This is a genomic window from Bradyrhizobium sp. Pha-3 (assembly GCF_042258615.1).
Classification (GTDB): Bacteria; Pseudomonadota; Alphaproteobacteria; order Rhizobiales; family Xanthobacteraceae; genus Bradyrhizobium.
Window position 1 is genome coordinate 4,815,198 of the sequence record NZ_CP170152.1, and the last position, 110,831, is coordinate 4,926,028.

General features: G+C 64.8%; 109 protein-coding genes, 1 tRNA gene and 1 pseudogene (2 of these 111 cut by a window edge). 59 read left to right on the forward strand and 52 right to left on the reverse strand.

Annotated features, from left to right (window positions below):
* The 4 genes from ACE10Z_RS22925 to ACE10Z_RS22940 form a co-directional block, all read left to right on the forward strand.
* Window positions 1-705, forward strand: the 3' portion of a protein-coding gene (locus ACE10Z_RS22925; protein ID WP_375782784.1) for an LpxI family protein. The gene continues 153 nt to the left of window position 1, outside the view; the window shows 705 of its 858 coding nt (coding positions 154-858); its start codon lies off the left edge, out of view; its stop codon occupies window positions 703-705.
* Window positions 702-1,883: a lipid-A-disaccharide synthase gene (lpxB, locus tag ACE10Z_RS22930; RefSeq protein WP_375789904.1), complete on the forward strand. Its 1,182-nt coding sequence runs from the start codon at window positions 702-704 to the stop codon at window positions 1,881-1,883. The genes ACE10Z_RS22925 and lpxB overlap by 4 nt, the downstream gene beginning before the upstream one ends.
* 114 nt (window positions 1,884-1,997) lie before the next feature.
* Entirely contained in the window at window positions 1,998-2,657 is a 660-nt protein-coding gene (locus tag ACE10Z_RS22935; protein ID WP_375782785.1) for an SRPBCC family protein, read from the forward strand.
* 5 nt (window positions 2,658-2,662) lie between these two features.
* A complete protein-coding gene (locus tag ACE10Z_RS22940; RefSeq protein WP_375782786.1) occupies window positions 2,663-2,998 on the forward strand; it encodes an ArsR/SmtB family transcription factor in 336 nt (111 codons plus the stop codon).
* 38 nt (window positions 2,999-3,036) lie between these two features.
* On the opposite strand, the gene gltA is transcribed toward ACE10Z_RS22940, so the two are convergent.
* Together gltA and gltX are read right to left on the reverse strand one after the other, a co-directional pair.
* Window positions 3,037-4,338 carry a citrate synthase gene (gene gltA, locus ACE10Z_RS22945; protein WP_092114598.1) on the reverse strand — a complete coding sequence of 434 codons (1,302 nt, stop codon included), beginning with the start codon at window positions 4,336-4,338 and terminating at the stop codon, window positions 3,037-3,039.
* Window positions 4,339-4,498: 160 nt separating this feature from the next.
* Complete coding sequence (gltX, locus tag ACE10Z_RS22950) at window positions 4,499-5,920, reverse strand: glutamate--tRNA ligase (protein ID WP_375782787.1); 1,422 nt, start codon at window positions 5,918-5,920, stop codon at window positions 4,499-4,501.
* A gap of 167 nt (window positions 5,921-6,087) precedes the next feature.
* Between gltX and ACE10Z_RS22955 the strand changes: the two genes are divergently transcribed.
* A complete protein-coding gene (locus ACE10Z_RS22955; protein ID WP_375782788.1) occupies window positions 6,088-7,767 on the forward strand; it encodes a glutamine--tRNA ligase/YqeY domain fusion protein in 1,680 nt (559 codons plus the stop codon).
* Between the two features lie 57 nt (window positions 7,768-7,824).
* Window positions 7,825-8,211 (forward strand): YybH family protein, encoded by a 387-nt coding sequence (locus ACE10Z_RS22960; protein WP_375782789.1) that lies wholly within the window; start codon window positions 7,825-7,827, stop codon window positions 8,209-8,211.
* On the opposite strand, the gene glnA is transcribed toward ACE10Z_RS22960, so the two are convergent.
* Together glnA and ACE10Z_RS22970 are read right to left on the reverse strand one after the other, a co-directional pair.
* The gene (gene glnA / locus ACE10Z_RS22965; RefSeq protein WP_375782790.1) at window positions 8,208-9,638 is read right to left on the reverse strand and encodes a type I glutamate--ammonia ligase; all 1,431 of its coding nucleotides are present in this window, start codon (window positions 9,636-9,638) and stop codon (window positions 8,208-8,210) included. The genes ACE10Z_RS22960 and glnA overlap by 4 nt on opposite strands.
* 113 nt (window positions 9,639-9,751) lie before the next feature.
* A complete protein-coding gene (locus ACE10Z_RS22970) occupies window positions 9,752-9,934 on the reverse strand; it encodes a hypothetical protein (protein WP_028339672.1) in 183 nt (60 codons plus the stop codon).
* A 251-nt stretch (window positions 9,935-10,185) separates the two neighbouring features.
* Between ACE10Z_RS22970 and ACE10Z_RS22975 the strand changes: the two genes are divergently transcribed.
* Window positions 10,186-10,548, forward strand: a complete 363-nt coding sequence (locus tag ACE10Z_RS22975; RefSeq protein ID WP_375782791.1) for an SPW repeat protein — start codon at window positions 10,186-10,188, stop codon at window positions 10,546-10,548.
* Between the two features lie 236 nt (window positions 10,549-10,784).
* Here ACE10Z_RS22975 and ACE10Z_RS22980 read toward each other — a convergent pair whose 3' ends face one another.
* The gene (locus ACE10Z_RS22980) at window positions 10,785-12,113 is read right to left on the reverse strand and encodes an MFS transporter (RefSeq protein WP_375782792.1); all 1,329 of its coding nucleotides are present in this window, start codon (window positions 12,111-12,113) and stop codon (window positions 10,785-10,787) included.
* 435 nt (window positions 12,114-12,548) lie between these two features.
* On the opposite strand from ACE10Z_RS22980, the gene ACE10Z_RS22985 reads away from it, so the two are divergent.
* Complete coding sequence (locus ACE10Z_RS22985; protein ID WP_375782793.1) at window positions 12,549-14,834, forward strand: ComEC/Rec2 family competence protein; 2,286 nt, start codon at window positions 12,549-12,551, stop codon at window positions 14,832-14,834.
* Here ACE10Z_RS22985 and ACE10Z_RS22990 read toward each other — a convergent pair.
* The 3 genes from ACE10Z_RS22990 to lexA all read right to left on the reverse strand — a co-directional run bounded on the left by ACE10Z_RS22990 (window position 14,831) and on the right by lexA (window position 16,592).
* The gene (locus ACE10Z_RS22990) at window positions 14,831-15,058 is read right to left on the reverse strand and encodes a hypothetical protein (protein WP_092114591.1); all 228 of its coding nucleotides are present in this window, start codon (window positions 15,056-15,058) and stop codon (window positions 14,831-14,833) included. The two genes, ACE10Z_RS22985 and ACE10Z_RS22990, sit on opposite strands and share 4 nt — an antisense overlap.
* Window positions 15,059-15,204: 146 nt before the next feature.
* Complete coding sequence (locus tag ACE10Z_RS22995; protein ID WP_092114590.1) at window positions 15,205-15,633, reverse strand: hypothetical protein; 429 nt, start codon at window positions 15,631-15,633, stop codon at window positions 15,205-15,207.
* A gap of 254 nt (window positions 15,634-15,887) precedes the next feature.
* Window positions 15,888-16,592, reverse strand: a complete 705-nt coding sequence (gene lexA / locus ACE10Z_RS23000) for a transcriptional repressor LexA (protein WP_097676287.1) — start codon at window positions 16,590-16,592, stop codon at window positions 15,888-15,890.
* An 898-nt stretch (window positions 16,593-17,490) separates the two neighbouring features.
* Between lexA and ACE10Z_RS23005 the strand changes: the two genes are divergently transcribed.
* From ACE10Z_RS23005 to ACE10Z_RS23025, 5 genes are all read left to right on the forward strand, one after another.
* On the forward strand, window positions 17,491-18,201 hold the full coding sequence (locus ACE10Z_RS23005) for an STN domain-containing protein (RefSeq protein WP_375782794.1): 711 nt from the start codon (window positions 17,491-17,493) through the stop codon (window positions 18,199-18,201).
* A complete protein-coding gene (locus ACE10Z_RS23010) occupies window positions 18,194-18,760 on the forward strand; it encodes an RNA polymerase sigma factor (protein WP_375782795.1) in 567 nt (188 codons plus the stop codon). The genes ACE10Z_RS23005 and ACE10Z_RS23010 overlap by 8 nt, the downstream gene beginning before the upstream one ends.
* A 113-nt stretch (window positions 18,761-18,873) precedes the next feature.
* Window positions 18,874-19,857, forward strand: coding sequence for a FecR domain-containing protein (locus ACE10Z_RS23015; protein ID WP_375782796.1), 984 nt, complete (start codon window positions 18,874-18,876; stop codon window positions 19,855-19,857).
* 529 nt (window positions 19,858-20,386) lie between these two features.
* Entirely contained in the window at window positions 20,387-32,497 is a 12,111-nt protein-coding gene (locus ACE10Z_RS23020; RefSeq protein ID WP_375782797.1) for a filamentous haemagglutinin family protein, read from the forward strand.
* Window positions 32,498-32,519: 22 nt separating this feature from the next.
* Window positions 32,520-33,062: an RNA polymerase sigma factor gene (locus ACE10Z_RS23025; protein WP_375782798.1), complete on the forward strand. Its 543-nt coding sequence runs from the start codon at window positions 32,520-32,522 to the stop codon at window positions 33,060-33,062.
* 68 nt (window positions 33,063-33,130) lie between these two features.
* On the opposite strand, the gene glp is transcribed toward ACE10Z_RS23025, so the two are convergent.
* From glp to ACE10Z_RS23045, 4 genes are all read right to left on the reverse strand, one after another.
* On the reverse strand, window positions 33,131-34,342 hold the full coding sequence (glp, locus tag ACE10Z_RS23030; protein WP_375782799.1) for a gephyrin-like molybdotransferase Glp: 1,212 nt from the start codon (window positions 34,340-34,342) through the stop codon (window positions 33,131-33,133).
* Between the two features lie 23 nt (window positions 34,343-34,365).
* Window positions 34,366-34,992: an HAD family hydrolase gene (locus tag ACE10Z_RS23035; protein ID WP_375782800.1), complete on the reverse strand. Its 627-nt coding sequence runs from the start codon at window positions 34,990-34,992 to the stop codon at window positions 34,366-34,368.
* Between the two features lie 961 nt (window positions 34,993-35,953).
* Window positions 35,954-36,616 carry a response regulator gene (locus tag ACE10Z_RS23040; protein ID WP_375782801.1) on the reverse strand — a complete coding sequence of 221 codons (663 nt, stop codon included), beginning with the start codon at window positions 36,614-36,616 and terminating at the stop codon, window positions 35,954-35,956.
* Window positions 36,613-38,034, reverse strand: a complete 1,422-nt coding sequence (locus tag ACE10Z_RS23045; protein ID WP_375782802.1) for a histidine kinase — start codon at window positions 38,032-38,034, stop codon at window positions 36,613-36,615. The genes ACE10Z_RS23040 and ACE10Z_RS23045 overlap by 4 nt, the downstream gene beginning before the upstream one ends.
* Before the next feature lie 225 nt (window positions 38,035-38,259).
* Between ACE10Z_RS23045 and ACE10Z_RS23050 the strand changes: the two genes are divergently transcribed.
* The 6 genes from ACE10Z_RS23050 to ACE10Z_RS23075 all read left to right on the forward strand — a co-directional run bounded on the left by ACE10Z_RS23050 (window position 38,260) and on the right by ACE10Z_RS23075 (window position 44,046).
* Window positions 38,260-39,195 carry a DUF2380 domain-containing protein gene (locus ACE10Z_RS23050; protein WP_375782803.1) on the forward strand — a complete coding sequence of 312 codons (936 nt, stop codon included), beginning with the start codon at window positions 38,260-38,262 and terminating at the stop codon, window positions 39,193-39,195.
* Window positions 39,196-39,303: 108 nt separating this feature from the next.
* A complete protein-coding gene (locus ACE10Z_RS23055) occupies window positions 39,304-40,215 on the forward strand; it encodes an amino acid ABC transporter substrate-binding protein (protein WP_375782804.1) in 912 nt (303 codons plus the stop codon).
* A gap of 147 nt (window positions 40,216-40,362) precedes the next feature.
* On the forward strand, window positions 40,363-40,665 hold the full coding sequence (locus ACE10Z_RS23060; RefSeq protein ID WP_375782805.1) for a hypothetical protein: 303 nt from the start codon (window positions 40,363-40,365) through the stop codon (window positions 40,663-40,665).
* Window positions 40,666-41,050: 385 nt separating this feature from the next.
* Window positions 41,051-41,200 carry a hypothetical protein gene (locus ACE10Z_RS23065; RefSeq protein ID WP_375782806.1) on the forward strand — a complete coding sequence of 50 codons (150 nt, stop codon included), beginning with the start codon at window positions 41,051-41,053 and terminating at the stop codon, window positions 41,198-41,200.
* A 124-nt stretch (window positions 41,201-41,324) separates the two neighbouring features.
* On the forward strand, window positions 41,325-42,512 hold the full coding sequence (locus tag ACE10Z_RS23070) for an NADH:flavin oxidoreductase/NADH oxidase (RefSeq protein ID WP_375782807.1): 1,188 nt from the start codon (window positions 41,325-41,327) through the stop codon (window positions 42,510-42,512).
* 184 nt (window positions 42,513-42,696) lie between these two features.
* Window positions 42,697-44,046, forward strand: coding sequence for a S41 family peptidase (locus tag ACE10Z_RS23075; RefSeq protein ID WP_375782808.1), 1,350 nt, complete (start codon window positions 42,697-42,699; stop codon window positions 44,044-44,046).
* Between the two features lie 280 nt (window positions 44,047-44,326).
* Here ACE10Z_RS23075 and ACE10Z_RS23080 read toward each other — a convergent pair whose 3' ends face one another.
* The 5 genes from ACE10Z_RS23080 to ACE10Z_RS23100 form a co-directional block, all read right to left on the reverse strand.
* The gene (locus tag ACE10Z_RS23080; RefSeq protein WP_375782809.1) at window positions 44,327-47,059 is read right to left on the reverse strand and encodes an EAL domain-containing protein; all 2,733 of its coding nucleotides are present in this window, start codon (window positions 47,057-47,059) and stop codon (window positions 44,327-44,329) included.
* 159 nt (window positions 47,060-47,218) lie between these two features.
* Window positions 47,219-47,734 carry a cyclic pyranopterin monophosphate synthase MoaC gene (moaC, locus tag ACE10Z_RS23085; protein WP_375782810.1) on the reverse strand — a complete coding sequence of 172 codons (516 nt, stop codon included), beginning with the start codon at window positions 47,732-47,734 and terminating at the stop codon, window positions 47,219-47,221.
* Between the two features lie 4 nt (window positions 47,735-47,738).
* Complete coding sequence (gene trpC / locus ACE10Z_RS23090) at window positions 47,739-48,560, reverse strand: indole-3-glycerol phosphate synthase TrpC (RefSeq protein ID WP_375782811.1); 822 nt, start codon at window positions 48,558-48,560, stop codon at window positions 47,739-47,741.
* Window positions 48,561-48,571: 11 nt separating this feature from the next.
* Window positions 48,572-49,585 (reverse strand): anthranilate phosphoribosyltransferase, encoded by a 1,014-nt coding sequence (gene trpD, locus ACE10Z_RS23095; protein WP_375782812.1) that lies wholly within the window; start codon window positions 49,583-49,585, stop codon window positions 48,572-48,574.
* Window positions 49,586-49,655: 70 nt separating this feature from the next.
* Window positions 49,656-51,557 carry a peptidyl-prolyl cis-trans isomerase gene (locus tag ACE10Z_RS23100; protein ID WP_375782813.1) on the reverse strand — a complete coding sequence of 634 codons (1,902 nt, stop codon included), beginning with the start codon at window positions 51,555-51,557 and terminating at the stop codon, window positions 49,656-49,658.
* A 240-nt stretch (window positions 51,558-51,797) separates the two neighbouring features.
* Here ACE10Z_RS23100 and tpiA point away from each other — a divergent pair, with 240 nt between their 5' ends.
* Complete coding sequence (gene tpiA, locus ACE10Z_RS23105) at window positions 51,798-52,550, forward strand: triose-phosphate isomerase (protein ID WP_375782814.1); 753 nt, start codon at window positions 51,798-51,800, stop codon at window positions 52,548-52,550.
* 284 nt (window positions 52,551-52,834) lie between these two features.
* Here tpiA and ACE10Z_RS23110 read toward each other — a convergent pair whose 3' ends face one another.
* Window positions 52,835-53,374 carry a GNAT family N-acetyltransferase gene (locus ACE10Z_RS23110; RefSeq protein ID WP_375782815.1) on the reverse strand — a complete coding sequence of 180 codons (540 nt, stop codon included), beginning with the start codon at window positions 53,372-53,374 and terminating at the stop codon, window positions 52,835-52,837.
* 3 nt (window positions 53,375-53,377) lie between these two features.
* Window positions 53,378-53,944, reverse strand: coding sequence for a helix-turn-helix domain-containing protein (locus tag ACE10Z_RS23115; protein ID WP_375782816.1), 567 nt, complete (start codon window positions 53,942-53,944; stop codon window positions 53,378-53,380).
* Window positions 53,945-54,148: 204 nt separating this feature from the next.
* Between ACE10Z_RS23115 and secG the strand changes: the two genes are divergently transcribed.
* On the forward strand, window positions 54,149-54,538 hold the full coding sequence (gene secG, locus ACE10Z_RS23120; protein ID WP_050419627.1) for a preprotein translocase subunit SecG: 390 nt from the start codon (window positions 54,149-54,151) through the stop codon (window positions 54,536-54,538).
* A 167-nt stretch (window positions 54,539-54,705) separates the two neighbouring features.
* Entirely contained in the window at window positions 54,706-56,337 is a 1,632-nt protein-coding gene (locus tag ACE10Z_RS23125) for a CTP synthase (protein WP_375782817.1), read from the forward strand.
* 19 nt (window positions 56,338-56,356) lie between these two features.
* On the opposite strand, the gene ACE10Z_RS23130 is transcribed toward ACE10Z_RS23125, so the two are convergent.
* The 3 genes from ACE10Z_RS23130 to ACE10Z_RS23140 form a co-directional block, all read right to left on the reverse strand.
* Window positions 56,357-57,022 carry a class I SAM-dependent methyltransferase gene (locus tag ACE10Z_RS23130; protein WP_375782818.1) on the reverse strand — a complete coding sequence of 222 codons (666 nt, stop codon included), beginning with the start codon at window positions 57,020-57,022 and terminating at the stop codon, window positions 56,357-56,359.
* Window positions 57,023-57,125: 103 nt separating this feature from the next.
* Complete coding sequence (locus ACE10Z_RS23135) at window positions 57,126-58,505, reverse strand: sensor histidine kinase (RefSeq protein ID WP_375782819.1); 1,380 nt, start codon at window positions 58,503-58,505, stop codon at window positions 57,126-57,128.
* On the reverse strand, window positions 58,502-59,176 hold the full coding sequence (locus ACE10Z_RS23140) for a response regulator (RefSeq protein ID WP_375782820.1): 675 nt from the start codon (window positions 59,174-59,176) through the stop codon (window positions 58,502-58,504). Before ACE10Z_RS23140 ends, ACE10Z_RS23135 begins: the two co-directional genes overlap by 4 nt.
* 172 nt (window positions 59,177-59,348) lie before the next feature.
* Here ACE10Z_RS23140 and ACE10Z_RS23145 point away from each other — a divergent pair, with 172 nt between their 5' ends.
* The gene (locus ACE10Z_RS23145) at window positions 59,349-59,675 is read left to right on the forward strand and encodes an NIPSNAP family protein (protein ID WP_375782821.1); all 327 of its coding nucleotides are present in this window, start codon (window positions 59,349-59,351) and stop codon (window positions 59,673-59,675) included.
* A gap of 92 nt (window positions 59,676-59,767) precedes the next feature.
* Here ACE10Z_RS23145 and ACE10Z_RS23150 read toward each other — a convergent pair whose 3' ends face one another.
* The gene (locus tag ACE10Z_RS23150) at window positions 59,768-60,850 is read right to left on the reverse strand and encodes an alkene reductase (RefSeq protein ID WP_375782822.1); all 1,083 of its coding nucleotides are present in this window, start codon (window positions 60,848-60,850) and stop codon (window positions 59,768-59,770) included.
* Between the two features lie 141 nt (window positions 60,851-60,991).
* Between ACE10Z_RS23150 and ACE10Z_RS23155 the strand changes: the two genes are divergently transcribed.
* Window positions 60,992-61,936 carry a LysR family transcriptional regulator gene (locus tag ACE10Z_RS23155; RefSeq protein WP_375782823.1) on the forward strand — a complete coding sequence of 315 codons (945 nt, stop codon included), beginning with the start codon at window positions 60,992-60,994 and terminating at the stop codon, window positions 61,934-61,936.
* A 53-nt stretch (window positions 61,937-61,989) separates the two neighbouring features.
* On the opposite strand, the gene ACE10Z_RS23160 is transcribed toward ACE10Z_RS23155, so the two are convergent.
* The gene (locus ACE10Z_RS23160; protein ID WP_375782824.1) at window positions 61,990-62,325 is read right to left on the reverse strand and encodes a PAAR domain-containing protein; all 336 of its coding nucleotides are present in this window, start codon (window positions 62,323-62,325) and stop codon (window positions 61,990-61,992) included.
* A gap of 165 nt (window positions 62,326-62,490) precedes the next feature.
* Between ACE10Z_RS23160 and kdsA the strand changes: the two genes are divergently transcribed.
* Both kdsA and ACE10Z_RS23170 read left to right on the forward strand, forming a co-directional pair.
* Window positions 62,491-63,348, forward strand: coding sequence for a 3-deoxy-8-phosphooctulonate synthase (gene kdsA, locus ACE10Z_RS23165; RefSeq protein ID WP_375782825.1), 858 nt, complete (start codon window positions 62,491-62,493; stop codon window positions 63,346-63,348).
* A 15-nt stretch (window positions 63,349-63,363) separates the two neighbouring features.
* Window positions 63,364-64,572, forward strand: a complete 1,209-nt coding sequence (locus tag ACE10Z_RS23170) for an MFS transporter (RefSeq protein WP_375782826.1) — start codon at window positions 63,364-63,366, stop codon at window positions 64,570-64,572.
* Between the two features lie 949 nt (window positions 64,573-65,521).
* Here the strand turns inward: ACE10Z_RS23170 and ACE10Z_RS23175 are convergent.
* Window positions 65,522-68,644, reverse strand: coding sequence for a hypothetical protein (locus tag ACE10Z_RS23175; RefSeq protein WP_375782827.1), 3,123 nt, complete (start codon window positions 68,642-68,644; stop codon window positions 65,522-65,524).
* On the opposite strand from ACE10Z_RS23175, the gene ACE10Z_RS23180 reads away from it, so the two are divergent.
* Window positions 68,643-68,987, forward strand: coding sequence for a hypothetical protein (locus ACE10Z_RS23180; protein WP_375782828.1), 345 nt, complete (start codon window positions 68,643-68,645; stop codon window positions 68,985-68,987). The two genes, ACE10Z_RS23175 and ACE10Z_RS23180, sit on opposite strands and share 2 nt — an antisense overlap.
* Here the strand turns inward: ACE10Z_RS23180 and queF are convergent.
* Window positions 68,984-69,460: a preQ(1) synthase gene (gene queF, locus ACE10Z_RS23185; protein ID WP_375782829.1), complete on the reverse strand. Its 477-nt coding sequence runs from the start codon at window positions 69,458-69,460 to the stop codon at window positions 68,984-68,986. The two genes, ACE10Z_RS23180 and queF, sit on opposite strands and share 4 nt — an antisense overlap.
* A 121-nt stretch (window positions 69,461-69,581) precedes the next feature.
* On the opposite strand from queF, the gene eno reads away from it, so the two are divergent.
* Together eno and ACE10Z_RS23195 are read left to right on the forward strand one after the other, a co-directional pair.
* Complete coding sequence (eno, locus tag ACE10Z_RS23190) at window positions 69,582-70,865, forward strand: phosphopyruvate hydratase (protein ID WP_375782830.1); 1,284 nt, start codon at window positions 69,582-69,584, stop codon at window positions 70,863-70,865.
* Window positions 70,866-70,913: 48 nt separating this feature from the next.
* On the forward strand, window positions 70,914-72,053 hold the full coding sequence (locus ACE10Z_RS23195) for a zinc-binding dehydrogenase (protein WP_375782831.1): 1,140 nt from the start codon (window positions 70,914-70,916) through the stop codon (window positions 72,051-72,053).
* Window positions 72,054-72,063: 10 nt separating this feature from the next.
* On the opposite strand, the gene ACE10Z_RS23200 is transcribed toward ACE10Z_RS23195, so the two are convergent.
* Window positions 72,064-73,179 (reverse strand): D-alanine--D-alanine ligase family protein, encoded by a 1,116-nt coding sequence (locus tag ACE10Z_RS23200; RefSeq protein ID WP_375782832.1) that lies wholly within the window; start codon window positions 73,177-73,179, stop codon window positions 72,064-72,066.
* Between the two features lie 255 nt (window positions 73,180-73,434).
* Here ACE10Z_RS23200 and ACE10Z_RS23205 point away from each other — a divergent pair, with 255 nt between their 5' ends.
* From ACE10Z_RS23205 to ACE10Z_RS23255, 11 genes are all read left to right on the forward strand, one after another.
* Complete coding sequence (locus ACE10Z_RS23205; protein ID WP_375782833.1) at window positions 73,435-73,986, forward strand: NADPH-dependent FMN reductase; 552 nt, start codon at window positions 73,435-73,437, stop codon at window positions 73,984-73,986.
* 44 nt (window positions 73,987-74,030) lie between these two features.
* Window positions 74,031-74,348, forward strand: a complete 318-nt coding sequence (locus ACE10Z_RS23210) for a septum formation initiator family protein (protein ID WP_021079258.1) — start codon at window positions 74,031-74,033, stop codon at window positions 74,346-74,348.
* A gap of 159 nt (window positions 74,349-74,507) precedes the next feature.
* Window positions 74,508-75,527 carry a pyruvate dehydrogenase (acetyl-transferring) E1 component subunit alpha gene (pdhA, locus tag ACE10Z_RS23215; RefSeq protein ID WP_375782834.1) on the forward strand — a complete coding sequence of 340 codons (1,020 nt, stop codon included), beginning with the start codon at window positions 74,508-74,510 and terminating at the stop codon, window positions 75,525-75,527.
* Between the two features lie 45 nt (window positions 75,528-75,572).
* Window positions 75,573-76,979: a pyruvate dehydrogenase complex E1 component subunit beta gene (locus tag ACE10Z_RS23220; RefSeq protein ID WP_375782835.1), complete on the forward strand. Its 1,407-nt coding sequence runs from the start codon at window positions 75,573-75,575 to the stop codon at window positions 76,977-76,979.
* Window positions 76,980-76,984: 5 nt separating this feature from the next.
* Window positions 76,985-77,290, forward strand: coding sequence for a DUF5076 domain-containing protein (locus tag ACE10Z_RS23225; protein WP_024583574.1), 306 nt, complete (start codon window positions 76,985-76,987; stop codon window positions 77,288-77,290).
* Window positions 77,291-77,292: 2 nt separating this feature from the next.
* The gene (locus tag ACE10Z_RS23230; RefSeq protein ID WP_375782836.1) at window positions 77,293-78,648 is read left to right on the forward strand and encodes a pyruvate dehydrogenase complex dihydrolipoamide acetyltransferase; all 1,356 of its coding nucleotides are present in this window, start codon (window positions 77,293-77,295) and stop codon (window positions 78,646-78,648) included.
* A 12-nt stretch (window positions 78,649-78,660) separates the two neighbouring features.
* Window positions 78,661-78,837 (forward strand): hypothetical protein, encoded by a 177-nt coding sequence (locus ACE10Z_RS23235; RefSeq protein ID WP_171947596.1) that lies wholly within the window; start codon window positions 78,661-78,663, stop codon window positions 78,835-78,837.
* Entirely contained in the window at window positions 78,838-79,080 is a 243-nt protein-coding gene (locus tag ACE10Z_RS23240) for a hypothetical protein (RefSeq protein ID WP_375782837.1), read from the forward strand. It abuts the gene before it with no gap.
* Window positions 79,081-79,097: 17 nt separating this feature from the next.
* On the forward strand, window positions 79,098-80,519 hold the full coding sequence (gene lpdA / locus ACE10Z_RS23245) for a dihydrolipoyl dehydrogenase (protein WP_375782838.1): 1,422 nt from the start codon (window positions 79,098-79,100) through the stop codon (window positions 80,517-80,519).
* 178 nt (window positions 80,520-80,697) lie between these two features.
* Window positions 80,698-81,939: a threonine synthase gene (locus ACE10Z_RS23250; RefSeq protein WP_375782839.1), complete on the forward strand. Its 1,242-nt coding sequence runs from the start codon at window positions 80,698-80,700 to the stop codon at window positions 81,937-81,939.
* A 79-nt stretch (window positions 81,940-82,018) separates the two neighbouring features.
* The gene (locus tag ACE10Z_RS23255) at window positions 82,019-82,987 is read left to right on the forward strand and encodes a tripartite tricarboxylate transporter substrate binding protein BugD (protein ID WP_375782840.1); all 969 of its coding nucleotides are present in this window, start codon (window positions 82,019-82,021) and stop codon (window positions 82,985-82,987) included.
* Between the two features lie 48 nt (window positions 82,988-83,035).
* On the opposite strand, the gene ACE10Z_RS23260 is transcribed toward ACE10Z_RS23255, so the two are convergent.
* Complete coding sequence (locus tag ACE10Z_RS23260) at window positions 83,036-85,273, reverse strand: transglycosylase SLT domain-containing protein (protein ID WP_375782841.1); 2,238 nt, start codon at window positions 85,271-85,273, stop codon at window positions 83,036-83,038.
* 295 nt (window positions 85,274-85,568) lie between these two features.
* Here ACE10Z_RS23260 and ACE10Z_RS23265 point away from each other — a divergent pair, with 295 nt between their 5' ends.
* Window positions 85,569-86,417 carry an SMP-30/gluconolactonase/LRE family protein gene (locus tag ACE10Z_RS23265; protein WP_375782842.1) on the forward strand — a complete coding sequence of 283 codons (849 nt, stop codon included), beginning with the start codon at window positions 85,569-85,571 and terminating at the stop codon, window positions 86,415-86,417.
* A 109-nt stretch (window positions 86,418-86,526) separates the two neighbouring features.
* A complete protein-coding gene (locus ACE10Z_RS23270; RefSeq protein WP_158231348.1) occupies window positions 86,527-86,664 on the forward strand; it encodes a hypothetical protein in 138 nt (45 codons plus the stop codon).
* Between the two features lie 35 nt (window positions 86,665-86,699).
* On the opposite strand, the gene ACE10Z_RS23275 is transcribed toward ACE10Z_RS23270, so the two are convergent.
* Genes ACE10Z_RS23275 through dctP form a run of 3 tightly spaced genes read right to left on the reverse strand, consistent with a single transcriptional unit; the run spans window position 86,700 to window position 89,628 of the window.
* The gene (locus ACE10Z_RS23275; RefSeq protein ID WP_375782843.1) at window positions 86,700-88,058 is read right to left on the reverse strand and encodes a TRAP transporter large permease; all 1,359 of its coding nucleotides are present in this window, start codon (window positions 88,056-88,058) and stop codon (window positions 86,700-86,702) included.
* Window positions 88,055-88,609: a TRAP transporter small permease gene (locus ACE10Z_RS23280; protein ID WP_375782844.1), complete on the reverse strand. Its 555-nt coding sequence runs from the start codon at window positions 88,607-88,609 to the stop codon at window positions 88,055-88,057. The genes ACE10Z_RS23275 and ACE10Z_RS23280 overlap by 4 nt, the downstream gene beginning before the upstream one ends.
* Window positions 88,606-89,628, reverse strand: a complete 1,023-nt coding sequence (gene dctP, locus ACE10Z_RS23285; RefSeq protein WP_375782845.1) for a TRAP transporter substrate-binding protein DctP — start codon at window positions 89,626-89,628, stop codon at window positions 88,606-88,608. The genes ACE10Z_RS23280 and dctP overlap by 4 nt, the downstream gene beginning before the upstream one ends.
* Before the next feature lie 343 nt (window positions 89,629-89,971).
* Here dctP and ACE10Z_RS23290 point away from each other — a divergent pair, with 343 nt between their 5' ends.
* A complete protein-coding gene (locus ACE10Z_RS23290; protein ID WP_342728938.1) occupies window positions 89,972-90,220 on the forward strand; it encodes a pentapeptide MXKDX repeat protein in 249 nt (82 codons plus the stop codon).
* Between the two features lie 56 nt (window positions 90,221-90,276).
* Here ACE10Z_RS23290 and ACE10Z_RS23295 read toward each other — a convergent pair whose 3' ends face one another.
* Both ACE10Z_RS23295 and ACE10Z_RS23300 read right to left on the reverse strand, forming a co-directional pair.
* A complete protein-coding gene (locus ACE10Z_RS23295; RefSeq protein WP_375782846.1) occupies window positions 90,277-90,633 on the reverse strand; it encodes a DUF6481 family protein in 357 nt (118 codons plus the stop codon).
* Between the two features lie 204 nt (window positions 90,634-90,837).
* Window positions 90,838-91,059, reverse strand: coding sequence for a hypothetical protein (locus ACE10Z_RS23300; protein WP_375782847.1), 222 nt, complete (start codon window positions 91,057-91,059; stop codon window positions 90,838-90,840).
* A gap of 122 nt (window positions 91,060-91,181) precedes the next feature.
* Between ACE10Z_RS23300 and ACE10Z_RS23305 the strand changes: the two are divergent.
* Window positions 91,182-91,423, forward strand: a pseudogene (locus ACE10Z_RS23305) (hypothetical protein).
* Window positions 91,424-91,563: 140 nt separating this feature from the next.
* Window positions 91,564-91,851, forward strand: a complete 288-nt coding sequence (locus ACE10Z_RS23310) for a hypothetical protein (protein ID WP_375782848.1) — start codon at window positions 91,564-91,566, stop codon at window positions 91,849-91,851.
* Window positions 91,852-91,949: 98 nt separating this feature from the next.
* Here the strand turns inward: ACE10Z_RS23310 and ACE10Z_RS23315 are convergent, their stop codons facing one another.
* A complete protein-coding gene (locus ACE10Z_RS23315) occupies window positions 91,950-92,126 on the reverse strand; it encodes a hypothetical protein (RefSeq protein WP_171947593.1) in 177 nt (58 codons plus the stop codon).
* A 208-nt stretch (window positions 92,127-92,334) separates the two neighbouring features.
* On the opposite strand from ACE10Z_RS23315, the gene ACE10Z_RS23320 reads away from it, so the two are divergent.
* From ACE10Z_RS23320 to ACE10Z_RS23330, 3 genes are all read left to right on the forward strand, one after another.
* The gene (locus ACE10Z_RS23320; RefSeq protein ID WP_050402491.1) at window positions 92,335-92,550 is read left to right on the forward strand and encodes a hypothetical protein; all 216 of its coding nucleotides are present in this window, start codon (window positions 92,335-92,337) and stop codon (window positions 92,548-92,550) included.
* 166 nt (window positions 92,551-92,716) lie between these two features.
* Window positions 92,717-93,631 carry a 2-dehydro-3-deoxygalactonokinase gene (locus ACE10Z_RS23325; RefSeq protein ID WP_375782849.1) on the forward strand — a complete coding sequence of 305 codons (915 nt, stop codon included), beginning with the start codon at window positions 92,717-92,719 and terminating at the stop codon, window positions 93,629-93,631.
* 11 nt (window positions 93,632-93,642) lie between these two features.
* On the forward strand, window positions 93,643-94,278 hold the full coding sequence (locus ACE10Z_RS23330; protein WP_375782850.1) for a 2-dehydro-3-deoxy-6-phosphogalactonate aldolase: 636 nt from the start codon (window positions 93,643-93,645) through the stop codon (window positions 94,276-94,278).
* 27 nt (window positions 94,279-94,305) lie between these two features.
* On the opposite strand, the gene ACE10Z_RS23335 is transcribed toward ACE10Z_RS23330, so the two are convergent.
* A complete protein-coding gene (locus ACE10Z_RS23335; RefSeq protein ID WP_173642894.1) occupies window positions 94,306-94,611 on the reverse strand; it encodes a hypothetical protein in 306 nt (101 codons plus the stop codon).
* Window positions 94,612-94,865: 254 nt separating this feature from the next.
* On the opposite strand from ACE10Z_RS23335, the gene ACE10Z_RS23340 reads away from it, so the two are divergent.
* The gene (locus tag ACE10Z_RS23340) at window positions 94,866-95,276 is read left to right on the forward strand and encodes an SRPBCC family protein (protein WP_375782851.1); all 411 of its coding nucleotides are present in this window, start codon (window positions 94,866-94,868) and stop codon (window positions 95,274-95,276) included.
* A 19-nt stretch (window positions 95,277-95,295) separates the two neighbouring features.
* Window positions 95,296-95,649, forward strand: coding sequence for a cupin domain-containing protein (locus ACE10Z_RS23345; protein ID WP_375782852.1), 354 nt, complete (start codon window positions 95,296-95,298; stop codon window positions 95,647-95,649).
* A 280-nt stretch (window positions 95,650-95,929) separates the two neighbouring features.
* Here ACE10Z_RS23345 and ACE10Z_RS23350 read toward each other — a convergent pair whose 3' ends face one another.
* From ACE10Z_RS23350 to ACE10Z_RS23430, 17 genes are all read right to left on the reverse strand, one after another.
* Entirely contained in the window at window positions 95,930-96,343 is a 414-nt protein-coding gene (locus tag ACE10Z_RS23350; protein WP_375782853.1) for a hypothetical protein, read from the reverse strand.
* A 914-nt stretch (window positions 96,344-97,257) separates the two neighbouring features.
* Complete coding sequence (locus tag ACE10Z_RS23355) at window positions 97,258-97,725, reverse strand: DUF992 domain-containing protein (protein ID WP_375782854.1); 468 nt, start codon at window positions 97,723-97,725, stop codon at window positions 97,258-97,260.
* Between the two features lie 879 nt (window positions 97,726-98,604).
* On the reverse strand, window positions 98,605-99,807 hold the full coding sequence (locus ACE10Z_RS23360; RefSeq protein ID WP_375782855.1) for a tyrosine-type recombinase/integrase: 1,203 nt from the start codon (window positions 99,805-99,807) through the stop codon (window positions 98,605-98,607).
* Entirely contained in the window at window positions 99,804-100,103 is a 300-nt protein-coding gene (locus ACE10Z_RS23365; protein WP_375782856.1) for a hypothetical protein, read from the reverse strand. Before ACE10Z_RS23365 ends, ACE10Z_RS23360 begins: the two co-directional genes overlap by 4 nt.
* The gene (locus ACE10Z_RS23370) at window positions 100,100-100,447 is read right to left on the reverse strand and encodes a hypothetical protein (protein WP_375782857.1); all 348 of its coding nucleotides are present in this window, start codon (window positions 100,445-100,447) and stop codon (window positions 100,100-100,102) included. Before ACE10Z_RS23370 ends, ACE10Z_RS23365 begins: the two co-directional genes overlap by 4 nt.
* A 26-nt stretch (window positions 100,448-100,473) precedes the next feature.
* Window positions 100,474-100,758 (reverse strand): hypothetical protein, encoded by a 285-nt coding sequence (locus ACE10Z_RS23375; RefSeq protein ID WP_375782858.1) that lies wholly within the window; start codon window positions 100,756-100,758, stop codon window positions 100,474-100,476.
* The gene (locus tag ACE10Z_RS23380) at window positions 100,755-100,973 is read right to left on the reverse strand and encodes a hypothetical protein (RefSeq protein WP_375782859.1); all 219 of its coding nucleotides are present in this window, start codon (window positions 100,971-100,973) and stop codon (window positions 100,755-100,757) included. Before ACE10Z_RS23380 ends, ACE10Z_RS23375 begins: the two co-directional genes overlap by 4 nt.
* The gene (locus ACE10Z_RS23385) at window positions 100,973-101,410 is read right to left on the reverse strand and encodes a hypothetical protein (RefSeq protein ID WP_375782860.1); all 438 of its coding nucleotides are present in this window, start codon (window positions 101,408-101,410) and stop codon (window positions 100,973-100,975) included. Before ACE10Z_RS23385 ends, ACE10Z_RS23380 begins: the two co-directional genes overlap by 1 nt.
* Window positions 101,403-101,657 (reverse strand): hypothetical protein, encoded by a 255-nt coding sequence (locus ACE10Z_RS23390; protein WP_375782861.1) that lies wholly within the window; start codon window positions 101,655-101,657, stop codon window positions 101,403-101,405. Before ACE10Z_RS23390 ends, ACE10Z_RS23385 begins: the two co-directional genes overlap by 8 nt.
* 369 nt (window positions 101,658-102,026) lie before the next feature.
* On the reverse strand, window positions 102,027-102,254 hold the full coding sequence (locus ACE10Z_RS23395) for a hypothetical protein (protein ID WP_375782862.1): 228 nt from the start codon (window positions 102,252-102,254) through the stop codon (window positions 102,027-102,029).
* Complete coding sequence (locus ACE10Z_RS23400) at window positions 102,251-102,502, reverse strand: hypothetical protein (protein WP_375782863.1); 252 nt, start codon at window positions 102,500-102,502, stop codon at window positions 102,251-102,253. The genes ACE10Z_RS23395 and ACE10Z_RS23400 overlap by 4 nt, the downstream gene beginning before the upstream one ends.
* A 114-nt stretch (window positions 102,503-102,616) precedes the next feature.
* Window positions 102,617-102,835 carry a hypothetical protein gene (locus ACE10Z_RS23405; RefSeq protein ID WP_375782864.1) on the reverse strand — a complete coding sequence of 73 codons (219 nt, stop codon included), beginning with the start codon at window positions 102,833-102,835 and terminating at the stop codon, window positions 102,617-102,619.
* Between the two features lie 102 nt (window positions 102,836-102,937).
* The gene (locus ACE10Z_RS23410; protein WP_375782865.1) at window positions 102,938-103,363 is read right to left on the reverse strand and encodes a hypothetical protein; all 426 of its coding nucleotides are present in this window, start codon (window positions 103,361-103,363) and stop codon (window positions 102,938-102,940) included.
* Between the two features lie 4 nt (window positions 103,364-103,367).
* On the reverse strand, window positions 103,368-103,694 hold the full coding sequence (locus ACE10Z_RS23415; protein ID WP_375782866.1) for a hypothetical protein: 327 nt from the start codon (window positions 103,692-103,694) through the stop codon (window positions 103,368-103,370).
* A complete protein-coding gene (locus tag ACE10Z_RS23420) occupies window positions 103,691-103,972 on the reverse strand; it encodes a hypothetical protein (protein ID WP_375782867.1) in 282 nt (93 codons plus the stop codon). Before ACE10Z_RS23420 ends, ACE10Z_RS23415 begins: the two co-directional genes overlap by 4 nt.
* Window positions 103,972-104,268 (reverse strand): hypothetical protein, encoded by a 297-nt coding sequence (locus tag ACE10Z_RS23425; protein WP_375782868.1) that lies wholly within the window; start codon window positions 104,266-104,268, stop codon window positions 103,972-103,974. Before ACE10Z_RS23425 ends, ACE10Z_RS23420 begins: the two co-directional genes overlap by 1 nt.
* 75 nt (window positions 104,269-104,343) lie before the next feature.
* Window positions 104,344-104,967, reverse strand: coding sequence for a helix-turn-helix domain-containing protein (locus tag ACE10Z_RS23430; RefSeq protein ID WP_375782869.1), 624 nt, complete (start codon window positions 104,965-104,967; stop codon window positions 104,344-104,346).
* A 71-nt stretch (window positions 104,968-105,038) separates the two neighbouring features.
* Here ACE10Z_RS23430 and ACE10Z_RS23435 point away from each other — a divergent pair, with 71 nt between their 5' ends.
* The 9 genes from ACE10Z_RS23435 to ACE10Z_RS23475 all read left to right on the forward strand — a co-directional run.
* Window positions 105,039-105,248 (forward strand): helix-turn-helix domain-containing protein, encoded by a 210-nt coding sequence (locus tag ACE10Z_RS23435; RefSeq protein ID WP_375782870.1) that lies wholly within the window; start codon window positions 105,039-105,041, stop codon window positions 105,246-105,248.
* 154 nt (window positions 105,249-105,402) lie between these two features.
* The gene (locus tag ACE10Z_RS23440; RefSeq protein WP_375782871.1) at window positions 105,403-105,702 is read left to right on the forward strand and encodes a hypothetical protein; all 300 of its coding nucleotides are present in this window, start codon (window positions 105,403-105,405) and stop codon (window positions 105,700-105,702) included.
* 17 nt (window positions 105,703-105,719) lie between these two features.
* The gene (locus ACE10Z_RS23445; RefSeq protein WP_375782872.1) at window positions 105,720-105,959 is read left to right on the forward strand and encodes a hypothetical protein; all 240 of its coding nucleotides are present in this window, start codon (window positions 105,720-105,722) and stop codon (window positions 105,957-105,959) included.
* 583 nt (window positions 105,960-106,542) lie between these two features.
* A tRNA-Met gene (locus ACE10Z_RS23450) sits at window positions 106,543-106,619 on the forward strand.
* Between the two features lie 16 nt (window positions 106,620-106,635).
* Entirely contained in the window at window positions 106,636-106,896 is a 261-nt protein-coding gene (locus ACE10Z_RS23455; RefSeq protein ID WP_375782873.1) for a hypothetical protein, read from the forward strand.
* A complete protein-coding gene (locus ACE10Z_RS23460) occupies window positions 106,893-107,228 on the forward strand; it encodes a hypothetical protein (protein ID WP_375782874.1) in 336 nt (111 codons plus the stop codon). The genes ACE10Z_RS23455 and ACE10Z_RS23460 overlap by 4 nt, the downstream gene beginning before the upstream one ends.
* Before the next feature lie 148 nt (window positions 107,229-107,376).
* Window positions 107,377-108,483, forward strand: coding sequence for a reverse transcriptase/maturase family protein (locus tag ACE10Z_RS23465; RefSeq protein WP_375782875.1), 1,107 nt, complete (start codon window positions 107,377-107,379; stop codon window positions 108,481-108,483).
* Window positions 108,473-109,777, forward strand: coding sequence for a phage Gp37/Gp68 family protein (locus tag ACE10Z_RS23470; RefSeq protein ID WP_375782876.1), 1,305 nt, complete (start codon window positions 108,473-108,475; stop codon window positions 109,775-109,777). The genes ACE10Z_RS23465 and ACE10Z_RS23470 overlap by 11 nt, the downstream gene beginning before the upstream one ends.
* On the forward strand, window positions 109,774-110,831 hold the 5' portion of the coding sequence (locus ACE10Z_RS23475) for a hypothetical protein (protein ID WP_375782877.1). Its footprint extends 598 nt past the window's final position; the window shows 1,058 of its 1,656 coding nt (coding positions 1-1,058); its start codon is at window positions 109,774-109,776; its stop codon lies off the right edge, out of view. The genes ACE10Z_RS23470 and ACE10Z_RS23475 overlap by 4 nt, the downstream gene beginning before the upstream one ends.

The window sequence follows — 110,831 nt, forward strand, 5'->3', positions numbered from 1 at the left end:
CGGTTTCGTCATCGTTGGATCTCGGTCGGCCAGCTCGGACGCGCGACCCGGCTGTTCCGCGACGAAGGTTGCCGCGACCTGATCTTCATCGGCACCCTGGTGCGTCCCGCATTGTCGGAGATCCGGCTCGACTGGGGCACGCTGCGTTTGCTCGGCCATGTCGTGCGCGCGTTCCGCGGTGGCGACGATCATTTGTTGTCGAGCGTCGGCCGCATCCTCGAGCAGCAGGGATTCCGCATGGTCGGCATCAAGGATGTCGCGCCCGATCTCCTGATGCCTGAGGGCGCCGTGACGCGCACGACGCCGGACAGCACTGCACTTGCCGACATCGCGCGCGGACGTGGCGTGCTCGACGCGCTCGGCCCGTTCGACATCGGTCAGGCCGCGGTGGTGATCGACGGTCACGTGGTTGCGGTCGAAGACATCGAAGGCACGGACGGGCTGTTGGCGCGGGTGGCGCGGCTGCGCGCCGAGGGCCGCATCCGCGCCAAGGCCGGCCGCGGCGTGCTGGTGAAGGCGCCGAAGAGCAAGCAGGATCTGCGCTTCGATCTGCCGACCATCGGTCCACGCACGGTCGAGGGCGCAGCAGCGGCGGGTATCGCCGGCATCGCCGTGATCGCCGGCAACACGCTCGCCGCCGATCCGCAGGCCCTGATCGAGGCCGCCGACGCCAAGGGGCTGTTTGTCATCGGACTGGCGGGCTGATGCAGACGCGCACTCCCAGCAGCGGCCGCAAGATCTTCCTCATCGCGACCGAGGAGTCCGGTGACCGCCTTGGCGCGGCACTGATGAAGGTGCTGCGTCAGCGCCTCGGCGATGCCGTGCAATTTTCCGGCGTCGGCGGCCGGCAGATGACCGGCGAGGGCATCGCCCCGCTGTTTCCGATCGAGGAGCTCTCGATCATGGGCTTTGCCGCCGTGGTGAAGCAATTGCCCAAGATCCTGCAATTGATCCGGCGCACGGCGGATGCCGTGCTTGCCGATGCCCCTGACATGCTCGTCATCATCGACAGCCCCGACTTCACCCACCGCGTTGCCCGCCGCGTCCGCGCGCGCAACCCGAAGATTCCGATCGTCAACTACGTGTCGCCGTCGGTCTGGGCGTGGCGGCCGGGCCGGGCGCGCGCGATGCGAGGCTATGTCGATCACGTGCTCGCGCTGCTGCCGTTCGAGCCGGAGGAATATCGCAAGCTGCAGGGACCGCCATGCAGCTATGTCGGACATCCCCTGACCGAGCAATTCAGCTCGCTCCGACCCAACGAGGAGGAGCAGAAGCGCCGCGATGCGCAGCCGCCGGTCCTGCTGGTGCTGCCCGGAAGCCGGCGCAGCGAAATCAGGCATCATCTGGCGCTGTTCGGCGCGGCGCTCGGCCAGCTCAACAAGCAAACCCCGTTCGAACTCGTGCTTCCCACCATGCCGCATCTCGAGGCCATGGTGCGCGAAGGCGTCGCATCGTGGCCCGTGGTGCCGCGGCTTGCCGTCGGCGAAATCGAGAAGCGCGCAGCGTTCCGTGTGGCCCGCGCAGCGCTCGCAAAGTCGGGTACGGTGACGTTGGAGCTCGCGCTGTCAGGCATTCCGATGGTGACGGCCTATCGCGTCAGTGCCGCCGAGGCGTTCATCCTGCGTCGTGCGATCCGGGTGTCGTCGGTGATCCTCGCCAATCTCGTGATCGGTAGCGACATCATTCCCGAGTTCCTGCAGGAGAACTGCACGCCGGACAAGCTCGCGCAAGCGCTGGGCGATGTGCTCGCGGATTCGCCCGACCGTCTGCGGCAGCTCGTGGCGTTCGCGACGATGGACGGGAAGATGTCGACCGGCGACCAGCCGCCGAGCGTCCGCGCCGCCGACATTGTGCTGGCGGAAATGAGCCGGGGCTCGGCCTAGTCATTCGCGCATCCTGTCGTCAGCGGCGGCATACGGCCGCAACGGTTCCGCTTGCTTCGGATATTTAGTCTGAGCTAATATTAGTAATAGCTAATATTTGTGCGGAGAGCCGTGATGAAGATCGATCCCGTCGCCTATGTCGGAGCCGTTGTTCGCGAAGTCGCCGCCCGGGAACGCGATGGCAAGCCGGCGCGGGCTGTCATCGCGACCCGCAGCTACGACACCGACATCGCCGATCTCTGGGACGCGCTGACCAATCCGGAGCGCATTCCGCGCTGGTTCCTCCCGATCTCCGGTGATCTGAAGCTTGGCGGCCGCTATCAGTTCCAGGGCCAGGCGGGCGGGGAAATCACGACGTGTGAGCCGCCGCGCCGGCTCGCGGTGACTTGGGAGGCGATGGGCGCCGTCAGCTGGGTCACCGTGACCCTGGCCGACGATCCCGCCGGCGGCACACGGCTCGAGCTGGAGCACCTTTCGCTAATCGAGGGCGACTTCTGGGACCGCTATGGACCCGGCGCGGTCGGCGTCGGCTGGGACCTCGCTTTGATCGGGCTTGCGCTCTATGTCGTCGCAGGCCCTGGCGGGCAGTTCGACCGGGCGGCCGCGGCGGCGTGGCCCGGCTCCGAGGACGGCAAGGATTTCATCCGCCGCAGCAGCGCGGACTGGTGCAGGGCCTCGATCAAGGCAGGAACGGACGAGACGGCGGCACACCGGGCCGGAGCCAACACGACGGCGTTCTATTGCGGCGAGCCTGAGCCGGGCGGTAGAGGCTAGCAACCGTGCACGCCTTCGACATCCTTGGCGATCCCGTCCGCCGGCGCATCCTGGAACTGCTGGCGACCGGCGAGCACAGTTCGGGCGATGTCGTCGCCGTCGTGCAGCGCGAGTTCGGCATCACGCAATCGGCAGTCTCGCAGCAGCTGCGGATCTTGCGGGACGCCGGTTTCGCGTCGGTGCGCGCCGACGGCACGCGCCGCATCTATGCGGTGGAGCCGGCGCGGCTGCGCGAGGTCGACGACTGGCTCGACCGGTTCAGGGCGTTCTGGCTGCCGCGTCTCGATGCGCTCGCGACCGAGGTCGCGCGCGGCAAACGAAAACGGCGCCACCAGGAATGATGGCGCCGTCTCGGCTCGGATTCTCTTAGAGACGAAGCTTACTTGCGCTTGTCGATCGTCACATAGTCGCGGCGCGCCACGCCGGTGTAGAGCTGGCGCGGACGGCCGATCTTCTGCTGCGGATCCTCGATCATCTCGCTCCACTGGCTGATCCAGCCGACGGTGCGGGCGACCGCGAACAGCACGGTGAACATCGAGGTCGGGAAGCCCATCGCCTTCAGCGTGATGCCCGAATAGAAGTCGACGTTCGGGTAGAGCTTGCGGTCGATGAAGTAGGGATCGCTGAGCGCGATCTTCTCGAGCTCGAGCGCAACCTTCAGCATCGGGTCGTCGCCATGGCCGGTCTCGGCCAGCACCGCGTGACACATCTTCTGCATGATCTTGGCGCGCGGATCGTAGTTCTTGTAGACGCGGTGACCGAAGCCCATCAGGCGGACTTCGCTGTTCTTGTCCTTCACCTTGGCGATGAACTCGGGAATCTTGTCGACCGTTCCGATCGACGACAGCATGGCGAGCGCGGCTTCGTTGGCGCCGCCATGGGCCGGACCCCACAGGCAGGCGATGCCGGCCGCGATGCAGGCGAACGGGTTGGCGCCCGAGGAGCCGGCGATACGCACCGTCGAGGTCGACGCGTTCTGCTCGTGATCGGCATGCAGGATGAAGATCTTGTCGAGCGCGTCGGCGAGCACCGGGTTGATCTTGTATTCCTCGCACGGCACCGCGAAGCACATCTGCAGGAAGTTCTCGGCGAAGGAGAGCGAGTTCTTCGGATACACGAAGGGCTGGCCGATGGTGTATTTGTAGGCCATCGCCGCCAGCGTAGGCACCTTCGCGATCATCCGCATCGACGCGATCATCCGCTGCTTCGGATCGTTGATGTCGGTGGAGTCGTGGTAGAACGCAGCGAGCGCGCCGACCGCAGCAACCATGATCGCCATCGGATGCGCGTCGCGGCGGAAGCCCTGGAAGAAGCGCGCCATCTGCTCGTGCACCATGGTGTGGTGGATCACGCGATGGTCGAAGTCCTTCTTCTGCGCCGGGGTCGGAAGCTCCCCGTAGAGCAGCAGGTAGCAGGTCTCGAGGAAGTCGCCGTTCTCGGCGAGCTGCTCGATCGGGTAGCCGCGGTATTCGAGGATACCGGCGTCGCCGTCGATATAGGTGATCTTCGACTGGCAGCTGCCGGTCGAGGTGAAGCCGGGGTCGTAGGTGAACACCCCGGCCTGGCCGTAGAGCTTGCCGATGTCGATGACATCAGGCCCAACCGTGCCGCTCAGGATCGGGAAATCGTAGTTCTTGTTGCCAATGGTGAGTGTGGCTGTCTTGCTGGATTTTGCGTCCATCGTGAGATCCCCGATGAAATCGTTGCGAAAACCGACCTTGCCCAGTCGCTAATTTGCGGCCCATGGCGGGGCGGAACGGCTTGTGGAGAAAGCGTCCGGCGATGGGTAGCTCATTGCAATGTGCGCTGCAAGATGGACCCTGGAGGGGGTCCATGCAGGATCACGCCGCCTGATCGGCGAGGCGGGCGAGACACTCCTGGCGTCCCAGCACGGCCAGCACGTCGAAGATGCCGGGCGACGTCGTCCGTCCTGTCAGCGCCACCCGCAGCGGCTGCGCAACGGCGCCGAGTTTCAGATTGTTCTGCACGGCGAAATTCCGCATGGCGGTCTCGGTGGTTTCCGCCGTCCAGTCGTTCACGGCTTCCAGCGCGGTACGCAGCCGGCCGATCAACGCACGCGTTTCGGGCGTGAGTAGCGCGGTCGCTTTCGGATCGAGCTCAAGCGGGCGATCGGCGAAAATGAAGTAGGCGCCGGCGATCAGCTCGATCAGCGTCTTGGCGCGTTCCTTCAGGCTCGGCATCGCCCGCAGCAGTTGCGCGCGGGTGGTGTCATTGAGCTTGGCCTTCAGCGCGGCACCTTCAGGAACATAATCCAGCACGCTCTCGAACTGGGTCACGAGGGATTGATCGTCGCTCTGCCGGATATAGTGGCCGTTGAGGTTCTCCAGCTTGGCGAAATCGAACCGTGCCGCCGAGCGGCCGATGCCCGGGAGATCGAACGCGTCGATCATCTCCTTCGTCGAGAAGATCTCCTGGTCGCCATGGCTCCAGCCGAGCCGAACGAGATAGTTGCGCAAGGCGGCCGGCAGATAGCCGAGCGCGCGGTAGGCATCGACGCCGAGCGCGCCATGGCGCTTCGACAGCTTCGAACCGTCGGGACCGTGGATCAGCGGAATGTGGGACATGCTCGGCAGCTCCCACTCCAGCGCGTCGTAGATCTGCTTCTGGCGCGCGGCGTTGATCAGGTGGTCGTCGCCGCGGATGATGTGGGTGACGCCCATATCGTGGTCATCGACCACGACCGCGAGCATGTAGGTCGGGGTGCCATCGCCGCGCAGTAGGACGAGGTCGTCGAGGTTCTCATTCTGCCAGACCACGCGGCCCTGGACCTGATCCTCGATCACGGTCTCGCCGGTCTGCGGCGCCTTGAGGCGAATGGTCGGCTTGACGCCCGCAGGCGCGGTGGCCGGATCGCGGTCGCGCCACATGCCGTCATAGAGGCGGGTACGGCCCTCGGCGCGCGCCTTCTCGCGCATCGCGGTCAGCTCCTCCGGGGTGGCATAGCAGTAATAGGCGCGCCCGGCGGCAAGCAGGCCCTCGGCGACCTCGCGATGGCGGGCGGCGCGGCTGAACTGGTAGATCACGTCGCCGTCCCAATCGAGCTCGAGCCATTTCAGGCCGTCCAGGATGGCGTCGATCGCCTTCTTGGTCGAGCGCTCGCGGTCGGTGTCCTCGATCCGGAGCAGCATCTTGCCGCCGAGCTTCCTGGCGTAGAGCCAGTTGAACAGCGCGGTGCGGGCGCCCCCGATGTGGAGGAAGCCGGTCGGCGAGGGGGCGAAGCGGGTAACGACGGAATTGGTCATGATCGATTGCGACGTATGCTGGAATGGGCGGTGGTGTATATCAGGAACCGGACATAACTAAAGCCCCGGCTGACCTTTTGCCGGCCAAACCAGGCTCTGAAACCAGGCTTGGCCGGACGGCGCGAATTTGGCAGAAGGTTAAGCTTACTCCTCCAGGGAACCCTTTGATGACGATTGACACGACGGCAGAGGCAGGGCGCGACTTCATCCGCGACATCGTCCAGGCCGATCTCTCCTCCCACAAGCACAATCGGATCGTGACCCGCTTTCCGCCGGAGCCGAACGGCTACCTGCATATCGGCCACGCCAAGTCGATTGCCCTGAATTTCGGCATCGCGCAGGAGTTCGGCGGCCAGTGCAATTTGCGCTTCGACGACACCAATCCGACCAAGGAGGAGCAGGAATACATCGACTCGATCCAGGCCGACGTCCATTGGCTCGGCTACGATTGGGGCAGAAACCTCTTCTTTGCGTCGGACTATTTCGAACGCCTGTACGACTGGGCCGAAGGCCTGATCAAGGCCGGCTATGCCTATGTCGACGATCAGTCGCAGGAGGAGATCCGCACTTCCCGCGGCACGCTGACCGAGCCCGGCAAGAACTCGCCGTTCCGCGACCGTTCGGTTGAGGAGAACCTCGACCTGTTCCGCCGCATGAAGGCCGGCGAGTTCTCGAACGGCGCCCGCGTGCTGCGCGCCAAGATCGACATGGCCGCCGGCAACATCAACCTGCGCGATCCCGTGCTGTACCGCATCCTGCACGCCCACCATCCGCGCACCGGCGACAAATGGTCGATCTATCCGAGCTACGACTACGCGCACGGCCAGTCGGACGCCATCGAGGGCATCACCCATTCGATCTGCACGCTGGAGTTCGAGGATCACCGCCCGCTCTATGAGTGGCTGCTCGACAAGCTGCCGGTGCCCTCGAAGCCGCGTCAGTACGAAATGGCGCGGCTCAATTTGACCTACACGCTGCTGTCCAAGCGCGTGCTGACCCAGCTCGTCCGTGACGGGCACGTCTCGGGCTGGGACGACCCGCGGATGCCGACCATCGCCGGCCTGAAGCGGCGCGGCGTGCCGCCGGCGGCGGTGCGCGAGTTCATCAAGCGCATCGGCGTTGCCAAGGCCAACAGCGTGGTCGATGTCGGCATGCTCGAGTTCTGCATCCGCGAGGAGCTGAACCGCACGTCGCTGCGCCGCATGGCCGTGCTGCGGCCGCTCAAGGTGGTGATCGAGAACTATCCGGAAGGGCAGGTCGAGGAGATCGAGGCGATCAACCATCCCGACAATCCGGAAGCCGGCACCCGCAAGATCGCGTTCGGCCGCGAGCTCTATATCGAGCGCGACGACTTCATGGAGAACCCGCCGAAGAAGTTCTTCCGCCTCTCGCCCGGCAATGAGGTGCGGCTGCGCTATGCCTACTTCATCAAGTGCACCAGCGTCGTGAAGAACGACGCCGGCGAGATCGTCGAGCTTCGCGCGACCTATGATCCCGCGACCAAGGGCGGCAATGCGCCCGACGGCCGCAAGGTGAAGGCGACCATGCACTGGTTGCCGGCGGCGCAGTCGAAGCCGGCGGAGATCCGCATCTACAATCAGCTGTTCGCCAACCCGAGCCCGAACGCCGCCGATTTCGTCGCCGACCTCAATCCGCAGTCACTGGAGGTGTTGGCCGATGCGCGGGTCGAGCCTGCGATCGCCGAGAGCAATTCGCTAGAGGCGATGCAGTTCGAGCGGCAGGGCTATTTCGTGCGCGACGCGGATTCGACGCCGGACAGGCTGGTGTTCAACCGCACCATCGGCCTGCGCGACACCTTCGCCAAGGAAGTCGGAGGCAAGGGTTAGGCAAGGGTTAGGCAAGGGTTAGCGTGGTGCCGCGCGGACAACGGACGGAGGCGATCGATGCCTGACGAAGCCGACGACATCGCCTCCGCCATCATCGCCGGATGGTCCGCGGGTTTCAGCAAGCTCGATGCGGATGCGCTCGCCGCGCTCTATTCGCAGCACGCGTTCTTCTTCGGCTCGAACCCGACGCTCTATCGTGGCCGCGACGGCGTCAAAGCCTACTTCAACGGCCTCCCGCGCTGGCGCGCACCGCGCGTACAGTTCAGCGATATCAGGACCGAACGGGTGAATCCCGATCTCGTCAACATGGCTGCTATCGCATCCTTCTTCCTCGACGGCGATGCGCCCTCGCTCGCCGTCAAGATCACCTGGGTGATCGCGCGCGAGGACGGCGGCTGGAAGATCGCCTGCCATCACGTCTCGTCGCAGGCGCCATTGATTTAGATGTCGTAGTACAAATGGAACTCGTAGGGATGAGGTCGCAATCTGATGGGATCGACCTCCTTGTTCCGCTTGTAGTCGAGCCAGGTTTCGATCACGTCCGCGGTGAAGACATCGTTGCGCAGCAGGAACGCGTGATCGCGTTCGAGCGCATCCAGCGCCTGATCCAGTGACCCGGGCGTTGACTTTACCTCCTTGGCCTCGGCGGGCGGCAGGTCGTAGAGGTTCTTGTCGATCGGGCTGCCTGGGTCGATCTTGTTGTTGATGCCGTCGAGACCTGCCATCAGCATCGCGGCAAACGCCAGATAGGGATTGCAGGAGGGATCCGGCGAGCGAAACTCGACGCGCTTGGCCTTCGGGTTCGGCGAATACATCGGAATGCGGCAGCAGGCCGATCGGTTGCGTTGGGAATAGACTAGGTTGATCGGAGCCTCATAGCCCGGCACCAGACGTCGATAGGAGTTGGTGGTCGGGGCGCAAAGTCCGCACAACGCCCAGGCATGGGTCAACAGGCCTCCGATATAGTGGCGGCCGAGCTGGCTCAGTTCGGCATAGTCGCCCCTGTCGTAGAACAGGTTGGTCTCGCCCTTCCACAGCGACTGATGGACGTGCATTCCAGACGCGTTGTCCTCGAACAACGGTTTTGGCATGAACGTTGCGGTCATTCCGTTCTGGCGGGCGGTGTTCTTCACCACGTATTTGTAGATCATCAGATTGTCCGCCATGCGCGTGAGCGTGGTGAAGCGCATGTCGATTTCGTTCTGTCCACCGGTCGCGACTTCATGGTGATGGGCTTCGATCTGGATGCCCAGCTGCTCCATGGTCAACACCATTTCGGTGCGGAGCGCCTGCATGCTGTCCGTCGGGGGCACCGGAAAGTATCCCTCTTTCGGGCGCGGCTTGTGTCCCAGATTGGGCGCTTCATCTGTGCCCGTGTTCCAGCTGCCTTCACCGGAATCGATTTCGTGGAAAGCGTAGTTGATGCCCTGTCCGTAGCGCACGCTGTCGAACACGAAGAACTCCGCCTCCGGACCGAAGTAGCTGGTATCGGCGTGGCCCGTGGCCTTCAGGTGGGTTTCGGCTTTCTGGGCGATGTAGCGGGCATCACGGCTATAGGATTGACCGGTCACGGGGTCGCGGATGTTGCAGATCAATACCAGGGTGGATGCAGGGGAATACGGGTCGAGAAAGGCCGTGGTCGGGTCCGGGACGACCAGCATGTCGCTTTCCTGGATTTCCTGGAAGCCGCGGATCGATGAGCCGTCGAAGCCAATCCCTTCGCTGAGAGCGTCGATGCTCGCCGCGCTCGGCGGGACAGAAAAATGTTGCCATACCCCCGGCAAATCGGTGAATCGCAGATCGATCATCTGCACTTTCTCGTCCTTGATCGCCTTCACGAGATCTTCGGCTGTTGCGCACGTCGGAAACATGGCTTCACTCCTGTCATGGAGAGCCGCGTCGTTGAGATTGTGCTGTCGTTCAAGCCGCCATAGGGCGGCTTGAACGGATCCCGCTCCACGTTCTGCGCTGCTCGCCGGCAGCCTTAGCTTTGGTGCGGCCCGCGCATCAGCTTCATGGCGTCTTCGATATGCCGCCAGGTTCTGGCCAGCTCGGCCTCGCCTTTTGCTTCAAGCTCGATGGCGTTTTGGGCAGCTTCCGCAATGGCCTTGGCGCCATGTGCCTCGAGCAACTGCCGCGCATAGTTGTGGATTTCGATTTCTCGCATGGCGTCATACTCCTCTCGTCCTGAGCGCAACCGTGGGACACCGGTCGGGCCGCGAACCGCAGACGTTGACACCTGGTCAAGCGCACACAGTGTGCATCTTGCTGCGGCGCGATTGCAAGAGCCCATTCCTGGTAGCGGAGACGCCCGGGTGGACGTCGGCTGGCGGATCAGCAGCGGCAACACATCGCAGGTCGGACAGATGCCTTTTTGTCTCCGCCACACCATGTCTTCGGAAGAAGGAGGTGAGGATTATGCGCATTCAACACTGGCAGGATGCTGCCAGCCTGTTGGTGGGCGTCTGGCTGGTCGCGTCGCCGTTTGCACTGGGCTTCTCCGGGGCAGCTCTCTGGATCTCCATCGCGCTCGGATTGGGCGTCGTGCTGTTTGCCTTGGAGGCATTCATCATTCCGTCCTATCTGGAGGAATGGGGCGAGATGCTGATGGGGTTGGCTCTGGTGTTGGCACCCTGGACGTTCAGCTACCAACCGGGATCGGTCACGACGAGCAGCGTGCTCGCCGGCATCGTGGTGATCGTGCTCGCTTGTTGGGAGCTGACGATGGATCGTGATTTCGCCACCTGGTGGCACGATCACTGGCATCACCGAACTGGCTGAGAGGGAGCTGACTGAAACGTTGGTCTGGCCGCCAACCACCGGCGGCCGGAGAGGTTGGAATTGTGTGGTGCAGGATCGCCTCCAGGCCGCATTGACGTGACGCGGATGCAGGTTCTGCAGAGAAATCACGCCAGAGACGGCGAGTGCGGGACGATTAAGAAGCGTCGTCTCGCACTTGCAGGAAGGCGGCCATGCCTCTTGCTGCAGGGATAGTGGCCCTCAGCAACGTCACTCCGTCACGATGCGACTCTCGCGTCGATCTGCTCCCAAATTCTGGTCTTGCGCGTCTCCGGCATGACAAAGAGGGCGATCACGAAGCACACCGCGGGAACGACAATCGGGTAGATCAGCGCGTAGCCGATGCTGCCCGTTGCTGCGAAGGCGGCTGATGTGATGAACGGCACCAATCCGCCTCCCCAACCATTGCCGATATGATACGGCACCGAGACCGAGGTGTACCTGATCCTGGCCGGGAAGAACTCCGCCAGGAACGCGCCGACCGGCCCGTACACCATCCCGACGTAGCAGACGAGGATGAAGATGATGAAGACGGCAACCGGATAGTTGATGTGTCCCGGCTGCGTGACCATGCCGAGCCACAGATACAGCGGATAGTAGGTGATGGCTGCAAGCAGCATTCCTCCGAGGATCACGGATTTACGGCCGATCTGATCCGACAGCCAGCCAAAGAAGATCAGGCTCGGCGTTGCGATCAGCAGTGCGGTTCCCACGATGTAGGCCGAGGTAACCGCATCGACCTTGGAGACCTGCTGCAGGAAGTACAGTGCCCAGAATTGACCGCTGTACCAGACCACGCCCTGTCCGATCAGGACGACGATGGCGATCAAGATGTACTTGATATTGGCGCTGAGGAAAGCTTCCCGCCAGGGATTCCCGGTCATCTGTCCGCGTGCTTTGATCTCCTGGAAAATCGGCGTCTCCTGGAGCTGGAGGCGGATGTAGATGGCGATGGCCACCAGCAGGAACGAGACCAGGAATGGAACGCGCCACGCCCATTCGTCGAAGGCCTGATTGCCGGCCCAGGTCCGGGTCAAAACGATCACGGCCAGCGACACCACGATCCCGAGCGTTGGCGAGGTTTGTAGCCAGCCCGTATAGTAGCCGCGGCTGTCGTCCGGAACATGCTCGGCGACATAGGTGATGGCGCCGCCATATTCGCCGCCCAGGCATAGACCCTGGATCATCCGCAAGCCGAACAGGATGAATGCGGCCGCCAGGCCGATCGACTGATAAGTTGGGATCAGTCCGATCGCTCCCGTTCCCAGGCCCATTCCGCTCAGCGTAATGAGGAATGTATATTTACGGCCGACCCGATCGCCCATCCACCCGAACAGGAAGGCCCCCATCGGACGGATCAGGAATCCCGCAGTGAACAGTGCGATTGTGCTCAACAGGGCTGCAAGGGGGTGGGATTGCTCAAAGAACTTGACCGACAGAACTGCGGCCAGGCTGCCAAAGATATAGAAGTCGTACCACTCAATGATGTTTCCCACTGACGCAGCGACAATCACGCGACGAAAATCGCTCGGTACTTGAATTGCCATGTGCTGCTCCTATCAATTGCAAACGCTACGCCTCGCGTTTTTTCAGCGATCTATCCGCTCGCGGCGTGCGCGTGGTGCGCGGCGTTGCAGGCGAGATTTGCGAGTTCGTCCGCAACGCCTGGTCTCAGGGGAGTTGTGATCCACCTGAGAAGAGCTCCAGCGGCCTTCAGGTTGCCGCGAGCCGTTACTGCCCCATCCCCCGTCTGTCCGGGAGTGGAGGCATCAGGGTAGTCTAATCCCAATGGGATCGGTACCTAATGAGACTTTCGGCTCGATCGGTTTGACGCAGGCCGCAGCTGTGGCTCGGCGCGAGAAGCCGAGGCGCAGGTCGATCCTGGTATCCCCGCCTTGCCGGTCCGCATTCTGCATCCGTTCCGCTAGCGGTGAGGTCACAGCTTCCGGTAGCTTCGCGTCCCGGCAGGGATCGCAAGCGGAATGGCGGAGCAGGGCACAACGCCGGGCGGCAGACGCGGTTACGCGGGGACGTGGCCGCCGCGCGCGGCTGCACCGGTCGGCGGCTATATTCCGGTGCGCGCCAGCATCTGGCGGCCGTTCGTCGAGACATTGCGGCAATGGGTGCGCGCGGAGACGGGCGCCGGGCGGCTGTTGCCGTGGGTGCCGGTGGCGTTCGGCATCGGGATCGCGTTCTATTTCGCGGCCGAGCACGAGCCGGTGCTGCCGGTCGCGGCGACCGTCGCAATCGCGCTCTGCCTGCTGGCGCTGCTGCTGCGGCGGCGTCGAATGTTTCCCGCTGTCGTGATGCTCGCTGCGGTCGCGGCGGGCTTTGCGACGGCGACATGGAAGACCGCGCGGATCGCCCACGGCGTGCTTGCGCGGCCGATATTTTCCGTGGCGCTGACCGGTTTTGTCGAGACACGCGACGTCAGGGAGAAGACCGACCGCTTCGTGCTGCGCGTCATGTCGATGGAAAGCCAGCGCGAGGTGCCGAAACTCGAGCGTGTCAGGCTCTCGGTGAAGAAGGGTACCGCGCCCGAGGTCGGCAGCTTCGTCGAATTGAAGGCGCGGCTGATGCCGCCGCTCGGACCGCAGCGCCCGGGCTCCTATGATTTCGGCCGTGACCTTTATTTCCAGGGTATCGGCGCATCCGGCTTTGTGATGGGCGCGGTGAAGACCAGGGAGCCGCCAGCGGCTGGCGGCACGGCGCTGCGCTATGCCGCATTCATGCAGTGGCTGCGCGATGCCATCGACGCGCGCATCCGCACCACGCTCGATGGGGATCAGCGCGCGATCGCAACTGCACTGCTCACCGGCCGCCGCGATGCGATCACGACGCCGGTCAACGACGCGATGTTCATCTCGGGGCTCGGCCATGTGCTGTCGATCTCCGGCTACCACATGGCCGTGGTCGCGGGCGTCGTGTTCTTCACGATCCGCGCGCTGCTTGCGCTGTTTCCGGCGCTGACGGCCGGACACCCGATCAAGAAATGGGCGGCGGCGGCCGCGCTGGTTGCCGCGGCATTCTATCTCCTGCTGTCGGGGGCGGAGGTCGCGACCCAGCGATCGTTCTTCATGACGGCCGTGGTGCTGATCGCCGTGATCGTCGACCGCCGCGCGATCACCTTCCGCACGTTGGCGGTGGCGGCGCTGATCGTGCTCGCGATCGCGCCGGAAGCGCTGGTGCATCCGAGCTTCCAGATGTCGTTTGCGGCGACGCTCGGGCTGGTGGCGCTGGTGCAGATCGGGCTGCCGAACCTGCTGGCGTCGCCCGACCATTCGGTGACCGCGCGGGTTGCGCTGTGGGGCGGGCGTGAGCTTACGATGCTGATGCTGGCCTCGCTGGTGGCGGGGCTCGCGACGACGCCCTACGCCGCGTTCCATTTCCATCGCGTGACGCCCTATGGGCTGCTGGCGAACCTCGCGGCGATGCCGGTGGTGTCGGCGGTCGTGATGCCCGCCGGCCTGCTCGGGCTGCTCGCCATGCCGTTCGGCTTCGACGGCGTGTTCTGGGCGATCATGGGGTTCGGCATCGACTGGATGATCCTGGTGACGCAATGGGTCGCCGCGCTGCCGGGCGCGGTCGGCCGGATGGCTGCGTTCGGGGTCGGACCGATGATCGTGGCAAGCGCCGGCCTCATCCTGCTCGGGCTGCTGCGCTCGCCGCTGCGCTGGTCGGGTGCCGTGCTGCTGGTCGTCGCCTCGGTCTGGGCGGTGCGCGTGCCGCAGCCGGATGTGCTAGTTTCCGCCGACGGCCGCAACGTCGCGGTGCGTGGCGGCGACGGGCGGCTGCATCTGATGCACAGCGCGAAGGACACCTTTCTCGTCAAGGAGTGGCTGGCGGCGGATGCCGATGCGCGGAACGCGACGGATGCCTCACTCGGTGAAGGCGTCTCCTGCGATCCGAGCGGCTGCGTGACGCAGGGTCCCGGCGGCGCCTTCGTCGCGCTGGCAACACGGCCCGAGGCGCTGGCCGATGATTGCGAGCGTGCGGCGCTGATCGTGACGGCCCGGCCGGCACCGAAGGATTGCGCGGCTTCGGTGATCGACGCCGAGCGGTTGCGGCGCCACGGCGCGCTGGTGCTGCGGCGCATCAGGGACGGCTATGCCATCGATGCGGTCAAGCCCGGCGGGATCGACCGGCCGTGGTCGCCGGCGGTTCCCGGCGACGGCGAGGCTGAGACGACGTTGCGCGCACCCACGAGCGCGCCGCGGCCCGCCGTCGATGCGACGCCGGCCGAGACCGATTTGCAGGGTGAAGATTAGCCGTTGTCGGGTGAGGGGCCGGTCGGCAGCTCGAACAGGCCGAGATGGTATTCGTCGGAGTCGGGGCCGGCGTCGGGCTTCTTGACGAGGGTGAAGGAAGCTTCGGGAAACTGCTCCCAGACCTTCAGGTCGTCAGCCGTGACCGTCAGCCAGCCGAACCGGAACATGTAGCGGCCCGGCTCCGTGACGCGTCCAGCCTTTTGCCATGTGACCTTGTCGACCACCACGCACGTCCTCCGTGCATGATGATGCGCCAAGGCGCGCCTCGACGCAATTCTCCTGCAGCGCCCCGGAACCCGGCGTCCGGGGTCGCTCGAAATCGCTTAGGTTCACTCGCCGCCGGACAGCTCATTCCGCGGCGACGATGCGTTCAACCCAAAAACAGCGACGCAAATGCGGAGGGCCGCCGCTCCACAACCTTCGGCTTCTGCTCGACCGGCGGATGCAGTGCCGGCAATTGCAGTACGCTGACGCGCTGTCCCTCGACCAGCTGGGTCACCAGCACATGGCTGCCGTCGGGGAATTCGACCGCGTCATGATGGCGATCGGGAACGTCGGGCTCGACTTCGTTGAACACTCCGACGCGGAAGTTCATCGTCTTGGTCCAAATCCAGCGGCTGTCGTAGCGAACGTTCTCGGCGAAAGCGAGCTCGGTGCCCGGCAGCATGCAGACCGCGACAGTGGGGTCGGTCTCCGAAGCAAAGCCGCGGGTCGACGTGCCGCGGAAAGTCGTGGTGATCAGCGTCTCTCCAACAATGGCGGGGCGCGACGCCACGGCGTGCAGACTATAGTCACACATCGGATGGCTCCTCTAATCGAGGTAGCGACCCGTGCCTCTCCTTGAGGCATAGGCCTCTACCAGAGTGGACGATAGCGAACGAGTGTCTCCTCGTTTCTGGGCGATTGTACGACTGGCCGCCGAACGCCTCAATCACAAACACGCGACGCTGCTTGAGAGGTATCGGAGCGCATCGGGCAAACAGCACGTTACGCTATCATTCAAGGAACGATCCGATGTGTTGCTCGTTCCTCGCCGCCGCAACTATTTGAAATTCAGTACTTGCGATAGAGGCCGATCAGCTTGCCCTGGATGCGGACCCGGTTCGGCGGCAGGATGCGCACCTCATAGGCGGTGTTGGCCGGCTCCAGCGCGATCGATGCACCGCGGCGACGGAAGCGCTTCAGGGTGGCTTCCTCCTCGTCGATCAGCGCCACCACGATGTCGCCGGTGTTGGCGACGTCGTTGCGCTGGATCAGCGCCATGTCGCCGTCGAGGATGCCGGCATCGACCATCGAGTCGCCGCGCACTTCCAGCGCATAATGCTCGCCGGCGCCGAGCATGTCGGGCGGCACGCTGATGGTGTGGCTGCGGGTCTGCAGCGCTTCGATCGGCGTACCGGCGGCGATCCGGCCCATGACGGGGACCGCGACCGGCCGGTTGCCGTCGTCCTCGGCGATCGGCGGCGAGCTGGTGCGCTTGCCGAGGGTGCCTTCGATGACGCTCGGCGTGAAGCCGCGGCGGCCGTTGCCGCCGCCGGCCGAGAGCTCGGGCAGCTTGATGACTTCGATGGCGCGGGCGCGGTTGGGCAGGCGGCGGATGAAGCCGCGCTCCTCGAGCGCAGTGATCAGGCGGTGGATTCCGGACTTCGAGCGCAGGTCGAGCGCATCCTTCATCTCGTCGAAGGAGGGCGGTACGCCGGCCTCTTTCAGACGTTCATTGATGAAACGCAGAAGTTCGTACTGTTTGCGCGTGAGCATCTCGAGTATTCCCCCGGTTGGTAGCGTCGTTCGATTCCGAGACTTTCAGGCGGGGCCTGACCTCAGGAGCACGGTGCTGATTGCAAGCGCTCCCTCGCGGCCTCCCATTTGTACACACCAGTACTCGAAACAAATCATGAACGGACACTATATGTTCGATATGTGTTCCGCAACCACTTAATTTCCGGTGAACGTATCCTGCGAGCGCTATCCGCCGCAGGAAAGGCTCAGTCTACGAAGTCCTTTAAAAATAGGGGTTCGCAAATCCGTTTGGGTCCATTTTCCAAGTAAGACTGGGGTCTAGCTGGAAGCGGGCTGGATTTGCATTGAGGGTATTATGTAACCATAAGGCGTGTCGGCGGCGCCGATTCTGGGGTCCGATTACATGCGGATAAACGCGGGTCGCCGCAGAATCGATCTCGGCGGCTATCCAGGGTGTTCCGCTCAAATCCCTCGGGAAAGCCAACGGACCGATTTCCCTGGCTCTCGGTTTGCGACGCCAGCATAAAGCTTCCGTGCCAGGTCGGCTCATTTTGGCTCAGGCCTATTTTCTCGCCCATTCGTTTGAAAGTGCAACCACCGCACGGGCGCATCGACCGCCGTTCCAAAATCATCGCTGAGGCGATGATCAGGTCGAATATCTCCCAGGATCCCACTTGACCGACTTGGCGGGCGCAAGCGTGTCAGACGTGCTCCGGGTAGAACCAAACCGGCGGCGATGCGGTACAGGTTGAACTCTTCTCCGGACAGGCGATCGGTGGTCGCAAGTCTGAAGCCCGCGCCATCCCGACTGCCCGCCAAACCGGTGTCGACCCAACATGAAGAGGGTGTGGCTCAAATCCCGTGCAGACGCTATGGGATGGTCGGAGTTCATTTGGGAAAATGACGTCTGCATCTCATGCCGTTTCGGTGGCGTTTCTGGTTCCGCGGCTTTTTCTCCCTAGGCATGTTCTGGGCTTGTGCGGTGTCGGTGCAAATCGCGCAACCGGCGATCCAGGCCTGGTTCGACATTCCCGCGCAACCGCTCGCATCAGCGCTCGACGCCTACAGCAAGACGACCGGAGTCGTCGTCGCCTATAATGGCAATCTTGCGGTTGGACGGCTCTCGAGTCCGGTGAAAGGGGAGTTCAATCCTCAGCAAGCCATTCTGCTTCTTCTGAAAGGCAGCGGATTGGTCGCAGACTACACGGCACCCGATGCCATCGTGGTCGTTCCAGCGCCGAATGAAACTTCTGTGACGCGATCGCCATCGGCGATCGCGCAAGCGGCCTTGTCACAACAGAGCGCTATTGAACGGCGATATTCCGCACTGCTACAGGAGCGGCTCAACAATGCCTTGTGCGCTGAGCATGCGACGAGGCCCGGTACGTACCGGGCCGCAATCAGCTTTTGGGTCGGATCTACTGGCAGTGTGACGAGGGTGAGGCTTTTGGGGACGACCGGCGACCCTCAACGGGATGCAGCGATTGCGGATGCGGCACGTCGCGTATCCGCAGGCGAAGCTCCCCCTGCGCGGATGCCGCAACCCTTCACCATGGTTATCCTGCCGCGAGCGTCCGGCGGCACCGTCGACTGTCCGCGGGGTGAAGGCGGCCGACAAGATGAGTGAGGACGAGAGGTTCTCGAACTCTTCCGATCATGAGCCGGCCGCGGACAACGACAGTTCGCGAACGCTGCGTGCGCTGCTGATCGAGCGCTATCAGGACTTGAAGTCGCGCCTAGCGCGTCGGCTGGGCTCGCTGGAATGGGCGGAAGACGCCCTGCAGGATACCTATCTGCGTCTGAACGGCAGGGAGATCGTTGGCGACGTCCGCAATCCGGCCGCCTACCTGCTTCGATCTGCCTTCCATATCGCGCTGAATCAGCGACGCGCCGACAACCGGCGCCTCAAGGCGGGGGAGGTCGAGGCGCTGCTTAATCTCGCCGACGATGCGCCTGATGCCGTGCGCGTGATTTCTGGCCGTGCCGATCTCGAAAGGCTCAAGCAGGTAATGGCCGAACTGCCGCCGCGCCCGCGGGCCATCCTGCTGGCCGCCCGGCTCGAGGGATTGTCCCGGCAAGCAATTGCCCGGCGCTTCGGAATCTCCGTGAGCCTGGTGGAAAAGGAATTGAGGAGGGCGCAGGAACATTGCGTCGCCCGTTTCAAGAAAATCCAGCGTTCGGAGTAGAAAATTGTGCGGTTCGCGCTTCCACGGAGTGTCTATGTTGCGGGAGGGCCGCTGGTTCGCCCGCAGAGGATTGTAGCTGCAGTCCTCACGATGATCGGCAACATGCAACGTTGATGATTGAAAGCGACCAACATCACGATGAGCTTCCCGCGCTGGAGCGCGAAGCCCACGCCTGGATTCGGCGCTTGACGTCCGGCGAGGCGAGGGCGTCCGACGCGGCCGCGTTGCAGCGATGGTGCAGCCAGAGTCCGGCACATGCGGCCGCTTTTTCCGAAGCCAGGCGGTTCTGGAAGGCGTTCGGACCCGCCGGTCAGAGCCTGCTCGCGGACGAGAGGGTGGCGAACCGCCGACCGCGCGCCGGCGGCAGGACGTCGATGAGTCGCCGCGCGGTCGTGGGAGGCGCGTTGGCGGCCACGGCAGCCGGGATCATGGTGGTGCACCCGCCACTCGATCTGTGGCCGTCGCTGCTCGAACTGCGGGCTGATTACCGTACCGGCGTCGGCGAGCAGCGTGAGGTGGCCGTGGTGGACGGCGTCGTGGTCCAGATGAACACGCGCACCAGCATCTCGCTGGGATCGGGAGATGCGTCCGGCGCGGTCGAACTGATCGCCGGCGAAGCCTCCTTCAAGGTTGCCGATCGGCGAGCAGAGACATTCAGCGTGATCGCGGCGGGCGGGAAAACCACGTCGACGGAAGCGCAGTTCGACGTGTGCGTCGAGGGGGCGGGCGTCCGTGTCACCTGCCTTGCGAACGAGGCGCATGTGGAGCATCGGACGCAGCGGATGGTCCTCAAATCCCGGCAGCGTGTGACCTACGGCGATAGCGGATTTGGCGATGTCGTCGCGATCGACCCGTCGATTGCCGCTGCCTGGCAGCAGGGCCTGATCATCTGCAACATGATGCCTTTGTCGGATTTGATTCAGGAGCTGAACAGATACCGATCCGGCCGCATCGTGTTGCTGAATGCGCAGTTCGGGCGCAGTCCCGTCAACGGCCGTTTCAGGATCAATCGCCCCGACGAGGCCTTGGTGCAGATCGAGCGGGCATTCGGCATTCACGCCCGCACATTGCCCGGCGGGCTCGTCCTGCTCTCCTGAGCTTTCTCGCTCAAGATTTGTTTCACGCACTTTTTCGCGCCAACCAGCGCCGCCCCCGGGATCAGTCTCAGCGCATTGCATCGCGACGACGCTCTGACGCTCCGGAGCGGTGACACAAAACATTCATAAAATTCCCTTGAGTGTTCCGGCGTCGGGAGGTGTCACGACAGTGAGCCAGCGGTCATCACAGTGATCGCAAATCGGCCTGGTCAGGATTTCCGATGTACGTCGATCATGTGATTTCCCGCCTATCGCGCGCCTTGCGCAACGCTTCGTGGTTTCGTTCGCCGCAGAGCCGTCCGGTGAGCGGAAGCGCGGGTTTCGCAATGGCCGGCGTGCGGACACCCCGACCGCGCATCGACCGGGCCGAAGCACCGGCGCTTTGCTCCGTGCGCCTCTGATCCACTCGTTGTTCGCTCATTCCGTTCCCAGAGGATATCTGATGCCGTCTCGCCGGAAAGCCACCCGCCGTCCTCGTCTCGATCCGCGTCGGATCGCGCCGCTTCCGTCGCGGCAGCGGATCGGATTGGTGTCCCGCTCCATGCTGCTCGCGGGAACAAGCATGCTGGCGCTGCTGCTGAGCGGACTTGAGGGCGCATCCGCGCGTCCGCTCGGCAATTTCGCGACGACGACATCGGCGCCGGCGATCGCCAGCGACGCGGCAACTGCCGCGGCCCAGCAGGCGAGGGAGGTCGCCAGGCAAAGCCAGGGCGCGCTGACGCGGGCGACCCAGGCCATCCAGGCGTTGCAGGCTGCGCAGTCCGCCGCACGCAGTGCAGCCGCCGCCTCGCAGCGATCGGCCACCTTGCCGCAGGTGGCGGTGCCGAACGGCCTCGCGCCGGGCGGGCTTCAGGTTGCGCCCGGTGCCGTGCCCGGCTCGAGCCTCTGGCAAGGTGCCGCCCTGCCGAGCCAGACCGCAAGCGGCGGTCAGACCGCGGTCACGATCAATCAGACCGCGCCGCAGGCGATCCTCAACTGGCAGAGCTTCAACGTCGGCAGCCAGACCACGCTCAATTTCAACCAGCAGGCCAGCAGCTGGACCGCGCTCAACCGCGTGGTCGGCAACACCGCACCGAGCCAGATCCTCGGCCGCATCACCGCGCCCGGCCAGGTGCTGGTGATCAACCAGAACGGCATCATCTTCGGCGGCGCGAGCCAGATCAATGTCGGCTCGCTGATCGCATCAACCGCCAATATCGCCGACAGCCAGTTCCGCGCCAGCGGGCTCTATTCGACCCAGAGCGGCACCAGCTATCTGCCGAGCTTCACCGGCGCCGGCGGCAAGATCGTGGTCGAGAGCGGCGCGCTGATCACCACCAATGCGCCGTCGTCGGTCACCTCCGGCGGCGGCTTCGTGCTCATGATGGGCACCGAAGTCGACAATGCCGGCGCCATCACCACGCCGAAGGGGCAGACCCAGTTCGCCGCCGGCGACGATTTCATCCTGCGCGCCGGCTACGGCACCAATGCCAACCAGAACTCGACCACGCGCGGCAACGAGATCGCGCCGGTGCTGTATCGCGGCAGCAGCAGCGGGACCGTCACCAACACGGGTCTCGTCCTCGCCCAGCAGGGCGACATCACGCTCGCCGGTCATGCCGTCACCCAGGATGGCATTCTCGTCTCCACCACCTCGGTCAACCAGCGCGGCACCATCCATCTGCTCAACTCGGCGTCCGACACGACCGGCAGCGTCACGCTGACCAATAACGGCATCAGCCTGATCCTGCCGGAGACCGATGCGGCGGCCGCACTGGTGGCCGGCATCGATCCGAACGCGACGGCGTTCAATTCGCAGCGCGACGCCCTGATCGCCTCGGCCAAGCCGAACCTGCTGGCGACCGGCCAGTTCGACAACCTCTCGACGCTGTCCGATCGGCCCGATCAGTCGCGCATCGAGATCGTCACCGGCGGCACCGTCGATTTCAGGAATGGCTCGCTGACCATGGCGCAGGGCGGCCAGGTGACGGCCGCAGCCGGCAAGCGGGTGTTCGCCGAAAGCGGATCGGTGATCGACGTCTCCGGCACCACCGGCACCGTGCTGCCGGTGTCGGCCAATGCGATCAAGGTCAACGTCCAGGGCAACGAGCTGCGCGACAGCCCGCAGAACCGCGACGGCGGCGCGCTCATCAACAGCAATCTGTGGATCGACGCCCGCGATCTGACGCTGGTGCCGGCCGGCACCGGCGGCTATGCGACGGACCGCTATTACACCGCGGGCGGGCTGCTCGAGGTCTCCGGCTATCTCAACAACACCGGCCACAAGATCGGCGAATGGACCGCGGTCGGCGGCACCATCACGCTGTCGGCACCGGAGGTGGTGGCGCAGCGCGGCGCGATCTTCAATATCTCGGGCGGCGCGGTGCAATATCAGAGCGGCTATGTGCAGCAGACGCTGCTGCTCGGCAATGACGGCCGCATCTACAATGCCGACGCTGCCCCGGCCAACCTGACCTATGTCGCGGTGGCCAACGGCTTCATCGTCAATCACGCGCACTGGAACGTGGTCGAGGTCTATCTCAGCCCGTTCGGCAAAGGCAGCTCGCGCTGGGAGAACGGCTACACCGTGGGCCGCGACGCCGGCAGTCTCGTTCTCGCGACCCCGACCTCGGTGTTCGAGGGCACGATCCTCGCCAATGTGATCGACGGCGAAAACCAGATCGCCAAGCGTCCGGCCGGCGTCGCCGACGGCTACAAGCTGACACAGAACGCCGTGCCGCTCGCCGGCACGCTCGCACTCGGGCAGTACAATGGTTATGGCCTCGCCAACGCCTACAACACCGATGTGTCGTTCGGCAACGTAGCGCCGGTCGCTGGCAACCTGGACCCGATCTCGGCGCTGCCGGCCGGCCGCGTCAACACGGCCTGGTTCGACGCGCCGACGCTGAACAGCTTTGGCCTCGGCGGCCTCAACATCAACACGGCCAGCAAGATATCGATCGATGCGCCGCTGCAATTGTCATCGGGTGCGCAGGTCAAGCTGATCGCTCCGACCGTCGACATCACGGCCGGCATCACTGCGCGCTCGGGCAGCGTCACCATCAGCAACATTCTCAACTCGGCAACCGGCACGTTTGCGCTGACAAATGCGGCTGGAAGTGCGGCGCTGACGCTGGAGTCCGGCGCCGTCATCGATACGCGCGGCCTGTGGGTCAACGCGCAGACCAATCCGGGCAGCGTGTCGGGACTGGCCTTCCTCGACGGCGGCAACGTCACCTTCGATTCCGTTCAGAACGTCACGCTCGCCGCCGGCAGCGCAATCGACGTGTCCTCCGGCGGAGCCGTCCTCCCTAACGGCAAGACGCAAGGCGGCAAAGGCGGCAACGTCACGATTCTCGCGGGTCACACCCAGCAGAATGCCGGAACGCCGGGCGATGGAAATCTTGTTCTCGATGGTGCGATCCGCGCCTGGGGCGTCACCGGCGGCGGCACGCTGACGATCTCGACGCCCGGCAACATCCTGATCGGCGACAACGCCGAACTTGCCGGAGGTGTGCTGCCCGCAGGCACGCCGGCGCCGGTTGCATTGAAGTTCGCCCAACCGCTCACCATCCCGGCGGGGCAGCCGTTGCCGGTGCCGCTAACGCTCACCTTCTCCTCATTGGTTTATGACGTGCCGACCCCGGTCGATATCCGGAGCGCGGGTGTGCCCAGTGTGCCGACCGGCGCGGACTGGACTGTTCCCACCGGAATCCTGGTGCAGACACGGGTGAACGGCAGCACGCAGTATTGGGGCTCGGGATCCGTGTTGCCGGCGGGCTCGATCATCTTCGCCTTTAATCTCGGCGGCAACACCGGTGATGTCATTCCGGCCGGCACGGTCTTTCCATCGAAAGTTTTTCCCAACGGCATTCCGGTCCTGCCCTACCAGATCACCTACGCAGCTGGGTCGGTTCAATCAACGCCGATGACTTACCCGGTCGGCAGCACTATTCCGGTCGGCGGGGTGATACCGCAAACCGTCGCCGTCGAGCCCGCGCCATCGCTCAATCCTGCGTTCTTTACCGCCGGCTTCTCCAATTACGACATCAATGGTGGGCTGGGTGTTGTGGTGGCCAACAACACCGTGCTTGCGGCCGCGATGCCGGTCTACCGGTTCACAGCTAGCAGTTATGCGGCACCGGCCGGCACCGATCCGTCGTCGGTGTTGGAGCTGTGGACCCCGCCGCTGTTCACCGGGGATCCGCGTAAGGCCACCGTGACCCAGCGCGGCGGTGCGAGCCTCACGCTGCGTTCGCTCATCAAGCCCACAACTGGCGGCGCGATCGTGGTTGGCGACGGCGCCTCGGTCAGCGTCGATCCGGGCCAGAGCATCACGCTCGATGCCTTCGGTCAGATCAGCGTGTTCGGCAACCTCACCGCGCATGGCGGCAGCATCAATCTGGTCAATGATGCCTACGGTTCGCCGGTGCGAACAGGCTTCAACTTCGACTCGAGCGGCAACAGCCGCGGCGTTTCGATCTGGGTCGATGCCGCTGCCAAACTCGATGTCTCGGGCCTGGCCTATCAGGCGTCCGATACATCAGGACATCTATTCGGGAAGGCGACGGACGGCGGCTCCATCACCATCAATGGTGGCGGTGCCTTCGTGATCGTGCGTCCGGGCGCGGAGCTCAATGCAGACGGCACGCAGGTCGCGATCGATTTCGCGTCGGGCGGTACGGCTTCGTCAAGCCGCCCACAGATGGTCACAACGAATGGCGGTTCCATTACGCTGGCCTCGCAGAGCGGTCTCTATCTCGACGGTAATGTCCACGCCCTCTCCGGCGGAGCCGGCGCCTCCGGCGGCAGCCTGTCGATCGCGCTCACGACGCCGAACTTCGACGCGAACTACTTCCCCAAAATGGCGACGTCGGCCAATGTGGTCGTTCCGAGCCTGATGACCGTGGTGCAGGCGCGTCCGGATTCCTCGTTGCCGGAGGGCATCGCCCCGGCAACGGCCGCGTCGCATCTGACGTTCGGCCAGGCGACCGTGAGCGTCGACATGGTCAAGGCCGGCGGGTTCGACAGCCTGACGCTGACGTCCGGCGACTACATGGCGTTCTCCGGTAACGTGTCCCTTTCGTTGGGCCGGAGCTTGACGCTGACGGCAGCGGCGTTCACATCGGGGGCCCCGGTGTCCGGACCGATCGATCCCTCGATGCCGGCCACCGTCGGCGACGTGAAGGTGTCGGCTCCCTACATCCTGTTTCGTGAAGCGACGGCTGTCGTTCCAGATGGGACCGTCAGCAAGAGCATCCGTAACCCCTCCGGTGCGGCCTTGCCGACCACGGCCACGTTCGAGGCCGACGCAAACCAGATCGACATTCAGGGCCTCATCGGATTCTCGGCGCGTGCGCCGGAGAACATGTATGCGCCGGGATTCCTCACGACCAAGTTCGTCAGCCAGGGCGACATCCGCTTCCTGTCGATGCTAGGAGTTGTCGCAACCCAGCTGTCGACCAGCGGCAATCTCGAACTGCTCGCCGCGCAGATCTATCCCGCGACCAACGCCGTTGCCACCGTCATCGCAGGCAGTGGAAATTCCGATCCGACGACGACGCTCACCATCGGACGCACCACCGATGCCATTCCGGACGCTCCGCTCTCGGTGTTCGGCCAGCTCGCGTTCCAGGCGCCGGTGATCGAGCAGGGCGGCATCGTCCGCGCACCGCTCGGTCTTTTGACCTTCGGCCTGGGCTGGCCAGTGTACACGCCACACGTTGATCTGCTGCCCGGCAGCCTGACTTCCGTTTCGATGGCAGGCCTGACCATCCCCTACGGCGGTACGATCGACGGCGTGACCTACACGTATAACGGCACCAGCCTCCGTGCGATCGGCCTCACCAACTTCAACAACAACGGGCCGCAATCCGGCATCATCCTGGACGGGCAGTCGATCAACGTCGCGAGCGGCGCGATCCTCGATTTGTCGGGCGGCGGCACGCTCGCCGGCGCGGGTTTCGTCTCCGGACGCGGTGGCTCGGTCAACGTGATCAACACGCCGCTCGTCAATGCCAACCCTGCGACTCTCATCAGCAAGGCGAGCGACAACGTCTATGCCATCCTCCCTGGCTATAGTTCGGGCTACGCGCCGATCGCGCCCGAAAACGGCGCCGGCGATCCCGCGATTGGTCAGCAGGTCACCATTCCGTCCGGTGTCCCGGGACTGCCGGCGGGAACGTACACGCTGCTGCCGTCCAACTACGCGCTGCTGCCCGGCGCATACCGCGTCGAACTCGGCGGCAGCACCACGACGCCGGTCGGCAGCCCGATCACAATCGGCAACGGCACCTACGCCGCTTCGGTCACCACCGGGATCGCCAACACCGCGATCAAGGGCAGCCTGCCGGTGACGGCGCTGATCACCGCGGGCACCTCGGTCCGCAAATATTCGCAATTCAACGAGCAGAGCTACAGCGATTTCCTGCTTGCCAACGTGGCGCAATTCGGCGGCGTGCGTCCGCTGCTGCCGAGCGACGGCAAGACGCTCGAGATCGTGTTCGAGAGGCCGAACGCCACCCCGATCGGGCCTACGCTCACATTCGACGGCACCGCGCTGTTTCAGGGTACGCAGGGCGGCAACGCCGGCCAGGTAGCGTTGCTGAATGTCGGCGAAATCTATGCCGACGCGCCGACCCAGGGATTCTCCAGTCCCTCAGTCGCGGCCGCCGATCTCAATGCGCTCAAGGCGCCGCGCCTCCTGATCAACGGAACCGTCATCATCTCGAATGGCACGTTGACCCTTACGCAGCCTTACGGTCATGATCTTTTCATCCGCGATGGCGTCTCCCTTTCCGCCGGCGAGATGTTCTTTATCGGCAACAATATCAACGTCGGTAACAACGTGACGCTCAGCACCGTCGGACAGGGCGCAGTCCCGTTCGATTCCGTGTCGACCGGCATGAGCTATGCGGTCAGCCAGTTCACTGTGCTGGCGCTGTCCAATGGTAACGTCAACTTCCTTCCCTCGAATGTCGGCAACGGTTCGATTACCATCGGCGCCGGCTCGTCGCTCTATTCCGAAGGGACGCTGGCGTTCGTCACCAACGGAGCTTCCGCGATCGATCCGACCGCCCATTTCGGGTCGAGCAACATCGCGCTCGCGGTCGGCACCGTCAATATCGGCGACGCCGCGACCGTGGCCGCGGCCGGCGCACCCGCCGGATTGATGTTCGATCAGACGCTGTTCAACACTCTTCTCCATGGCGATCCGCTGCATGGCGCGCCGGAGCTGAAGACCATCACATTGTCTGCAGCGAATTCCATCAATCTGTTCGGAGGTGCCGGTCTGGATGCCACCGGCAGCGGTGTCAACCTGGTGCTGAACGCCTCGGCGATCTATGGCTACGGCGCAGCCGGCGACAGCTCCACCATCGCCGCCAACAGGATCACGTGGAATGGCGTGAGCGGGGCGATCCCGCCGGCGATCGCCGCAGGCGGGCCGGGCACCGGAGCCGGCATCCTCAATTTCGTCGCGGACGAGATTGACTTCGGCCGGTTTGCCTCGCTCGACGCATCGACCGCGAGCCGCGTGATCTACGGCTTCAGCAACGTCAACATCACCGCCAACTCGAGGATCGTCTCGGCCGGCAACAGCAAGCTGTTCGTCTACCAGTCGCCGAGCGCCGATCCCGCTGCCGTATTCGGCCAGAGCGGCATCGGCGGCAATCTGAAGCTGACAACGCCACTGCTCACCGGTGCGCAGAAGTCGATCATGGCCTATTCCGCCGGCGGCGCGCTCAATGTCGTCGCGCCCGCGGGTATTGCGCCGAGCGCAGCCGGGTCCACGGTGGCCGGCGCCGAGATCGACCTGACCGGCGGCAGCGTCGGGATCGACAGCACGATCCTGTTGCCGAGCGGCAAGCTGGTCGTCAACGCGACAGGGGATATCGCACTCGGCGGCGCAAGCCGTATCGATCTCGGCGGCCGGCCGTCCACGATTCAGACGGCGACCGTCTATGGGTTCGGCGGCACCGCGATCTTCAACAGCGCACAGGGCAGCCTGACGCAGCTTGCCGGCTCCGTGATCGATGTCTCTGCGACCAACGCCAGCGCAGGATCGATCAGCGTCGCAGCGGCGAATGGCAAGGTCACGCTGGGAGGCGCGCTCAGCGGCGCGGCGACGGGTGGTTACGCCAGCGGTGACTTCAGTGTCTCCAGCGGCACGCTTTCGAGTTCGGACTTCGCAGCGCTCAACGCCCTGCTGACCCAGAGCGGCTTCTTCGACGCGCGTGCCTTCGATATCAGGAACGGCGATCTCGTCATCGGCGACGGTGTGAAGGCCAGCAGCGTCACGGTCGTCACCGACAACGGCAGCCTGTCCGTCGTCGGCACCATCGATGCGTCCGGTGCCGCACCCGGCACCATCCGGCTCTCGGCCGGCAATGGGCTCGCGCTGGCGCCGAGCGCCGTGCTCGATGTTCACAGCACGGTGCTGCAGGTCGACAGCTACGGCCAGCCGATCGAGGCGAGGAACCGCGGCTATATCGAGCTGACCGCGGCAGGCGGCGCGCTCACGCTGTCGTCAGGCGCGACCATGAATCTTACCGCGCCGAACGGCGTTGCCTATGGCGACGTGGTGCTGAACGCACAGCGCACCGGCGAGACCTCGGGCGACATCGCCATCAACGCCTCGGGTCCGCTCAATATCAACGGCGCCTACAGCATCGCGCTCAACGCGTTCTGGACCTATGATCTGCCCGGCGGCAGCACCATCAGCCAGGCGACGCTCGACGGCTACGACACCGCGAGCACGGCGTTCATCAATGCCGCATTGGGTAACGCGGGATTGGCGACGCGCGTCGCGGGCCTGTCCGCTTTCGGCAGTGCCTACCATCTGCGGCCGGGCGTCCAGATCACGTCGAGCGGAGACCTGTCGACGTCAGGCGATATCGATCTTGCTGGCTACCGCTACGGGCCGAACGCCAATCGCGACGCGACCTCCGCAAGCTACGGCGCCGGCGAACCGATGGCTCTCGTGATCCGCGCCGGCGGCAGTGTGACTGTCAAAGGAAGTATCTCGGACGGATTCAAATCATCACCGGGAGCGCCGGCGAGCATCAGGATCTTCGACGTCACCAACAGCCCGTACTTCACCCAGCGCTCATTCAGCGGCTACACCTACTGGTACGACGGTCAGACTGACATTTACGTCGTAAGCAATTGGACGGTTCCGAACGACGACTTCTACAATTGGTGGATCAACAACTTCTGGGGCCCACTGGTCGATACCAATAACAACTCGTACAACCCCGGAGATACGATTCCCGCCGGTACCATACTGAGTGCCAGCAACAGCTACGGGTTCGCGTTTGAGCCCGGCAGCATGCCTACCGTCGCGGTTGTGGCGACCCCTGCAATTCCTGCGGCTCCGGGCACCGCGGCCGGAGCCCAGATGTTGGCGCCGGGGTCGCTCTCCGCGTCGATCCGGCTCGTGAGCGGTGCAGATCTTGCCGGCGCCGACCAACGCGCGTTGCAAACGACACAGGCGCTCAATGGGAGCGGCAACCTGACGCTAAGCGATCCGGCCTACAATTCGTCGCGCAACGGCACGTTCTTCAGCGTGCTGCGCACCGGCACCGGCAATCTCGACCTGTTGGCCGGCGGCAGCTTCAGCGAGGCCACGCCATATGGCGTCTATACGGCCGGCACCCAGGCGGCGCCGATCCTGGCGGCCGACGGCAGCAATCCCTACGATCTTGTCGGTGTCACCAGCAGCGGCAACTCGCACGCCTGGTATCCCGAGCATGGCGGCGACCTCCTGATCACTGCGCAACGGGATATCACCGGCAATCTCCAGATCGCGGACAACAACACCCGGTTCGCCGACTCCAATCTCACTGCCAACTGGCTCCGGCTGCAAGGCGGCGGCGTCTCTGCCGATCCGGCAGCGTGGTGGATCAATTTCGGCTCGCTTGCGAAGACCAATCCTTTTAGTAACAGCCAACAGCTGATCGGATTCCAGGGTATCGGCACGCTCGGCGGCGGCAATCTCACCGTGATCGCGGGCGGCAATGCCGGCGTGACGGGCAACAACTCGACCGGCCTCGACCTGGCGGTCGCCTCGACCGGCCGTGTTCTGGCGAATGGCACGCTGGTAGAGACCGGCGGCGGCAATCTGGTCGTGAAGATTGGCGGCGGACTCAATCCAGTGGTGCCGACGACGCCTTACGGTCAGGGTCAGGTGCCGGACTATCTCGGCTCGATCACCAACCTGCGTGGCGACACCACCGTCAGTGCCGGGTCGGTCGGCGCGCTGGCCCCGAACACTTGGCCATCCTATTTCGTTTCGTACGATCCGCGCGCCGTTGATCCCAACGTCTTCAAGCGCTCGCTCAAGACGCCGGGGCCGCTCGTCATCCCGGGCGACGGCAGTGTCAGCATCACGACGCGCGGCGACCTCGTGCTCGGTGGCGCAGGGGACGCCGGCATGGCGTCGCCAGTCGATCTGAACGGCATCGCGTATACGGTGCGCAACGCGGACGGCACTACGACGCTCATGAGCCGCGGGCAGTCGAACTTCACATTGTGGACGCCGGCGACCGCGATCAATCTCTATGCTGCGGGTGGCGATGCGACCGTATTGAACGGGATCTCCTTCAACGGCGCAGGTTTCTTTCCCGGAACGCTGATCGTCGCAGCCGCCAACGGTGATATCCGCTTTATGGAGCCTGCGGCCGGCGGCGGAGTGCCGACAATCGAACTGATGCCGTCGCCTCGCGGCCAACTCGAATTGCTGGCAGCCGGCTCGGTCTACGGGACGAGCCAGGTCGTTGCGATGTCGGGCGCGGACATGAGCACGCTGGCGACGCCGTTCAATCCCGTCTTTGCCACCGGCACCGCCGGCGCCGGCAGCAGCAACGCGTGGGCGAACGCCGCCAATCGCATCAATCCCATCAGTCCAATCGCTTTCGGCGAGGATACGCCCATCACCAACCTGCATGCAGGTGATGATCGGCCGGCCTTGGTCTACGCCGGCGTCGACATTGTCGATCTCACCCTCGGCCAGGCGCTGCCGGAGAACCCGAGTGGCGGCGCGTATTTCTATCCGACCCACAGCACCTGGTATATCGCCGCCAAGCCCTTCGAGGTGATCGCCGGCCGCGATATCGTCGGCACCGGTCCCGTGCCCAGTGTGCTCCTGAACAATGGGCCGAACGATATCTCGCTGATGCAGGCCGGCCGTGACATCTTCTATCAATCGGTGACCGTTCTCGGCCCTGGCCTGCTTCAACTGCAAGCCGGCCGCAACCTGTACCAGGGCTATTACGGCTCCCTGGTCAGTGCGGGCGACATCGTTAATCAGTCCAACACCACGGGCGGTGCGGGTATCGTGTCGATCGCAGGCACCGGTACCAACGGCCCCGACTACACCGATTTCGCCAAGCTGTATTTCAACGCAGCGAACCAGCTTCCCGGCGACGGCACGCCGCTCGCCGGCAGCGGCAAGGTCGCCAAGGCCTACGCCGACGAATTATACAACTGGCTGCACAAGCGCTTCTCGTCCGATCAGAATTATACCTACAAGGGCCAGTCCTACATCTTCACCGGCACGAAGGACGACGCCTTGGCGTTCTTCCTCTCGCTGCCCATGGAGCAGCAGGGCGTGTTCGTCCGGCAGATCTACTACGCCGAGCTGACGGCCGGCGGCCGCGAGTACAACGACAAGGCCAGCAGCCGCTATGGCAGCTATCTGCGTGGTCGTCAGGCGATCGCCACGCTGTTCCCGGATCAGGATGCACAAGGCAATCCGCTGACCTATTCGGGCAAGATCACCATGTTCAGCGGCCTCACGAAGGACATTTTCAACAACGTCTACGTTGCCGACGCCGGCATCCAGACCCAGTTCGGCGGCGATATTCAGGTCCTCAATCCGGGAGGGCAGACGATCATTGGAATCGAGGGCGTGACGCCGGGTGCCGGCGCGGGCCTGATCACGCAAGGGCAAGGCGATATCGATATCTATTCGCTCGGCAGCGTGCTGCTTGGCCAGAGCCGCATCATGACGACGTTCGGCGGCAACATCGTCGCGTGGTCGGCGACCGGCGACATCAACGCCGGCCGCGGCTCGAAGACCACGACGATCTTCACGCCGCCCAAGCGTACTTCCGATAACTACGGCAATGTTAAGCTGTCGCCGAGCGTGCCGTCGACGGGGGCGGGCATCGCGACGCTCAATCCGATTCCGGAAGTCCCGCCCGGCAATATCGACCTGATCGCGCCGCTTGGCACCATCGATGCGGGCGAAGCCGGCATCCGTGTCTCGGGCAACGTCAATCTCGCCGCGCTGCAGGTGGTCAACGCCGCCAACATCCAGGTGCAGGGCACCTCGACCGGCATTCCGACGGTGCAGGGGCCGCCGGTCGCAGCGCTGACGGCGGCGTCGAACACCACCGCTGCCAGCCAGCAGGCTGCGGCGCCGCCGCCGAAGACCAATGACCAGCCGTCGATCGTGATCGTCGAGGTGCTCGGCTATGGCGGGGGCGAGGGCGCCGCGCCGGATCCTGAGGAGGACGAACAAAAGCGGCGTAAGCGTAGGCAAGATCAGCACAGCTACAACCAGAACAGCGTGCTTCAGCTCGTCGGCAATGGTCCGCTTTCGGAAACGCAGAGGCAGGCGCTCACCGCGGAGGAAAGGGCGAATCTCGAGACACGCTGAGGAATAGTTTGGGGCCCCGAACGTGGCTGATACCAACCAGGCGCGGCTGCGTGACCAGCTGGTGCAGAACTATGACGGCCTCATTGCGAGGCTGACGCGCCGCCTGGGCTCCTCAGACTTCGCCCACGAAGCCCTGCACGAGACATTCCTGCGGCTGGATCGGGTCACGGACGCGGTCCCGGTTCGCAGTCCGGCCGACTATCTCTTTCGCATCGCCATCAATGTCGCGAAGGATCGGTACAGGGCCCGGACCTATCGCGTCAGTGTGTCCGAGGTCGATGCGCTACTGGATGTCTGCGACGATCAGCCCGACGCCGCAAGGGTGGTCGAGGCGCGCTCCGAGATCGTGGCCTTCAAATGCGCGTTGGCCGAGCTTCCGGACAGGCCTCGCCGCGTGCTCCAGGGCATCTCGATCGAGGGCGCAACGGCACACGAAGTGGCGGCCTGTCTGCAGATCAGCCTTCGCACGGTCGAAAATGACCTCAGGCTCGCCTTGCGGCACTGTGCGACGGCTCTTGGCCGCACGGTGGTCCGTCGCCTCGGCGGGCCGCGGCTGCGGTCGTAGTTGATGTAGTAAGATAGACTCAGTTCTTCCTGCGGCCGACAGCGCGCAATCGGCGGGCCGTGAGAGCCTCACTCGGGCAGCGTCAGGATCTCGCATTCGCTGCCTTTGACGGTGGCAGGCGCAAACGGCGGACGCACGAGAAGTGCCCGTGCCGCAGCGAGATTCCCGAGCAGCGAACTGTCCTGCTGCATCACGGGCGTTGCGATCAGCGTGCCGTCCTCGCGCTCCTCGAGGCGGGCGCGCAGATAGTCCTCGCGCTGGTCATTGGCGGCGAGGTCGCGGCCGAGCAGGGCGCTCGCGCGGACATGATGGACAGTCTTTCGGCCGCTCAGCGCCCGAATCAACGGCACCAGAAACAGGAAGGCGCAGACATAGGAGGACACCGGATTGCCGGGCAGGCCGATCACCCGCATCGCGCCGAGCCGGCCGTGCATCATCGGTTTGCCGGGCCGCATCGCGATTCGCCAGAACGCCATCTCGACGCCCTCGGCCTCCAGCGACTGCTTGACCAGATCGTGGTCGCCGACCGAGGCGCCGCCGGTCGTGATCAGGATGTCGGCGCCGGTCTCGTGGGCTCGGCGGATGCCTGCGGTGGTCGCCTCCATCGTATCGGCGGCAATCCCGAGATCGACGGTCTCGGCGCCTTCGGCACGCGCCAGCGCCCGCAGCGCATAGCCGTTGGAATAGACGATCTGGCCGGGGCCGGGCTCCGAGCCTGGCATCACCAGTTCGTCGCCGGTCGCCAGCACCGCGACCTTCGGACGGCGGCGCACCGCCAGTTCCGGATAGTTCATGGCCGCCGCAAGCGACAGGGCGCGATCGGAGAGGCGGCTGCCGGCATCGAGCAGCACGTCGCCCGCACGGAAATCGACGCCGGCGGGGCGGATGTGCCGTCCGGCAGTTGCCGCCTCCGTGATCGTGATGTGGTCGCCGTCGACGGCGGTGTCTTCCTGGATGATGACGGCGTCGGCGCCATTGGGGATCACGCCGCCGGTGAAGATCCGCACCGCTTCGCCGGCACCGACCGTGCGCTCGAACGGCCGGCCGGCGGCGACTTCGCCGATCACTTTGAGCCGGGCCTTGAGATCACCCGCGTCGGCCGCGCGCACGGCATAGCCGTCCATCGCCGACATCGGCTGCGGCGGCTGGGTGCGCCGCGCGGCGAGGTCGCGCGCCAGGGTACGGTGGTAGGCGGCATCGAGCGCGACCATCTCCTCCGGCAGCGGTTCGGCGCCGGCGAGGACGGCGGACAGGGCATCGGCAACCGGCATCAGGGCCACGCTCAGAGCTCCTCAATTCCTAATCACATACCAAGTGCGGTCAGAGCCCTTGCCACGTCATCCGTCGATGTCACGTGGATGGCATGAAGGCCGCGCGCCCGCGCGCCTTCGATATTGGCGGCCAGGTCGTCGAAGAACAGGATCCGCGACGCCGGCACGCCGATGGCTTTTACCACATGATCGTAGGCCTCGGCGTCGGGTTTCCGAAAGCCGATCGTCGAGGACAGGAAAACGTTGCGGAAATGGCCGAGCAGCTCGGCATGGGTGGCCGAGAAATGCGCGACATGGGCCGGATTGGTGTTGGAGAAGGCGTAGAGCGGCATCCGCCTGGCGGCGGTAGCGAGCAGGGGGGCGATCCCCGGCATCTCGCCGGTGAAGATCGCATTCCAGCCTTCGAGGAACTGCGCGTCGGTGATGTCGATGTCGAGCGTCCGGCGCAGGTTTGCGAAGAACGCCGCGTCGTCGATCCGGCCGATCTCGTGATGCTTGAAGCTGTCGTCGACGACAAAGCGGGCAGCGAGGTCGGCCGGCGTGCAGCCGGCATGCTGCGCCCAGTGCGCCGTCACCTTCTCGAAGTCGATGTCGAGCACGACGCGGCCGATATCGAACAGCAGCACGTCGACGGAATCGGGGGAGAGTTGCGAGGTCATTGCGTGGAACCGTGTACGAGAATTGCGGGCGGGCGGCAATGTCCCCGATTTGTGCGGCAGGCATGCGACGACAGCGGCGGGGTGTCGTCCCTGCGAAAGCAGGCTTAACGCCACGGCCAAACTTTCAATTCCGTCATCCCCGCGCAAAAGCTCCGCCTTTGTCGCTGGAGGAGCGCGTACCGCGTCTCGAAGGATGCGCGGCCACAGTCGGGCCGTCGACCCTTCGAGACGCCGCTCCGCGGCTCCTCAGGGTGACGGTGCTAGATACGAACCCACGATCTTCCCCAATCGTCGTCCCTGCGCCCTGCGAAAGCAGGGACCCATAACCATAGGCTCGTGTTGTTGATGAGGGCTGTGGCCCCGGCGTCGCGCAACGACCTTCCAGCGACTTGCCGCTTGGCGTGCAGATATTTCACATCCTGGAAAGCGCCAGGCCGAGGTAGGCGATCAGCGCGCCAGTGCTGAGGATGACGACGACGAGCGCCTGCTCCGAACGTGCCTGCAGGGTTTTTCGGCTCACGGCGATGACGCTCCATCGTTCAAGATCATGCTGTCCAACTCACGTCGGCTGATATCCGTTCCGGTTCCTGCCCGGGAACTTTCATCGATGTCAGCTGCGCAGGCGCGCCGGGGTCGCGTCTCGTTGCAGGCCAGAAATGCGCAACGCCGCCCGCATTGAAATACGACGGACGGCGTTGGTTCTAGCCCCAGGAGGAATGGCAAAATCCTGACGTTATGGATACGCGCGAGAGAGCAATAAGGTTCAGTCCTCAGCTCCGTATGAATCCGGTACTCCGAAGGAACAAAGGAAAGTGTCGCGGTGAGGTCTAGGATGGCGTGACCAAGTTGCTCTGGCCTCAGCGTGTACCCCCTCGCTGGGGCCTTTCTTTGACTTTGAGCAGCCCACCTCGCAGCATCTCGATGGTGCGGCTGGCAACGCAAGCTGGCCTCCGCCGCCGGCTCACCGTTCGCCCAGATCGATCTGCGTCAGGATGCCCTGGCGCAGCGCGAGGCGGACCAACTCGATATCCGTGCCGACGCCGAGCTTGTCCTTGATCAGGGAATGCAGGTTCGCGACCGTCTTGGGGCTGAGATGCAGCGCCTCGGCGATCTCGTCGGTGGTCTTTTCCGCGAGCAGCATGCGCAGCACCTCGAATTCCCGCGCGGTCAGCAGATCCGCTGCGGCGCTCTCGCCGGCGAGGTGGTTGAGCGCGAGTTCGTGGTCGATATCCGGGCTGATCGCGATCTTGCCCGACAGCGCATCCATCACGGCATGCACCAGCGTCTCCGGCGGGCTGGTCTTGGTGACATAGCCGCTCGCGCCGGCGCGGATCGCCTGCACGGCAAACGCCGCGTTCTGGTGCATGGTGAACACCAGGATCTTTGCGCGTTTGTCCCATTGCCTGAGGCGCCGGATGGCCTCGATGCCGCCGATGCCGGGCATCGACAGGTCCATGATGACGAGGTCGGGCCCGGTCTCCTTGTAAAGGCGGTAGGCTTCAACGCCGTCGGAGGCTTCGGCGACGACGGAGAGGCCCGGGTGCTTCTGCAGCATCGCCCGGTAGCCCTCCCGAACGACGGCGTGGTCGTCGACCAGCATGATGGTTCGCGCCGTCGTGCTCATGCCGCGCGCTCCACGGGTGCGGCCTCTCGGCTGGCCGCGAAGGGAACGCTGACACGGAGCGAAGAGCCGTTGGACTGTCCAGCCTCGAAGCTCAGCCGCCCGCCCAGCGCCGCGACCCGCTCGCGCATGCCGAGCAGGCCCATGCCGGACTTCACTTGAGGATCGCCCGGGGGATCACCGGGCCTGCCATCATCGTCGATCGCGAGCACGATTTCGCTGCCGCCGCCGGCCGAGGCCGCCTCACGCATCTCAAGCCGCAGCATGATGCGCGTGGCGCCGGCGTGCTTGGCTGCGTTGGTGAGCGCCTCCTGCACGATGCGGTAGAGGTTGGCGCCGACGGAGGCCGGGACGTACTCGAACGATCCGGATGTGGTGATCTCGAACCGCGGCTGTCCCCGGCTGCGGCCGTTCCAGCCGGCGATCAGGCCCTCCAGGCTGGCCGCAAGGCCGAGTTCGTCGACATCGGGCGGGCGCAACCTGAACAGGGCGCCGCGCAACGTCTCCATCATGTCGGTCGCGGTGCGCGCGATGCCGTCGCATTCGGTGAGTAGGGGTGGGCAATCTTGCGCCGCGGTGAGGCGCGCCGAGGCGGCCAGCGCGCGGATCGCGGCCAGTGATTGCCCGAATTCGTCATGCAGCTCGCGCGCGAGATGCCGGCGCTCCTCGTCCTGCACCACGATCAGTTTCTGCGTTAGCGCGTTGCGGTCGGAGAGCGCAGTGGCGAGGCGCTCGGCGAGATGGTTGAAGACGTCGCCGATCGCCGACAGTTCGGCGAGATCGAACGGCGGCAGGCGCGCGGCGAGGTCGCCTGCGGCGATCCGCTCGAGCCCGTCGCGGATCAGCCGCGTCGGACGCAGCGCACGCGACAGCGCCGCATAGACCAGCACGCAGAGCAGCGGCAGCGCGATCATGAGCCCCACCATCAGCCGGCCGGCATCGTGCCAGGCCTCGGTCGTCAGCACCGCCGGATCGACCCAGACCACGGCCTCGCCGATAGTTTGGCCGCGCGCAATCACCGGGCGCACGGCCTCCCGGCCGGGATCGAACAGGCGGCGATAGAGCGCCGCAAAGGCTTGCGGCGGCGCGGCCGTATCGGTCTGCGTACCGCCGCAGAAGCGCTGGCTGATCTCGCCGCCATTGCTGCGAAAGGCGAGGCACAGGCCCGGCGCCATGACCGAGGCAGCAACGCTGTCGAGATCGGGGAAATCGGAGCGTGGATTGTTCAGCCACTGGATCTTGCTCTGCTGCAGCTCCAGCGTCCTGGCGGCGACATCGGCAACGGCAGCGATCCTGGCGCGCACCGAGCGGTCGGCCTCGATCAGGAAGTAGCCGGAGATCGCGGCAAAGCAGAGCAGCGACACCGCAGCCACACGCAACGTCAGCCGCAGCTTCAGATCGCTTCCGGACCAATTCCGCATCGGCGTATCCTCAGAGGTCGCAGACGGCCTTCGGCGCGTGGTTGCGGGCAGGGCCGTCATGCCCATTAAACGGCAGAACGGAAGCATCGAGAAGCACTGCCTTGGGTGCGGACTACGGTCGTGAAATTTTCCCGGCACCGGCCGGGAGGCGTTCCGCTGCGGCGCGGCGGCCTGCCGGCCTAGGCTGCGATAGACCCCGCATCAGCACCTGAAAGGGCCTCGATCATGCGCCAGTCCCGCCTCGTCATGCACGTCCTCGCGTTGATCGGCCTTCTGGCCGGCTCCTGTCCGCTGCGCGCCGAGACCGGCGCCGCCGCGGCTTCCCCGCTTGGCGTCAGCATCGATGATTTCAGCTATGTCGACACCTCGGGCGAGGTGATCGACCAGACCGCCGTGCATCAGAAGCGGCTGGATACGTTCATGGCCGCGCTGCGCGCCGATGTCGCCGCCGAACCGCGCTATCGCCTGGTGCCGTCGACGGCGCCCGCAGGCGAAGCCCGGATCAAGGTGGTCGGCGGCGTGCAGAAGATGAGCACGCTGGTGCAGTGGGCCAAGGTGGCGGTCATCGATGTCGGCGCCAGCCGAGTGCTGTACGAAAAGCTCTACACGTTCCGCGGCGACAATGACGAGGCATGGGACCATGCGCGGATGTTCGTGTCACGCGAGGTGCGCGCTGCCCTTGCAGCGGCGTTGCCGGCGGCGCAGACCGTCGCTTTGGCGCCGATCGGGCTTGCGGTGTTCGAGTTCGAGCTCGAGGATAACTCCGCGGCACCTTCGTCCGGCCTTGCCGGCTCCGACGCAGCCACGCTGGCCGATGTCACCCGGGGCGTCCGCGACCGGCTCGCGCAATCGGGCCGCTACCGCCTGGTCGATACCGGCGGCGCAATTGCAGAGCCCGTCAAGGCGCGGGCGCTGCGCGACTGTGACGGCTGCGAGGCGGCGATCGCGCAACAGCTCGGCGCCGATCAATCGCTGATCGGCGTGATCAGGCGGGTCAGCCGGACCGAATATACGGTCGGCTTCCAGGTGCGCGACGCCCGCAGCGGCGCGGTCGTCTCACGCGGCGACAGCGGCTTGCGGATGGGCGCCGATTATTCATGGACCCGCGGTGCGGTTCACCTGGTCGGTGACCGCCTGCTCGCGGGTGGGGCGCAGCAGTAGTCACGGCGAACTATAGCAAGACGCGATAGCTGATAGATACACCATCGTCTATCGCCGGGCCTGTGTGTGGGCTATCACCGCCATCCGATCCCCGCCCAGGAGCCGCCGATGCGTTTGCCCGCCGTCCTTTTCGCTCTCACGCTCGCCGCAAGTCCCGTGGCAGCCGAAGAGCTGTCGGGCACGCTGCAGAAGATCAAGGAGACCAGGAAGGTCACGCTGGGCTTTCAGGAGGCCTCGGTTCCCTTCAGTTATCTCGACGACAATCAGCGGCCGATCGGCTTCGCGCTCGATATCTGCCTCAAGATCGTCGATGCCGTGAAGAAGGAGCTGGGGTTGCCCGACATCGCGGTCGACTATCTGCCGGTGACCTCGTCGAACCGCATCCCGCTGATGGTCAACGGCACGATCGACCTGCACTGCTCGGCGACCACCAACAGCGCCGAGCGCCAGAAGCAGGTGACCTTCACCAACTCGCACTTCCTGAGCGCGACGCGCTTTGCTGCCAAGAAATCGTCCGGCATCAACACCATCGACGACCTCAAGGGTAAGTCGGTCACCGCCGTTGCGGGCTCGGTGAACCTGACGCAGCTCGTCAAGGTCAATACCGAACGCAAGCTCGGCCTCAACGTTCTGCCGGCCAAGGACCAGGCCGAGGCGTTCTTGATGCTGGAGACCGATCGCGCCCAGGCCTATGCGCTCGACGACGTCCAGCTTGCGGTGGCGATCGCGCGATCCAAGCAGCCGGCGCTCTACATGATCAGCGAGGAGGCGTTCTCGAAGGCCGAGCCGTTCGGAATCATGCTGCGCCGGGAGGACGCGCCGTTCAAGGCGCTCGCCGACCGCGCGACGGCCGAGCTCTACGGCAGCCCGGAGATCGAGGTCATGTACAAGAGGTGGCTGGAGCAGCCGACCCCGCCGAACGGCATCAACTACAACGTCCCGATCTCGCCGGCGCTGCGCAATGCGTTCAAGAATCCGAGCGCGAGTTTTGACCCTGATGTGTACGAGGTTGCGAAGTAGCGCGGCCGCAGTAGTCCGCTTGAGCCAACGGGTCGCGCGAACGCTCGCCCGATGACGGGCTCAGCGACATGCAGGGACGTCACCGTGAACTGACAGAGCGGTCCCGGATATCGCTGCGCTCATCCGGGCTACGTTTCGGCGTCGGATATGGTTTTCCGCGCCAAGCCGACTATCCTTGGAACGCTCGATGCCTGGGCGATCTATAGCTACAACGGGCAGCTCGCTATCGCCAGGCAGGGCGCGCGGCTGCTCAAGACCGGCGTCGGTTATCTCTCGGGCAACTTCGGACACCCACCAGAAGGTCGCCGACACCTTCCTCAAGCTCGGCGTGCTCGACGCGCGCGCCGAGGTTGGAAAATTCTGGGATACGAGCTTCAACGACGCGATCGCCGCGGGCGCAGCAAGACTTGCGCGCAGTTGAGCAGTGAGGATGTAGCCCATATGGGCTAGGTGATGGACGGGCAAGTTCCCCGAGATCGCGGCATTCTTCAGCGCAAATTCCGGTCCACCTGGAACCGCAGAGATTTACGACCCCAGCGTGACGGCTGGGGCCGCAGGAGGTGTTGTGTGCCTCTGGGGCAATGATCAGAGCACGGGCCACTGAACGGCACACAGGTACGAATGTTCCAATCGGCTTGCGGCCGGCTGTGCCGTGCTGCCATGCAGAGCGGGAAGGTTGCAGGCCGCGCCGGGGCCGTATCATGATGACGTCAACCAACTCGTATCGAATGCGGGGCAGGTAACGGCCCCGGCACCGACCTCAATAGGGCCCGGGGCCAGTTCTTGTTTGCAGCTGGTTATTGTCGCTTATGCTGATTGTTGCTCGGAGCTGAAATTGAATCACGACACGTTGGCCAAGCTCACCGTCACCATCATCGTCCTGGTCGCGCTGCTGGTCTGGCGTGTTGCCGACCAGAAGAAAGCGATCGCATGCGGGGCAAACTGCCCAACGGACGTCTCCGCGAACCGGAAGCCCGCTCAGTAGGATCAGCTCGTCGATCGATGTCGCGCGCCGCGTGCCTCTATCGGCCATCGCGCGGTGCGTATATCGTCGACGCCAAACACAAGATCGATCCCGCGCGCCGGGTAACGACCTCCACGAGGAAGCGATGTCCGACATGCTGCTGTTTTCGCCGATGACCATCCGCGGCGTCACGCTGAAGAACCGCATCGTGGTGCCGCCGATGCATCAGTATTCGGCCGAGAAGGGCTTTCCAACCGACTGGCATCTGATGAATGCCGGCAAGTTCGCCGCCGGCGGCGCCGGTCTCGTGATCGTCGAATCGACCAAGGTCGAGCGGCGCGGCTGCGGGACGATCGGCGATCTCGGCATCTGGGACGACAAGTTCGTCGCGCCGCTCAGCCGGCTCGTCGGCTTCATCAAGCAGCAGAACGCGGTGGCCGGCATCCAGCTCGGCCATTCCGGCCGTAAGGCGCGTGCAAGCCGTCCGTGGGAGGGCGACCGTCCGCTCGAACGCAGCGCCGCAATCGAGGATTGGGACGCCTGGACGCCGGTGGCGCCGAGCGCGATCGCCCATAGCGAGCGCTGGCCGGTGCCGCGCGCGCTGGAAACGCACGAGGTGAAGGATCTCGTCGCAGCCTGGGGGCAGGCGGCGCGGCGCGCGCACGAGGCCGGGTTCGAGGTGCTGGAGCTGCACGGCGCCCATGGCTATCTCGTGCACGAATTCCTCTCGGAGCGTTCGAACCAGCGCAGCGATGAATATGGCGGCTCGGAAGCCAACCGGATGCGCTTCCTGGTCGAAGTGACGGAGGCCGTGCGCGCGCACTGGCCGGATCGCAAGCCGCTGTTCGTGCGGCTGTCGGTCGAGGACAATGCCGGCTGGGGTCCGGAACAGAGCGCGCGGCTGGCGGCGATCCTGAAGCCCAAGGGCGTCGATGTGATCGACTGCTCGTCGGGGGGAATCAGCGAGATGGCGCCGATCCTTGGTAAGGAGATCAAATACAACTATCAGGTGCCGCTGGCGGAATATGTCCGCCGGCACGCCGATATCATGACCATGGCGGTCGGCCTGATCATCCATGGTGACCAGGCCGAGCAAATCCTGCGCAATAAACAAGCAGATTTGATCGCGATCGGCCGGGAGATCCTCAATAACCCCAACTGGCCGATGGATGCCGCGCTAAAACTCGGGGTTGAAGGGCCATTTCGCCATGTTCCTCCGCAGTTTGGCTATTGGCTGGGCACCCGGGCCAAGCGCGGATTCGGGACCCGGCCGTCGACCTGGCAGAACGGATTGCGGGAGGCTGGGCCAGAGGCCGACCAGGAGCTGACTTGAGGCTGACGCGGTGCTGACTAAATGCTGATTTGGGGCTGACCAGGGCATCGTGACAGGACCGTAATGGTCTGGTGACGCGGCGGCCTTGATCCGACCAAAAAGCCGTTGTGTGGTGCCCCCGTCGGGGTGGGGCAGGCGAACGTTGCGGAACGTTGCCGGCCGATAGCGAAAAGGATCGCGGATAATGCGCAAACATGTTGGCTTCTTCCTCGGGACGGTTGCGGGAGCGTGTCTCACCCTGCTCGTGGCCTCGCCGCAGGGGGCGCATCTGTTCGCCGTCGCCAATGCCGCCGCGCATTCGGACAACACCTATTCGCAGCTCAACCTGTTCGGCGAGGTGTTCGAGAAGATCAAGACCGACTACGTCGAGAAGCCCGAGGATTCCAAGCTCGTCGAAGGGGCGATCAACGGCATGATTTCCTCGCTCGATCCGCACTCCCGCTACATGAACGAGAAGGGCTGGGCGGAGATGCAGGAGACCACGCATGGCGAGTTCGGCGGGCTCGGCATCGAGGTCACGATGGAGGACGGCTTCGTCAAGGTGGTGGCGCCGATCGACGACACGCCGGCCTCGCGCGCCGGCATCATGTCGGGCGACGTGATCACCTCGATCGACGATGAGCAGATTCAGGGCCTGACGCTCGACCAGGCCGTCAACAAGATGAAGGGCGCGCCCAACAGCTCGATCCGGCTGAAGATCATCCGCAAGGACGCCGACAAGCCGATCGAGGTCTCGATTGTCAGAGAGATCATCCGCGTCCGCCCGGTGAAGTATCACGTCGAGGGCGGCGACATCGGCTATATCCGCATCACCTCGTTCAACGAGCAGACCACCGAGGGCCTGCGCAAGGCGATCGGCGAGATCCAGAAGGAAGTCCCGCAGGACAAGCTCGCCGGCTACGTCGTCGACCTCCGCAACAATCCGGGCGGCCTGCTCGACCAGGCGGTCTCGGTGACCTCGACCTTGATGCAGCGCGGCGAAGTGGTCTCGACCCGCGGTCGCAATCCGGAAGAGACCCAGCGCTTCACCGCCCATGGCGGCGACATGACCAAGGGCAAGCCGCTCGTCGTGCTGATCAATGGCGGCTCGGCCTCGGCCTCCGAAATCGTCGCCGGCGCGCTGCACGACCACAAGCGCGCGACCCTGATCGGCACCCGCTCGTTCGGCAAGGGCTCGGTGCAGACCATCATTCCGCTCGGCGCCGGCAATGGCGCGCTGGCGCTGACCACCGCGCGCTATTTCACCCCGTCGGGCCATTCGATCCAGGCGCTTGGCATCAAGCCCGACATCGAGGTGCTGCAGGACGTGCCGGACGAGTTCAAGACCCGCTCCGAGATCAAGGGCGAGGCCTCGATGCGCGGCCACCTCTCCGCCGAGGGCGCCGAGCAGACCGGCTCGCAATCCTACGTGCCGCCGGACGAGAAGAACGACAAGGCGCTGGCCGCGGCGTTCAACCAGCTGCGCGGCGTCACCGTGAACGCCGACGCCAAGAACGCCGACAAGGCTGCGCAGAAGCGGCCGGTGCCGAACTAGAGCCTGACCCAGTAGCCCCGGATGTAGCGAAGCGAAATCCGGGAGCGGTCTGCGCGTTTGCAAGGTCATCGGGCGCGCATTCGCGCGACCCGTTGGCTCAATCCGGGCTACGCAGCCGCAAAAATATCGAAAACAACCCCATGCAAAGTAGCCGGTGGTGGCTGGCGCTCGACCAGGCGCTCGACCAGGCAATTTGACACGTCGGGCAATTTCAGGGTATTCTTCCAATATTCCGAAATTGTACAGGCGCCCGCTTCGGGCTCGCGACGTCCGAGAGGCCTTACGCCGCGCCGGCAACAGGCCTGCGCCGGCGCGTGGCGGTCGGACCCGCCGCGGGGCCGCGGCGATGCCCGGCCAGGAGCTCGCGGATCTGGGCGGCCGGCTTCGGCGGGCTGAACAGATAGCCCTGCATTTCCGAACAACCGAGCTCGCGCAGCAATTGCTGCTGCTGGGCGGTCTCGACGCCTTCGGCCGTCGTGGTCATGCTGCGCTCGGCGGCGATGTTGACGACCGCCTCGACGATGCCGGCCGAACCTTGCGGGTCGGCGATGTCGGTGACGAAGCAGCGGTCGATCTTGATCTTGTCGAACGGGAAGCGCTTCAGGTAGCTCAGCGACGAATAGCCGGTGCCGAAATCGTCGAGCGCGATCCTGATGCCGATGGCGCGGAGCTGGTGCAGCGCGGCCAGCGCCGTCTCGTCATCGCGGATCAGCACCGCCTCGGTGATCTCGAGCTCCAGCCGGCCCGCCGACAGGCCCGATGCCGCCAGCGCCGCGATCACCTTGAGCGCCAGCGTGCCGGTCCGGAACTGGACCGGTGAGACATTGACCGCGAGCTTGACGTGGTCGGGCCAGTTCACGGCTTCCTTGCAGGCCGTCATCAGCACCCATTCGCCGAGCTGGTTGATCAGGCCGGTCTCCTCGGCGATCGGCACGAAGTCGGCCGGCGAAATCATGCCGCGCACCGGATGGCGCCAGCGCACCAGCGCCTCGCAGCCGGTGATCTCGTTGCTGCGCAGGTCGACGCAGGGCTGGTAATACACTTCGAGCCCGCTGCCCGCGGCGATGGTCTGCCGCAGCTCCATCTCGAGCTCGCGGCGGGCGCGAGCGTCGGCATCCATCGCCGGTTCGAAGAAGCGCGAGACGCGCCGGCCGGCCGACTTCGCTGCATACATCGCAAGGTCGGCGTTCTTCATGATCTGGTCGAGATCGGTGCCGTCCCTCGGCGCCAGCGCAATGCCGATGCTGGCATCGGTCGTGACCTGGTGGCCGAGGCATTGATAGGGCGAGCGGATCACCTCGTAGATGCGCGCGACGAGGTCGGTGACCTCGACCTCGCTCTTCACGCCGGTCTGCACGATCGCGAATTCGTCGCCGCCGAGCCGCGCCACGAAATCGCCGTCGCCGATCACGCCGCTCAGCGTCCGCGCAACGGACTTGAGCAGCTCGTCGCCGACCATGTGGCCGAGCGAGTCGTTGACGCCCTTGAATTCGTCGATGTCGATATAGAGCACCGCAAGCTGGCTGTCGGGGGTGACATACGGCAGCTCGCGCTTGATCTCCTCGTGGAACAGCGCGCGGTTCGGCAGGTCGGTGAGAGCATCGTAGTGGGCAAGATGCGTGATGCGTTCCTCGGCGCGGCGACGCTCGGTGACGTCCTCGTGGGTCGCAAGCCAGCCGCCATCGGCCAGCGGCTCGTTGACGACCTGGATCGAGCGGCCGTCGGGAGTTGCGATCACCATGGTGTTGCGGATGCCGACGTCGCGCAGCACGAGGTTGACGTAGCGCTCGACGTCGCCCTGGAACGAGCCGGTCAGGTGGCGATGCACGATGACGTCGCGGAAGCTGCAGCCCGGCCGGATGACGTCGGCGGATAATCCGTACATCTCGATATAACGCTTGTTGCAGATCACAAGGCGCTGCGCTGCATCGAACAGCAACAGCCCCTGCGTCATGTTGTTGACGGCGGTGTCGAGCCGGAGCTTCTCCAGCGTCAGGCGCTGCTGCTGGGTGCGGTGCTGCTGCAACAACTTGCGCACCACGAGCGTCAGCAGGATCGCAATTGCCAGCACCGATGCTGCAGTCACCGCGATCAACATGCCGATCTGCTCGCGCCAGTTGGCGAGCGCCGCTTCCGTGGTGGTCGTGGCGACGACGACGATCGGGAATTTGGTGAGCGCCCGCGACGACACCAGGCGGTCCTTGCCGTCGACCGGGCTGGTCAGCCGCGAGGTGCTCTGCGACAGCTCGAACACCTGCTGCTGGTTGGCCGGCCCGGTGCGGAAGTTCTTCCCGATCATCTCCTCGACATGGGGATAGCGCGCCAGCAACGTGCCGTCACGATGGTGCATCGCGATCGCGGCGCCTTCGCCGAGCGCAACGGTCGAGAAGAATTTCTCGAAGGTCGCCGGCTCGATGCCGCGCCCGACCACGCCGAGGAACTCGCCGTGCGGGCCCGTGACCTTGCGGACGATCGCGGTGGTCCAGTTTCCGCTGACGCGGCTGACCACCGGCGCGACCATCATGTCGGGCGAGTAGGGGCTGGATTTGAAGATATTGAAGTAGTCGCGATCGGCGATCGAGGCCTGCGGCAGCGGCCAGGCGCCCGAGCTGTTGATCAGCGCGCCGTCGGCGTCGAACACGTTGAGGCTGCCGACATTGGACAGCGCGTCCATCTTGGACTTGAGCATTGCATGGATGTCGGCGGCCGACATCCGACGCTTGTAGTTCTCCGGCGTCGCGATCCCGTTGTCGCGCATGAACGCGATCAGGTCGCGCTGGACCACCTCGAGGTCGTCGAGCTGCTGGTCGAAATGCCGTGCCAGCAGCAGCACGGTGTTCTCGAGCTCGCGCTCGCTGTTGTGCAGGGCGCGCTCGCGGAAATTCTCCGCCATCAGGGTGGCGCCGATCGCGATCGCGGCCATCAGCACCGCGCCGCCAAGGATCAGCCAACGGATCGGACCACTGCCGATCACCGAGGTGACGTTGAACGAGGCGCTGCCGTTTTGTTTCATCTGACGCTATCGCTTCCAGGCGTTTCACCCGGAAGTAGCTTTCGCGCACCTCCGGCCCGCGAAAGTCGTATCCAAACGAGATGGAGCGCCGGTTAGCGAGATTGGTTAACGAATGGTTGCGTGTCTTCGCGAAAGGCCGCCCCTGCGCATCGGTCGCGATCACTTGTCCGCGCGATAGTGCCCGGACTTGCCGCCGATCTTCTCGACCAGGTGAATGCCTTCGATCCGGATGCCGCGGTCGACCGCTTTGACCATGTCGTAGATCGTCAAGCAGGCGACCGAAACCGCGGTCAGCGCCTCCATCTCGACGCCGGTCGGCCCCGTCACCTTGACGCTGGCGCGGACGATGCAGCCGGGCAGCTTGCGGTCGGTCGCGATATCGATCGTGACCTTGGTCAGCGCCAGCGGATGGCAGAGCGGGATCAATTCCGAGGTCCGCTTCGCCGCCATGATGCCAGCGATCCGCGCGGTCCCCAGCACATCGCCCTTCTTGGCCTGTCCGGACTCGATCAGCGCCAGCGTTGCCTTGCTCATCAGGACGCGGCCTTCGGCGATCGCGGTCCGTTCGGTCGCGGGCTTGGCCGAGACGTCGACCATGCGCGCCTCGCCCTTGGCGTCGATATGGGTGAGGGCGATGCCGGGTCCCTTCGATCCGGCTTTGGTCTTCCGCGCCATCGCGTCAGCGCGTGCCGGTGGCGCGCGGTGCGGCCTGCCGCGTCAGCAAGGCGCGGGTGGCCGCGGTGACGTCCTCTTGGCGCATCAGGCTCTCGCCGACCAGGAAGGTCGACATTCCGACGCGCTCGAGCCGGGCGAGGTCCTCGGGCGTGAAGATGCCGCTCTCGCCGACCATCAGGCGGTCGGCGGGGATCAGCGGCGCCAGCGCCTCGCTGGTCGCGAGCGTCGTCTCGAAGGTGCGCAGATTGCGGTTGTTGACGCCGATCATCGGCGAGCGAAGCTTCAGGGCACGGTCGAGCTCGGCGCGGTCGTGGATCTCGACCAGCACGTCCATGCCGTAGCCGAGCGCGGCATCCTCGATCTCCCTTGCCGCCGTGTCGTCGAGCGCGGCCATGATGATCAGGATGCAGTCGGCGCCATGGGCGCGCGCTTCCGCCACCTGATAGGTGTCGAACATGAAATCCTTGCGCAGCACCGGCAGACTGGTCGCCGCGCGCGCCGCGACCATGAAGTCGAGATGGCCCTGGAACGAAGGCGAATCCGTCAGCACCGACAGGCACGCCGCGCCGCCGGCCTCATAGGCTTTCGCGAGCACGGGTGGATCGAAGTCGGCCCGGATCAGCCCCTTGGAGGGCGAGGCCTTCTTCACCTCCGCGATCAGGGCGTAGTCGCCGCGTGCATGCTTGTCCTTCAGCGCGCGGACGAAGCCGCGCGGGGCTGAGGCCGCCTTCGCCTGAGCCTCGACCTCGGCGAGCGGACGCGCGCGCTTCGCGGCGGCGATCTCCTCGCGCTTGTAAGCCTCGATCTTGGTCAGGATGTCGGACATCGTTTACGTGCTCAACCGTTCGAAATCGCGACCAGATGCTTCAGCCGCGCGGCGGCCGCGCCGCTGTCGAGCGACTGGGCGCCGATCGCCACCCCTTCCTTCAAATCCCTGGCACGGCCGGCCACGATCAGCGCGGCAGCCGCGTTGAGCAGGGCGACGTCGCGATAGGCGCTCGGCTTGCCAGCAAGCACGCCCGACAGTGCGATCGCATTGGCATCGGCGTCGCCGCCCTTCAACGCGTCACCGCCGACGCGGCCGAGGCCGGCATCTTCGGGCGCCACCTCTGATGTCCTGATCTCGCCGTTCTCCAGCGTTGCAACGAAGGTCGGGCCGGTGAGGGTGATCTCGTCGAGGCCGTCGGAGCCGTGCACGACCCAGACCTTGTCGGAGCCGAGGTTCTTCAACACCTGCGCCAGCGGCTGCACCCATTGCCGCGAGAACACGCCGACCATCTGCCGCTTGACGCCGGCCGGGTTGGACAGCGGGCCGAGCAGGTTGAAGATGGTGCGGGTGGCGAGCTCGACCCGGGTCGGGCCGACATTCTTCATTGCCGGATGATGCGACGGCGCGAACATGAAGCCGATGCCGGCTTCCTTGACACAGCGCCCGACTTGCGCAGGCGTCAGGTCGAGTTTGACGCCGAGCGCGGCCAGCACGTCGGCAGCGCCCGAGCGCGACGACAGCGCGCGGTTGCCGTGCTTGGCAACGGGCACGCCGGCGCCGGCCACGATGAAGGCCGCGCAGGTCGAGACGTTGACCGAGCCGGAGCCGTCGCCGCCGGTGCCGACGATGTCGACGGCCTCCGCCGGTGCGGTGACCGGCAGCATCTTGCCGCGCATCGCGGTCACCGCGCCGGTGATCTCCTCGACGGTCTCGCCGCGCACCCGCAGCGCCATCAACAGCCCGCCCATCTGCGAGGGCGTGGCTTCGCCGGACATCATGCTGTCGAAGGCGGACGCCGCCTCTTCACGCGTCAGCGTGGCGCCGGTGGCGACTTTTCCGATGATCGATTTCAGGTCGTCCATTCGCTGGCTCAGGGTCTGTTGTTGGAGCTTGATCGCCGCGCAGCACGTCGTCGCGCTGTCCCGATCATGCTCAATTATTCGCGCCTGTCACCTGTGCGAAGGCTGCCTGGTTGACGGTCACACCGATGTCGGTCTCGATCTTCGCGACGTATTGCGCGACCTGCTCGTCGCTTAGCGAGCGCCGCAGCGCCTCGGAGAGCTGCTTGACCTCGTTGGAGGCGAAGTCGACCGGGGGCACTGTCACATCGGTGACGCGGAACACCACCCATTGGCTGCCGCCGGCTGCGGAGGTCTGCCCGTCGCCGTCCTTGGCGGTGCGGAATGCAGCCGCGATCACGCCCGCCGGCACGTTGGGCGGCGTGGCTTCGCGGCGGAAGTTCGCAGCGGTCTCGACCTTGACGCCGGCCGCGGTGGCCTCGTCGGCGAGCTTGGCGCCGCCGTCGAGCTTCTGGACGATCTCGGTCGCCTTGGCGCGCAGCTTGGCGGAGATCTGGTCCTCGCGCCACTTGGCCTCGACCTGATCGCGGACCTCGTCGAGGGTGCGTTCGCGCGACGGCGTGATGCCGAGCACGTCGTACCAGACATAGCCGTTGTTGAAATGGATCGGGTCGTTGTCGACGCCGACGTCGCTGTTGAAGACCTGCGACACCACGTCGAGGCCGCGCGGGATGTTCGACGCGACCTGGCCGTTCGGCAGACGCCCCGAGCGATCGATCGCGTCAATGGTGACGGCGGTCAGTTTCAGCTTCTGCGCCGCGTCGATGACGCTGGAGCCGCCGCCGCGCTCGTCTTCCATCTTGTCGCGCAGCTCGGCGACCTTGGTGCGGGCGCGCTCGGTCGCGATCTCGTTCTTCACCTGTTGCGCAAGGCTCTCATAGCTCGGGGTCACGCCAGGCTCGATCTTGCCGACCTTGACCAGCGCCACGCCGAAGCGGCCCTGGACCGGCTGGCTGACTTCACCCGCGGGCAGGGAGAAGGCGGCATCGCCGACGGCCGGATCGAGGATCGCAGATTTCGCGACCAGGCCGAGATTGACGTCGGCGGGATTGAGCTTGCGCTCCTTGGCAATGTCGTCGAACGACGCGCCCGAGGTGATGCGGGCGCGGGCGGCCTGCGCCTCACCAGCGTCCGGAAACACGATCTGCGAGACCTCGCGCTTCTCCGGCGTGCTGAGCCGGTCCTTGCGCTCCTCGAAGATCTTCCTGGCATCCTCGTCGGACACGGTTTCCCATTTGCCGATTTCTTCCGGCGTGATCGCGACGAAGGCAATCTTGCGGTACTCGGGCGCGCGGAACTGGACCTTGTGGTCCTCGAAATAGGCGGCGAGCGCCTCGGGCGAGGGCGGGTCGATGGTGCCGGCCTGCGCGGCGCCGAGCGTGACATAGTCGATCGAGCGCTGCTCGTTCTGGAAACGGGTCAGCGCCTCGACCATCGATTTGGTCGGCTCGATCCCGGACGAGATGGTGCCGGCGATCTGCCGCCGCAGGCCGACGCGGCGCTGCTCGGCGATGTAGCGGCCCTCGGTATAGCCGAAGTTGCGGATCACGGACTGGAAGCGCTGCGGATCGAACTGGCCGTTGAGGCCCTTGAAGTTCGGATCGTTGTAGATCGTGCGCAGCACCTCGGCGTCGGACTGGTTGAGGCCCATGCGGCGCGCTTCCTCGTCCAGCGCGGCCTCCGCGAGCGTCTGCTGCAGCACCTGGCGGTCAATTCCGAAGGCGCGCGCCTGGTCCGGGGTCAGCGGACGGCCGAACTGGCGGCCGAGCTGCTGCAGCCGGTCGGTATAGATCTGGCGGAACTGCTCGGCCGAAATCTCGGTCCCGCCCACCTTGGCGAAGGTCGACTGGCCAAACCCCTTGAAGATGTCGGCAATGCCCCAAATTCCGAAACTGACGATCAAAACGCCCATCACCACGGCCATAATCGTCTTGCCGAGCCAATTTGATGAGGCTTTCCGCATTCCTCGAAGCATGGGTCCAACTTGTTTTACAGGAGGGGAACCGGATCGTGCCCAAGTGGGACTAAAAGTCGGGACTTTTTGTCCGGCAGCAGGGCGTCACCGAATTGAAAACGCTTATAAAGTGGCTCGTGTCCCCCCGCAACCTCGGGCGCGCGGGCGGAAGCGTCGCACGGCGGGCGCGAAGCCGCACTCTGGAAGTCGCCGCCCGGCTCTGATAGCGCAGGGGCACGCTTGAATGATGGGAAATCCGACATGACCGACGCCATCCGGCCGCTGATCGCCGGCAATTGGAAAATGAACGGCCTGAAATCCTCTTTTGCCGAGTTCGACGCGATGCTGGCCGGCGCCGGCGATGTCGCCGGGAAGGCCGATCTCCTGGTCTGCCCGCCGGCGACTTTGGTCGGGGCCTTCGCCGACAAGGCGCGCGGCTCGAAGGTGGCCGTCGGCGCCCAGGATTGCCATCCGAAGGCGTCGGGCGCCCACACCGGCGACCTCTCGGCGGAAATGTTTGGGGATCTCGGCGCGGTCGCCATCATCGTCGGCCACTCCGAACGGCGCGCCGACCATGGCGAGACAGACGCCTTGATTCGGCAGAAGGCGGAGGCCGTCTGGCGCGCCGGGCTGACCGCGATCGTCTGCATCGGCGAGACGCGCGAGCAGCGCGACGCCGGCAAGACGCTCGACGTCTGTGGCACCCAGCTTGCGGGCTCGCTGCCCGACGGCTCGACCGCGGCCAATCTGGTGGTGGCCTATGAACCGGTCTGGGCGATCGGCACCGGCCTCACCCCGACCGCCAAGGATGTCGAGGAAGTTCACAGGTTTATCCGAGGTCAGCTCACCGATCGCTTCAAGGGCGAGGGAAACAAGATCAGGATCCTCTATGGCGGCTCGGTGAAGCCGTCGAACGCCGCCGAGCTGATGGCCGTCGCCAACGTCAACGGCGCGCTGGTCGGTGGCGCCAGCCTGAAGGCATCGGACTTTTTGGCGATCGCCGCGGGCTGTTAGACAGGGCGCCGAGCTCCCGCACCGTCATCCTGAGGAGGCCGCGAAGCGGCCGTCTCGAAGGATCGACGGGCCCGGCTGGTGGCCGTCGACCCTTCGAGACGCGCTACGCGCTCCTCAGGGTGACGGGGTGATTGCTCAGCTTGCTCAGTGTCATCACCCGCGCATGCGGGTGATCCAGTATCCCAGAGACCGCGGTGCTTGAGCCGAGAGGTCGCGGCGTACTGGATCGCCCGGCTCAAGCTGGGCGATGACAGCGGCGGACGAGGATATAGCCTCACATCCTCTCAGGGTGACGGGTTGAGGGCCGTCCCGATCCGCTTCCAATAAATCATCGTGCCGGTGAGGCCGCCATGCGGCTTGAACGCGTAGTCCGGGATGATGCCGCTGAGCTGAAAGCCCTGTTTCTCGTAAAGCGGCGCGGCGCCATCGTCGACGGCGGTGTCGAGCACCAGCAGCATGCGCCCGTGCGCGATCGCCAGCTGCTCGGCGGCGCGCAGCAACGCCGTCGCCACGCCGCGGTTGCGATGGCTCAGGCGCGTCATCATCTTGGCGATCTCGGCGCGGTGCGGCTGGTTCGGCGGCAGTTTCAGCAGCAGCGTCACGGTGCCGATCAGGTTGTCGCCGTCGAACGCGCCGAGCACTACTCGCTCGCCGCGCGCGGCGGCGCCCAGCGAATCTTGCCAGAACGCCGCGGCGTCATCCGGCGACAGCGGATGCATGAAGCTGACGGAGCCACCGCTGGCGACGGTCTCAATCAACAGCTCGCCGAGCGCACTGCGAATCGCCGGCGCATCCTCGAGCGGCTTGATGGCAAACTGCGACATGCATCAACTCCGGGCCAGGGCGACCACGTAGGTGCAGCCGGCGTTGGTTTCGTTGGCGAAGGTGGTCTCAGCGGGCGGGCCGAAGCCGAGGCAATCGCCGCTCGCGAGTACATGGCGCGCGCCGCCCTCGGTGATGACGAGGCTGCCGTTCAGCACCCAGACCAGCTGGCGGATGTGGGCGTAGGACGAGGCGGGCAGGGTCACGGATTGCTTCGGCGGCATTTCCACCCGCACCAGCTCGACGGGATGATCGGGACGGCTGAACACCTGGCGGCGCAGATAGTCGGTTTCCGGATCGCGCCAGACCGGCTGGGTGGCGGCGCGCGACAGCCGCTCGCCCTGGCCCTCGGCGCGCAACATCAGCCCGGCCAATGTGAGGTCGAAGGCCGAGGCGAGGCGCACCAGCACCACCGCGGTCGGGCTGACCTCGGCGCGCTCGATCTTGCTGATCGTCGCCTTCGAGACGCCGGCGCGCTCCGCGAGTTCGGCCAGCGACCAGCCCCGGCCGTCGCGCTCGAGCCGGATCCGCTGCGCCAGGCGCTGGCTCAGATTGTCTACCAAAGTATCCATACGTCTATTATAATGGAAACGACCGGTTCCGATCAAGGCGCGAACCGACGCAATCGCCGCCGCTTGAGATGTCAGCCATTGCGACTATCTCGGGGGTGACAATGCCCGGTCCAATCGTGTAACAGGGCGCGACTTCACGAAAAACCGCAGAGCCGATAGCGCCGTTTGTCTGGCTGCTTGGCGGCTTGTGACGGAAGGCTTGCGATGCAGACTGTCGTTATCATTATCCATCTCATGATCGTCGCCGTCATGATCGGCGCGGTGCTGTTGCAGAAATCCGAAGGCGGCGGCCTTGGCATGGGCGGCGGCGCCGGCTTCATGTCGAGCCGCGGCACCGCGAATCTGTTGTCGCGGACCACCGCGATCCTCGCGGCCGGCTTCTTCCTCACCAGCCTGTTCCTGTCCTGGTATGCGGGCTACGACCGCAAGCCGAGCTCGATCATCGGCACCGGCGCACCGGCGCAAACCCAGCCGGCCGGCGGCGCGCCGCTGACGCCTCCGACCTCCGGCGGCATCCTGGATTCGCTGAAGAAGACGGACGAGCAGCAGGGTCAGCAGGCCCCGAGCGGCCCGCAGGCACCACGGTCGCAATAAAGCAGGGGCGCCATGCAGGATGCAGCGCTGGCATTCTGCATCAGAAATCCCCATCAATGCTCTGAAATCGCTCTCAGTTTAACGTAACCCACAGCCCGGTGATTTGTTTGCCGGGAACAGCCGATTCGTTTTGCGAATCGCAGGAAGCGGCTTAAAGGTAAAGTCCCATGGCGCGGTACATATTCATCACCGGCGGCGTGGTCTCCTCGCTCGGAAAGGGTCTGGCATCGGCGGCGCTTGGCGCTCTGCTGCAGGCCCGAGGCTACAAAGTCCGCCTTCGCAAGCTCGATCCCTATCTCAACCTCGATCCCGGAACGATGTCGCCGTATCAGCACGGCGAAGTGTTCGTGACCGACGACGGCGCCGAGACCGATCTCGATCTCGGCCATTACGAGCGTTTCACCGGTCGTCCGGCCACCAGGGCCGACAACATCACGACCGGGCGGATCTACCAGGACATCATCACCAAGGAACGCCGTGGCGACTATCTCGGCGCCACCATCCAGGTGGTCCCGCACGTCACCAACGCGATCAAGGAATTCGTGCTGTCGGGCAACGACGAGTACGATTTCGTGCTGGTCGAGATCGGCGGCACGGTCGGCGACATCGAGGGCCTGCCGTTCTTCGAGGCGATCCGCCAGCTCAAGAACGAGCTGCCGCGCGATCACGCCGTCTACATTCACCTGACGCTTTTGCCGTACATTCCAAGTGCCGGCGAACTCAAGACAAAACCGACGCAGCACTCGGTCAAGGAGCTGCGCTCGATCGGCATCCAGCCGGACATCCTGCTGTGCCGGACCGACCGCGAAATCCCGAAGGAAGAGCGGCGCAAGCTCGGCCTGTTCTGTAACGTGCGCGAGAGCGCCGTGATCGAGGCGCGCGACGTCGACAACATCTACGCCGTGCCGGAGGCCTATCACGCCGCCGGCCTCGACGACGAGGTGCTGGCCGCGTTCGGCATCACGGCGAAGATTCCGCCGGCGCTGCAGAGCTGGAACGTGATCAACGAGCGCGTGCGCAATCCGGAAGGCGCGGTGACGATCGCGATTGTCGGCAAGTACACCGGCATGAAGGACGCCTACAAATCGCTGATCGAGGCGCTCTCGCATGGCGGCATCGCCAACAAGGTGAAGGTCAATCTCGACTGGATCGAGAGCGAGGTGTTCGAGAACGAGGACCCGGCGCCGTTCCTCGAGCACGTCAACGGCATCCTGGTGCCCGGTGGCTTCGGCCAGCGCGGCGCCGAGGGCAAGATCCGCGCGGCGCAGTTCGCGCGCGAGCGTGACGTGCCGTATTTCGGCATCTGCTTCGGCATGCAGATGGCCGTGATCGAGGCGGCGCGCAATCTGGTCGGCATCGAGGAGGCCAACTCGACCGAGTTCGGCCCGACCAAGGAGCCGCTGGTCGGCTTGATGACGGAGTGGCTGCGCGGCAACGAGCTCGAGAAGCGCTCGCAGAGCGGCGACCTCGGCGGCACCATGCGGCTCGGCGCCTATCCCGCGGCGCTGAACCGCGGCAGCCGCGTCTCGCAGGTCTATGGCGGCGCGACCGAGATCTCCGAGCGGCACCGCCATCGCTATGAGGTGAACACCGCCTACAAGGACCGCCTCGAGCAGCACGGCCTGCGCTTCTCCGGCATGTCGCCCGACGGCGTGCTGCCCGAGATCGTCGAGTACGAGGACCATCCCTGGTTCATCGGCGTCCAGTTCCACCCCGAGCTGAAGTCGCGGCCGTTCGAGCCGCATCCGCTGTTTGCGTCGTTCATCGAGGCGGCAGCGAAGCAAAGCCGGCTGATGTAAGCTGCCATCAGCTGCGCCGTCACACGGCGGCGCAGTCCTTGCTGGCCTGGCTTTCCTTCTTGATAGGTGAGACGCCTGCATCGGCCGCAGGGGTGACGTCGCGCGTGATGAGCTTGTATTGCGGGCGTCGCGTCAGCCGGTAGACCGCGGCGGGCGGCACGTTGAGGATGGCGCGATCGACCAGCGTGGCGCGCAGGCCGAGCCGGTCGAGGATCGGCCGCGGCACCGGGCAGCGCATGCCATAGGTGAATTGATAGAACGCGCCATTGGGACGCATGTAGCTGAATGCGCCGCTGACGATTGATATCACCTTGCGCGGCGACATGTTGAGCAGCGGCAGTCCGCTGACGACGGCGCCGACCGGCGCGCCCTCGTAAAGCCGCTCCGAGGCCAGCCGCGCGGCGTCCATCCACAGCACGCGCGCGCCGGGAAAGCGGAGCTGCAACAGCCGCATGAAATCCGAACCGTATTCGATCAGCGTGAGATCCTGCTGGCGCACGCCGCGCTTCAGCAGTTGATAGGTGAAGGCGCCCGTTCCAGGACCGAGCTCCAGCACCGGACCGGTCTTGGCGCTGATGTCGCGTGTGATCAGTTCGGCGAGCGCTGTGCCCGAGGGCGCGATGGCGCCGACGCGGCCGGGGGCCGCCATCCACGCCGTGAAGAAAGACAGGAGATCATGTGCCATTGGGATTCCCAGCAAAGTGTCGCAGCGCCTCGACTCGATTGCGCGGCGCGATCTCTTCTTTGCGGGGTCTGCATTGCGACAACATTGCGCGATGTTGCGTGTGTTACGACGCGAACGGCGCCGGCGGTAATGTGAGACGGAAGCTCGCGCCGCCCTTCGGTCCGTCGAGCACGGAGACGTGACCGCCGTGCAGCCGTGCGATCTCGCGCACCATGTTGAGTCCGAGACCGGCGCCGCGATCGAGCGGCGCAAGCCGATAGAACGGATCGAAGATCCGCGTGCGCTCATCCTTGGGAATGCCGTCGCCTTCATCGGTGACGTCGATCGTCGCGGCGCTGCCGACATGGATGGTGATGGTGCCGCGGCGGCCGCCATGCTGGATGGCGTTCTGCACGAGATTGGTCAGCGCGCGCTCCAGCGCAGCGCGGTCGCCCAGCGTCTCGATCCGATCGGTTGCGGTATCGAGCGACAGCTCGTATCCGGCCGCGATCGCGAGCGGCGCGAGGTCGGCGGCGACGCTGCGCGCGACCGCGACGAGATCGACGCGGCCGAACGGATTGCGGCACTGGTCGAAGCGCTGGATGTCGAGCAGCTGCTCGGCCAATGTTGCAAGGCGGGCCGCATCCTCGAGCAGGCGGGTCTTCTCCGGCCCCGACGGTAGTGATTCCAGTCGCGTGTTGAGGATCGCGATCGGCGTGCGCAATTCATGCGCGGCATCCGCGACGAAGCGCTGATGGCGCGAGTAGCCGTCGTCGAGCCGCTTCAGCGCGTCGTTGACGGCGCTCACCAGCGGCACGACTTCGAGTGGCAAATGGTCGGCCGATAGCCGGCTGCCGCGCTGGCGGAAATCGATCCGGCGGGCCTCGTCGGACGCGGACTCGATGCCGGCGAAGGCGCGCCGCACCACCATCGGCGTCGCGATGAAGGTGGCGCATGCCATCAGCAACAGGCCGGGCAGGGTAGAGCCCAGGCACGTCGCCGCCATCACCAAGAGCGCCTTGGTTCCGGTCATCCGGCCTTGCGTCGCGGTGAGAATCTGGACGTTTCCGGCATCGGTGTTGACGCGCTTCAGCCGCGCCGCCGGCTTGCCGGGACTGTCCTCCAGCATCTGGTAACCGAGCCGCGCCTGGCTGATATGATCGAGGGCATTGCCGATCCGCGCGAAATCGGCTGGCACGTCGCCTTCGGAGAGCGTGTGCCCCTCGCGGTCCCGCACCGCGAACCAGAGATCGGGAATCTCGGCGCGCAGCTTGTTGAGATCGTCGGTCGGACGCAGCACCAGTTCGCCCTGCGCGTTGCGCGCGACGGCCGATTGCACGACGTCGATGACGCGGTCTTCATCCCGGTTGACCAGCAGGAAGCCCGATGCCCACAGTGCGCCAAGCACCGTGAGCACGAGTCCGGTCAGCAGGGCTGCCTGCAGCGCAACCAGGCGCCAGCTCAGTTGCGAGTGCAGGCAATAGTGATCGGCGGGCTCGCTCATGACAACTGCTTCAGCAGGTAGCCCACGCCCCGGATGCTGTGGATTTCGACGCCGGCATCGGACTCGGCGAGCTTGCGCCGCAGCCGCGAGACGTGAGCATCGAGCGCGTTCGACTGAATCTCGTCCTCGAAATTGTAGACGGCTTCCTCGAGCGCCCCGCGCAGTACGGTGCGGCCCATCCGGCGCAGCAGCGTCTCCAGCACCAGCAACTCGCGCCGCGGCAGCTCGAGCGGGCGGCCATCGACGCTGGCCTCGCGATGGCTGCAATCGAACGCGATGCGGCCGGCCTTGATGATCTCGAACTGCACGCCGGCGGGACGGCGCAGCACGGCGCGCAGCCGCGCCAACAGCTCCTCGACGGCGAACGGCTTGGCCAGATAGTCGTCTGCGCCGCTGTCGAGGCCGGTGATGCGGTCGGCTAGGTCGCCGCGTGCGGTCAGCACGATGATCGGCACCCCGTCGGCCTTGGCGCGCAGCTTCGGGATCAGCGTGAGGCCATCGCCGTCGGGGAGCTGGCGGTCGAGCAGGACGGCGCCATGCACGTCGGCGGAAATCGCTTCCTCGGCCTCGGCAAGGGTCGGCACATGATCGACGACCATGTCGTAGCCCTTCAGCGCCTGCGACAGCGCCGCCGCCATTTCGGCCTCGTCTTCAACCAGCAGTATCCGCATGTCCCTTTGGGTCCAGATCCCGAACAGCCGGTTTTAGGGCAAGTAACATTGCAACAACATTGCGGAAATGGCCGCTTCCGAGGAGCAGGGGTGCCATGTTGTCGCCCCCTCAAGACAGCCTGGAACCCGCTGGCTATAACCGCCCGCACAACACGATCTGGGAGGACTGCCAATGATCTACGAGACCCGCGTCTATCGCTGCCTGCCGGGCCGGCTGCCGACGCTACTGAAGCGCTTCGAGACCATTACACTGAAACTCTGGGACAAGCACGGGATCAGGCAGGCCGGCTTCTTCACGACGCTGGTCGGTGAATCCAACCAGGAACTGACCTATCTGCTGGCCTGGGAATCGCTTGCCGAGCGGGAGAAGAAGTGGACCGCGTTTGCGACCGATCCGGAATGGATCAGCGCGCGTGCCAAGACCGAGGAGGACGGCCAGATCGTCCTCAACATCGTCAACCAGCTGTTGGTGCCGACGTCGTTCTCGGCGGTCAAATGACGCTGCCGAACCAAGGCGCGGGCAATTGAGGAAAACCTCCGGCGGGCTGCCGGAGGCTTCCTTTTCCTTGGGCATTTTCTAGGGGATCGACTTCAAAGCGCCGCGGCTGCCTCCAGCACAGGATAATCGGTGTAGCCGCGGGCTGTGCCGCCGAAGAAGGTGGTGTGATCGGCGTCGTTCATCGGCGCGCCGGTCTTCAGCCGCGCGACGAAATCCGGGTTGGCGAGGACCAACCGTCCATAGGCTTCAAGGTCCGCCAGGCCCGATGCGAGATCGGCGCCGATCTGCTCGGCGGAATGACCCGGACGGTTCAGGATCAGGGGCCGCTTCCACAGCGCGCGCAGGTCAGCCACCAGGCGGTCGTCGCCGTTGTGAAGGATGTGAAGGTAGGCAAGGCCAAGCTTGTCGAGTTCGGCGACCAGGTAATGGTACAGGGCAGGGCCATCCGCGCCCTCGTCGATGCCGCCGAGCGTTGTGCCGGGCGACAAACGGATCGCCGTCCTGTCCGCACCGATCTCCGCTACAATTGCGTTAGCGACTTCGATGGCAAAGCGCGCGCGGTTCTCGATCGAGCCGCCATATTGGTCGGTGCGCGTGTTGGCGCTTGGAGCGAGGAACTGCTGGACCAGATAACCATTCGCGCCATGGATCTCGACGCCATCAGCACCAGCCTCGATGGCGGCGCGCGCGGCATGACGGAAATCGGCGACCGTTTGGCGGATCTCTTCGATCGACAGCGCGCGCGGCACCGGAATGTCCTTCATCCCGGTCGCCGTGAACATGGGCGCCCCCGGGGCGATGGCGGACGGTGCAACGCCCTGGCGATGATGCGGCGTATTGTCGGGGTGCGACATGCGTCCCGCATGCATCAGCTGGATGAAGATGTGTCCGCCCTTGCCGTGAACGGCCGTCGTCACCTTCTTCCAGCCGGCGATGTGCGCGGCCGTGTAGATGCCGGGCGTGGCGAGATAGCCCTGGCCGTCGTCCGAGGGCTGCGTGCCTTCGGTGACGATCAGGCCGACGCTGGCGCGCTGGGCGTAGTATTCAGCCGCGAGGTCTCCCGGCGTGCCATCGAGTCCCGCGCGGCTTCTGGTCATCGGTGACATGACCAACCGGTTGGCCAGGGTGTTGCGTCCGACACGGACGGGCAGAAATCGTTGTGTGCCGAGTGCCATTTTGAGGGTTCCCTACCTTTGCTCCGTACGCCTCGCTGCGAGGACGAGGCGCCTTTCAAGTGCAGAAGTAGGATCTGGCTCTATCGGCGGTAGCCACTATATGCTGATATTATCCATCGGGTAAGCCGATACGAGGCCACAATGCTTGAGAGCGTATCGTTCGACCAGCTGCGGATGTTCGTGGCCGCTGCCGATGAGGGCAGCTTCTCGGCCGCAGCGCGTCGCGTGCAGCGGACCCAATCGGCGGTCAGCGAGGCAATCCTGAACCTGGAGGCCCATCTCGGCGTCGTCTTGTTCGACCGCGCGGGCCGTTATCCGAAGCTGACGACGGAAGGCGTCATCCTGCTGGCGGACGCGCGCACGGTCATAACCGACGTCGACGCCATGAAGGCGCGTGCGAAAGGCATCGCCGGCGGGCTCGAGGCCGAGTTGACCGCGGTCGTGGACGTGTTTCTCCCGATCGAGGCGGTTGCCGAATTTGCCCAGCAGTTTCGCCTTCAGTTTCCGGCGACGCCGCTGCGGCTCTATGTCGAAGCGCTGGGAGGCGCGGTGCAACCGGTGATCGACGGACGCGTGAGCGTCGGGATCGTGGGGTCGCTGCCACAGCTGCCGCCCGACCTGGTCAAGGAGCGTGTGGCCAGCATCAAGTTCATGTTCGTGGCTGCTTCGAACCACCCGCTTGCCTCCTATCGGGGAGCCATTCCGAAGGAGGAACTGGCGCGGCATGTGCAACTCGTCCTGACCGATCGCTCGACGCTTTCGCAGGGCCGCGAGATCGGCGTGATGTCCGCTTCGACGTGGCGCCTGGCGGATCTCTTCGCCAAGCATGCGTTTCTCCTTAATGGCCTCGGATGGGGAGGCATGCCCTATCACACCGTGGCAAACGACATCGCAGCGGGGCGGCTGGTCGAACTCGCAATCGAGGAAGCGCCGCCCGGAGGACTGCCGCTGCCGATGTTCGCAGCCTACCGGGTTGCCGAGCCGCCGGGACCCGCGGCGCGATGGATGATCGAATTCTTCAAGAACTGCCGGGGCGGCGATTACGCGAATGAAATAGCGCAGACTGCTGCAAGCCGGAGCGCTTGATCGGGCACTGCGGACGAACCTCGCTGATCTGCCGCGCCGGCAGAATGCGCGCGCTATTGCGGACAGCCCGACGTCTGATCGCCCTCGCGGACCATCGGCTTGCCGTTGATGAAGACGCCGTGGCTGCCCGAGGTCGTCTTGCCGCCGCAATGCGTGCGATCGCCCATCACCACGGCGGGCTTGCCGTTGATCAGGACGTTGGGCACGCCCTCGACGAGCGGGCCGCCATTGCTGGTGGTGTCACCGCTGCGCGCGGCCGGCTTGCCGTTGACGGTGACCCCTGCGGCGCCGCCGGTGACCACGCCGGGCTGGCTGCCGGTTTGGCCGTATGCGAGTCCAGACATTACCGACAGGGCTGCGACAGCTCCGATCATCAGCGAGATGCGCATTCGTTCCTCATGGGAATCTGTTCCGCGCCAGTCTATAGGGGCGGTTGGGGCAGGATTGTGATAGCACGGCGCACCCACGGCGTCAGCGCAACCCCCTCATCGTGCAGGATGGCTTGATCCATCCCGCGCGGGATTGCATGGTCGCCGGCAAAAGGATGCAGCATTTTGACCAATCAGGTTTCCGCGCCAGCCGCCGCGCCGATCGTTGCCGTCGGATCGGCGAAATTCGGCAACGCCTTGCCGATCTCGATCATCGCCGGTCCCTGCCAGCTCGAGAGCCGCGCGCATGCGCTTGAAGTGGCGTCGGCGCTGAAGGAGATTGCGGCCCGGCTCAAGATAGGTTTGGTGTACAAGACCTCGTTCGACAAGGCGAACCGCACCAGCGCGTCGGCCGCGCGCGGCATCGGGCTGACGCAGGCGCTGCCGATCTTCGCCGAGATCCGTTCTTCGCTCGGGCTGCCCGTGCTGACCGACGTGCATGAGCCTGACCAGTGCACTGCGGCGGCACAGGCGGTCGACGTGCTGCAGATTCCGGCTTTCCTGTGCCGGCAGACCGATCTCTTGCTGGCTGCGGCTGCGACCGGCAAGGTCGTCAACGTCAAGAAGGGCCAGTTCCTGGCGCCGTGGGACATGACCAATGTGGTCAGCAAGATCACCGGCGCCGGCAATGCCAATGTGCTGGTCACCGAGCGCGGCGCGTCGTTCGGCTACAACACGCTGGTGTCAGACATGCGCGCGCTGCCGATCCTTTCGCGCACCACCGGCGCGCCTGTGATCTTCGACGCCACCCATTCGGTGCAGCAGCCGGGCGGCAAGGGGACTTCGTCGGGCGGCGAACGCGAATTCGTGCCGGTGCTGGCGCGCGCTGCGGTCGCGGTCGGCGTCGCAGGCGTCTTTATCGAGACCCATCCCGATCCGGATCATGCGCCGTCGGACGGTCCCAACATGGTGCCGCTCCGTGACTTCGAATCCCTCGTCAAGCGGCTGATGCAATTCGACGCGCTCGCCAAGGCGGCAGCCTGACCGGCAGATAACGACATGACCGCAACCAGCGGCATGCCGCCGGCCCTCAACGTCATCACACTGGCGACCTTCGCGGCGAGCCTGTCGGTGCGCGCGCTCGATCCGGTGCTGCCGCATGTCGCGGAAGATTTTGGCGTCAGCATTGCGACCGCGGCGAGCTTCGCCGCAGTGTTCGCCTTCACCTTTGCCGCGGTGCAGCCGGCGATCGGCGCCGCCGCCGATTTGTTCGGCAAGGCGCGGCTGATGACGATCTGCCTCGTCCTGCTCGGCGTCGCCAACATCCTCGGCGCGCTCTCGACTTCGTTCCCGATGCTGTTCGTGACCCGCATCCTCGCCGGCATCGGCTCGGGCGGCGTGTTTCCGGTGGCGCTGTCGCTGACCAGCGATCTTGTCGGTCCGGACAAGCGGCAGCTCGCGATCGGGCGAACGCTCGCGGGCTCGATGACCGGCAACCTGCTCGGCGCCACGGCCTCCGGCCTGATCGGCGATTTCCTCGGCTGGCGCGGCGTGCTTGCGGTGCTCGGCGGCCTCGTGATCATCGTCGCGCTTGCGGTTGCGGCCGGATTCCGCGGCGCTGCACTGAACCGTCCGCCGCGCACCAGCCTGAAGGCGCTGCGTCACGGCTATCGCACCATCTTCACCAATCCGAACGCGCGGATCTGCTATTCGGCGGTCTTCATCGAAGGCTGCTGCGTGCTCGGGCTGTTTCCGTTCATCGCCTCGTTCCTGTTCGAGCTCGGCGAGACCTCGCTCTCGATCGCCGGCATCGTGATCGCAGGCTTTGCGATCGGCGGATTGCTCTACACGCTGACGGTGGCGCGTCTGCTGCCGTTGATCGGGGTGAGGGGCATGATGGTCGTCGGCGCAACGCTGGTCGGCATCCAACTTGTTGGCGTCGCTTTCGGGCCGCACTGGAAGCTGCAGATGGCGGGCCTCCTGGTGATGGGCCTCGGCTTCTACATGATCCATGGCTGCCTGCAGGTGTTCGCCAGCGAGCTGTCGGTCGAGGCGCGCGCCACCGCGCTGTCGCTGCACTCGTTCTTCTTCTTCATGGGGCAGACGGTCGGCCCGATCGCCTATGGCTTCGGCCTGCAACACGCCGGCAAGACCGCGACGCTCGTCTCCGCCGCCGCCGTGATGGTCGTGCTTGGCTTCATCTGCGCGAAATTCCTGAAGCAGCGGCGACCGGCCGACGCCGACCTGCGCCCGGACGTCGAGCCCTAGCGATCCCTCGGGTCATAAACACATCAGCATCAAGGCATTGTGTCGCTCAGTCGCCTTGGTGCCCGCTATTCAAGCAGCCGCTCGAACGAGGTAATATTGACCATGGTCGCGCGCGATAGATGGACCGTCGACCTTGAGTGCCCAAGCTGCGGGAGCATCGATGTAGCTATTCTGTCTCAGGCGGATGGCTATGCTTATGGGAGAGGCGATAGCGGTACGCGCGCCGATCATGTGCCGGCTGGCTTCGCTTGCATTGATCCGGAGATCTGCTGCTTTCAGTGTTTGAAATGCCAGGTGCGGATACCCTGACATCGAATGTCGCTGCAAAGCGGCTTCAATGGTGGTGCCGGCCTTGGTGGAAACATCGGTCAGTGTTCAGACCGGATGTCCACCTCGTCGCTTTGATCGTGGCCCTATCGCGGCCAGCCGGATCGGCGTATGCTTCCCACATCGCCGCCCGGCCCGTGGCTTCTATCGGTGATGAGAACGCCGGTTGCGCTTTCGCCCCACCCAGGGAGCAGCGCTGCCAATGATCAGTTTGCCTCATATTTCGGTGTATTTTTCCTGCGAGAGCTGTGGTGCCACATATGAGGCCTCACAGGATCGCAATGATCGCAGCGGAAAGTTTCACTGCGTCCATTGCGCCAGATTGGTGCATCAATGGTCGGGCACCTTTAGCTATTTGAGCTGGCGATTGTTCCGCACGCCCGCCGAGCTGTCGTGATCGGTCGTTGCATCCTTGGTGATGACACGCGCTCGTTCTGTACGAGTGCGCAATCCCCGACTATTGGTCAGCAGTAACCTGCCGGAGGTGCAGCTCGACGTCGGCGAGACTGTACGGCTTGGGAATGAAATGACCGCCGGCCGGGAGGTCGTCGAGCCACTCAGAGTGAGCGGAGCTGCGAGAGGAACGTCGCATCCCCTCGCAGCCCATCATGGGTTTCCGATGCTAGATCAGGTGGAAGGTGTGCATGCCCATCGCGGCATAGATCGCCGAAACGTCATGATCCACCTCAGGGCTGCCATGCGCCGTTTGAGGGACATCGGACGCAAGCTGCGCAAGATTATCCGCGGTTGAGGGACCTTCGGAGAAGCTGTGCGGGGCGTTGTTGGCCGCATCGCCGGTGTGACCGCCGCTGGCAAATGCGAAGCCATCGCCGGCGGCGCTGACCCATGGGCCGCCATGGTCGGCCGCAACCGGAGCCGGCGAGGGATCGGGCGTGAAGCTAACGCCATGCGGCGAACTGAAGTTGAATCCCGGCGCGTTGTCGGCGGACAGCAGCGGCGTGAAGGTGCCGGTGTGCGGATCAACCTGACCGAACGCCTTCAGGCTGCCAACCGAGGCATAGAAATCGTCGGGGTTCAGCCCTGTTGCGTGGAACGAAAAGACCTTGTTGGTCGCCGTATCGGTCAGGGTGAAGGTACCGGATTTGGCGCCCGGCTCGATGACGTCGTCGAGGCCGGCCTTGGCGCCGACTCCGGCTATCGGTGTGAATGACACCGATTGGTGGGTGGTTCCGGGGGCCTTGATGTCGATGATGGTGCCGTCGTCGCCGCTCGACAGCAGCAGGTCGCCATTTGGCGCGAGCTTCAGCGAGTCGGGATCGTTTTGCGGAACGACCTCCATCTTGCCGGTCACAGTGTCGAGCCCGCTCGCGCCAAATTCGAGGATCGGCTTGGTGGTCAGCGCGCCGGTCGGATGATCGCCGTTGAGGAGCTGGACCACGGTCGCATCACCCGGATTGACCGGGTTGGTGTAGCTCAGGAACACCTTGTCGCCCTTGAACACGACGTCGTCATAGCCACGGCTGGCCGACGAATCGGCGTAGCTGAGCGGTGCCGAGACCGCGTGCGTCTCCGGGTTGATCAGCGTCAGGGTGGGATTGCCATCCTGGTTTTGCAACGCCCAGATATCGCCCGTCACCGGGTTGTATTTCAGGCCGTCGACGGATCCTGACAGCGAGTAGCTGAACTCGATATCGCCGTGCTTGTCATACTGGACGATCGTGCTCGATCCGCCGGCGCCAGTCGAATCCGCGCCATTGCCGTACTCGACGAAGGTCGAGCCGTGCGCGGTGGTGACGGAATCCGGCTGGGTCGACCCGTCGGCGGGAGCCTGGAAGGTCTTGACGATGTCGATATGCGGAAACGGCGCCGCGTTCTTGTCGGGGACGAACACCACGCCATGCGGCGAGCCGAAGCTGAAGCCAGGTGCATTGTCCTGCGAGACCAGCGCGGTGAAGGCGCCGGTGTTCTCGTCGACCTGACCGAAGGCGCCGAGCGCGCCGACGGATGCATAGTAGGCATTGGGGTCGAGGTCGCTGACATGCACCGACAGGACGTGACCGTCCTTTGCGTCAGAGATGTAGAACGTGCCCGACGTCGCGTTCGGCTTGATGACGTCGTCGAGACCGGCATTGCCGATCGAGCCCGCGGGAATTCCCTGGATCGGGGTGAAGGCAATCGCCTGTTTGGACGTGCCGGGATTCTGGATATCGATGATCGCGCCGTCGGCGTTGCTGGAGAAGATCAGATCGCCGTTGGCGGCGAGCTTCAGCGAATCCGGATCGGTCTGCGGCACCAGCTCCATCTTGCCGGTGACGGTGTCGTAGCCGAGCGCGCCGTCGAGCAGCACGGGAGCGGTGGTGAGGAGGTCGCCGGGCTTCGGGCTGGTGCCGTTCAGCAATTTGACGATGGTCGGATCGCCGTTGCCGGTCGGGTTGGTGTAGCTCAGGAACACCTCGTTGCCCTTGAACACGACGTCGTCATAGCCGCGCGAGGTAGACGGATTGGCGTAATTGAAGTGAGCCGTCACTGTCTGGGTGTTGGGATCGATCAGCGACAGCGAGGAACGGCCGTCCTGGTTTTGCAACGCCCATACCATGCCGGTTTCGGGGTTGTACTTCAGTCCGTCGACCGATCCCTCGATCGAATAGGCGTGCACGAAATGACCGGCGCGATCATACTGGATGATCGTGCTGTCGCCGGGCACCGCACCGGTCGAGTCGACGCCGTTGCCGTACTCCACGAACACGTACTTGCCGGCGATCGTGATCGAGTCGAGCCCGGTCACCCCGTTCGGAGCGCTGGCGAAGGTATGGATCGAATCGACATGCGCCACCTGCGGCGCATTCTTGTCGGGAATGAAGAGCAGGCCGTGCGCGGCGGAAAAATTTGGCCCGGTGACGATCGGCGTGAACGCGCCGGTGGTCGGATCGACCTGGCCAAAGCCGCCGAGACTGGCAACTGCGGCGTAGTAGTCGTTGGTATTGAGGCCGCTGGCGTGGAATGAGTAGACGTTCCCCGATTTCGTGTCGGTCATGTAGAACGTGCCCGCGGTCGCGCTGGGTTTGATCACGTCATCGAGGCCGGCATTGCCGACGGAGGCCGCCGGGATTCCGGCGATCGGCGTGAACGAAATTGTCTGGCTGGCCGTTCCAGGGTGTTGGATATCGATGATCGCGCCGTCGGCTGCGCTGGAGAAGATCAGATCGCCATTGGCGGCGAGCTTCAGCGAATCCGGATCGGACTGCGGAACGACCTCGGTCTTGCCGGTCACCGTGTCGAGGCCGGTGGCACCGTCGGTCAGGATCGTCGTCGTCAGCAGCGTGCCGCTCGGATGGTCGCCGTTCAGCAATTCCACCAGCGTCGGATCGCCGGCGCCGTTCGGATTGGTGTAGCTCAGGAACACCCTGTTGCCATCGAACACGACGTCATCGTAGCCGCTGGTCGCGGAGGGATTGGCGAAACTCAGCGGACCGGTCACCTTGTGAGTGACGGGATCGATCAGCGTCAGTGTGGAGTTTCCATCCTGGTTCTGCAGCGCCCAGATCTGCCCGGTGTAAGGGTTGTATTTCAGTCCGTCGACCGACCCGGCGATGGTGTAGGTGTGTTCGACTTTGCCGCTGTTGTCGTATTGCACGATCGTGCTCGAGCCGCCGGCACCGGTCGAATCCGCGCCATTGCCGTATTCGACGAAGAACGTTCCGTTTGCCGTGGTGATGGAATCCGGAGCCGTCGCGCCAATCGATGTCCCCGACGCGAACGTCTTCATCCCGCTGATCGTAACCATGTCGATCCTCCATGGATTTGCAATGTTTGGAAACAGGAGGAAACGCTGGCTGGACGACGCGTGTGTGACGATTGGCCGCGCAAATTTTTGCAACGATCGCGGAACCTTTTCGCGATTGCGAATCGTCGCGATGGCTCAATGGCTTTCGCGCGTGTTCCGCGCGCATCACGAAAGTGTTGCTGCGAAAATCAGCAAGGCGGGCCGCGACGCTTCATGGCGAAGCGTTGCGAGAGATGATTGTTTTGCTGCCGGGAGCCGACAATCGGCAACGCGCGCCGGCGCGAAGCGTCGCGCGCGCAACGCCGTCGGACTCGGACATCGTCGCGCGATGCGCCCGACCTAGCCCCGCCCGCGGTAAGTCGCGACGCCCTGATCGGGAACCCAGACGCCCTTCGGCAGCCTTCCGGTCTGGAAGAACACGTCGATCGGGATGCCGCCGCGCGGGTACCAGTAGCCGCCGATGCGCAGCCATTTCGGCTTGATCTCGTCAGCGATCCGCCGGCCGATCATCACCGTGCAGTCCTCGTGGAATGCGCCATGGTTGCGGAAGCTCGCAGCAAACAGCTTCAGCGATTTGGACTCGAGCAGCCAGCGGCCCGGCACATAGTCGATCACCAGATGCGCGAAATCCGGTTGGCCCGTCACCGGGCAGATCGAGGTGAATTCCGGCACCGTGAAGCGTACCAGATAATCGGTACCAGCCTGCGGATTGGGGACGCGGTCGAGCCGCGCCTTTTCCGGCGCGTCGGGCCATTCCACCGCACGGCCGAGTTGCAGGCCGGGGGAGGTGGTTGATTTGCTGGATTTCTTCGCCATTCGGGGTCTCCGTGGGGTCTCCTAGCCTATGATCGGGCGTCCGTCACCCGGCCTTTTCCCCCTCGATGCATTGCGCTAGAAGCACCGCCATCCGACCCCCTCACTGCCACAAGAGGTACTCATGACTGACATCGTCGACATCATCGGCCGCGAAATCCTGGATAGCCGCGGCAACCCCACGGTCGAGGTCGATGTGGTGCTGGAGGATGGGTCGATCGGCCGCGCGGCGGTGCCGTCCGGCGCCTCCACCGGCGCCCATGAAGCGGTGGAGCTGCGCGACGGCGACAAGTCGCGCTATCTCGGCAAGGGCGTCGAGAAGGCGGTCGCCGCGGTCAACGGCGAGATCTTCGAGGCGCTCAGCGACCAGGCCGTCGAGGAGCAGGTTGCGATCGACCAGATCATGATCGAGCTCGACGGCACGCCGAACAAGAGCCGGTTAGGGGCCAACGCCATCCTCGGCGTCTCGCTGGCCTGCGCCAAGGCTGCAGCCGAATCCTTCGACATGCCGCTGTATCGTTACGTCGGCGGCACCTCGGCGCGGACGCTGCCGGTGCCGATGATGAACATCATCAACGGCGGCGTGCATGCCGACAACCCGATCGACTTCCAGGAATTCATGATCCTGCCGGTCGGCGCCACGTCGTTTGCCGAGGCGCTGCGTTGCGGTTCGGAAATCTTCCACACGCTGCGTGGCGAACTGAAAAAGGCCGGCCACAACACCAATGTCGGCGACGAGGGCGGCTTTGCGCCCAACCTGCCGTCGGCCGACGCCGCGCTCGAGTTCGTCATGAACGCCATCGGCAAGGCCGGCTACAAGGCGGGCGACGACGTCGTGCTCGGCCTCGACTGCGCCTCCACCGAATTCTTCAAGGAAGGCTCCTACGTCTATGGCGGCGAGAACAAGACCCGCTCGCGCTCGGAGCAGGTGAAGTATCTCGCCGATCTCGTCGGTCGCTATCCGATCGTCACCATCGAGGACGGCATGTCGGAAGACGACATGGACGGCTGGAAGGAATTGACGGACGCGATCGGCAACAAGTGCCAGCTGGTCGGCGACGACCTGTTCGTCACCAACGTGACGCGGCTTGCCGACGGCATCAAGAACGGCCGCGGCAATTCGATCCTGGTCAAGGTCAACCAGATCGGCACGCTGACCGAGACGCTTGCGGCGATCGAGATGGCCTACAAGGCCGGCTACACCGCCGTGATGTCGCATCGCTCCGGCGAGACCGAGGACTCCACGATTGCCGACCTCGCGGTCGCCACCAATTGCGGGCAGATCAAGACCGGCTCGCTGGCACGCTCCGACCGCACCGCCAAGTACAACCAGCTGCTGCGCATCGAGCAGCAGCTCGGCACGCAGGCGAAATACGCGGGCAGGGCGGCCTTGAAGGCGCTGGCCTAGCGCCCCAACTGATCGGAACTGCACAAAACGCAAAAAAGGGAGGTCGGGATGAGTGACGGCAAGAGCGGTCTGCAGCTGCGTTCGCTGCTCAAGAAAGATGGCGAGCTGGAATTGTCGCTGGTCAATGTCCCGACCCCCGAGCCCGGTCCCGACGAGGTCGTGGTCCGGGTCGAGGCGACCCCGATCAACCCATCCGATCTCGGGCTCCTGATCGGCCCGGCCAACATGGCGGCGGCAAAGGTCACCGGCAGCAAGGAACTGCCTGTGGTGACCGCGCGCGTGCCGGAAGCGGCGTTGCCTGGCCTCGCCGCGCGGCTCGACGAGTCGATGCCGGTCGGCAATGAAGGCGCCGGCGTCGTGATCAGGACCGGTTCGTCGGACGCGGCGAAAGCGCTGATGGGCCGCACCGTCGCGATGATCGGCGGCGCGATGTATGCGCAATACCGCACGCTGCGCGTCAACGAATGCCTGCCGCTGCCCGACGGCACCACGCCGGCGGAAGGCGCATCCTGCTTCGTCAATCCGCTGACCGCGCTCGGCATGACCGAGACGATGCGGCGCGAGGGGCACAAGGCGCTGGTGCATACGGCGGCGGCGTCGAACCTCGGCCAGATGCTGAACAGGATCTGCCTCAAGGACGGCATCGGCCTCGTCAACATCGTGCGCAACAAGGAGCAGGCCGACATCCTGCACAAGATCGGCGCCAAGCATATCGTCGATTCCAGCGCGCCCGATTTCATGGACAAGCTCACCGGCGCGCTGGTCGAGACCGGCGCGACCATCGCCTTCGACGCGATCGGCGGCGGCAAGCTCGCAGGCCAGATCCTGGTCGCCATGGAAACCGCGATCAACAAGACCGCCAAGGTCTACAGCCGCTACGGCTCGAATGTGCACAAGCAGGTCTATGTCTATGGCAGCCTCGATACCCGCGAGATCGAGCTGCCGCGCGGCTTCGGCATGGCCTGGGGCATCGGCGGCTGGCTGCTGTTCCCGTTCCTGATGAAGATCGGTCCGGAGGCCGGCAACAAGCTGCGCCAGCGCGTGGTGGCCGAGTTGAAGACGACCTTCGCCAGCCACTACACCAAGGTGGTGTCGTTGCAGGAGACCCTGCAGCTCGACAACATCGCGGTCTACGGCAAGCGCGCCACCGGCGAGAAATTCCTGATCAACCCGAACAAGGGCGCGTAACGAACAGCGTCTACTCGCGCTCGAATGCCAGCTTCCTGGAGCGTTTGTGACGCTCCAGGGCGTGGCCGATCAGGACATCCATCAGCGCGGATTGCGGCAGGCCGCTGGCCTCCCACAGCCGCGGATACATGCTGATGTTGGTGAAACCGGGCAGGGTGTTCGCCTCGTTCACGAATGCCTGCTCGCCGTGCAGGAAGAAGTCGATCCGTGCCATGCCTTCGCAGCCGAGCACGCGGAATGTCTTGATCGCGAGCTCCCTGATGGTTTGGGCGAGGGCAGCCGGCACGTTGGCCGGCACTTGCAGCAGCGCGCCATCCGCATCGAGATACTTTGCATCGTAAGAATAGAAGCCGTGCTTGTCGGATGGAACGATCTCGCCGAGCTGGGAGGCACGGATGCGGCCCTCGGCGTCCTCGAGCACGGAGCACTCGACCTCCCGGATCGGCGCGACGCCGCGCTCGATCAGGATTTTGGTGTCGAAGCGGAACGCCAGTCTGCAACCGGCCTCGAATTCCTCCGCGGTGCGTGCCTTCGACACGCCGACCGATGATCCCATGTTGGCGGGCTTGACGAAGACCTCCTGCGACCCGAGGGCGCTGACAGCGTCGTCATAGCTGATGGGCGCCGTGCTCGACATCGCGACAAAGGGGACGATCGGCAATCCGGCCTCGCGCATCAGGCGCTTGGCGACGTCCTTGTCCATTCCGGCCGCCGAGCCCATCACGCGCGAGCCGACATAGGCGACATCGGACAATTCCAGTGCACCCTGCACCGTGCCATCCTCGCCGTTCGGTCCATGCAGGACCGGGAAGACGACGTCGAACGCCGGCAACTCTGCTGGCCCCGCCGCCGGTCCCTGAACCACAACGACGCGGCCCTGTCCGCCCGGCAGCAAGGCGAGTTGCGGTGCCTGGTCCGGAATGGTCAGCGCGCCGCTCCCCGTGCCGGCGCCGTTTCCCGCATCGGTGACGACCCAGCGGCCATCGCGGGTGATGCCGATCGCCGTGGCGTCATAGCGATCCGGGTCGAGCGAGCGAAGCACGTTGGCGGCCGACGCCCGCGAAACGTCGTGTTCGGCGGAACGGCCACCGAACAGGATCGCGACCCGGATCTTGCGTTCTGGCATTGTTTGGCCTCTCGGCGTGGGCGGATGATGTCGGAGTCCGTGGCAGTATGCTCGGACGAAGATGTCGACAATTTGCTACGCACGGTCCGGGCCGGCGTTTCCGGACCTCCTGGCTGGGCGAGGCCCGATGTTCACGCAAAATTCGCGAACGCTGCGTTTCCGGAATTGGACAGTCCATGCACTTGCATCGTTCTTGTCGTGCCGGTACGTGAAGATGGCCAATTCAGTTTCACGTGCACCCCAGGGGTACTTGCAATGGCCTATAACATCGTCACCATCGTCGGCAGCATCCGCAAGCAGAGCTTCTCGCTCAAGATCGCCAATGCGCTGGCCAAGCTCGCGCCCGCTTCACTGAATCTCGACGTCACGACGCTTCAGGGCATTTCCTTCTTCAACCAGGACCTCGAGGCGGCCCCGCCGGCGGACTGGCTCGCCTTCCGCGAGAAGCTGCAGAAGTCGAACGGCGTGCTGTTCGTGACTCCCGAATACAACCGTTCGGTCCCGGGCGTGTTGAAGAACGCGATCGACGTCGCCTCGCGGCCCTACGGCAAGAGCTCGTTCATCGGCAAGCCGGTCGGCATCATCTCCAACTCGCCGGGCCCGCTCGGCGGCGTCAGCGCGGCGAAGCACCTGCAGAACATCCTGCCGGGCATTTCCGGCCCGATCCTCGGTCAGCCGGAAACCTATCTCAACGGCATCGGCGATGCCTTCGACGACAAGGGCGAACTGACCAAGGAGTCGCTCAAGACGGTGTTGCAGCAATATCTCGACGCCTTCGCGACCTTCGTCGCGAAGCAGAACGGCTGAGTAAGTTTAGCGTTCGTTAACCCCATGGCCGCATCTTCGCGGCCATGGTTTCCCGCACGCGCCTCAAATCGATTCTGACCGGGCTCGCCCTCTACACGCTGGCGGCGCTGATGGTCGGCTATTTTGGCGTCAACGCCTACACCGGCAAATACGGCCTGAACGCGCGGCAGGAGCTCGACCAGGAAATCATCGCGCTGACCTCGGAGCTGGCGCGGTTGAAGAAGGAGCGGGCCGAAGGCGAGCAGCGGGTGTCGCTGCTGCGGTCGGACCGGGTCGATCCCGACATGCTGGACGAGCGTGCGCGCTTCCAACTCGACTACGCCAACCCGCGTGATCTCGTTCGGATCAACAAGTCGAACTGACGCGTTCGCAAATTTCAAAAACGATCGTGCAGTATCACAAAAGTGTCGCGCCGCGCTGCAGTGCGGCATAGCAAAATTCCGTTCGACGAACGCAATCCTTCCAAGGCGATTTGAGTTGGGTTAGAGAGGGTTCTTCGACTTCTCTCACCCGGAATTGCCATGGCCACACCCAAGAAAACCGTCGCAAAGGAATCAGGGCAGGAGAAGGCTGGCTCTCCGCCTGAATTCTCCAGGGAGCAGGAGCTCAAGGCTCTGCGGGACATGCTCCTGATCCGGCGCTTCGAGGAGAAGGCCGGTCAGCTCTACGGCATGGGTGCGATCGGCGGCTTCTGCCATCTCTATATCGGCCAGGAAGCGGTGGTGGTCGGTATGCAGATGGCGCTGAAACCGGGCGACGAGGTCATAACGGGCTACCGCGACCACGGTCACATGCTGGCTTGCGACATGGAAGCCAAGGGAGTGATGGCCGAACTGACCGGACGCCGCGGCGGCTATTCCCGCGGCAAGGGCGGCTCCATGCACATGTTCAGCAAGGAGAAGCACTTCTACGGCGGTCACGGAATCGTGGGCGCGCAGGTGTCGCTCGGCACCGGCCTTGCGTTCGCCAACCGCTATCGCGGCAACGATAACGTCAGCGTGACCTATTTCGGCGACGGCGCGGCCAACCAGGGCCAGGTCTACGAAAGCTTCAACATGGCGGAGCTGTGGAAGCTGCCGGTGATCTACGTCATCGAGAACAATCGCTACGCGATGGGCACCGCGGTGTCGCGCGCCTCGGCGCAGCAGGACTTCTCCAAGCGCGGCGTCTCCTTCAACATTCCCGGCAAGCAGGTCGATGGCATGGACGTGCGCGCCGTCAAGGCCGCCGCCGACGAGGCCACGGCATGGTGCCGCGGCGGCAACGGTCCGATCATTCTCGAGATGCAAACCTACCGCTACCGCGGCCATTCGATGTCCGATCCGGCGAAGTACCGCACCCGCGAAGAGGTCGAGAAGGTCCGCCACGACCAGGACCCGATCGAGCAGGTGCGCAACCGCTTGCTGGCGGCAGGCGTGAGCGAGCAGGACCTGAAGGCGATCGACGCCGAGGTGCGCGAGATCGTCAACGAAGCCGCCGACTTCGCGCAGCACGATCCGGAGCCGGATCCGGCCGAGCTCTACACCGACATCTACCGCTGACCCCACCCGCGCAGAAGAATCTCAAGACCGATTTCGGGAGCTGATATGCCCATTCAAGTGCTGATGCCTGCGCTGTCGCCCACCATGGAGAAGGGCAACCTCGCCAAATGGCTGAAAAAGGAAGGCGAGACCATCAAGTCCGGTGACGTCATCGCCGAGATCGAGACCGACAAGGCGACGATGGAGGTCGAGGCGACCGACGAGGGCACGCTCGGCAAGATCCTGATTCCGGAAGGCACCGCCGACGTTGCCGTGAACACGCCGATCGCCACCATCCTGGCCGACGGCGAAAGCGCCGCCGACCTTGCCAAGGCACCTGCCGTACCAGCGCCGCAGCCGAAGGCCGCGGAGGCTCCTGCCGCGGAAGCCAAGGGGGATGCAAAGTCGGAAGCGCCGCAGCCCGCGGCGAAGGCACTGGCCGCGCCGGTCAGCGAAGCGCTGCCCGATCCGGAAATCCCTGTGGGTACCGAGATGGTGACGCAGACCATTCGCGAAGCGCTGCGCGATGCGATGGCCGAGGAGATGCGGCGCGACGGCGACGTCTTCATCATGGGCGAGGAGGTCGCCGAGTATCAGGGCGCCTACAAGGTGACGCAGGGCCTGTTGCAGGAATTCGGCGCCCGGCGCGTGATCGACACTCCGATCACCGAGCACGGCTTTGCCGGCGTCGGCGTCGGCGCGGCGATGGCCGGGCTGAAGCCGATCGTCGAGTTCATGACCTGGAACTTCGCGATGCAGGCGATCGACCAGATCATCAACTCCGCCGCCAAGACGCTGTACATGTCCGGCGGCCAGATGGGATGCTCGATCGTGTTCCGCGGCCCGAACGGCGCCGCCGCGCGCGTCGCCGCCCAGCACAGCCAGGACTACGCGGCGTGGTACTCGCAGATCCCGGGCCTCAAGGTGGTCGCGCCGTACTCGGCCGCCGACTACAAGGGCCTGCTCAAGGCCGCGATCCGCGATCCCAATCCGGTGGTCTTCCTCGAGAACGAGATGCTGTACGGCCACACCGGCGAGGTCCCGAAGCTGCCCGATTTCGTGGTGCCGATCGGCAAGGCGCGGATTGCGCGCGCCGGTAAGGACGTCACCATCGTCTCCTGGGCGATGGGCATGTCCTATGCGCTGAAGGCGGCCGATGAACTCGCCAAGGAAGGCATCGAGGCCGAAGTGATCGATCTCCGTACCATCCGTCCGATGGACACCGAGACCATCATCAACTCGGTGAAGAAGACCGGCCGCGCGGTCACGGTGGAGGAGGGCTGGCAGCAGAGCGGCGTCGGCTCCGAGGTCGCCGCTCGCATCATGGAGCATGGCTTCGACTATCTCGATGCACCGGTCGCGCGGGTCTCGGGCAAGGACGTGCCGATGCCCTATGCCGCGAACCTCGAAAAGCTCGCTCTGCCCTCCGTCGCCGAGGTGGTCGCGGCCGCCAAGGCCGTGTCGTACCGGTAACGCCGATGGCCGGTCCCAAGGAGCAGCCGCTGCCGCCTGATGTGATGGGCCGCGACGACGCCATCGAGGTGCTGCGCGCCTTTGTCGTCGACGGCGGCCTGTCGATCGCGTTCCAGCGCGCCTTCGAGGAGCCGGACATGTGGGGACTGATGCTCGTCGACATCGCCCGCCACGCTGCGCGCGCCTATTCGCGCGAGAGCGAATACACCGAGGACGAGGCGCTCGCGCGCATCGTCGAGATGTTCGAAGCCGAAATCGCCCGGCCGACCGACATGGGCCAAACCAAACCGCGGTCGCAACAAGGTCACTGACAATGCCGATCAATATTCTCATGCCCGCGCTGTCGCCGACGATGGAAAAGGGCAACCTCGCCAAGTGGCTCAAGAAAGAGGGCGACAAGGTCAAGTCCGGCGACGTGATCGCTGAGATCGAGACCGACAAGGCGACGATGGAAGTCGAGGCGGTCGACGAAGGCACGATCGCCAAGATCCTGGTGCCCGAGGGCACGCAGGATGTGCCCGTCAACGACGTCATCGCCGTCATGGCGGGTGACGGCGAGGACGTGAAGGCGGCAGCCAGCGCCGGAGCGGGTGCAGCACCGGCCGCCAAGCCCGCCGAGGCCCCGAAGCCTGCCGCCCAGGCCGCGCCTGCCGCGGCTCCCGCACCAGCGGCTGCGCCCGCGCCACAGCCGGCCGCAGCGCCACAGGCTGCTGCGCCGGCCGCGCAAGCCAATGGCCACGCCCGCGTGTTCTCCTCGCCGCTGGCGCGCCGGCTTGCCCAGGAAGCCGGCATCGATCTCGCCCGGATCACCGGCACCGGTCCGCACGGCCGTGTCATCGCGCGCGACGTCGACGACGCCAAGTCCGGCAAGGGCCTGAAGGCGCCGGCGGCTGCTCCTGCCTCCGCTGGGCCGAGCATCGCGCCGTCGATGTCGGACAAACAGATCCTGGCGCTATTCGAACCGGGCTCCTACGAGGTCGTGCCGCATGACGGCATGCGCCGCACCATCGCGCAGCGTCTCACCGCCTCGGTGCAGAACGTCCCGCACTTCTACCTCACGATCGACTGCGACATCGGCAAGCTGCTCGCCGCGCGCGAGGAGATCAACGCGGCTGCGCCGAAGGACAAGGAGAAGAAGCCGCTCTACAAGATCTCGGTCAACGACTTCGTCATCAAGGCGATGGCGGTCGCGCTGGAGAAGATCCCGAACTGCAACGTCAGCTGGACCGAAGGCGGCATGCTCAAGCACAAGCATTCCGACGTCGGCGTCGCGGTGGCGATGCCGGGCGGCCTGATCACGCCGATCATCCGCAAGGCCGAGACCAAGACGCTCTCGACCATCTCCAACGAGATGAAGGATTTTGCCGCCCGCGCCCGCGCCCGCAAGCTGAAGCCGGAGGAATATCAGGGCGGCACCACCGCGGTCTCCAACCTCGGCATGTACGGCATCAACCACTTCACCGCCGTGATCAACCCGCCGCATGCCTCGATCCTCGCGGTCGGCACCTCGGAGGAACGTCCAGTGGTGCGCGGCGGCAAGATCGAGATCGCGCACATGATGAGCGTCACTCTGTCGTGCGATCACCGCGCGATCGACGGCGCGCTCGGCGCCGAGCTGATTGGCGCCTTCAAGCAGCTGATCGAAAACCCCGTGATGATGATGGTGTGACGGGCATCCGCCATGTACGCGATCTACGGTCCGTACGTCCTGCTCGCCGCCATCGCCGTCGCGTTGCTCTTCGCTGTCAACCGCGACCTGATATCGACGATCCAGTTCAGGATCATGATGATCGGCGCCGCTGTGCTGGCGCTGGCGTGGACCGTGTTCCTCGGTGCGGTATGGCAGGAGTACGGATAGATGGCCGGCACGGCTCGCACGCGCTGGCCCTGGATCTCGCTATTGCTGTCGGCCGCACTGGTGCTCAATCCGGTCGGACTGGATTTTCTGCACTCCGCGTTCTTCGCCGGCGAACAGCTGGCGCGGAACATCGCCCAGCCGATCGTGCTGACGGCCCTGGCCATCATGGCCCTGGTCATCGGGGTCGAATGGCTGGTCAGGTCGTTGATCGCAAGAAGCCGCGCCCGCGGCGTCACAAATTGAGTTGAACGGGAGCCGCCATGGCCGACACATCCTTTGACGTCATCATCATCGGCTCCGGCCCCGGGGGCTACGTGACCGCGATCCGCGCCGCGCAGCTCGGCTTCAAGACCGCGATCGTGGAGAAATCCTATCTCGGCGGCATCTGCCTGAACTGGGGCTGCATCCCGACCAAAGCGCTGCTGCGCTCGGCCGAGATCTATCACTACATGCAGCACGCCAAGGATTACGGGCTGTCGGCCGACAACGTCTCGTTCGATCCGAAGGCGGTGGTGCAGCGCTCGCGCGGGGTCTCGAAGCGCCTCAACGACGGCGTCGGCTTCCTGATGAAGAAGAACAAAGTCACGGTGATCTGGGGCGATGCCACGATCGATGCGCCCGGCAAGATCACGGTGAAGAAGTCGGCGGTCGAGGCGCCGAAGGGCGCGAGCGGCGAGGGCACCTACCAGGCCAAGCACATCATCGTCGCGACCGGCGCGCGGCCGCGCGTGCTGCCCGGGCTCGAGCCCGACAAGAAGCTGATCTGGACCTATTTCGAGGCGATGGTGCCGGAGCGGATGCCGAAATCGCTGCTCGTGGTCGGCTCCGGCGCGATCGGCATCGAGTTCGCCTCGTTCTTCCACACCATGGGCTCTGACGTCACCGTGGTCGAGGTGCTGCCGCAGATCTTGCCGGTCGAGGACGCCGAGATCGCGGGGTTGGCGCGCAAGCGGTTCGAGAAGATGGGCATCAAGATCATGTCCTCGACCAAGGTGACAAAGCTCGAGAAGAAGGCCGACAGCGTGGTCGCGACCATCGACGACGGCAAGGGCCAGCCGCAGACCGTGGAATTCGAGCGGGTGATCTCGGCGGTCGGCGTGGTCGGTAACATCGAGAATCTCGGGCTGGAGAAGCTCGGCGTCAAAACCGACCGCGGCTGCATCGTGATTGACGGCCTCGGCAAGACCAACGTCCCCGGTATCTACGCGATCGGCGACGTCGCGGGACCGCCGATGCTCGCGCACAAGGCCGAGCATGAGGGCGTGATCTGCATCGAGGCGATCAAGGGCTTGCATCCGCATCCGATGGACAAGCTGCTGATCCCAGGCTGCACCTACTGCAACCCGCAGGTCGCCTCCGTCGGCCTCACCGAAGCCATGGCCAAGGAAGGCGGCCGCGAGATCCGCGTCGGCCGCTTCCCGTTCGTCGGCAACGGCAAGGCGATCGCGCTCGGCGAGGACCAGGGCCTCGTCAAGGTGGTGTTCGACAAGAAGACCGGGCAGCTGCTCGGCGCGCACATGATCGGCGCCGAAGTCACCGAGCTGATCCAGGGCTATGTGGTGGCGATGAATCTGGAGACCACGGAAGAGGAATTGATGCACACCGTGTTCCCGCATCCGACCCTGTCGGAAATGATGAAGGAAGCGGTGCTCGACGCCTACGGGCGCGTGCTGAATATCTGAGGTTTGGAGACACAGCTAACAGAATCCCCGTCATCCTGAGGTGCGAGCAGAGCGAGCCTCGAAGGATGCACGGCCCGGAACGAGCAGCGGGGCTCGTCGCCCTTCGAGACGCGCTTCGCGCTCCTCAGGGTGACGGGTCTGATATGAGTGAACCCAAGAACAAGAAAGAGTGCATCTCGTGAAAGACAACGACAACCTGACCATCGAACGCCCGACCTTCGTGACCCATCTCGAATGCGCGATGGAGGGCGATCACTATGCGGCCGACCAGGTGCACAACCTCTCCAAGGCCGGCAAGCCGCTGCTGGTGCGCTACGATCTCGCCGGGGTGAAGAAGGCGCTGACCAAGGACGCGCTGGCCGAGCGCCCCGCGGACCTGTGGCGCTACCGCGAGCTGCTGCCGGTGCGCAAGTGCAAGGACATCGTCAGCCTCGGCGAAGTCACGACGCCGCTGATCCGGCTGCCGAAGCTTTCCGCACGGCTTGGCGGCGGCGAGATCATCGTCAAGGACGAGGGCCGGCTGCCGACCGGCTCGTTCAAGGCGCGCGGCCTCGTCATGGCGGTGTCGATGGGCAAGGCGCTCGGCATCAAGCACATGGCGATGCCGACCAACGGCAATGCCGGCGCGGCGCTTGCGGCCTATGCGACCTCGTGCGGCATCAAGACCACGATTTTCTGTCCGGCCGATACGCCGGAGGTGAATGTCAGCGAGATCGAGTTGCAGGGCGCAACCGTCTATCGCGTCAACGGCTACATCGACGACTGCGGCAAGATCGTCGGCGAGGGCAAGGCCAAGGTCGGCTGGTTCGATACATCGACCCTGAAGGAGCCGTACCGGATCGAGGGCAAGAAGACGATGGGTCTCGAACTCGCCGAGCAACTCGGCTGGGACGTGCCCGATGTGATCTTCTATCCGACCGGCGGCGGCACCGGCCTGATCGGCATGTGGAAGGCGTTCGACGAGCTTGAGAAGATCGGGTTCATCGGTTCGAAGCGCCCGCGGATGGTCGCGGTGCAGGCCTCCGGCTGTGCGCCGATGGTGCGCGCCTATGAGGCCGGCACCGAGCATGCGGCGCGCTGGGAGGATGCTCACACCATCGCGTCCGGCATCCGCGTGCCGCAGGCGATCGGCGATTTTCTCATCCTGCGCGCGGTGCGCGAGAGCAAGGGATTTGCGATCGCGGTCGACGACGACAAGATCACCGCCGCGCTCAACGAGGTCGCGCGCGAGGAGGGACTGTTGCTGTGCCCCGAGGGGGCTGCGACCTATGCCGCCTACAAGCAGAGCCTCGCCGACGGCCGCGTCACCAAGACCGACCGCGTGATGCTGTTCAATTGCGCGAGCGGCCTGAAATACCCGCTGCCGCCGGTGACCCGCACGCTCGACAGGCACAAGCCGATCGACTTCTCGCAGTTCTGACGCCTCATCCGAAGGGCCATCTTGTCGAAAGGTGGCCCTTCGAAAATGCTACGACAAGGAAGATCGAGGGGAGCGGGTGATGCGGAAGTTCGTTCTGGCCGTGCTGGCGATGTTGGCGTTCACGGGGACCGGTTCGGCGGAAACCTGGCCCGCGCACCCGATCACCATCGTCGTGCCGTTCGCTGCCGGCGGTCCGTCGGATGCGATGGCGCGCATCCTCGCCGAGCGCATGAAGCAGTCGCTCGGCGAAGTGGTTCTGATCGAGAACGTGACCGGAGCGGGCGGCTCGCTCGGCGTCGGCCGCGCGGTGCGCGCGGCGCCCGACGGCTACACCGTCTCGTTCGGCCATCTCGGCACCCATGTTGCGAACGGCGCGATCTACAAGCTCGGCTACGACCTCGTCGATGATCTCGAGCCGGTGGTGCTGCTGCCGAGCAATCCGATGATCATCGTCAGCAAGAACGCCGTGCCGGCGAAGTCGCTGAAGGAGCTGTTGGAGTGGCTGAAGTCGCGGCCGGCGCCGCCGACCGCGGGCACCGCCGGCGCCGGCAGCGGCAGCCACATCGCCGGGCTCTATTTCGAGAACGTTTCCGGCATCAAGCTGCAATACGTGCCCTATCGCGGCACCGGGCCGGCGCTGAACGACCTCGTCGCCGGCCAGATCGATATCATCGTCGACCAGACGTCGAACTCGATCAACCAGGTCCGCGCCGGCAACATCCGCGCCTATGCGGTCACCGATTCCAAGCGGGTCGCGAACGCCCCCGAGGTCCCGACGGTCGACGAGGCCGGCCTGCCGGGCTTCCACATGACGCTGTGGTCCGGCCTCTGGGTGCCGAAGGGCACGCCGAAGGAGATCGTGGACAGGCTCAACGTCGCGGCGATCCAGGCGATGAACGATCCTGCCGTGAAGAAGCAGCTCGAAAATCTCGGCTTGCAGATGCCGCCAAAGGACCAGTTGAAACCGGAAGCACTCGGCGCCTGGCAGAAGGCGGAGATTGCAAAATGGTGGCCGATGATCAAGGCCGCCAATGTCAAGGTGGATTGAGGCGCACTCTCTCGGCGTCGTCCCGGCCTTCGCCGGGACGACGCGGCATTATTGCGACGGCATTCTCTCAGCGGGCGCCGCGTTGCTCTCCTGCGTCACGACGCGCTCGCCGTTTTTCGCCGCCAGCGCTGTGCCGGCATCCTCGAACCGCGCCTGATAGACCGCGAAATTCTCCATCACGCGCTGGACGTAGTTGCGCGTCTCGGAGATCGGAATCCGCTCCACCCAGTCGACCGGATCGACCTTGGGGTCGCGCGGGTCGCCATAGGCCTTGATCCAGTCGCGGACGCGGCCGCGGCCGGCGTTGTAGCCGGCAAACGTCATGATGTGGCAGCCGCGATATTCCGCCAGTAGCGCGCTCAATTCGGCCGCACCCATCTGGGTGTTGTAGACCGGATCGGAAACCATCCGGCTCCAGTCGTAGCTGACGCCGAAACGCTTGGCGGTGTCGCGGCCGGCCTCGGGCGTCACCTGCATCAGGCCGACGGCGTTGGCCGCCGACTTGTCGCGCTGATCGAACGCGCTCTCGGTGCGCGCGATCGAGTAGGTCATGCTGCGTCCGATATCGGGGGCGATCGGGGTGTGCTTGGGAATGCCGATGACCGGGAAAGCGTAATGGTCGAAGGCAAAGCCGCGCGCCAGTGCGATCTTGCCGATCTGCAGCATGGCGCGGGCATCGTTATGGCGGCCGGTGAGTTCGCCGAGCGCCTCGAGCATCCCGACGTCTGCGCTCTCCTCGGCGAGGTCGGCGGCGAAATAGAGCACGATATCGGGCTCGCCGATCGCATAGAGCATGTCGGCCGCACGCACGCGCTCGTCGGCCGCCATGCTGCCGGCGCTGGCCGCCGGCGAGGGCGCGCGCAGCTCGATGCCGTCACGGCCGAGCCTGGCCAGCGCGAGCTGACCGTAATAGGCGGTCGGGTAGCGCGCCGCGGCCTGGTAGTCGGCCCGCATCGCCACACTGTTGCCGAGCGCCTCGGCGGCGCGGCCGCGCCAATAGGCGGCACGCGCCAGCACGGTCGGGTTGGTCTGGCCCTCGTCGATCCGAGCGAAATGCGCCGCCGCGGTCCTGGCATCGTCGAGATAGCGCAGCGCGATCCAGCCGCGCATGAAGTGCATGTCGGAGCGGTAGTACGGGTTATCCGGCGGCGCCGCGCCGCGGATGACGTCATAGGCCGCCTGGTACTCAGCCTGGTCGAGCAGCTTGCGGGAGAGGATGCGGCGCTCGCGCCACCACTGGTCGGTGTCCTGCTGCGCCATCGTCTCGGGCGCCGCGGCAATCGTCACGCGCGCCGCATCGTCGATCCTGTTCTTCGCGAGCAGCCACTGGATGCGGCACAGCGTGTAGCCGAGGTCGCTGCGGGCGTCCGCAGGCACGTCGTTGAGCGTGTCCTCCGCCTTGCTGGATTGCCCGCGGACCGCGCCGCAAGCCTTCACGATCGCCAGCTCGTCGCTGCCGAGGTGCTGTGCCGCGCGCCGCGCGCCGGCGAGATCCTTGGCGCCGATCCGCTTGTCCATGCGCGCGCGGTGGTCGTCGCGCGCGAGCAGGTCCTTGAATGCGTCGTAGGCGTCGCTCTCGGTACGATCCAACAACTCTTCCGAGCGCCAGGCCTCGCGCACCAGCCGCGTGGCGCCGTCGCGATCGCCTTCGGCGAGCAGCGTGCGGGCGAGCGCAAACTTGCCCTTGGCGCTGATCGGCTGGTCGAGCGTGAAGCCGTGCACCGTGGCCGGGTCGCTGCGCTCCTGCCAGATCCGCGCTTCAGCCCGTTTGCGCAACAGCGTGACGCTTGGCCAGTCCGGGTTGGCCGTGACGAATGCCGCATAGCGGCTGAACGGCGCATTCGACTCGGAGTGGCGCAGCAGATACCACTCGACGAGCTTGCGCCCGACGGGATCGGTGATCTTTGCCTGGATGTCGGTCGCATCGTTCGTTTTGCCCCGGCGCGCCGCGGTGATCGCGTCCCTGACCGCGGCGAGATCGCCCGACAATTGCGGCCCGGCGGGTTTCTCCGGTTCGGGCGCCCTCGAGGTCTTGTTGGCCTTGGACGGCACCGATTTGGCCTTCGCTGATTTACGCTTGTCGGCGCCATGCCTGGCATGGCGGCGCTTGCCGGAGGCGCCGTCACGCGCAGCCTTGGTGCCGGCCTTGGCGCCGTGCGCCTTCTTCTCCCCGTGGCCGCTCTTGGCCTGGTGCTGGTGATGCGGCTTGGCGGTCGCCTGGACCGGAAGCAGCGCAAGCGCAGCGGCGGTGGCGAAACACGCCAGCGGACGTAGGCACCGGTTCATTCCCTGGTCCCCCCTGAGAAACCACGAGGCACAAACAGAACGCGTCATACGGCGGCACAATCGCCGCAGATTATCACTACCCTCGATTCTCGAGTGTTAATGCTGGCGCAACTCAACAGGGAAAACGCGGCAAAATAAGGCATAAAGCGTGTGGAACCCAAGGGAACCGGAGGTTTTGCGGGCATTTGCGGGGGCCGCGCCTCCAGTTTGACCGATCCCGGCGCGGATATATCCTCGTCGAAACGTGCGGTGGGGGCGCTCTTATGTCAGATCTGTTGTTTCAGGCCGGTGCGGCATGACGGCTCGGCTCAGAACCATCCTGAATGGCGGCCGCTATTTCGAGGGCCCGCGCTGGCATCGCGGGCGGCTCTGGTTCGTCGACTGCATGGCGCGGACGCTGCTCAGCATCAGCCCGTCAGGCGAACGCCAGGAGCATGCGGCGGTGACCGACGACACGCCGTGCGGTCTTGGCGTGCTGCCTGATGGCGACATCGTCGTGCTGACGATGTTCAGGAAGCGGCTGCTGCGGTTTTCCGGCGGAGCGCTGTCGCTGTATGCCGATCTGTCCGGGATCGCGACCGGCACGATCGACGACATGATCGTCGACGGGCAGGGGCGCGCCTATGTCGGCGATCTCGGCTTCAATCTGCCGCCGCCGGAGGGCCGCGGCGCCGTCGGTCGCATCATCCTGGTGACGCCTGACGGCAGCGCCCGCGTCGTCGCCGACGGCTTGCGCTTTCCCAACGGCATTGCCGTTTCCTCCGACCATCGCCGGCTCGTCGTCGCGGAGATGGACGGTGCCGGTCTCGCCGACTACGACATCGCACCGGACGGCGGCCTGAGCCTTCGCGGGCGGTTCGGTCGCGTCGATGATCCCGACGGCATTTGCCTCGACGGCGATGGCGCAGCCTGGGTCGCGTCGTTCACCGAAGACGCGTTTGTCCGGATCGACCGCAATGGTGTCGAGCGTGCGCGCATCATGGTGCCCGGCCGCCGCGCGCTCGCCTGTGCACTCGGCGGCGCGGACCGCAGGACGTTGTTCTGCCTGAGCGCGGAGACGTCCTACGAGGAGCTGCGGAAGGGTAAATCGGTGTCGCGGATCGACGTGGTCGAGGTCGATACACCGGGTGACGGCTATCCCTGAAGGAGCCAATCGCGCTGTGTCGTCCGGGTTCCAGCGCCAGCGACGGCATCCTGGGACTTGAATTTTGTTCTTGTTTCGTTCATATTGGAGCACCCGGGAGAATGCCGCCATGGACGCCGAGCGAGACCGCGAAATCATCAGGCTATGGAATGAGCTCCGCCGGCTGCAGCGCGAGGGACGTCCGACGGCGTTGCTGGTTCGCCGGATCGAGCAGGCCCTCGCGGCACGCGAGCAGGAGGCGGCCTGAAGCTACTGTCGACGCGATAGCTTCAGGCGACTGCTCTAGCGCCCGCCGTCCGGCCCCATCACCAGATTCGGCAGCCAGGTCGAGATCTCCGGGAAGAAGCACAGCATCAGCACCGCGAACATCATCAGCAGCACGAAGGGCAGCGTGCCCCAGATCACCTCGCTCAGGGGGATGTCGGGCGCGACGTTGCGGATGACGAAGATGTTGAGGCCGACCGGCGGGTGGATCAGGCCCATCTCCATCACGATGGTCATGACGACGCCGAACCAGATGATGTCGAACTCGGCGGCGCGGAGCGGCGGCAGGATGATCGGCGCGGTCATCAGGATGATCGAGACCGGCGGCAGGAAGAAGCCGAGCACGATCACCATTACGAGGATCGTGAACAGCAGCTCCCAGCGCGGCAGGTGCATCGCGACGATCGCCTCCGCCGCCGACTGCGAGATGTGCAAATAGCTCATCACATAGGAATAGAGCAGCGACATGCCGATGATCAGCATCAGCATGGTCGACTCGCGGATGGTTGATTTCAGGATCGGCGACAGGTCGCTCGGTTTCCACACGCTGTAGATCACGGCGATCAGCCCGAGCGCCAGCAGGCCGCCGAGGCCGGCGGTCTCCGAGGGCGTGGCGTAGCCGCCATAGAGCGCGATCATCACGCCGGTTAGCAGCAGCACGAACGGGATCACGCGCGGCAGCGCGCTGAAACGCTCGGCCATGGTGAACTCGTCGCGCTGCAGGATCGCCGCATCCTTGCCCGTCGCGTCATAGGCGGCCTTGGCCATGGCGTATTCCTTGCGGAAGCGGAACACCGCGTAGAGGCCGAACAGCGACACCAGCAGCAGTCCGGGGCCGATGCCGGCCAGAAACAGCCGTCCGAGCGATTTCTCGGCCGCGACCGCGAACAGGATCATCGTGATCGAGGGCGGCAGCAGGATGCCGAGCGTGCCGCCGGCGGCGATGATCCCCGCGGCAAAGCCGCCGGAATAGCCGCGCTTGCGCATCTCCGGAATGCCGGCCGAGCCGATCGCCGAACAGGTCGCGGGCGAGGAGCCGGCCATCGCCGCGAAGAGGGCGCAGGCGAACACGTTGGCGACGCCGAGGCCGCCGGGCACGCGGTGCAGCCAGGCATGCAGCGCCGAGTAGAGATCCTGGCCGGCGCGCGATTTGCCGATCGCCGCGCCCTTCAGGATGAACAGCGGGATCGACAGCAGCGTGATCGAGGCCATCTCCTCGTAGACGTTCTGGGTCACCGTATCGAGCGAGGCCGCCGGCATGTAGATCGCCATGAACACGACCGCGACAGCACCGAGCGCGAATGCGATCGGCATGCCGGAGAACATCGCAAACAGGGTGGCAAGCCCGTAGGAGATGCCAATACCAAACACGGTCATCGGCGCGGGCCACCGGTCAGCGGAATAAGGATTTGCAGAAGGAGCTGCACACAGAGCAGCGTCATGCCGAGCGCCATCAGCCCATAGGGGATGGCGAGCGGCGGCGACCACATCGAGTTGGATACCTGGCCGTCGACATAGGCCTCGTGCGCCAGGGTCCACGACTTCCACGCGAAGAAGGTGCAGAACGCGAAGCTCGCGACATCGACCAGCCACAGCCTGATGCTGTTCGCGCGCGCCGAGAGCAGGCCGACGAACGCCTCGATGCTGACATGACCGCGCTGGCTCTGCACATAGGCCGAGGTCATGAAGGTGGCGCCGACCAGCAGGAACACGGCGGCCTCGTCCTGCCAGTAATTCGGGCTGTGGAACAAGGCGCGGCCGAGCACGCTGTAGCTCAGGATCACGCAGGCCGCGATCAAGGCGAGTGCGGCGAACACCACGATGATGTTGTTGCAGACGGACAGCGCGCGCCCGAGCAAGGCCACCGGCGTATTGCCCGTGGCCACGCTTGCGCTTTCGGCTTGATCCGCGACCGGACCATGCATCATGCGGCGACGTCGCTTGCGAGCTTCAGCAGGTTGGCTGACGTCGCCGTCTTGGCGCCGTAGTCCTTCCAGGCGGTATCGCGCGCGATGTCGCGCCACTTGCCGACGATCGCGGCGTCGAGCGCGCTGACCTTGGCGCCGGCCTTTTCATAGACCTTGGTGACTTCGGCATCGTCGTCCTGCGCACCCTTGCGGCCGAACGCCTCGAGCTCGGCCCCGACGGCGAGGATGATGTCCTGCTGGTTCTTCGGCAGTTTGTCGAAGATCGCCTTCGACATCATCAGCGGCTCCAGCATGAACCAGTAGGAGGCGCCGGCGCCCGAGGTCAGCGACTTCGCGACTTCCTCGAGGCGGAACGAGATCAGGCTGGTGGAGGAGGTGATGCCGGCATCGCAGGCGCCGGTCTGCATCGCAGCGTAGATCTCGTTGGAGGGCACCGACAGCACGGCGGCGCCCGCGGTCTGCAGCACCATGTCCATCTCGCGCGAGCCGCCGCGCACCTTCAGCCCCTTGGCGTCTTCGGGCGCCACGATCGCCTTGGAGCGGCTGGCGACGCCGCCGGCCTGCCAGACCCAGGAGATCAGCAGAATGCCCTTGTCGGCGAGGAAGTCGCTCAGCGCCTTGCCGACGGGCTCCTTCTTCCAGCGCAGGCCCTGGTCGTAGGTCGTGACCAGGCCCGGCATCAGGCCGATATTAGTCTCCGGCAACTCGCCGCCGGCATAGGGCATCGGATAGAGGCTGAGATCGAGCGCGCCCTTGCGCATCGCCGAGAACTGCGCGTTGGTCTTGATCAGCGAGGAGTTCGGATAGACCTCGGCAGTGAGATCGCCGCCCGAGCGCTTGGCGACCTCGGCCGCGAACATCCGGCACAGCCGGTCGCGGAAATCGCCCTTGTCGATGGTGCCGCCGGGGAACTGATGCGAGATCTTCAGCGTGGTCGCAGCATGCGCGGTCCCGACACCCATCCGTAAGGCTGCGGGTGCGGCGAGGGCGGACGCGAGGACGTGGCGGCGTGTGAGCATGGTTGTTCCCCTGAAGAGCTTCTTGAGTGGCTGTTAGGCCGGCGCGGAGCTTTAGCTTAGCCGGTCTTCGCGTGAAACTTCTCTAGTCTGATAGTTCGAGGCGCCCTGTTAGTGCGGGCGGGCAGGCGGTCGCAAGTCTTGTCATTCAAGTCTTGCCGTTGTTGCGGTGCACACCGCACCGAGGCAGCGTCGCCACCCGATCCTCGCGCGAAGAGCGACGCGCGTGCGGCGCCGGCGTGCTTCAAGAATTTGTTATTGGAGGTAACAACCGGCAGCGCAAGTGCGTCGAGGAGAGAGCGGCAAGTCGTCGCGCTCACATTTGACCACACAAGGGATCATCATCATGACCACCAAGACCCGCCTCGGCCTTTCCGCCGCGCTGCTCTCGTTCAGCCTGGCGCTGGCGCCCGCCGCCTTCGCCCAGGACAAGATGGGCAAGGACGACGCGATGAAGAAGGAAGGCACGATGTCCAAGGATGCGATGTCCAAGGATGCCATGAAGAAGGACGATGGCATGATGAAGAAGGACGACGCCATGAAGAAGGACGGCGGCGCGATGATGAAGAAAGACGACGGCATGAAGAAGAACTGACCGCCGCCGCCGCTCATCATTCGCAGGCCCGCCGTCGTGGCGGGCCTGGTTACGCCTCAGCGCTTCTTCTTGCCGCGCTCCTTGCGCGCGGCGTAGCGGGCGTCGCGCTTGGCCTTCTGCTCGGCCTCGAGCGAAGCCAGTCTTTCGGCTTCCTCTTCCTTCTCCCGCGCGATCCGGGCGGCCTCGGCTGCGGCGGCCTCTTCCTCGCGGCGCTTCCGCTCCGCCTTCTCGATTTCCCGGGCTTCCTTGGCCTTGGCGCGGCGTTCGGCGATCGCCGCACGCTCCTCGGCCCGTGCCTTTACGGTCGGATCGTCGGCGCCCGGCTGGGTACGAAACTTGTTGAGGAGGTTTTGCCGCGCCTGCAGGGCCGCTTTCTGGCGGTCGGCAAAACCCGGTTCCTTGAAGCCACTCATAGAGGAAGCCTGCTGCTTTCTGTTCGTTGATGGATGGGGTTCGGTTCGGCGTTCAATAAGTGAATGGTAGCGAAAAGGCCAGTGGCGAACGGGGGGCTGTGGAGCAAAGGAGATATGAGCGGACAGCAAATGGCCGACGGCGGTGTTTGCGCCCGGCTGGCGGCTGGCGTGGTGAGTGGTTGGTCACCGAACCTGCCGACAGGCCTAGCCGCGCTGAAACTGCTCGCGGCGGCCGTTGCCTAGCACCTTGGCTACCGTCTCGGCGGTCATCGCGCTCCGGTCCGAGGCGCGCTGGGCTTCCAGCCTGTCGCGCGCCTTTTCCGTGATCAGGAGGCTGATCAACCGCAGTCTGCTGGTTTCGTCGACAGCCTCCGAGAGCAGCTGCCTGTAACGCTGATAATCGTAACTCTCTGCATGTTCGCTCACCGGCACGCCCCGCACACGCGCTCCACTTCGGCGAGCAGTTTTTCGCGAGTCGCGGGAGCCCGCAATGGAATTGCAGGCCCGATCGCGGCCGGCGCGCATTTCGTTGTGCGACTGTTGCAGAATTGATCGCACGCAACCGTGCAAACGGTCATGATGCGGGCGATGGCAACAGGGAACCGAAGCGGCCATGAGCGAATCCGAAGACGGAGGCAACCGCCGCGGGGCGCTGATCGGACTGCTGGTCGCGGTCGTCATGCTCGCGGTCGGTCTCTGGCTTGCGCATGACCTGACGGCGGCGAGCAAGATGCAGGACTGCCTGATGTCGGGCCGGACCAACTGTAATGTGATCGAGCCGGCACGCTGATCCTGCCTTGCGGCAGTGCAATATCGCTCCCACATCGAGCCCAAAGATTCGGGCTGAACTGTCTGGTCCCGGTTGTGATTCCGGTCACACGCGGACAGGCGGGCTGCCTCGACTCCCAGAGATCGGCGGGAACCAAGGCCATGATATCCAAGCTGTGGTCCGGAACGGGCGCGGCACTGGCTGCCGCAGGCGCGGCGGGTGCCGTTTTGGTAGCGTATCTATCCCTGACGCTGGCGTCGCCAGAACCGGTGTCGAGCGCGGCGCTCGGGCCGGCGTGGCAATGCAGCCGGGTGGCTCTCGTGCTGATCACCTGCACGCGGGCGGGCGAGGATGAACAAGCGGCCAAGACTGAGCGCGAGGTCAAGACCGAGGGCGAGGTCAGGGCGATCCCGGTACGGGCCAGGGACGATTGTCCGCCGGAACCCTAGATTTCCTGTTTGTGAGGTATCGTCTTCACGCCGACGGCTGCTCGCTCCGCGCGAGAGCGCTCTGGCCGGTCGGGCTGAGGCCGCGGCCGCATTTCAAATCATTTCTTGGTGGCGCCACGGGGCTTGATGGAGAGGCCAAGGCGCATCGCCATCTTCTTGATTCGCTCCGGCGAACGGCCGGTCGCCTTCACGACCTCCTCCAGCGACTTGGAGGAGCGCGCCAATTCCATCAGTCGTCGGTCCTCCTTGAACGACCACCGCGGCTTTCGGGCCATCTTGTTGGTATCCTTGTGCACTGCTGGGCAACAAAGCCGCCAGGCGGGGACGCCTGACGGCCTTGCCGGTGTGGGCCCGGACCTTGGGGAAATGTCCGGTGGATAAGCAATACTGCTTCCGGATAAGGTCGCAATTGAAACCGGAATTTAACCTAACCTATCAAGGTTACTTGCAAAGTTAGTTGGATCGACCGTGGCAGGAGGCCTTATGCGCAAGGTCGCCATTTTGAGTGCCGCAGCATTTTTACTGTCCGGTTGCTGGTCCGATCCGGAGGTCACGGGATCGACCAACAGCTGCGCGGCCAATCTTTATAGTCAGTACAATCCCAAGGTCATGGATCAGTGCGTCAACGCCTGCATCAAGTGTGACCACGGCAACGTCACGACCTGCACGACCTCCTGTACGCTGAAGGGCGCGCGGTAACCGATCCGCGCACTCACCGAGGCGAACAGGGCTGGCGGTCGTATGCGCGCGTCATTGCGTAGCCTCGCGATATCGGCGCGCCTTGCGCCGCGTCATGAACGCCGTTATCGCGTCTGTTCGGGGGCGCCATCGCCGAGCCGGAACCAACAGCATGGAACAGAGCGCGATGAGCGGGCCTTCCTATGTCGCGGTCGATTGGGGCACCAGCAGCTTCCGGCTCTGGCTGATGGGCGGCGGCGGCGAGGTGTTCGGCGAACGCCGCAGCGACGAGGGGATGACGGCGGCCGCCAAGACCGGCTTTGCGCCCGTACTGCAATCGCATCTCGACGCACTGGGCGCGGCGGCCAATCTGCCGGTCGTGATCTGCGGCATGGCCGGTGCACGGCAGGGCTGGGTCGAGGCCGGCTATGTCGACACGCCGGCGCATCTCTCCAATATTCTTAAAGGCGCCGTCGTGGTCAGCGGGCAGCCGCGAGATATCCGCATCCTGCCCGGGATTGCGCAGCGCGATGCTGCGGCACCCGATGTGATGCGTGGCGAGGAAACCCAGTTGCTCGGCGCGCTCGGCCTGGATGCGCCGGGTGAGGCCCTCGTTTGCATGCCGGGAACCCATTCCAAATGGGTGCGCCTGCGCGGTGGAACGGTCGAGCACTTTGCGACCTTCATGACCGGCGAGTCCTTCAGCGCGATTGCGCGCAACACCATTCTGTCGCATGCCGTCGCCGGTGCGGAAGAGGCCGTTGATGCCGATGCGTTCCGCTCGGCCGTCGTCGAGGCGTTCGCAACGCCGGCGTTGTCAGCCAATTTGCTGTTTCGGGTGCGATCCCGGCAGCTGCTGTTCGGCGGCAGCGCGCAGGCGGCCCGTGAGACGATCTCCGGCACGTTGATCGGTGCCGAACTGGCGGCCGGCCTTGCGGAGCGGGAGCGAACAACGCCGGTTACGCTGATTGCTTCGGGCCGCCTGCAGCGACTCTATCGGATCGCGCTCGAACGCCTTTCGATTCCGCTCAGCGTGATGGATGCGGAGGAGGCGGTTCGCCGTGGCCTCGCCGGCGCCGCGGCGGCGATCTGGAACAATTGAGGGATCAACGCATGAGCATTCCATTTCCTCCGATGAAGCGTCCGCTGGTCGCGATCCTGCGCGGCGTCAAGCCGGACGAGGCCTTGGGCATCGTGAGCGCGCTGCTCGAGGCTGATATGACGGCGATCGAGATTCCGCTGAACTCCCCCGAGCCGTTCCGTTCGATCGAAATCGCGGCGAAGCGGGCGCCTGCCGATATCCTGATCGGCGCCGGCACGGTGCTGACCCCAGGAGATGTCGATCGCCTCCATGACGTCGGTGGGCGCCTGATGGTGTCGCCGAACGTCGATGTCGATGTTCTGGCGCGCGCCCGGCACCACGCGATGATCACGATGCCCGGTGTGTTCTCGCCGACGGAAGCGCTGCTCGCCGCACGCGCGGGCGCCTCGAGCCTGAAATTCTTTCCGGCGAGCGTGCTCGGCGCTTCCGGCATCTCGGCGATCCGCGCCGTGCTGCCGCCGGACGTGATGCTCGCCGCCGTCGGCGGCGTCTCTGACCAGAATTTCGCGGAGTACGTGAAGGCGGGCATTCGCGCCTTCGGTCTCGGCAGCAGTCTCTACAAGCCGGGCATGACGGCCGCGGATATCGCGGTCCGCGCAAAGGTGACGATCGAGGCGTATGACAGGGCCGTGCAGGGCGCGAGCTAGGCCCGGTCCGCAATTCCCGACCGTGGGTTAGTCGTCGCGCTTGCCGCCGTCGATTACCCTGAACAGCGGCGCCGCCTCGCGCGGATTTTCGAGCAGCTCTTCGACCATGGCGATCGCGGCCGCGACATATTTCCCGGTTGCGGCGTCCAGCGGCCGTTCGGCTTCGTCCGCCAGCGCGAGCTTGGCGCCTTCGAGCAGTTTGCGAGTGCGGACGGCGGACTCGTCGCCGGAAGTCAGGGCGGCGCGAGCGATCGATCGCAGCACGAACAGCTCGCCCTCCAGCCGCAGCAGGCGGTCGTTCAGCTTGCTCAGCACAGTATTCAGGTTCCGCATGTCGTCCTCTCCGGGCGTTGGACCCGTCTTCCATACACGGTCATTCCTGACGAAATTCTTGTGCCCGCCGCATACCATTTGGTTCGTTGAACGGCGTCGCCGGCTTCCTCATGGTCCCGGCGGCCCTGGCAGGCGCTGTCGACTGGCGGAGCGATTTGTGGATCACGGCGAATAGCCTTAGTAGAGTGTCCGCGGTCAGTCGCCCCGGCGTCGTGGGCGCATCCGCTCCATCCAAGAACGACGAAGGAACGCATATGAAGATTGCCGTCGAAACGATCGTTGTCGCGCCGATCGCAGATGTTTGGCGCGCCTACACCACGCCCGACGACATCAAGCAGTGGAATGCGGCCTCCGACGACTGGCACACCACTGCTGCGACCGTGGACCTGCGCGCCGGTGGCGCATTCTCGTCGCGGATGGAAGCCAAGGACGGCAGCATGGGATTCGATTTCGCCGGTACCTACACCAAGGTCGAGGCGCCCCGCCAGCTCGAATATGCGTTCGGCGACCGCACCGCGCAGGTTGCGTTCACGCCCGAGGCCGGCGGCGTCAAGCTACAGGTCTCCTTCGACAGCGAGGAGACCCATTCGGTCGAGCAGCAGCGCGGCGGCTGGCAGGCGATCCTGGATAATTTCAAGCGCTACGTCGAGGCAAAGCGCTCCTGATCCGGCCACTGGAGGCGACGTGATCGATGCAGCAAGGGTCTGGCAGCTTGGCGCTGCCAGCGAGATCGAGGGACGGACCACCGGATCCGAGACGTCGGTGATCGTCGTCGACATGCCGCCTGGGCCGGGACCGGCGTGGCACCGCCATCCCTATGCCGAAACCTTCATTGTGCTCGAGGGGCGCACACGTTTCACGATCGAGGGCAGGACGTCGAGGCTTCCGTCGTATCAACGCAATGACGATCTGCACTGGATCGAACGCAGCGTACGGGCTGCCACCAAGCGCAAGCGGATCGACCAGATGCTGGAAGAATTGAAAGCGGGCGGGGTCTATATGGGAATGGCGCATCGGCCGAGCAAACACGCGAGGTGATCGTTCTCTCGGCGCGGTCGCGATGGTGGTCAGGAGCAAATGCGATGCGCTGTGTCTTGGCACTTGGCCTGTTGGTCATCCTGTGCGTGTCTGCGAGTGCTGCAACACGGCGTCACTCCCACGCACGCCAACCCGCAACCGTTCGTTCGCCCGCGGCTGCAACGCCGGCGGCGCGCTTCGCCGTTCCTGGCTGGAGTGACGAATCGACGCGCCAATGGCTCGACCGTGCCTCGTCCTATGTGGGCCTGGGCGGTTAGTCGAGTAGCCGGCAGCGCCAAACTCAATCGTCGTCAGCTTCGTCAGTTCCCCGTGAGTTCGATGCCGAGCGGCCGCTGTACTGCCGGGGAACGCCCGCGGCCCTTCGCGTGCTCACGTCCTCGCTCTCACGCAGTTCCTTCCGCGCGCGCCGCGCGGTTCGCATCGCTCGCTTGATATTTGGATCGTGCGAGTCCTCGTCAAAGAAGAGGACGACCTCGCAGCTCGGGCACTGGCGCGAGTAACCGTTCTGCAGCCGCTTGGCGCGATCACGAAAGACGTTCTTGCAGCGTGTGCAACGGATCTGGACGGAGTCTTCCATATCGATCCCAAAATATCGACGAACGGCGCGAGCGCTCACGATCCTCTTGAGGAAGCAATTCTGAATTAAGAAATCACGAAGCGAATTGTCGGCAATCGCGGCAACCTGCGGCCTCACGAACAGAGAGCGTCCGGTCGCTCAGGCAGCCGGAACTTTGTTCACGCACGGAGAACTACGGAATCGTTTCGTGCGCTGAATGATAAAGAACAAGACGCGATTTCAGAGCAGACCGTGAACATCAAAAGAAAGGCCTCAGCGCGTGGGCCACGCCGAGGCCAAGTTGACACTTTGGTCGTGAGGCACCGTCACCAGTGCCTCGGTGCTTAACCTAGCTTCGTTTCTCTCAAGCCAAATAGCCTATATGGGCCATGATCGCTGGCACAGAACGTGCAGAGTTGGAGCTGTCAGGATTTTGCATCACCTTCCTGGGGCTAGGAGCAGCGCCGTCCGCGTATATTTCAAGCGGGCGGCGTTGTGCATTTCGTGCCAACGCGGATGAGCAATCGCTTCGCGTGGTGCCGTCACAAGTGGCTGTTCTCGACGTGGCCGAACGGCGTGCTCTATGTCCGGCTGTTGGTCCGCGGCACGACGGACTTCATTGCATTGCGTACAAGGTCCGCTCGTCGACGGTGCCGGTCTCGCGATTGCTCGATCTCGTAGACGGCCCGGACGAGACAAGCGCCGAGGCAGCTACACAGCAGCATCAGCCAGAATGCTTGTCCGGCGCTGTCCATGACGTCACGGAATGAGAACGCCAGGCATCGGCTTCGTAGGCAGCGGAACAAACTGGTTCGGCTGACCCCGCAGGATTGCCAGAACAGCAAACACCGTTACGGTGACCGTCAAAAGCTTCGCCATGAAATTCGTCGGCAAAAATGAACGTAAGAATTCTTGGAGCGTAGCACTCGAATTGCGATGCGCCTGTGAACCCTCTCACATGAACGGAACGTGCGTGAATTCAGGCGGTTTGTTGGATCCCGATCGAGCCGCAATTCCCGGCAATCTGACGTTTTGGCACAAAATGCACAGCATCAGCGATCGATCGCCCGAATTTCCAGGCTCTCGATTTTGACCGGCGGAGTCGAGAAAGCGTCCTCGTTCAACGGATGCAGCGTGATCGGCGTATTCGCGCCGCCGCTGAGGACATTGTCGCCCGCGCCGCTTGCGTGGATGTAACTGCCGGCGAGTTGGTCGAGCCCGATCCACGGCACTGGCGCCATCACCTTCCAGGCCAGTGCGACTTCCTCGTCGCCGATGAAAATGCCGAGGTTGGGAATGGCTGCGACGTAGCGACTGTCCGGTGCGCTATCGGCGTGCAGCACGCAATCGAGATTGGTCACCGGGCCCAGGATGAAACCGGTGTCAGGCCCGCCACGACACGCGAGCGTTCCGGCCTGCACCTGCTGTGCCTCGGCGGTTGCGATGGGCGTGGCGAGAGCTGCCGCGCCACACACCGCAACGATGACCCAATGACCCGTTGTACGCATGGCGCTGTACAACGCGAATGGACGCGCAATCGGTCCACGCTCTCGCGGCGGCCTGCGCTGGTGGTTAAGGGATTCTTAGAATTGGGGTCTCCAACGAAACTACGCCGCCGGGCTCGAAATGAATTGTCCCGGCGGCGGCTTGTTTCAAACTGGGCCCGCAATCCCAGTCATGTTCTGTCTGTGAGACCGGCGCCAAGGTTCGAGTAACCCGTATTCATACGGGCGTCAGCGTCTCGCGACAGTCTTGGGGGTGGCTGCTGACCCTCTTGTGCCCCGGCGGCGGTCCGATTGTCACCCAGACCACCGCGGCAATCACCACGGCCGTCAGGATAGCGCCGGCCAGGGGCTGATCGTTGTCCATGCTCCGCGCCCGTTCAGATATGATGCTCCAGCTTCCGCATCTCCTGAAGGCGAGCCAGGCAGAAATCCCGGTACAATTCGTTGATGAAATCCCACATGGCCGAATCCCCTTTTGGTGCAATGACGGGACGCTACCCCGGGATTGTTTCCGGCCGGCTTCGCGACGTCCGGAAAATGGCTTCATCGAAGGGGAGTGGGGTGGCGATCCCGGCAGGACCTGCCGCAGTGAGCAGGATCAACGGCTTACGGGAAAGTGGGTCGCATCAGGCTCCCACTGGATTTCCAACGTTTCCGGGCGCATGTGACCCACTTTCCGGCATGTTCTCTTGGTCGCCGGGGGTGAACACCAGCGGGTTCGCCGGCAGTGTTAGAAACATAAATCCCTTCTGACACTGTGGGCAAAGAACTCCCGATGGATATGGGTTCCGATTTGGCGATCCTTCGGCAAGCGCCTGAAACTCCCAGGCGCAGGTCGGACATGTTCCTGCCCATCTCGGCGGCTGCTTCTGGTCCGTCATTTGCTGGTCCTGGTCATTGGTTGCTCTCCTGGCCGCCGGGGGTGAATACCAGCAGGTTCATGGCGCCGCCGGCCATCAGCTGCTGCTGCACGGCCTTGGTGTAGAGCTCGGCCTGCGCCAGCGTCTTCCAGCCAAAGATCGCCATCAGCTGGTGAGGGGTCGCGCCATTTTGTGCAGCAAGGGTCGCGCCGGCCTTGCGGAGCCCGTGGGCGCGTCCAGGCACTTTCGCCGCAAGACACTGCGTCTCGAACCAGTTGCCGAGCCCCTTGACCGTGAACGGCTTGCCGAACGACGTCTCGAGGAAGGTTAGGTCGCCGAGTACGCCGGCCTTCTTGGAGACGGCCAGCACATCCTCGAGCTGGGCCAGGATCGGCACGACCAGGTCGACCGGGCTCCTATTGCGATTCTTGTGCTGCCGGAAGGCAAGCCAGCGGCCGGCGTGGATCTCGCGCAGCTTGGCCGCGATGTGTTCGGGCTTGCGGATGTGCTGCCGCCCGAACTTCGCGACGTCGGAGATGCGCTGGCCGAATAGCAGGAACAGCCAGAGCGCAAGATAGGCCTTTGTCCCCGGCGGATGCCGCTCGACATATTGCTCGATCTCGGCGACGTCCCAGGTGTGGTGGCCGCCGGTCTTTGGGGCCTTGAGCAGGTCGATGCCCTTGGCGACGTTCCTGACCATCAGCGGCGGCTTCTCGGCGACGGCCCATTCCGAGAGCTTGCGGATCGCCTTGAGCCGCGCATTGGCGCTGTTGATCGACGTCTCGGCCTTGCGCTTCACCAGCACGATGATCTTGTCTTCCGGGATATCGCAGGGCAGGTCGCCGACCTCGCGCTGGTCGGTGTCGCTCACCGGCTCGTTGCAAAGCGCCTTGAGGATGTTGCGCCGGACGCTTTTGGTGTCCTCGTCATAGGCGCGGAACTCAAGACTTTCCTTGTAATATTTCTGGATCAGCCAGCGGAGCGATCGCTCGACGACCTTGGGCGGCGGCGGGGCCTTCGGCTGCTCTCCCTTGCGGAGATACGGCCGACCGGCGCGGGCGGCAGCGAACTCTTCCAGGAACTCAGGGGTGTCGGGTTTTTCGCGGAGCCGGACCTTGCGGTATTTTGCCGTGCCTGGGATGCGCTGGCGAAAATAGCGCCTGACGTTTCCGTGCCGGTCCTCGTCCTCGTAGTAGTGGCGTGAATCGAGTGGCGGCATGGGCCCGTCTGCGGTCATTTGACCCCGCTCCAGGCGTCGGCGGCGGTATTGGGGGCCAGCCCGGGCGCGGCTCGGTCATCGAGGGCATTCTCGAACTCGATGTCAAGCTGGTAGCGGTCCCAGACCCGGCAGCCGAGCACCATTTTCCCCGGGTGATAGACCCCGGCGGCTACCGCCTCGTCGAATTTTGTGGGGGATAGCCCGACCCAGTAGGCCGCGGCTTCACGGCGCAGGCCCCGCGGCGCATAGGCACGGTCGCGATGAGCGCCGGCGGGCGGCTTCGGTCCATCGCTGCCGTCGGCCCTGCGGCTCATGGCGCGGCCGACAGCTGGGTGATCCGCACCTGCACGCTGTGCGCGTCGCGCTCGATGCCGAACTCCCGGGTGACGATCTCGCCGATCTCACGGAACACCAGGCCCTCCGCGCGCAGGGCCTCGATGCGCGCGTCATGCTCCGGGCTATAGGGATGAACCGTCTTGCCGTCCCGGACGTATGGGCGCGGCGCCCGTCGCGGCTTGCGCGTGACCAAACCGTGCCGGAGCATGTACCAGTTGACCGTGGCGGGATGCCTGTTGAGCTTCGCCGCGATCTTGCCCGGCGTCGGTTTCGCCATTGTCTGGGCTAGGCGCTCGATCTCCAGCTTTTCCTCGGCCGTCATTTTTCCGCGTTTGCGATGCTCATATTTCATGACAGGGGCACCTTGGCGCAGGGCGGTGTATCGAGGATCTCGCGGACGGTGTCGGCCAGAAAGATGATCCGCTGGACCGGGTCGCTATTCGATGTCGTCGGGTCGAGGTATTCCCGGCAGCCGTTGGCTAGCACCATGAGCTCGTCGCCATAGCGGAACGGGGCACGGGCATAGTGCGCGACCTCGGCCAGCAGACCGATGACGGCCTTCAGGCGTGCGGCCTCATTCTCGGCGTCTCGCATCGTTTCCGCGAATTCGAAGCATGCGTCGCTGAGGCTCATCGCGGGCTCCCTGGGCCGCGGTACCACTTCCGATACCCATCGCCGTCGACGATCGCCCGACCCTGGCGCACCAGGATGTGAAGCACGCAGCGGACGGTATGGGTGGCGAGGTAGGGCTCGGCCAAGCAGCTGCGGACCTCGCTCGCCCGCAGCCAGATCGACGGCGTCAACGCCGCCGCGACCCGGTCGATCGTGTCGGGGCGATAGGAGGCCATCAGTTGCGCACCTCGGTCGCAGGTGCGACGGCGTCGATGCAGAGCCGAATGATGTGCGCCAGCTGCGAGGGTACGTCGTCCGGCTTGACCGTCAGTGCGATCTTCTTGATCTCGCCGAGTGCGTCCTCGGCCTTGACGGCGCGCTCGACGAGGGTGCCGTAGTATTTTCGGCCCTCGGGATACGACATTCCTTCGATACCGACGTCGGCCAAAGCGGCGACGAGCGGGTACACATGCTCTGACCAATTGAGGGTCTGAGTTCCGATGATGCTATTGCGGATTTGATTGATCTTCTCGAGAGCGGACTGCAATTCGGTCACCAGCTTGGCGGCCGCGCGCAGCTCGCGAGCGATACGGTCGGATGAGCGGCCTGGAATCGGGCCCATGCGGTCGTCGATCTCGTCGGCGCTGACGATGAGTGCTGCAGGCTCAATCACAGTTCCCCCGTTCTGCAATGGTGGTGAAGACGATGGCGCGCATCCGGAGGAGATCGCCGGTTGCTGCGTAGAGGCGCTGGCACAGTAGGAAGGGATTGACGTTCAGCCGGGCCCAGAAAATTTGTTCGCCGACTTTGTGCTGCGCATCGGGGTCGTTGAGGTGGCAGCCACTGCAAAGGGGCGTCGTCCACTCGGAGGACGGCTTGCGGGCCATCGCCTGGCGCTTGTTGTAGGCGCCTGAATTCATCCGCAGGTGCGCGGCCGTTCCGCAGGGATCGAGGCCGCAGCGAACGCATGGGCATTGTCTGACGAGACTAAGATGGCCGTCCGCGCTCCCGCTACCCTGCTCAACACGCTTCGTCCGGGGCTGGACTTGGTCGAAGCGCTTGAGCAGGGATCCCACCGGCGCGGGAGGGAAGCATCTTTGCGGGCGCGGGAGCGTCATCAGTGTCGCGTCTCCGGCGCTCGAACGTTCCAACGATCTTCCGGCGCCTCGGCATTGCAACCGATGCACTGCACACGCTTGATCTCGACCATGCCGGTCCGCGACGAGGTGTAGGAACTGAAGCGATTGAGGTTTCCGCTGCCGCAAAACGGGCAGGGGAGAAGACGGTGCTCATCCGCCATGGCGCGCTCCGCTTCTGCGGTACCGCACAACGCGCTCAAAGCCAGCCGCCTGAAGGAAGGCCTTCGATGGCTCGCGAGCGCCGCTAAGCACCATTCCGACGAAGCCGGCAGACAGACCGAGCGTCAGGCCGATTGTCTCGTGGGTCTCGCCGCGAAAATGCTCCGCGACAAACTTCCGAACCTGATCTGCGGTATATGTGCGATCGCGCTTCTTCATGATGCCCGCGACATTTCCGCGGCGTTCAGCTGCTCCTCGGCCTCTTGCTGCGCGTAGCCGACCAGCGCCATGACGTCATAGGTGGGGTAGCCGCGATAGATCAGGATGCGGATCGCGTCGCGCTCGCAGCGATATGTGTCAGTTTCGATCAGGTCCTTCGCCATGCGCTGTACGACGTCGGCGCGGCGCTGCTCCTGGGCCATCAGCGGCCCGTCAATGAATTTGAAGAGAGAAACCGGCTTATGCATCAGAAAATCCCATTGTGCTTGGCGGTATTGCGGGCGGCGACCCTTGCTATCGGGCCGCCGCCCGCGGGGGTTATCGAAACGGTACCGCGAAGCCCGTCCCGATCAGGGAGCTCGCTATTTGAGTTCGACGACCGTTCCGTCCGCGAGACGAACGCCGAAGACGACGTCGCTGAACCGGTAATTGTTGTTGTTGCCGCGAAGCCCGTAGCCCATGTCGGGCACGACGCGAACATCAAACCATCCGCCCTTAGGAGCCTGATGGGCGTACTTGCTGCTGCGCTTGATGCGGGCAACGAGCTGCTGCGACGCCGGCGACGTCGCCGGCTTTTTCAAGGTCGGCTCCGAGGGATCGTCCATCCAGGACGGTACGCTTCCATCCTTCGGACCTTGGTAACTTCGCGAGATATCGCCTGGCATCGTCGTCCTTCTCCCGTTTCACGCGAACGCATTCCGCCCCGGGAACGGCAGCGGCTGTTTGAATCCCCGGTATTGCAATCGCTTCTCGGCGGCGAGCCGCTCGACGCAGACGAGCGCGGCGATCTTGTCGTCGCTCCAGCCGGCGCGATCGACGAAGCGCGGCCACAGACTTTTCTGCTGCGCGAATTGCGACGTCATCGTCGCCACGATGAATCCGAACGGCGCGGCGCAGGGCTCGATCGAGAGCATCACCTTCAGGCACCATACCGATCGCGAGACATCGCCGTTGTCGGAGACGAGCAGGGCGCGCTCCGTCTCGTCGTGCTTCACGAGGGCGAGGCAAGTCAGGCCGAGATTGGCCGGACGGAGCCGGCGCCGGTTGCTAGACGACGGCGTGCGGGACGGGAAGCGGACAACGTTGGTGGTGAGGCTTGGGTTACGCATGATACTATCCCTGCACAGGTTGAGAGTGGACGTGGGCAAAGGTGCGCAGCAGCGCTTCGATGGCGTGCTCGCCCGGCGTGACGATCGCGTCGTAGGCGTCCGCAAGCCCTCGGCTCGGCCGGCCGAGCACTTCCTCCTCGGCGCGCTCCATCGCGCGAAGCTCGGCGACCATCAGCACGACGGACCACCACTTCTTTCCGTCCAGCTCGGAGCGTTCTTCGACCGGCATGGCCTCATGAATGTCCCGCACGATGGCGAGCGTCATGTCGATGCGTCGCTCGCGGCTGACGAACGACGGTGGAGCGTCCAAGGTGAAGGCGAGCTGCATCATCGGCCGCGCTCGGGATCGGCATGGATGAAGACAGAGCTCGGATTGGTCGTGCAGATGTTGGCGTGGAGCGGTCGGTCTGCTTGTTTGAGAAGATTGAGAGCTTCCTTCCGGCTGACCCGGATGCTCCCGCCAAAGTCGGCGTAGACGTAGACGTATTTTGCCGTCCGGATCTCGCGCTTGATCGCGGCGAGATCTTCTTCGCGACGCCAGTCATCTTTCGGCAAACTTGCCTTCGACGAGGCTTCGATCTGCTCGGCTGGTGATGATGCTTCTTCCATCACGCGCGCTCCAGCATCGCGGCCTTGCGTCGCACCGCGCGCTCGCGCCGGAGCTCGGCCTGGTACTCGCGCTCGATGATCAGATCGCGCGTCTGCTGCGCCACGCCGCGAAGTCGCCAGAGGGCTTCGGCGCGATCGCGCAGATCAGGATGGCGGTTATAGGCGAGGTGCCAATCGTTGGCGTCGAAGATACGCACGCCGCTGACGCGCCGGCACAGCTCTTTCCGGATGCCATCGATCTTCCGGTCGATGATCCAGATCGCTTCGAGCTGGCCGGCGAGGAGGGGAGACGGCATGACGGAGCCCCGTGGTTAACGGAGCTATCTCTATGCCTTTTGCATTACCGTGTCAATGCATTTTGCATAATCGCGTTATCGCGGCACCATGCTCTTGACCCGGGCGGCCCATTCGATCTTGACGTCGAGGATCGGCGGCTCCGTCTGCGACAATAGGTGGAAAAGGCCCTTCGCCTTCGATGCCTGTATCTTTTTGATCAGGATGCGACCGTCATCGAGCCCGACCACACAAAGCTTATTGATCAGGCTTGGCGTGACCGGCCGGTGCACGTCGTCGTAAAACACCAGCCAGCGATCGAAGAACGTGCCGAGACTTTCGCCGCGGATTTCCACGGCAACGGTCGAGGCGGTTGACCCGGCCGGTGCTGGGATCTCGTCGAGCGGGGCGTCCTGGGCGAAAAAATGGGTCTCGGCGCCGGCGCCGACATAGCCGACAAGGTTAACGACGTGGCCCTCGTCCGTTTTTGACGGTCGGGTGGGCTGGCCCTCCCTCGGTCCGCGGTTGGTGAGGAGCCATTCCAGCGAGACGTGGTACCTCCGGGCATAGAGCTCGGCGCTGGACCTTTTGAAGCCGCGCGAGCCGTTTTCGTGGGCCAGATAGGTCGGGACCTTGACGCCGAGCGCCCTGGCTGCGTCGGAAGCCTCCGGGAAACCGGCCTTCAGGCGCGCATCTGCCAGTCTTTGGTGCATTTCCTTCATTGATGCAATTTGCATAGGATATTTATGCAAGAGGCATTGACGACAATTATGCAAAAGGCATAGTCGACGCCATGGACGCGCAACTGATTCGGAAAGCTCGTGAGGTCGCCGGCGAAAGCCAGGCGGCCTTCGGCGCGCGCTTCGGGGTCGACCAGAGCACCGTGCACCGTTGGGAGACCAACGGGCCGCCGGTTCGCGGGCCGGCCAAGATGGCGCTGGTCCGCGAGATCGACGTGATCATGGCGAACCACGCCGCCGGAACCGGCGAGGGCTCCTCATGACCAGAGCCGCCGCCACCAGCTTCGCCAATTCAGCTGCCGCTTGCGCTCTTCTTCCTGCGCCGCGAGCACCGCACGCCACGCGGCATCGTCAGCCTGTTTTTTCATCTGGTCCATTTGTGTCTCAATCATCGTTTGTTGCGTTGGAGTATTTGTCATGGGCGAATCAAATGCCCGGCGGCCGCTGCCGTCGAGAGAGAACAACCGAACACCTGTTCCTGGACGCGCCGATCGGCGGCCTCTCGGAACACTTGTTCCAAGTGTTCGCGCGGCACCGATTTGCTTCGGCAAATCCAAAATCGGCATCGTCGCCCACGCGCTCTGGCCGGTCGACACAACGGCACATCTCGCCCAGGCCCTCGGCTGCACAAAGCGGCACGCCGGTCTTCTCATCGACGGCAAGCGCAAGCTCAATGCGGTCGCGGCGTGGGCCATGCTCGGCGAGCTCGTCAACTAACCATCAGGAGGAATGCCATGTTGCTCGGTACGACACAGCGCGACAAGATCACCGGCTTCTCGGGAGTGGTCACCGGTTTCTGCGAATACCTCTCGGGGTGCAATCAGGCGCTGCTGGTGCCGAAGGTTGCCGAGAACGGGGACTTCAAGGAAGGTCACTGGTTCGATGTGCAGCGCCTGGAGCAGGTCGGGGCGGACGTGATCACGCTCGACAACGGTGCGACGCCGGGCTTCGACAAGGCGGCGCCAAAGCGCTGATCCTATCCCAGGCGAAAGCAACCAAAGGCAAGCCCGGTATGGCTGGCGTTGACGGCGCCGTAAGACAGAACAACCGCCGGGAAGGGTTGCGAGTAGGCGAACCGACGCGGATCTGGAGGCTGAGTTGGCCGGCTCTAGGGCGAACCTCAAACGTCAGCGAACTCGGCGTGACGGGCGGAGAGAGTGCCGCACTTCAGTTTCATCTTGCTGATGCGCGCCAGCCTGCACCTGGCTCCCGTGCATGGGGGAATTGCGGACACACGACCTTTGCCCTCGGGCACCGAGCTCCGCTCCGCGAAAGCGCATCAGCAACCTTTTCTGACCAGTTTCGCTCCCGGCCGCTTCCGTGGCGTGTCCGGGGGACTGAGGCAAACAGCGGGGGCGCGCGCGAATGGCGCCAGCCAGTACGGGTGCTGGCATCGCTCCGGTGGGCGGCCCGCGCCTCGGTTGATTTCAGTTCGGGCGGCGGCCTTGGCATCCTAGAGCCCGGGTCAATGACACGGGGCGATCGCATCGCGATGCCGGCTCCGTCGGGAAGGGCGCGTGACCGCGCTATATGCCCCGCCGTCGTCCGATCCTTTTCCGTGGGGTGGAGCAGCCCGGTAGCTCGTCAGGCTCATAACCTGAAGGTCGCAGGTTCGAATCCTGCCCCCGCAACCAGTTTCCGGAGGGCCTCATGACCGAAGCGGGCAATTTCGAGATACCGCCCGTCTCAATGGGGCAGTCGATCTCGATCGTGGCTGACGTCGTCGCGGGGTTTATCGGCAGCATGCGGCCGCAAAACTTTACGGGCACCGACCACGAGATGAAGGTCTACCACCAGACCGCGGTCAGCCTGTTTCTGTATCAGCTGTTGATGCGATCGAAACACAAAGAGGAGATGGCCAAGATCCTGGAGGCCATCATCGTCGAGCTGCGCTCCCCGGAGGCTGCATGATGCGCACCCGCGATCGTCTCGCCGCCGAACTTCGCAAGATCGCCGAGCAGGCAGGGCCTTCGAACGCCGTCAAATATGAGGCATTTGCCAAGCGTGCAGAGACCGGCGAGTTCGACGATTACGCGGACACCTACGTGTGCCCGATCACCCAGCTCTACACCGAGCTGCAGGCTGCCGGGCTGTCGAAGTTCGCTGCCCGCGTTGCGGATGGCGAGTTCGATGCGACCAGGGAAGAGAGCGACGAATGGATGCGCAGTCCATCGGGGCAGGAGGCTGCGAGACGCCTCTCACCGGAGATGCGCAAGGTGCTTGGCATGGATCTGATGAATTGACGTCCCAATAAACAATAAGAGCGGCACCAACCGCACGCCTGTTCTGTAGCGTCACCGCGTAACCCCGACATTCGATGAACCGCGCGCGTTCGGTCATTTCCGGACGTGAGCCTTTGCGACCTTTTTGGAGAGACGAGGAGCTTCGCCGATGATTGCCGCGAAAATCCTGATTGCGATCGTCCTGGTGTTCATCGCGCTTTGTCTCGTGTCCGCGGTGATGGTGTCGCGTCCGCGCGAGCCACGGGCCGGCCGGCGCCTGCATGGGCCGGCCGGCCGCCGCGGACCCTACGACATGCCAGGCTTCACGCCCGAGCAGCTCGAGGCGATCGCCCGGGGCCCGGTCGAGCTTCATCACGCTTCCGACGGCGCGTTGCCTCTCGCCCGCGACATCGCGGCTGGGACGTATGTCGCAGGCATCCCGCACGAATTCCACATCTTCGATCCGAAGAAGCGCCTGATCACCGCGCTGCCGTTCCGCGATCGCGTCGCACAGCAGGCGCTCTGCCTTGTGATCGTGCCGATCTTCGATCGCGCGTTGCTGCCGCGCGCCTTCGCCTGCCGTCCCGGCAAGGGCACTCATGCCGGCGTCATGCAGCTGCAGGGTGATCTCCGCCGCGAGGCCCGTCGTGGCGCGCCGCTCTATTTCCTGAAGACGGATTTCTCGGCGTACTTCGCCTCGATCGAGCGGCCGGTGTTGTGGCGGCTGATCGAGGCCAAGATTTCCTGCCGCGCAACGCTCGACCTGATCGAGACGATGGTGCCGCGGCTCGGCATCGGCCTGCCGATCGGCAGCCTGACCTCGCAGATCTTCGCCAACCTCTACACCGGTGCCACACTCGACCGGCACCTGCAGCAGACGCTGGGCGAGCGACTCTGGTATCGCTACATGGACGATCTCGTGGTGCTCGGCACCAGCTCGCAGCACCTGCGCCTGGTCAAGCAGTCGATCGAGGAGTTCTCACGCGACCGTCTCGGCCTGCGCTTCTCGAAATGGCAGATCGCCCCGGTTACCCGTGGCATCAACTTCCTCGGCTACCGGATCTGGGCCAGCCACAAGCTGCTGCGCCGGGGCAGCGTCGTCCGCGCCAAGCGCAAGATCGCCGCCTATCGCGCCGCAGGCGACCATGAGCGGCTGCACAAGTTCCTGGCCGCATGGCTCGGCCACGCCCGCTGGGCCGACAGCGCCAATCTTATCCGCAGCCTTGGGCTGACGCTCGATACGCCGAAGGGAAAGGGAAATCCTGATGGCCGGTAATTCCCCGATCGAATGGACCGAGCAGACCTGGAATCCGATCGTCGGCTGCTCGATCGTCTCGCCCGGCTGCACCAACTGTTACGCCATGGCGATGGCCGCGCGGATCGAGGCTATGAACGCCGAGGCCCGGGAGGCCGACCAGGTGCACGGCAAGCGCCGCCGCGCCGCCGGCCAATATGACGGCACCACCAGGAAGGTGAACGGCAACGCCGTGTGGACCGGCAAGGTCGCGCTGGCGCCGGAGAGCGTCCTGCTCGCCCCGCTGCAGCGGAAGAAGCCGACGACCTATTTTGTCAACTCGATGGGCGACCTGTTCCACGAGGACGTGCCCGACGAATGGATCGACAAGGTGTTCGCGGTCATGGCGCTGTGCCCGCAGCACACGTTCCAGGTACTGACGAAGCGGGCGAGGCGGATGCGGGAGTATCTCTCGCACTACGAGGTCACAGCGCGTATCGCCGTCGTCGCTGATCAACTTTGGTCTCAGCACCTCGCGCCAGGCGATCGCGGATACTGCCAGGTGACCGGCACAATTGATGCCGATGGCTACAAGGACGTCGACATCGATCTGCGCGAATGGCCGCTACCTAACGTCTGGCTCGGCGTCTCGACCGAACGCCAGCAGGAAGCCGACGAGCGGATCCCCGAACTGCTCGCCACACCGGCGGCGATCCGCTTCATCTCGGCGGAGCCGTTGCTCGGGCCGATCGCGCTCTATTCACTTGGCGGCATGGAGTGGGCCAAGGACAAGACGACCACGGTTCATGACGCGCTTGGTGGCTTCCGCAGCGACCAGGTGCTCACGGCCAAGCTCGACTGGGTCATCGTTGGCGGAGAGTCTGGCCCCGCTGCTCGCCCGATGCACCCGGACTGGGCACGTTCGCTGCGCGATCAATGTGCTGCGGCGAACGTGTCCTTCTTCTTCAAGCAGTGGGGCGAGTGGGGCATGCCGACCGACGATCTCGGCGCGCTCGACTGGCCCTATCATAGGGATCACGACCGCGCTCATTGGTTCGATCGCCGCACCTGTGTGCGACCGATCGAGAAAGGATGGTCGGATAAGTATCACGGAGGCGCCGGCGCGCTTCCGCCACCTCCCTTCGATCTGTTCCAGACACCGGAATATCTCGATCAGGTGTCGCGCTGTGCGCAGCCGAGCTGCCGTGACGCGGTCAAATGCACGGGCAACGCCGCACAGGCGGCCGTTACGCGCGTCGGCAAGAAAGCCGCCGGCCGGTTGCTTGATGGCGTCGAGCACAACGGCATGCCGACTGCGCGTGAGGCGCGCCAATGACACTTCCGGTCCACACCTTCGCCGATCTGTTCTGGCCGTTGCAGGGCGACGCCTTCCACGAGCTCGTCGGCGATATCCGTGATCATGGCGTGCGCGACCAGATCGTGCTGTTCGACGGGCAGATCCTCGACGGGCGCAACCGGATCAATGCGCTGACCTTCCTGACCGAGAGCGGCGAGGTGCTCGGCGACGGCTGGGGTCACCGCGCCGGCGAACCGCTCGATGTCGAAATGCTGGAGCCATCGGCCGACAATCTGCTGTTCCGCACCTTCAATCCGGCGGTCGAGGGCGATCCGCTGCAATGGGTGGTCTCGAAGAACCTGGTGCGTCGGCACCTGACCGACGACCAGCGCCGCATGGTCGGCGCGCGGCTGGTCAACCTGAAACGTGGACGTCCGCCCGCGTCGCCGGAGGATGACGGGGAGAAAACTTCGCAAGTTGCGAATATTTCCCGAGCGCAGGCTGCCGAAATGGCGCAGTCGGATGTGCCCGGCATCGACCGGGCGCGCGCCGTAATTGCCCATGCCGTGCCGGAGGTTATCTCGGCCGTCGACGCCGGTGATCTGTCCGTCTCCGCGGCGTCGACGATCGCCAAGCTCCCGGAGCCCGAACAGCCGTCCGCGCTCGAGCGCGCACTTCCGAACGGTAGCCGCGCGATCATGTCTTCGCGCGTCGAGCCCGATGACAGCCTCGACTATTTCCCGACGCCGCCCTGGGCGACGCGGGCGCTGCTCCGGCATGTCCTGCCGCAACTCATGGACGACCCGGGCGAGCACACCGCCTGGGAGCCGGCCTGCGGCGAGGGCCACATCGCCGAGGTGCTGGAGGAATATTTCGGCCGCGTGGTCGCGACCGACGTCCACGACTACGGCTACAGCGATCGGCTGGTCGATTTCCTCGACGACAACGGCGAGGCAGGCGACATCCGCGCCGACTGGATCATCACCAATCCTCCCTTCGCCGAGAAAAGCGAGGCCTTCGTGCTCCGAGCGCTGGAGCGCGCACGGTACGGCGTTGCGATGTTCGTGCGGCTGCAGTGGCTAGAGACGATCGG

Bases quoted from the DNA above. Each gene is read 5' to 3' on its own strand.
- ACE10Z_RS22935 (WP_375782785.1), top strand. From the start codon at position 1,998: ATGAAGATCGATCCCGTCGCCTATGTCGGAGCCGTTGTTCGCGAAGTC.
- gltA (WP_092114598.1), bottom strand. From the start codon at position 4,338: ATGGACGCAAAATCCAGCAAGACAGCCACACTCACCATTGGCAACAAG.
- gltX (WP_375782787.1), bottom strand. From the start codon at position 5,920: ATGACCAATTCCGTCGTTACCCGCTTCGCCCCCTCGCCGACCGGCTTC.
- ACE10Z_RS22955 (WP_375782788.1), top strand. From the start codon at position 6,088: ATGACGATTGACACGACGGCAGAGGCAGGGCGCGACTTCATCCGCGAC.
- ACE10Z_RS22960 (WP_375782789.1), top strand. From the start codon at position 7,825: ATGCCTGACGAAGCCGACGACATCGCCTCCGCCATCATCGCCGGATGG.
- glnA (WP_375782790.1), bottom strand. From the start codon at position 9,638: ATGTTTCCGACGTGCGCAACAGCCGAAGATCTCGTGAAGGCGATCAAG.
- ACE10Z_RS22970 (WP_028339672.1), bottom strand. From the start codon at position 9,934: ATGCGAGAAATCGAAATCCACAACTATGCGCGGCAGTTGCTCGAGGCA.
- ACE10Z_RS22975 (WP_375782791.1), top strand. From the start codon at position 10,186: ATGCGCATTCAACACTGGCAGGATGCTGCCAGCCTGTTGGTGGGCGTC.
- ACE10Z_RS22980 (WP_375782792.1), bottom strand. From the start codon at position 12,113: ATGGCAATTCAAGTACCGAGCGATTTTCGTCGCGTGATTGTCGCTGCG.
- ACE10Z_RS22985 (WP_375782793.1), top strand. From the start codon at position 12,549: ATGGCGGAGCAGGGCACAACGCCGGGCGGCAGACGCGGTTACGCGGGG.
- ACE10Z_RS22995 (WP_092114590.1), bottom strand. From the start codon at position 15,633: ATGTGTGACTATAGTCTGCACGCCGTGGCGTCGCGCCCCGCCATTGTT.
- lexA (WP_097676287.1), bottom strand. From the start codon at position 16,592: ATGCTCACGCGCAAACAGTACGAACTTCTGCGTTTCATCAATGAACGT.
- ACE10Z_RS23005 (WP_375782794.1), top strand. From the start codon at position 17,491: ATGCCGTTTCGGTGGCGTTTCTGGTTCCGCGGCTTTTTCTCCCTAGGC.
- ACE10Z_RS23010 (WP_375782795.1), top strand. From the start codon at position 18,194: ATGAGTGAGGACGAGAGGTTCTCGAACTCTTCCGATCATGAGCCGGCC.
- ACE10Z_RS23015 (WP_375782796.1), top strand. From the start codon at position 18,874: ATGATTGAAAGCGACCAACATCACGATGAGCTTCCCGCGCTGGAGCGC.
- ACE10Z_RS23035 (WP_375782800.1), bottom strand. From the start codon at position 34,992: ATGACCTCGCAACTCTCCCCCGATTCCGTCGACGTGCTGCTGTTCGAT.
- ACE10Z_RS23040 (WP_375782801.1), bottom strand. From the start codon at position 36,616: ATGAGCACGACGGCGCGAACCATCATGCTGGTCGACGACCACGCCGTC.
- ACE10Z_RS23045 (WP_375782802.1), bottom strand. From the start codon at position 38,034: ATGCGGAATTGGTCCGGAAGCGATCTGAAGCTGCGGCTGACGTTGCGT.
- ACE10Z_RS23050 (WP_375782803.1), top strand. From the start codon at position 38,260: ATGCGCCAGTCCCGCCTCGTCATGCACGTCCTCGCGTTGATCGGCCTT.
- ACE10Z_RS23055 (WP_375782804.1), top strand. From the start codon at position 39,304: ATGCGTTTGCCCGCCGTCCTTTTCGCTCTCACGCTCGCCGCAAGTCCC.
- ACE10Z_RS23060 (WP_375782805.1), top strand. From the start codon at position 40,363: ATGGTTTTCCGCGCCAAGCCGACTATCCTTGGAACGCTCGATGCCTGG.
- ACE10Z_RS23070 (WP_375782807.1), top strand. From the start codon at position 41,325: ATGTCCGACATGCTGCTGTTTTCGCCGATGACCATCCGCGGCGTCACG.
- ACE10Z_RS23075 (WP_375782808.1), top strand. From the start codon at position 42,697: ATGCGCAAACATGTTGGCTTCTTCCTCGGGACGGTTGCGGGAGCGTGT.
- ACE10Z_RS23080 (WP_375782809.1), bottom strand. From the start codon at position 47,059: ATGAAACAAAACGGCAGCGCCTCGTTCAACGTCACCTCGGTGATCGGC.
- moaC (WP_375782810.1), bottom strand. From the start codon at position 47,734: ATGGCGCGGAAGACCAAAGCCGGATCGAAGGGACCCGGCATCGCCCTC.
- trpC (WP_375782811.1), bottom strand. From the start codon at position 48,560: ATGTCCGACATCCTGACCAAGATCGAGGCTTACAAGCGCGAGGAGATC.
- trpD (WP_375782812.1), bottom strand. From the start codon at position 49,585: ATGGACGACCTGAAATCGATCATCGGAAAAGTCGCCACCGGCGCCACG.
- ACE10Z_RS23100 (WP_375782813.1), bottom strand. From the start codon at position 51,557: ATGCTTCGAGGAATGCGGAAAGCCTCATCAAATTGGCTCGGCAAGACG.
- tpiA (WP_375782814.1), top strand. From the start codon at position 51,798: ATGACCGACGCCATCCGGCCGCTGATCGCCGGCAATTGGAAAATGAAC.
- ACE10Z_RS23110 (WP_375782815.1), bottom strand. From the start codon at position 53,374: ATGTCGCAGTTTGCCATCAAGCCGCTCGAGGATGCGCCGGCGATTCGC.
- ACE10Z_RS23115 (WP_375782816.1), bottom strand. From the start codon at position 53,944: ATGGATACTTTGGTAGACAATCTGAGCCAGCGCCTGGCGCAGCGGATC.
- secG (WP_050419627.1), top strand. From the start codon at position 54,149: ATGCAGACTGTCGTTATCATTATCCATCTCATGATCGTCGCCGTCATG.
- ACE10Z_RS23125 (WP_375782817.1), top strand. From the start codon at position 54,706: ATGGCGCGGTACATATTCATCACCGGCGGCGTGGTCTCCTCGCTCGGA.
- ACE10Z_RS23130 (WP_375782818.1), bottom strand. From the start codon at position 57,022: ATGGCACATGATCTCCTGTCTTTCTTCACGGCGTGGATGGCGGCCCCC.
- ACE10Z_RS23135 (WP_375782819.1), bottom strand. From the start codon at position 58,505: ATGAGCGAGCCCGCCGATCACTATTGCCTGCACTCGCAACTGAGCTGG.
- ACE10Z_RS23140 (WP_375782820.1), bottom strand. From the start codon at position 59,176: ATGCGGATACTGCTGGTTGAAGACGAGGCCGAAATGGCGGCGGCGCTG.
- ACE10Z_RS23145 (WP_375782821.1), top strand. From the start codon at position 59,349: ATGATCTACGAGACCCGCGTCTATCGCTGCCTGCCGGGCCGGCTGCCG.
- ACE10Z_RS23150 (WP_375782822.1), bottom strand. From the start codon at position 60,850: ATGGCACTCGGCACACAACGATTTCTGCCCGTCCGTGTCGGACGCAAC.
- ACE10Z_RS23155 (WP_375782823.1), top strand. From the start codon at position 60,992: ATGCTTGAGAGCGTATCGTTCGACCAGCTGCGGATGTTCGTGGCCGCT.
- ACE10Z_RS23160 (WP_375782824.1), bottom strand. From the start codon at position 62,325: ATGCGCATCTCGCTGATGATCGGAGCTGTCGCAGCCCTGTCGGTAATG.
- ACE10Z_RS23170 (WP_375782826.1), top strand. From the start codon at position 63,364: ATGACCGCAACCAGCGGCATGCCGCCGGCCCTCAACGTCATCACACTG.
- ACE10Z_RS23180 (WP_375782828.1), top strand. From the start codon at position 68,643: ATGTCGATCCTCCATGGATTTGCAATGTTTGGAAACAGGAGGAAACGC.
- ACE10Z_RS23175 (WP_375782827.1), bottom strand. From the start codon at position 68,644: ATGGTTACGATCAGCGGGATGAAGACGTTCGCGTCGGGGACATCGATT.
- queF (WP_375782829.1), bottom strand. From the start codon at position 69,460: ATGGCGAAGAAATCCAGCAAATCAACCACCTCCCCCGGCCTGCAACTC.
- eno (WP_375782830.1), top strand. From the start codon at position 69,582: ATGACTGACATCGTCGACATCATCGGCCGCGAAATCCTGGATAGCCGC.
- ACE10Z_RS23195 (WP_375782831.1), top strand. From the start codon at position 70,914: ATGAGTGACGGCAAGAGCGGTCTGCAGCTGCGTTCGCTGCTCAAGAAA.
- ACE10Z_RS23200 (WP_375782832.1), bottom strand. From the start codon at position 73,179: ATGCCAGAACGCAAGATCCGGGTCGCGATCCTGTTCGGTGGCCGTTCC.
- ACE10Z_RS23205 (WP_375782833.1), top strand. From the start codon at position 73,435: ATGGCCTATAACATCGTCACCATCGTCGGCAGCATCCGCAAGCAGAGC.
- ACE10Z_RS23210 (WP_021079258.1), top strand. From the start codon at position 74,031: ATGGTTTCCCGCACGCGCCTCAAATCGATTCTGACCGGGCTCGCCCTC.
- pdhA (WP_375782834.1), top strand. From the start codon at position 74,508: ATGGCCACACCCAAGAAAACCGTCGCAAAGGAATCAGGGCAGGAGAAG.
- ACE10Z_RS23220 (WP_375782835.1), top strand. From the start codon at position 75,573: ATGCCCATTCAAGTGCTGATGCCTGCGCTGTCGCCCACCATGGAGAAG.
- ACE10Z_RS23225 (WP_024583574.1), top strand. From the start codon at position 76,985: ATGGCCGGTCCCAAGGAGCAGCCGCTGCCGCCTGATGTGATGGGCCGC.
- ACE10Z_RS23230 (WP_375782836.1), top strand. From the start codon at position 77,293: ATGCCGATCAATATTCTCATGCCCGCGCTGTCGCCGACGATGGAAAAG.
- ACE10Z_RS23235 (WP_171947596.1), top strand. From the start codon at position 78,661: ATGTACGCGATCTACGGTCCGTACGTCCTGCTCGCCGCCATCGCCGTC.
- ACE10Z_RS23240 (WP_375782837.1), top strand. From the start codon at position 78,838: ATGGCCGGCACGGCTCGCACGCGCTGGCCCTGGATCTCGCTATTGCTG.
- lpdA (WP_375782838.1), top strand. From the start codon at position 79,098: ATGGCCGACACATCCTTTGACGTCATCATCATCGGCTCCGGCCCCGGG.
- ACE10Z_RS23255 (WP_375782840.1), top strand. From the start codon at position 82,019: ATGCGGAAGTTCGTTCTGGCCGTGCTGGCGATGTTGGCGTTCACGGGG.
- ACE10Z_RS23260 (WP_375782841.1), bottom strand. From the start codon at position 85,273: ATGAACCGGTGCCTACGTCCGCTGGCGTGTTTCGCCACCGCCGCTGCG.
- ACE10Z_RS23265 (WP_375782842.1), top strand. From the start codon at position 85,569: ATGACGGCTCGGCTCAGAACCATCCTGAATGGCGGCCGCTATTTCGAG.
- ACE10Z_RS23270 (WP_158231348.1), top strand. From the start codon at position 86,527: ATGGACGCCGAGCGAGACCGCGAAATCATCAGGCTATGGAATGAGCTC.
- ACE10Z_RS23275 (WP_375782843.1), bottom strand. From the start codon at position 88,058: ATGACCGTGTTTGGTATTGGCATCTCCTACGGGCTTGCCACCCTGTTT.
- ACE10Z_RS23280 (WP_375782844.1), bottom strand. From the start codon at position 88,609: ATGATGCATGGTCCGGTCGCGGATCAAGCCGAAAGCGCAAGCGTGGCC.
- dctP (WP_375782845.1), bottom strand. From the start codon at position 89,628: ATGCTCACACGCCGCCACGTCCTCGCGTCCGCCCTCGCCGCACCCGCA.
- ACE10Z_RS23290 (WP_342728938.1), top strand. From the start codon at position 89,972: ATGACCACCAAGACCCGCCTCGGCCTTTCCGCCGCGCTGCTCTCGTTC.
- ACE10Z_RS23295 (WP_375782846.1), bottom strand. From the start codon at position 90,633: ATGAGTGGCTTCAAGGAACCGGGTTTTGCCGACCGCCAGAAAGCGGCC.
- ACE10Z_RS23310 (WP_375782848.1), top strand. From the start codon at position 91,564: ATGATATCCAAGCTGTGGTCCGGAACGGGCGCGGCACTGGCTGCCGCA.
- ACE10Z_RS23315 (WP_171947593.1), bottom strand. From the start codon at position 92,126: ATGGCCCGAAAGCCGCGGTGGTCGTTCAAGGAGGACCGACGACTGATG.
- ACE10Z_RS23320 (WP_050402491.1), top strand. From the start codon at position 92,335: ATGCGCAAGGTCGCCATTTTGAGTGCCGCAGCATTTTTACTGTCCGGT.
- ACE10Z_RS23325 (WP_375782849.1), top strand. From the start codon at position 92,717: ATGAGCGGGCCTTCCTATGTCGCGGTCGATTGGGGCACCAGCAGCTTC.
- ACE10Z_RS23330 (WP_375782850.1), top strand. From the start codon at position 93,643: ATGAGCATTCCATTTCCTCCGATGAAGCGTCCGCTGGTCGCGATCCTG.
- ACE10Z_RS23335 (WP_173642894.1), bottom strand. From the start codon at position 94,611: ATGCGGAACCTGAATACTGTGCTGAGCAAGCTGAACGACCGCCTGCTG.
- ACE10Z_RS23340 (WP_375782851.1), top strand. From the start codon at position 94,866: ATGAAGATTGCCGTCGAAACGATCGTTGTCGCGCCGATCGCAGATGTT.
- ACE10Z_RS23360 (WP_375782855.1), bottom strand. From the start codon at position 99,807: ATGACCGCAGACGGGCCCATGCCGCCACTCGATTCACGCCACTACTAC.
- ACE10Z_RS23365 (WP_375782856.1), bottom strand. From the start codon at position 100,103: ATGAGCCGCAGGGCCGACGGCAGCGATGGACCGAAGCCGCCCGCCGGC.
- ACE10Z_RS23370 (WP_375782857.1), bottom strand. From the start codon at position 100,447: ATGACGGCCGAGGAAAAGCTGGAGATCGAGCGCCTAGCCCAGACAATG.
- ACE10Z_RS23375 (WP_375782858.1), bottom strand. From the start codon at position 100,758: ATGAGCCTCAGCGACGCATGCTTCGAATTCGCGGAAACGATGCGAGAC.
- ACE10Z_RS23380 (WP_375782859.1), bottom strand. From the start codon at position 100,973: ATGGCCTCCTATCGCCCCGACACGATCGACCGGGTCGCGGCGGCGTTG.
- ACE10Z_RS23390 (WP_375782861.1), bottom strand. From the start codon at position 101,657: ATGAATTCAGGCGCCTACAACAAGCGCCAGGCGATGGCCCGCAAGCCG.
- ACE10Z_RS23395 (WP_375782862.1), bottom strand. From the start codon at position 102,254: ATGAAGAAGCGCGATCGCACATATACCGCAGATCAGGTTCGGAAGTTT.
- ACE10Z_RS23400 (WP_375782863.1), bottom strand. From the start codon at position 102,502: ATGCATAAGCCGGTTTCTCTCTTCAAATTCATTGACGGGCCGCTGATG.
- ACE10Z_RS23410 (WP_375782865.1), bottom strand. From the start codon at position 103,363: ATGCGTAACCCAAGCCTCACCACCAACGTTGTCCGCTTCCCGTCCCGC.
- ACE10Z_RS23415 (WP_375782866.1), bottom strand. From the start codon at position 103,694: ATGATGCAGCTCGCCTTCACCTTGGACGCTCCACCGTCGTTCGTCAGC.
- ACE10Z_RS23420 (WP_375782867.1), bottom strand. From the start codon at position 103,972: ATGGAAGAAGCATCATCACCAGCCGAGCAGATCGAAGCCTCGTCGAAG.
- ACE10Z_RS23425 (WP_375782868.1), bottom strand. From the start codon at position 104,268: ATGCCGTCTCCCCTCCTCGCCGGCCAGCTCGAAGCGATCTGGATCATC.
- ACE10Z_RS23430 (WP_375782869.1), bottom strand. From the start codon at position 104,967: ATGAAGGAAATGCACCAAAGACTGGCAGATGCGCGCCTGAAGGCCGGT.
- ACE10Z_RS23435 (WP_375782870.1), top strand. From the start codon at position 105,039: ATGGACGCGCAACTGATTCGGAAAGCTCGTGAGGTCGCCGGCGAAAGC.
- ACE10Z_RS23440 (WP_375782871.1), top strand. From the start codon at position 105,403: ATGGGCGAATCAAATGCCCGGCGGCCGCTGCCGTCGAGAGAGAACAAC.
- ACE10Z_RS23445 (WP_375782872.1), top strand. From the start codon at position 105,720: ATGTTGCTCGGTACGACACAGCGCGACAAGATCACCGGCTTCTCGGGA.
- ACE10Z_RS23455 (WP_375782873.1), top strand. From the start codon at position 106,636: ATGACCGAAGCGGGCAATTTCGAGATACCGCCCGTCTCAATGGGGCAG.
- ACE10Z_RS23460 (WP_375782874.1), top strand. From the start codon at position 106,893: ATGATGCGCACCCGCGATCGTCTCGCCGCCGAACTTCGCAAGATCGCC.
- ACE10Z_RS23465 (WP_375782875.1), top strand. From the start codon at position 107,377: ATGATTGCCGCGAAAATCCTGATTGCGATCGTCCTGGTGTTCATCGCG.
- ACE10Z_RS23470 (WP_375782876.1), top strand. From the start codon at position 108,473: ATGGCCGGTAATTCCCCGATCGAATGGACCGAGCAGACCTGGAATCCG.